The organism is Variovorax paradoxus B4 (assembly GCF_000463015.1).
In the GTDB taxonomy this organism is placed as follows: Bacteria; Pseudomonadota; Gammaproteobacteria; order Burkholderiales; family Burkholderiaceae_C; genus Variovorax; species Variovorax paradoxus_E.
This window is the reverse complement of the sequence record NC_022247.1, coordinates 1,577,514-1,690,673: the sequence shown is the minus strand read 5'-3', so window position 1 is coordinate 1,690,673 and position 113,160 is coordinate 1,577,514. Positions and strand designations below refer to the sequence as shown.

The 113,160-nt window shown below is 67.8% G+C and carries 103 protein-coding genes (2 of these 103 running past the window's edge); 45 read left to right on the top strand and 58 right to left on the bottom strand.

The features are described from left to right. The 6 genes from VAPA_RS07675 to murJ form a co-directional block, all read right to left on the bottom strand. On the bottom strand, positions 1-1,086 hold the 5' portion of the coding sequence (locus VAPA_RS07675; protein ID WP_021006197.1) for an RNA polymerase sigma factor. It extends 219 nt beyond the left edge of the window; 1,086 of the gene's 1,305 nt are visible here — the first part of the coding sequence; its start codon is at positions 1,084-1,086; its stop codon lies beyond the left edge, outside the window. A 2-nt stretch (positions 1,087-1,088) separates the two neighbouring features. Continuing rightward, positions 1,089-1,508 carry a YciI family protein gene (locus VAPA_RS07670; protein WP_021006196.1) on the bottom strand — a complete coding sequence of 140 codons (420 nt, stop codon included), beginning with the start codon at positions 1,506-1,508 and terminating at the stop codon, positions 1,089-1,091. A 30-nt stretch (positions 1,509-1,538) separates the two neighbouring features. Further along, positions 1,539-1,967 carry a YciI family protein gene (locus VAPA_RS07665; RefSeq protein ID WP_021006195.1) on the bottom strand — a complete coding sequence of 143 codons (429 nt, stop codon included), beginning with the start codon at positions 1,965-1,967 and terminating at the stop codon, positions 1,539-1,541. 129 nt (positions 1,968-2,096) lie between these two features. Next, positions 2,097-2,525: a bleomycin resistance protein gene (locus VAPA_RS07660; RefSeq protein WP_021006194.1), complete on the bottom strand. Its 429-nt coding sequence runs from the start codon at positions 2,523-2,525 to the stop codon at positions 2,097-2,099. Further along, complete coding sequence (locus tag VAPA_RS07655) at positions 2,525-3,376, bottom strand: SirB1 family protein (RefSeq protein ID WP_021006193.1); 852 nt, start codon at positions 3,374-3,376, stop codon at positions 2,525-2,527. The genes VAPA_RS07660 and VAPA_RS07655 overlap by 1 nt, the downstream gene beginning before the upstream one ends. A gap of 100 nt (positions 3,377-3,476) precedes the next feature. Continuing rightward, positions 3,477-5,030, bottom strand: a complete 1,554-nt coding sequence (gene murJ / locus VAPA_RS07650; protein WP_021006192.1) for a murein biosynthesis integral membrane protein MurJ — start codon at positions 5,028-5,030, stop codon at positions 3,477-3,479. Positions 5,031-5,135: 105 nt separating this feature from the next. Between murJ and rpsT the strand changes: the two genes are divergently transcribed. Then, positions 5,136-5,450: a 30S ribosomal protein S20 gene (gene rpsT, locus VAPA_RS07645; protein ID WP_007831346.1), complete on the top strand. Its 315-nt coding sequence runs from the start codon at positions 5,136-5,138 to the stop codon at positions 5,448-5,450. A gap of 132 nt (positions 5,451-5,582) precedes the next feature. Here the strand turns inward: rpsT and VAPA_RS07640 are convergent, their stop codons facing one another. Continuing rightward, a complete protein-coding gene (locus VAPA_RS07640; RefSeq protein ID WP_021006191.1) occupies positions 5,583-5,903 on the bottom strand; it encodes a DUF3579 domain-containing protein in 321 nt (106 codons plus the stop codon). Between the two features lie 161 nt (positions 5,904-6,064). Between VAPA_RS07640 and VAPA_RS07635 the strand changes: the two genes are divergently transcribed. The 7 genes from VAPA_RS07635 (at position 6,065) to VAPA_RS07605 (ending at position 12,758) form a co-directional block, all read left to right on the top strand. Beyond that, positions 6,065-7,273, top strand: coding sequence for an aspartate aminotransferase family protein (locus VAPA_RS07635; RefSeq protein WP_021006190.1), 1,209 nt, complete (start codon positions 6,065-6,067; stop codon positions 7,271-7,273). Further along, on the top strand, positions 7,270-8,205 hold the full coding sequence (argF, locus tag VAPA_RS07630; RefSeq protein ID WP_021006189.1) for an ornithine carbamoyltransferase: 936 nt from the start codon (positions 7,270-7,272) through the stop codon (positions 8,203-8,205). The genes VAPA_RS07635 and argF overlap by 4 nt, the downstream gene beginning before the upstream one ends. Before the next feature lie 24 nt (positions 8,206-8,229). Further along, a complete protein-coding gene (locus VAPA_RS07625; RefSeq protein ID WP_021006188.1) occupies positions 8,230-8,547 on the top strand; it encodes a YkgJ family cysteine cluster protein in 318 nt (105 codons plus the stop codon). Positions 8,548-8,625: 78 nt separating this feature from the next. Beyond that, positions 8,626-9,279, top strand: coding sequence for an arylformamidase (gene kynB / locus VAPA_RS07620; protein WP_021006187.1), 654 nt, complete (start codon positions 8,626-8,628; stop codon positions 9,277-9,279). Positions 9,280-9,290: 11 nt separating this feature from the next. Continuing rightward, positions 9,291-10,577, top strand: coding sequence for a kynureninase (kynU, locus tag VAPA_RS07615; RefSeq protein ID WP_021006186.1), 1,287 nt, complete (start codon positions 9,291-9,293; stop codon positions 10,575-10,577). After that, positions 10,574-11,434, top strand: coding sequence for a tryptophan 2,3-dioxygenase (kynA, locus tag VAPA_RS07610; protein ID WP_021006185.1), 861 nt, complete (start codon positions 10,574-10,576; stop codon positions 11,432-11,434). The genes kynU and kynA overlap by 4 nt, the downstream gene beginning before the upstream one ends. A gap of 73 nt (positions 11,435-11,507) precedes the next feature. Further along, positions 11,508-12,758 carry a hypothetical protein gene (locus VAPA_RS07605; RefSeq protein WP_021006184.1) on the top strand — a complete coding sequence of 417 codons (1,251 nt, stop codon included), beginning with the start codon at positions 11,508-11,510 and terminating at the stop codon, positions 12,756-12,758. 21 nt (positions 12,759-12,779) lie between these two features. Here the strand turns inward: VAPA_RS07605 and VAPA_RS07600 are convergent, their stop codons facing one another. The 7 genes from VAPA_RS07600 to VAPA_RS07570 all read right to left on the bottom strand — a co-directional run bounded on the left by VAPA_RS07600 (position 12,780) and on the right by VAPA_RS07570 (position 20,557). Beyond that, complete coding sequence (locus VAPA_RS07600) at positions 12,780-13,964, bottom strand: FAD-dependent monooxygenase (RefSeq protein ID WP_021006183.1); 1,185 nt, start codon at positions 13,962-13,964, stop codon at positions 12,780-12,782. A gap of 5 nt (positions 13,965-13,969) precedes the next feature. Beyond that, complete coding sequence (locus tag VAPA_RS07595) at positions 13,970-14,260, bottom strand: DUF6587 family protein (RefSeq protein WP_021006182.1); 291 nt, start codon at positions 14,258-14,260, stop codon at positions 13,970-13,972. 63 nt (positions 14,261-14,323) lie between these two features. Then, the gene (gene feoB, locus VAPA_RS07590) at positions 14,324-16,219 is read right to left on the bottom strand and encodes a ferrous iron transporter B (protein WP_021006181.1); all 1,896 of its coding nucleotides are present in this window, start codon (positions 16,217-16,219) and stop codon (positions 14,324-14,326) included. Beyond that, positions 16,212-16,520, bottom strand: a complete 309-nt coding sequence (locus VAPA_RS07585) for a FeoA family protein (protein WP_041946367.1) — start codon at positions 16,518-16,520, stop codon at positions 16,212-16,214. Before VAPA_RS07585 ends, feoB begins: the two co-directional genes overlap by 8 nt. A gap of 147 nt (positions 16,521-16,667) precedes the next feature. After that, positions 16,668-17,126, bottom strand: coding sequence for a metallophosphoesterase family protein (locus VAPA_RS07580; protein WP_021006179.1), 459 nt, complete (start codon positions 17,124-17,126; stop codon positions 16,668-16,670). Next, positions 17,123-19,990, bottom strand: a complete 2,868-nt coding sequence (gene acnA, locus VAPA_RS07575) for an aconitate hydratase (RefSeq protein WP_021006178.1) — start codon at positions 19,988-19,990, stop codon at positions 17,123-17,125. Before acnA ends, VAPA_RS07580 begins: the two co-directional genes overlap by 4 nt. A 153-nt stretch (positions 19,991-20,143) precedes the next feature. Next, entirely contained in the window at positions 20,144-20,557 is a 414-nt protein-coding gene (locus tag VAPA_RS07570) for a hypothetical protein (RefSeq protein ID WP_021006177.1), read from the bottom strand. Positions 20,558-20,689: 132 nt separating this feature from the next. Between VAPA_RS07570 and VAPA_RS33795 the strand changes: the two genes are divergently transcribed. Continuing rightward, the gene (locus VAPA_RS33795; RefSeq protein ID WP_080666786.1) at positions 20,690-21,535 is read left to right on the top strand and encodes a helix-turn-helix domain-containing protein; all 846 of its coding nucleotides are present in this window, start codon (positions 20,690-20,692) and stop codon (positions 21,533-21,535) included. Here VAPA_RS33795 and VAPA_RS07560 read toward each other — a convergent pair. The 6 genes from VAPA_RS07560 to VAPA_RS07535 form a co-directional block, all read right to left on the bottom strand. After that, positions 21,441-23,693, bottom strand: a complete 2,253-nt coding sequence (locus VAPA_RS07560) for an acyl-CoA dehydrogenase (protein ID WP_041946039.1) — start codon at positions 23,691-23,693, stop codon at positions 21,441-21,443. The genes VAPA_RS33795 and VAPA_RS07560 overlap by 95 nt on opposite strands. 197 nt (positions 23,694-23,890) lie before the next feature. Next, positions 23,891-26,479 (bottom strand): bifunctional aconitate hydratase 2/2-methylisocitrate dehydratase, encoded by a 2,589-nt coding sequence (locus VAPA_RS07555; RefSeq protein WP_021006174.1) that lies wholly within the window; start codon positions 26,477-26,479, stop codon positions 23,891-23,893. A 79-nt stretch (positions 26,480-26,558) separates the two neighbouring features. After that, positions 26,559-27,110 carry a hypothetical protein gene (locus VAPA_RS07550; protein ID WP_021006173.1) on the bottom strand — a complete coding sequence of 184 codons (552 nt, stop codon included), beginning with the start codon at positions 27,108-27,110 and terminating at the stop codon, positions 26,559-26,561. Positions 27,111-27,143: 33 nt separating this feature from the next. Continuing rightward, on the bottom strand, positions 27,144-28,142 hold the full coding sequence (locus tag VAPA_RS07545) for an HpcH/HpaI aldolase/citrate lyase family protein (protein WP_021006172.1): 999 nt from the start codon (positions 28,140-28,142) through the stop codon (positions 27,144-27,146). Then, a complete protein-coding gene (gene tam, locus VAPA_RS07540) occupies positions 28,139-28,918 on the bottom strand; it encodes a trans-aconitate 2-methyltransferase (RefSeq protein WP_021006171.1) in 780 nt (259 codons plus the stop codon). Before tam ends, VAPA_RS07545 begins: the two co-directional genes overlap by 4 nt. A 15-nt stretch (positions 28,919-28,933) precedes the next feature. After that, entirely contained in the window at positions 28,934-29,920 is a 987-nt protein-coding gene (locus tag VAPA_RS07535; RefSeq protein WP_018903264.1) for a malate dehydrogenase, read from the bottom strand. A 184-nt stretch (positions 29,921-30,104) separates the two neighbouring features. Between VAPA_RS07535 and VAPA_RS07530 the strand changes: the two genes are divergently transcribed. From VAPA_RS07530 to accD, 19 genes are all read left to right on the top strand, one after another. After that, entirely contained in the window at positions 30,105-30,863 is a 759-nt protein-coding gene (locus tag VAPA_RS07530) for a GntR family transcriptional regulator (protein WP_041946038.1), read from the top strand. A gap of 223 nt (positions 30,864-31,086) precedes the next feature. Further along, complete coding sequence (gene sdhC, locus VAPA_RS07525; RefSeq protein WP_021006169.1) at positions 31,087-31,533, top strand: succinate dehydrogenase, cytochrome b556 subunit; 447 nt, start codon at positions 31,087-31,089, stop codon at positions 31,531-31,533. Between the two features lie 13 nt (positions 31,534-31,546). Further along, complete coding sequence (sdhD, locus tag VAPA_RS07520) at positions 31,547-31,912, top strand: succinate dehydrogenase, hydrophobic membrane anchor protein (RefSeq protein ID WP_012746574.1); 366 nt, start codon at positions 31,547-31,549, stop codon at positions 31,910-31,912. A gap of 7 nt (positions 31,913-31,919) precedes the next feature. After that, positions 31,920-33,728, top strand: a complete 1,809-nt coding sequence (gene sdhA, locus VAPA_RS07515) for a succinate dehydrogenase flavoprotein subunit (protein WP_021006168.1) — start codon at positions 31,920-31,922, stop codon at positions 33,726-33,728. A 27-nt stretch (positions 33,729-33,755) separates the two neighbouring features. After that, a complete protein-coding gene (locus tag VAPA_RS07510) occupies positions 33,756-34,457 on the top strand; it encodes a succinate dehydrogenase iron-sulfur subunit (protein ID WP_012746572.1) in 702 nt (233 codons plus the stop codon). An 18-nt stretch (positions 34,458-34,475) separates the two neighbouring features. Further along, positions 34,476-34,799 (top strand): FAD assembly factor SdhE, encoded by a 324-nt coding sequence (locus VAPA_RS07505; RefSeq protein WP_021006167.1) that lies wholly within the window; start codon positions 34,476-34,478, stop codon positions 34,797-34,799. A 24-nt stretch (positions 34,800-34,823) separates the two neighbouring features. Then, positions 34,824-36,134 carry a citrate synthase gene (gene gltA, locus VAPA_RS07500; RefSeq protein WP_021006166.1) on the top strand — a complete coding sequence of 437 codons (1,311 nt, stop codon included), beginning with the start codon at positions 34,824-34,826 and terminating at the stop codon, positions 36,132-36,134. A 152-nt stretch (positions 36,135-36,286) separates the two neighbouring features. Beyond that, positions 36,287-36,427: an entericidin A/B family lipoprotein gene (locus tag VAPA_RS07495; protein WP_021006165.1), complete on the top strand. Its 141-nt coding sequence runs from the start codon at positions 36,287-36,289 to the stop codon at positions 36,425-36,427. 185 nt (positions 36,428-36,612) lie between these two features. Further along, entirely contained in the window at positions 36,613-37,566 is a 954-nt protein-coding gene (locus VAPA_RS07490) for a LysR family transcriptional regulator (RefSeq protein WP_021006164.1), read from the top strand. A gap of 43 nt (positions 37,567-37,609) precedes the next feature. Continuing rightward, positions 37,610-39,031 carry a 3-isopropylmalate dehydratase large subunit gene (gene leuC, locus VAPA_RS07485; RefSeq protein WP_021006163.1) on the top strand — a complete coding sequence of 474 codons (1,422 nt, stop codon included), beginning with the start codon at positions 37,610-37,612 and terminating at the stop codon, positions 39,029-39,031. Positions 39,032-39,047: 16 nt separating this feature from the next. Continuing rightward, positions 39,048-39,698, top strand: coding sequence for a 3-isopropylmalate dehydratase small subunit (leuD, locus tag VAPA_RS07480; protein WP_021006162.1), 651 nt, complete (start codon positions 39,048-39,050; stop codon positions 39,696-39,698). Between the two features lie 40 nt (positions 39,699-39,738). Beyond that, the gene (leuB, locus tag VAPA_RS07475) at positions 39,739-40,827 is read left to right on the top strand and encodes a 3-isopropylmalate dehydrogenase (RefSeq protein ID WP_021006161.1); all 1,089 of its coding nucleotides are present in this window, start codon (positions 39,739-39,741) and stop codon (positions 40,825-40,827) included. A gap of 91 nt (positions 40,828-40,918) precedes the next feature. Next, a complete protein-coding gene (gene asd, locus VAPA_RS07470; RefSeq protein WP_021006160.1) occupies positions 40,919-42,061 on the top strand; it encodes an aspartate-semialdehyde dehydrogenase in 1,143 nt (380 codons plus the stop codon). A gap of 167 nt (positions 42,062-42,228) precedes the next feature. Further along, positions 42,229-45,015, top strand: a complete 2,787-nt coding sequence (locus VAPA_RS07465) for a FimV/HubP family polar landmark protein (protein WP_041946037.1) — start codon at positions 42,229-42,231, stop codon at positions 45,013-45,015. A 27-nt stretch (positions 45,016-45,042) separates the two neighbouring features. Then, entirely contained in the window at positions 45,043-45,855 is an 813-nt protein-coding gene (gene truA, locus VAPA_RS07460; protein WP_021006158.1) for a tRNA pseudouridine(38-40) synthase TruA, read from the top strand. Further along, the gene (locus VAPA_RS07455; RefSeq protein ID WP_021006157.1) at positions 45,852-46,547 is read left to right on the top strand and encodes a phosphoribosylanthranilate isomerase; all 696 of its coding nucleotides are present in this window, start codon (positions 45,852-45,854) and stop codon (positions 46,545-46,547) included. The genes truA and VAPA_RS07455 overlap by 4 nt, the downstream gene beginning before the upstream one ends. Positions 46,548-46,608: 61 nt before the next feature. Then, positions 46,609-47,883, top strand: a complete 1,275-nt coding sequence (gene trpB / locus VAPA_RS07450; protein WP_196232565.1) for a tryptophan synthase subunit beta — start codon at positions 46,609-46,611, stop codon at positions 47,881-47,883. Beyond that, complete coding sequence (trpA, locus tag VAPA_RS07445) at positions 47,883-48,728, top strand: tryptophan synthase subunit alpha (protein WP_021006155.1); 846 nt, start codon at positions 47,883-47,885, stop codon at positions 48,726-48,728. Before trpB ends, trpA begins: the two co-directional genes overlap by 1 nt. A gap of 67 nt (positions 48,729-48,795) precedes the next feature. After that, the gene (gene accD, locus VAPA_RS07440; RefSeq protein ID WP_021006154.1) at positions 48,796-49,668 is read left to right on the top strand and encodes an acetyl-CoA carboxylase, carboxyltransferase subunit beta; all 873 of its coding nucleotides are present in this window, start codon (positions 48,796-48,798) and stop codon (positions 49,666-49,668) included. Positions 49,669-49,680: 12 nt separating this feature from the next. On the opposite strand, the gene VAPA_RS07435 is transcribed toward accD, so the two are convergent. Beyond that, on the bottom strand, positions 49,681-50,241 hold the full coding sequence (locus VAPA_RS07435) for a YggT family protein (RefSeq protein WP_021006153.1): 561 nt from the start codon (positions 50,239-50,241) through the stop codon (positions 49,681-49,683). A gap of 25 nt (positions 50,242-50,266) precedes the next feature. Between VAPA_RS07435 and VAPA_RS07430 the strand changes: the two genes are divergently transcribed. From VAPA_RS07430 to VAPA_RS07415, 4 genes are all read left to right on the top strand, one after another. Next, complete coding sequence (locus VAPA_RS07430) at positions 50,267-50,938, top strand: LON peptidase substrate-binding domain-containing protein (RefSeq protein ID WP_021006152.1); 672 nt, start codon at positions 50,267-50,269, stop codon at positions 50,936-50,938. A gap of 122 nt (positions 50,939-51,060) precedes the next feature. Then, complete coding sequence (gene lysS, locus VAPA_RS07425; protein ID WP_021006151.1) at positions 51,061-52,623, top strand: lysine--tRNA ligase; 1,563 nt, start codon at positions 51,061-51,063, stop codon at positions 52,621-52,623. Next, positions 52,620-53,888 (top strand): Hsp70 family protein, encoded by a 1,269-nt coding sequence (locus tag VAPA_RS07420; RefSeq protein WP_080666785.1) that lies wholly within the window; start codon positions 52,620-52,622, stop codon positions 53,886-53,888. The genes lysS and VAPA_RS07420 overlap by 4 nt, the downstream gene beginning before the upstream one ends. Further along, complete coding sequence (locus VAPA_RS07415; RefSeq protein ID WP_021006149.1) at positions 53,885-54,424, top strand: M48 metallopeptidase family protein; 540 nt, start codon at positions 53,885-53,887, stop codon at positions 54,422-54,424. Before VAPA_RS07420 ends, VAPA_RS07415 begins: the two co-directional genes overlap by 4 nt. A 7-nt stretch (positions 54,425-54,431) precedes the next feature. On the opposite strand, the gene nagZ is transcribed toward VAPA_RS07415, so the two are convergent. From nagZ to VAPA_RS07305, 22 genes are all read right to left on the bottom strand, one after another. Beyond that, a complete protein-coding gene (nagZ, locus tag VAPA_RS07410) occupies positions 54,432-55,535 on the bottom strand; it encodes a beta-N-acetylhexosaminidase (protein ID WP_021006148.1) in 1,104 nt (367 codons plus the stop codon). Beyond that, a complete protein-coding gene (gene acpS / locus VAPA_RS07405; RefSeq protein ID WP_021006147.1) occupies positions 55,532-55,924 on the bottom strand; it encodes a holo-ACP synthase in 393 nt (130 codons plus the stop codon). Before acpS ends, nagZ begins: the two co-directional genes overlap by 4 nt. 13 nt (positions 55,925-55,937) lie before the next feature. Further along, positions 55,938-56,702: a pyridoxine 5'-phosphate synthase gene (locus VAPA_RS07400; RefSeq protein WP_021006146.1), complete on the bottom strand. Its 765-nt coding sequence runs from the start codon at positions 56,700-56,702 to the stop codon at positions 55,938-55,940. After that, positions 56,699-57,472, bottom strand: a complete 774-nt coding sequence (gene recO / locus VAPA_RS07395) for a DNA repair protein RecO (protein ID WP_021006145.1) — start codon at positions 57,470-57,472, stop codon at positions 56,699-56,701. The genes VAPA_RS07400 and recO overlap by 4 nt, the downstream gene beginning before the upstream one ends. 1 nt (position 57,473) lies before the next feature. After that, a complete protein-coding gene (era, locus tag VAPA_RS07390) occupies positions 57,474-58,439 on the bottom strand; it encodes a GTPase Era (RefSeq protein ID WP_021006144.1) in 966 nt (321 codons plus the stop codon). A gap of 7 nt (positions 58,440-58,446) precedes the next feature. Beyond that, positions 58,447-59,133: a ribonuclease III gene (gene rnc, locus VAPA_RS07385; protein WP_021006143.1), complete on the bottom strand. Its 687-nt coding sequence runs from the start codon at positions 59,131-59,133 to the stop codon at positions 58,447-58,449. A 17-nt stretch (positions 59,134-59,150) separates the two neighbouring features. Then, positions 59,151-59,519, bottom strand: a complete 369-nt coding sequence (locus VAPA_RS07380; RefSeq protein ID WP_021006142.1) for a DUF4845 domain-containing protein — start codon at positions 59,517-59,519, stop codon at positions 59,151-59,153. Positions 59,520-59,550: 31 nt separating this feature from the next. Beyond that, positions 59,551-60,516 carry a signal peptidase I gene (lepB, locus tag VAPA_RS07375; protein WP_021006141.1) on the bottom strand — a complete coding sequence of 322 codons (966 nt, stop codon included), beginning with the start codon at positions 60,514-60,516 and terminating at the stop codon, positions 59,551-59,553. An 8-nt stretch (positions 60,517-60,524) separates the two neighbouring features. After that, a complete protein-coding gene (gene lepA, locus VAPA_RS07370) occupies positions 60,525-62,336 on the bottom strand; it encodes a translation elongation factor 4 (protein ID WP_021006140.1) in 1,812 nt (603 codons plus the stop codon). A gap of 521 nt (positions 62,337-62,857) precedes the next feature. Further along, a complete protein-coding gene (locus VAPA_RS07365; RefSeq protein ID WP_021006139.1) occupies positions 62,858-64,348 on the bottom strand; it encodes a DegQ family serine endoprotease in 1,491 nt (496 codons plus the stop codon). Positions 64,349-64,450: 102 nt separating this feature from the next. After that, the gene (locus VAPA_RS07360; protein ID WP_021006138.1) at positions 64,451-65,521 is read right to left on the bottom strand and encodes a MucB/RseB C-terminal domain-containing protein; all 1,071 of its coding nucleotides are present in this window, start codon (positions 65,519-65,521) and stop codon (positions 64,451-64,453) included. Between the two features lie 20 nt (positions 65,522-65,541). Continuing rightward, the gene (locus VAPA_RS07355; RefSeq protein WP_021006137.1) at positions 65,542-66,207 is read right to left on the bottom strand and encodes a sigma-E factor negative regulatory protein; all 666 of its coding nucleotides are present in this window, start codon (positions 66,205-66,207) and stop codon (positions 65,542-65,544) included. Positions 66,208-66,224: 17 nt separating this feature from the next. Then, positions 66,225-66,899: an RNA polymerase sigma factor RpoE gene (rpoE, locus tag VAPA_RS07350; protein WP_021006136.1), complete on the bottom strand. Its 675-nt coding sequence runs from the start codon at positions 66,897-66,899 to the stop codon at positions 66,225-66,227. A gap of 9 nt (positions 66,900-66,908) precedes the next feature. After that, entirely contained in the window at positions 66,909-67,391 is a 483-nt protein-coding gene (locus tag VAPA_RS07345) for a hypothetical protein (protein ID WP_021006135.1), read from the bottom strand. A 13-nt stretch (positions 67,392-67,404) separates the two neighbouring features. After that, positions 67,405-68,649, bottom strand: coding sequence for a beta-ketoacyl-ACP synthase II (gene fabF, locus VAPA_RS07340; RefSeq protein WP_021006134.1), 1,245 nt, complete (start codon positions 68,647-68,649; stop codon positions 67,405-67,407). Between the two features lie 99 nt (positions 68,650-68,748). Next, positions 68,749-68,988, bottom strand: a complete 240-nt coding sequence (gene acpP / locus VAPA_RS07335) for an acyl carrier protein (RefSeq protein WP_007830471.1) — start codon at positions 68,986-68,988, stop codon at positions 68,749-68,751. Positions 68,989-69,086: 98 nt separating this feature from the next. Next, positions 69,087-69,830 (bottom strand): 3-oxoacyl-ACP reductase FabG, encoded by a 744-nt coding sequence (fabG, locus tag VAPA_RS07330; RefSeq protein ID WP_021006133.1) that lies wholly within the window; start codon positions 69,828-69,830, stop codon positions 69,087-69,089. 27 nt (positions 69,831-69,857) lie between these two features. Beyond that, positions 69,858-70,811: an ACP S-malonyltransferase gene (gene fabD / locus VAPA_RS07325; protein ID WP_021006132.1), complete on the bottom strand. Its 954-nt coding sequence runs from the start codon at positions 70,809-70,811 to the stop codon at positions 69,858-69,860. Positions 70,812-70,863: 52 nt separating this feature from the next. Continuing rightward, positions 70,864-71,841: a beta-ketoacyl-ACP synthase III gene (locus tag VAPA_RS07320; protein WP_021006131.1), complete on the bottom strand. Its 978-nt coding sequence runs from the start codon at positions 71,839-71,841 to the stop codon at positions 70,864-70,866. Continuing rightward, a complete protein-coding gene (gene plsX / locus VAPA_RS07315) occupies positions 71,841-72,938 on the bottom strand; it encodes a phosphate acyltransferase PlsX (RefSeq protein WP_021006130.1) in 1,098 nt (365 codons plus the stop codon). The genes VAPA_RS07320 and plsX overlap by 1 nt, the downstream gene beginning before the upstream one ends. A 61-nt stretch (positions 72,939-72,999) precedes the next feature. Continuing rightward, a complete protein-coding gene (rpmF, locus tag VAPA_RS07310) occupies positions 73,000-73,182 on the bottom strand; it encodes a 50S ribosomal protein L32 (RefSeq protein ID WP_007830466.1) in 183 nt (60 codons plus the stop codon). A 146-nt stretch (positions 73,183-73,328) separates the two neighbouring features. Further along, the gene (locus VAPA_RS07305; RefSeq protein ID WP_021006129.1) at positions 73,329-73,886 is read right to left on the bottom strand and encodes a YceD family protein; all 558 of its coding nucleotides are present in this window, start codon (positions 73,884-73,886) and stop codon (positions 73,329-73,331) included. A gap of 83 nt (positions 73,887-73,969) precedes the next feature. Between VAPA_RS07305 and VAPA_RS07300 the strand changes: the two genes are divergently transcribed. The 3 genes from VAPA_RS07300 to VAPA_RS07290 are packed head-to-tail and all read left to right on the top strand — an operon-like array spanning position 73,970 to position 76,469. Then, positions 73,970-74,551, top strand: a complete 582-nt coding sequence (locus VAPA_RS07300; protein ID WP_021006128.1) for a Maf family protein — start codon at positions 73,970-73,972, stop codon at positions 74,549-74,551. Beyond that, a complete protein-coding gene (locus tag VAPA_RS07295) occupies positions 74,548-75,312 on the top strand; it encodes an SAM-dependent methyltransferase (RefSeq protein WP_021006127.1) in 765 nt (254 codons plus the stop codon). The genes VAPA_RS07300 and VAPA_RS07295 overlap by 4 nt, the downstream gene beginning before the upstream one ends. Before the next feature lie 2 nt (positions 75,313-75,314). Further along, positions 75,315-76,469, top strand: coding sequence for an MFS transporter (locus tag VAPA_RS07290; protein WP_021006126.1), 1,155 nt, complete (start codon positions 75,315-75,317; stop codon positions 76,467-76,469). Positions 76,470-76,490: 21 nt separating this feature from the next. On the opposite strand, the gene VAPA_RS07285 is transcribed toward VAPA_RS07290, so the two are convergent. Genes VAPA_RS07285 through VAPA_RS07270 form a run of 4 tightly spaced genes read right to left on the bottom strand, consistent with a single transcriptional unit; the run spans position 76,491 to position 79,680 of the window. Next, positions 76,491-77,534, bottom strand: a complete 1,044-nt coding sequence (locus VAPA_RS07285) for a S49 family peptidase (RefSeq protein WP_021006125.1) — start codon at positions 77,532-77,534, stop codon at positions 76,491-76,493. 2 nt (positions 77,535-77,536) lie between these two features. Continuing rightward, the gene (locus tag VAPA_RS07280; protein WP_021006124.1) at positions 77,537-77,908 is read right to left on the bottom strand and encodes a Rieske (2Fe-2S) protein; all 372 of its coding nucleotides are present in this window, start codon (positions 77,906-77,908) and stop codon (positions 77,537-77,539) included. 10 nt (positions 77,909-77,918) lie between these two features. Then, complete coding sequence (locus VAPA_RS07275) at positions 77,919-78,590, bottom strand: HAD family hydrolase (protein ID WP_021006123.1); 672 nt, start codon at positions 78,588-78,590, stop codon at positions 77,919-77,921. Beyond that, positions 78,583-79,680 (bottom strand): RluA family pseudouridine synthase, encoded by a 1,098-nt coding sequence (locus VAPA_RS07270; protein WP_021006122.1) that lies wholly within the window; start codon positions 79,678-79,680, stop codon positions 78,583-78,585. The genes VAPA_RS07275 and VAPA_RS07270 overlap by 8 nt, the downstream gene beginning before the upstream one ends. A gap of 559 nt (positions 79,681-80,239) precedes the next feature. On the opposite strand from VAPA_RS07270, the gene VAPA_RS07265 reads away from it, so the two are divergent. Then, positions 80,240-83,455, top strand: coding sequence for an Rne/Rng family ribonuclease (locus VAPA_RS07265; protein WP_021006121.1), 3,216 nt, complete (start codon positions 80,240-80,242; stop codon positions 83,453-83,455). 117 nt (positions 83,456-83,572) lie between these two features. On the opposite strand, the gene VAPA_RS07260 is transcribed toward VAPA_RS07265, so the two are convergent. The 4 genes from VAPA_RS07260 to hemC are packed head-to-tail and all read right to left on the bottom strand — an operon-like array spanning position 83,573 to position 87,673. Beyond that, entirely contained in the window at positions 83,573-84,856 is a 1,284-nt protein-coding gene (locus VAPA_RS07260) for a heme biosynthesis protein HemY (protein WP_021006120.1), read from the bottom strand. 1 nt (position 84,857) lies between these two features. After that, positions 84,858-85,952: a uroporphyrinogen-III C-methyltransferase gene (locus VAPA_RS07255; protein WP_021006119.1), complete on the bottom strand. Its 1,095-nt coding sequence runs from the start codon at positions 85,950-85,952 to the stop codon at positions 84,858-84,860. Further along, complete coding sequence (locus tag VAPA_RS07250; RefSeq protein WP_021006118.1) at positions 85,949-86,722, bottom strand: uroporphyrinogen-III synthase; 774 nt, start codon at positions 86,720-86,722, stop codon at positions 85,949-85,951. Before VAPA_RS07250 ends, VAPA_RS07255 begins: the two co-directional genes overlap by 4 nt. Positions 86,723-86,746: 24 nt before the next feature. Continuing rightward, positions 86,747-87,673 (bottom strand): hydroxymethylbilane synthase, encoded by a 927-nt coding sequence (gene hemC / locus VAPA_RS07245; protein WP_021006117.1) that lies wholly within the window; start codon positions 87,671-87,673, stop codon positions 86,747-86,749. Between the two features lie 82 nt (positions 87,674-87,755). Between hemC and ppc the strand changes: the two genes are divergently transcribed. From ppc to VAPA_RS07220, 5 genes are all read left to right on the top strand, one after another. Beyond that, on the top strand, positions 87,756-90,599 hold the full coding sequence (ppc, locus tag VAPA_RS07240; protein WP_021006116.1) for a phosphoenolpyruvate carboxylase: 2,844 nt from the start codon (positions 87,756-87,758) through the stop codon (positions 90,597-90,599). Between the two features lie 181 nt (positions 90,600-90,780). Continuing rightward, a complete protein-coding gene (locus tag VAPA_RS07235) occupies positions 90,781-90,999 on the top strand; it encodes a hypothetical protein (protein ID WP_021006115.1) in 219 nt (72 codons plus the stop codon). Positions 91,000-91,093: 94 nt separating this feature from the next. Beyond that, on the top strand, positions 91,094-99,283 hold the full coding sequence (locus tag VAPA_RS07230) for a GH36-type glycosyl hydrolase domain-containing protein (RefSeq protein ID WP_021006114.1): 8,190 nt from the start codon (positions 91,094-91,096) through the stop codon (positions 99,281-99,283). Between the two features lie 159 nt (positions 99,284-99,442). Further along, the gene (locus VAPA_RS07225) at positions 99,443-99,853 is read left to right on the top strand and encodes a hypothetical protein (RefSeq protein ID WP_021006113.1); all 411 of its coding nucleotides are present in this window, start codon (positions 99,443-99,445) and stop codon (positions 99,851-99,853) included. Between the two features lie 168 nt (positions 99,854-100,021). Then, the gene (locus VAPA_RS07220) at positions 100,022-101,260 is read left to right on the top strand and encodes an MFS transporter (RefSeq protein ID WP_021006112.1); all 1,239 of its coding nucleotides are present in this window, start codon (positions 100,022-100,024) and stop codon (positions 101,258-101,260) included. On the opposite strand, the gene VAPA_RS07215 is transcribed toward VAPA_RS07220, so the two are convergent. Then, positions 101,241-102,182: a LysR family transcriptional regulator gene (locus tag VAPA_RS07215; protein ID WP_021006111.1), complete on the bottom strand. Its 942-nt coding sequence runs from the start codon at positions 102,180-102,182 to the stop codon at positions 101,241-101,243. The genes VAPA_RS07220 and VAPA_RS07215 overlap by 20 nt on opposite strands. 49 nt (positions 102,183-102,231) lie before the next feature. Here VAPA_RS07215 and VAPA_RS07210 point away from each other — a divergent pair, with 49 nt between their 5' ends. Together VAPA_RS07210 and VAPA_RS07205 are read left to right on the top strand one after the other, a co-directional pair. Next, positions 102,232-102,765, top strand: coding sequence for a GNAT family N-acetyltransferase (locus VAPA_RS07210; protein WP_021006110.1), 534 nt, complete (start codon positions 102,232-102,234; stop codon positions 102,763-102,765). After that, entirely contained in the window at positions 102,752-104,005 is a 1,254-nt protein-coding gene (locus VAPA_RS07205) for an MFS transporter (RefSeq protein WP_041946035.1), read from the top strand. The genes VAPA_RS07210 and VAPA_RS07205 overlap by 14 nt, the downstream gene beginning before the upstream one ends. Before the next feature lie 53 nt (positions 104,006-104,058). Here VAPA_RS07205 and VAPA_RS07200 read toward each other — a convergent pair whose 3' ends face one another. From VAPA_RS07200 to VAPA_RS07180, 5 genes are read right to left on the bottom strand one after another with little or no spacing between them, the layout of a single operon-like run. After that, positions 104,059-105,432 carry an OprD family outer membrane porin gene (locus VAPA_RS07200; RefSeq protein ID WP_021006108.1) on the bottom strand — a complete coding sequence of 458 codons (1,374 nt, stop codon included), beginning with the start codon at positions 105,430-105,432 and terminating at the stop codon, positions 104,059-104,061. Then, complete coding sequence (locus VAPA_RS07195; protein ID WP_021006107.1) at positions 105,429-106,592, bottom strand: DUF1624 domain-containing protein; 1,164 nt, start codon at positions 106,590-106,592, stop codon at positions 105,429-105,431. The genes VAPA_RS07200 and VAPA_RS07195 overlap by 4 nt, the downstream gene beginning before the upstream one ends. 55 nt (positions 106,593-106,647) lie before the next feature. Beyond that, positions 106,648-107,916 carry an AI-2E family transporter gene (locus tag VAPA_RS07190; protein WP_021006106.1) on the bottom strand — a complete coding sequence of 423 codons (1,269 nt, stop codon included), beginning with the start codon at positions 107,914-107,916 and terminating at the stop codon, positions 106,648-106,650. Beyond that, complete coding sequence (locus tag VAPA_RS07185; protein WP_021006105.1) at positions 107,913-108,659, bottom strand: LytR/AlgR family response regulator transcription factor; 747 nt, start codon at positions 108,657-108,659, stop codon at positions 107,913-107,915. Before VAPA_RS07185 ends, VAPA_RS07190 begins: the two co-directional genes overlap by 4 nt. Next, a complete protein-coding gene (locus VAPA_RS07180; RefSeq protein ID WP_021006104.1) occupies positions 108,656-109,756 on the bottom strand; it encodes a sensor histidine kinase in 1,101 nt (366 codons plus the stop codon). Before VAPA_RS07180 ends, VAPA_RS07185 begins: the two co-directional genes overlap by 4 nt. A gap of 22 nt (positions 109,757-109,778) precedes the next feature. On the opposite strand from VAPA_RS07180, the gene argH reads away from it, so the two are divergent. Together argH and VAPA_RS07170 are read left to right on the top strand one after the other, a co-directional pair. Beyond that, complete coding sequence (gene argH / locus VAPA_RS07175) at positions 109,779-111,176, top strand: argininosuccinate lyase (protein ID WP_021006103.1); 1,398 nt, start codon at positions 109,779-109,781, stop codon at positions 111,174-111,176. 15 nt (positions 111,177-111,191) lie between these two features. After that, positions 111,192-112,670, top strand: coding sequence for a rhomboid family protein (locus VAPA_RS07170; protein WP_021006102.1), 1,479 nt, complete (start codon positions 111,192-111,194; stop codon positions 112,668-112,670). Between the two features lie 18 nt (positions 112,671-112,688). Here VAPA_RS07170 and VAPA_RS07165 read toward each other — a convergent pair whose 3' ends face one another. After that, positions 112,689-113,160 carry the 3' portion of a tetratricopeptide repeat protein gene (locus tag VAPA_RS07165; protein ID WP_021006101.1) on the bottom strand. 839 nt of this gene lie beyond the right edge of the window, so 472 of the gene's 1,311 nt are visible here — the last part of the coding sequence; its start codon lies off the right edge, out of view; it ends in the stop codon at positions 112,689-112,691.

Here is a 113,160-nt window from a genome sequence, read left to right as displayed (position 1 = left end):
CCCGAAAGCCATCGAGAGCGCAACGGCGCGGTTCAATTCGACGATGGGCGACGGCGACAGTTCGGCCAGGGCGTCGTACAGCGCGGCAATGCGCGGCCAGTCGGTGTCATCTGCGGTGCGCGCACGGCCGTGGCAAGCGGCAATGGCCGCCTGCAGCGCATAGGGGCCGAAGGCACCGCCGAGCGCTTCGGCGCGCGCCAGTCCGGCCAGGCCGCGGCGGATCAGCATCTGGTCCCAGCGCGCGCGGTTCTGCTCGAGCAGCAGCACCGGCTCGCCCGAGGCGCCCACGCGCGCGGCCGTGCGCGAGGCCTGGATTTCCATCAGCGCCACGAGGCCATGCACCTCCGATGCATCGGGCATCAGCTCGGCCACGATGCGGCCCAGGCGCATGGCTTCCTCGCACAGCGCGGGACGCATCCAGTCGTCGCCGGCCGTGGCCGAGTAGCCTTCGTTGAAGATCAGGTAGAGCACCTCGAGCACCGACGCGAGCCGAGCTTCGAGGTCGTGCCGGCGCGGCACTTCGAAGGGCACGCGCGCTTCGAGCAGCGTGCGCTTGGCGCGCACGATGCGCTGTGCCACGGTGGCTTCGGGCACAAGAAAGGCGCGGGCGATTTCATCGGTGGCGAGGCCACCCATCAGGCGCAGCGTGAGCGCCACGCGCGCGTCGGTCGAAAGCACGGGGTGGCAGGCGGTAAAGACCAGCCGCAGCAGGTCGTCGCCGATGTCGTCGTCGAGCGCGGCATCGACCGCCTCGGCGAAATCGGCCTGGGCCATCTCGTGCTGCGCATCGAGTTCGCGGCCGATTTCGGGGGCCTTGCGCTCGGCCAGCTGCCCATGGCGCAACCGGTCGAGCGCGCGGCGCTTGGCGACGGCGGTGAGCCAGGCGGCGGGGTTGTCGGGCACGCCGGCTCCGGGCCATTGCTCGAGCGCCGAGACCAGCGCGTCCTGCGCCAGTTCCTCGGCCAGGCCCACGTCGCGCACCATGCGCGCGACGGTGGCGATGATCCTGGCGGATTCGATGCGCCACACCGCCTCGATGGTGCGGTGGATGGCGGCCTTGTCGCCGCGGCCCTCCGGGGCGCCCATGTTTACGCTTTCTTGGCGGCCTGCATCGACGCAAATTCGGTGGTCAGGGCCTGCACGTCGGGCGGGAAGTCGGCAATCTCCTGGATCTGGCGGACCTCGATGACCTCGTTCTCGCTGCCGGGGCAGCGCGTGGCCCATTCGATGGCGTCGGCGCGCGAGGGCACGTCGATGATCCAGTAGCCGCCGAGCACTTCCTTGGCTTCGGCGAAAGGACCGTCGACGACCTTGGGCTTGCGGCCCGGAAAGCTCACGCGCGCACCCATCGAGGGCGGATGCAGGCCGTCGCAGCTGATCAGCACGCCGGCCTTCTGCATCGACTCGTTGTAGGCCATCATGGCCGCCACCGCATCGACGTCGTCGGGAATGGTGCCGGGCGCGGCCGTCTCGTAGCCGTGGGGAATCATCAGCAGCATGAATCGCATGGCGGGTCTCCTTTGGTGCGGTCTTGCCGTTCAGCTGCCGGCCTTGGCCCGGGCATCGGTTTCGGCGCGCAGGCGGTCTTCCTGCGCCAGCAGCTCGGGCGTCATCGAGTCGCCGAAATCGGAGGCTTCGAAGACCTGGCGGATCTCGATCTCGCCCTCCTGGAACGGACTGCGCTTGATCCACTCGATGGCTTCCTCCTTCGACTTGACCTGAAGCAGCCAGAAGCCCGCGAGCAGCTCCTTCGTTTCGGCGAAAGGCCCGTCGATGACGGTGCGCTTCAGGCCTTCGCAGCGCACCCGCGCGCCCTTGGAAGACGGATGCAGCCCTTCGCCCGCCAGCAGCACGCCGGCCTTGACCAGCTCCTCGTTGAACTTGCCCATGGCGGTGAGCACTTCGGTGCTCGGCATCACGCCGGCTTCGGAATCCGTGTTGGCCTTGACCAGAACCATGAATCGCATGTCGTCTCTCCTGAAGGTTGATGGAATCGGGAGCCGCTGAAACCGCGCGCTCCTGTTCACACGTCGCACGAGCGGAAGCCGGATCGACACACCCGCCCCGATCCATTTGTAATTTTATGTATCAGAAATTCAGGGCAAATAGCCGCAGAAGCGCAGCACATGTCCGTCGGGTTCGCGGATGGCGAATTCCCGCAGGCCCCAGGGCTGCGACATGGGCGGCTCGATGACCGTGACGCCGCGCTTCGCATAGGCGGCATGCAGGCCGTCGATGTCCTTGCCCACGTGGATCACGATTTCGCCGCGCCAGGGCGGCACCCCGCGCGTGTTGCACTGCCACAGGCGCAGGTAGACCGGGTCGCCGTACGTGCGGTCGCCTTTCTTGACCCGCGCATAGCTCGGCGGCTCACCGGCGATGAAGTCGATCTCGAAGCCCAGCACGTCGCGAAACCAGCGCGCGGCGCGCGTGACGTCGGACACCGGCAGCACCGGCTGCACGCCGTGGAATTCATGCAAGGTGCCGAGATCGGGTGCGTCGGCGACGCCGGTGCTGGCGGCCATCAGTCGGATTCGCGTCGCAGCGCCGCCACGCGCTCGGCAATGACATCGACGTCGAGCGCGTCTTCCGCATGCTCGAGGTAGGTTTCCAGGTCGCGCATGGCGGCCGCGGTATTGCCCTGCTCGGCATGCGCGATGCCGCGGTCGCGGTACTCGCCCCAGGCATTGGGCAGCAGCGCGATGAGGCGGTCCTGCACGGCGATGGCGCGCTGCCAGTCCTCCTGCGCCCGGTGCACTTCCTTCAGGTTGCGCAGCATGCGCCCGATGATTTCACGCGAGCTGGCAGGCTGCAGGTAAAGACCCAGCGGCACGTCGAAGTCGCCGACCAGCCCGTTGCTGCGCTTGTAGGGTTCGAGCCGCTCGCCGAGTTCTTCGCGCGAGAGCGATTTGCCGGTGAAGGGGTCGATCACCACCTGCCCCTTCGGCAGCGTGACCTTGAGCATGAAATGGCCCGGGAAGCCGATGCCCCGCGCCTGCAGGCCCAGCCCCTGCGCCAGCTCCATCCACAGCACCGCCAGCGAGATCGGGATGCCGCGGCGCGTGCGCAGCACGGCGTTCAGGTAGCTGTTGTCGGGATCGTAGTAGTCGTTGACGTTGCCGCCGAAGTTCAGGTCGTTGAAGAAGAACTGGTTGAGCGCGCGCAGCCGGGCGAGCGGCGCGGCATCGGCCGGCAGCCGGCGCCTGAGGCGTGCGAGCAACTGGTCGACATCGCCGAGCACCTGCTGCACGTCGAGGTCGGGGTATTCGTCCTGCGCCAGGCTGGCGGCAGCCTCGAGCAGCGGAAAGTGTTCGTCGCTCTGCACCAGCGATTCGAAATACGCCAGGGCCGTGGGAACCTGAAAGCTGAACGTCATGTGTCTTTGTAGAGGAGCATTCGGGGAGCGTCAAGGCGGTGTTTTCAGCTTGCGCAATTCGAAAACGGCTGCGTTGCGGAAAGCCGCAGCGCGAGGCCTCTCATCGGCGCATGAAACTGCGCAGCCGCACGCCCACGGCCGTGAGAACCGCGAAATAGAGCAGCACCGCGCCGGCGATCAGTGCGGCCAGCAGGCCGATGCGATGGAAGCGCTGCTCGCGCAGGCCGATCCAGTCGAAGTGGCGCGAACCCCATGCCAGCAGGGCCGCCAGCACCAGCGCACCCGCCAGCACCTGCAGCGCGAATTTGCCCCAGCCGGGTTCGGGCCGGTAGCTGCCGCGGCGGATCAGGCCGACCAGCAGCCAGATCGCATTGACCAGCGCGCCGATGGCAATGGTCAGCGTGAGCGCCGCGTGCTGCAGCACCGGCACGAGGAAGAAATTGAGGACCTGGGTCAGCACCAGCACGCCCACGGCGATCAGCATGGGCGTGCGCGTGTCCTGCCTGGCGTAGTAGCCGGGCGCGAGCACCTTGATGGCCACGAGGCCGATCAGCCCGACGCCGTAGCCCATCAGCGCCACGGTGGTGCGCTGCACGTCCTCGCCCTGGTAGGCGCCGTTGTGGAACAGCACGGCCACCAGCGGCTGGGCGAAGAGCAGCAGCGCGATGGCGCACGGCGCCGACAGCAGCACCACCAGCCGCAGCCCCCAGTCGAGCAGCGACGAATAGCGCGCATCGTCCTTGGCGGCGCGGGCGCCGGCCAGCTGCGGCATCAGCACCACGCCCAGCGCCACGCCGAGCATCGCGGTCGGGAATTCCATCAGGCGGTCGGCATTGCTCACCCAGGTCACGCTGCCTATCGCAAGGTGCGAGGCGATCTGCGTATTGATGAGCAGCGAGATCTGCGCCACGCTCACCCCCAGCAGGGCGGGCAGCATCAGCTTCAGCACCTGGCGCGTGGTGGGATCGCGCCAGGCGTCGCCCAGCGCCTTGAAACTCGCGCCGATGCGCGGCATGAGGCCCAGCGCGCGCAGCGCCGGAATCTGGATGGCCAGCTGCAGCACGCCGCCGACCAGCACGCCCATGCACTGGGCATAGATCGGCTCGATGCCGTAGCGGCGGAACAGCGGCGCCCCGACGACGATCGCCAGGATCAGCGCGATGTTCAGCAGCACCGGCGAGGCGGCCGGCACCGCGAACTTGCGCCACGTGTTCAGGATGCCGCCCGCCAGCGCCACGAGCGACATGAAGCCGATGTAGGGGAACATCCACCGCGTCATGACCACGGCTGCGTCGAAACCCGCCAGCCCGCTGGCCATGGCCCACACCAGCAGGGGCGCGCCGACCACGCCGGCCACGCAAACCACCACCAGCGCCCAGGTGAGCAGCGTGGCGACTTGGTCGATCAGCGCCTTGGCGCCCTCTTCGCCGGCTTCGGTCTTGCGCGCCGCGAGCACCGGCACGAAGGCCTGGCTGAAGGCGCCTTCGCCGAAAACCCGCCGAAACAGGTTGGGAATGCGAAAGGCGACGTTGAACGCGTCGGTCAGCGCGCTGACGCCGAACACCGAGGCAAAAAGCACGTCGCGCACGAGGCCCGTGATCCGCGAAGCGAGCGTCAGCAGGGATACGGTGGAAGCGGATTTGAACAGGGACACGGGGCGAGTGTAGGGCCCGGCAAGCCCCGATTCGGCGAAAAAGGCAACCCGGCCTATAATGGAGGGCTTTGCTGCATCATCCTCAGACACCTAAGGAACTAAATCATGGCATCCGCCAAGCCCAAGAAAAAGAACCCGCGCCTCGCCTCCGGCCGTAAGCGCGTCCGCCAGGACACCAAGCTCAACGCTGCGAACACCTCGCTGCGCTCCAAATACCGCACCGCCGTGAAGAATGTCGAAAAGGCCGTTCTGGCCGGCGACAAGACCAAGGCGAGCGAGCTCTTCGCGAAGGCCCAGAGCATCGTCGACACCGTCGCCGACAAGGGCATCTTCCACAAGAACAAGGCAGCTCGCGACAAGAGCCGCCTGTCGGCGAAGGTCAAGGCCCTCGCCCTCGCGCCTGAAAAGGCCGCCGCCTGACACCTGTCAGGCAAGCCCGGATCGGAATCCTCCGGTCCGCCGTTTGATCGGGGTGCGCTGCAGCAAAGTGTAAAAAACCGCCTTCGGGCGGTTTTTTCATGTCCGATCGCTTCGCGGAAGGAAGCCGCCCGCTCAGGCCTTGGGTGGCGCGTCGGGCACCAGGCAGGCTTCGGCCACCTGCAGGTCGTTGTCGCGCGCGAAGTTCACGCAGAAGTCCCAGGCCATGGGTTCGGCATCGCGCAGGGCGCGGTTCACCACCACGCACTTGACCCCGTTGATGGTGGTCGGAATGCACCAGGGCGAATAGCTCAGGTGGCTGCCCGGATAGGCGCCGCCGGGGCGGAAGGAGCACATCACGCCGGCCAGCCGCTCGGCCCAGTCGCTGGGTCGGAAAGTCCGGCCATCACGGGTGATGCCCTGGATGAAGATTTCTTTGGCAGTGGGGGAAATCATCGTTGAATGAAGCGACCGGAGCGGGTGCTGCGGTGCAGCAAGCGATTCTATCCGCGGCACTTTTTGCATCCTGAACATGGGGCATTGCTGTAATGCGGAATCCTCAACGAAGCCGTCAAACCGCACGCCTAGAATCCGCGGTTCCCTATCTGGAGAACCGAATGAGCGCTACCGCCCAGCCCACCTCGCCCCACGTCATGAACACCTACGGTCGCCTGCCGATCGCGCTGTCGCACGGCCAGGGCTGCCGAGTCTGGGACACCGAGGGCAAGGCCTACCTCGACGGCCTCGGCGGCATCGCCGTGAACACGCTGGGCCACAACCATCCCGAGCTGGTGCCCGCGCTGCAGGACCAGATCAGCAAGCTGATCCACAGCTCCAACTACTACCACGTACCCGGCCAGGAGCAGCTGGCCGCCAAGCTGACCGAGCTCTCGGGCCTGACCAACGTCTTCTTCTGCTGCACCGGCCTGGAGGCCAACGAGGCCGCCCTGAAGCTCGCGCGCAAGTTCGGCCACGACAAGGGCATCGAACGGCCCGAGATCGTGGTGTACGAGGCCGCATTCCACGGCCGCAGCATCGCCACCCTGTCGGCCACCGGCAACCCCAAGGTGCAGGCCGGCTTCGGCCCGCTGGTCGAAGGGTTCATCCGCGTGCCGCTGAACGACATCGAGGCGCTCAAGAAGGCCACCGAAGGCAACCCCAACGTGGTCGCCGTGTTCTTCGAAACCATCCAGGGCGAAGGCGGCATCAACCCGATGCGCTGGGAATACCTGAAGCAGGTGCGCGCCCTGTGCGACGAGCGCGACTGGCTCATGATGATCGACGAAGTGCAATGCGGCATGGGCCGCACCGGCAAGTGGTTCGCGCACCAGTGGGCCGGTATCAAGCCCGACGTGATGCCGCTGGCCAAGGGCCTGGGCTCGGGCGTGCCGGTCGGCGCCGTGGTGGCCGGCCCCCGGGCCGCCCACATCTTCGGCCCGGGCAACCATGGCACCACCTTCGGCGGCAACCCGCTCGCGATGCGCGCCGGCATCGAGACCATCCGCATCATGGAAGAGCACAAGCTGCTCGAAAACGCCGCGACCGTGGGCGAGCACCTGAAGGCCGCGCTCGCGCGCGAAATCGGCGGCCTGGCCGGCGTGAAGGAAATCCGCGGCCAGGGCCTGATGCTGGGCATCGAGCTCGACCGGCCCTGCGGCGTGATCCTGAACCGCGCCTGCGACGCCGGCCTGCTGCTGAGCGTGACGGCCGACAAGGTGATCCGCCTCGTGCCGCCGCTCATCCTGAGCATTGCCGAGGCCGACGAGATCGTCGCCATCCTCGCGCCCCTCGTGAAAACCTTCCTGTCGGAGCCCGCAGCGCAATGACGACCGCCACCACGCCCAACGCCATCCGCCACTACCTGCAGTTCTCGGACTTCACGGCCGACGAATACGGCTACCTCTTCGATCGCATGGCGATCATCAAGAAGAAGTTCAAGACCTACGAGAAGCACCAGCCGCTGACCGACCGCACGCTGGCCATGATCTTCGAGAAGGCCAGCACGCGCACCCGCGTGAGCTTCGAGGCGGGCATGTACCAGCTCGGCGGCAGCGTGGTGCACCTGACCACCGGCGACAGCCAGCTCGGCCGCGCCGAGCCCATCGAGGACAGCGCCAAGGTCATCAGCCGCATGGTCGACCTCGTGATGATCCGCACCTACGAGCAGACCAAGATCGACACCTTTGCCGCGCATTCGCGCGTGCCGGTGATCAACGGCCTGACCAACGAGTTCCATCCCTGCCAGATCCTCGCGGACATCTTCACCTACATCGAGCACCGCGGATCTATCCAGGGCAAGACCGTGGCCTGGGTGGGCGACGGCAACAACATGGCCAACACCTGGCTGCAGGCCAGCGAGATCCTCGGCTTCAAGGTGCACGTGAGCACGCCCAGCGGCTACGAGGTCGACCAGTCGGTGGCGGGCCTGCGCTCGGCCGACAGCTACCAGGTCTTCAAGGACCCGATGGAAGCCTGCCGCGGCGCCGACCTGGTGACCACCGACGTCTGGACCAGCATGGGCTACGAGTCCGAGAACGAGGCCCGCCGCAAGGCCTTTGCCGACTGGTGCGTCGACGAGGACATGATGCGCATCGCCCAGCCCGACGCCCTCTTCATGCACTGCCTGCCCGCGCACCGCGGCGAGGAAGTGCAGGCCGAGGTCATCGACGGGCCGCAGTCGGTGGTGTGGGACGAGGCCGAGAACCGGCTCCATGCGCAGAAGGCGCTGATGGAGTTTCTGCTGCTGGGGCGGCTGTGAGCATCTGACCGAAGGCGTGGCCGCGTGTCCCATTGCCAGCAATGCGGTGCCTGCTGCGCCAGCTACCGCGTCGACTTCAGCGTCCACGAACTCGACGAGAACGGCGGACACGTGCCGTCCGGCCTTGCGGTCGAAGTGAACGACGCCCTCTGCCGCATGCGCGGCACCGACCACACGCCGCCGCGCTGCGCGGCGCTCACCGGCAAGATCGGCCAGGCCGTGAGCTGCGGCATCTACGAATGGCGCCCCAACCCCTGCCACGAGCTGCAGGCCGGCAGCGACGCCTGCGAGCGGGCCCGTGCGCGGCACGGGCTGCCCGGCCTGGCGTCGCTGCCCTCCTGAGCCGATCGATCATCTCGTCACGCGGTGTGTTGGAAATAACCGACACCACGACCCCCCGCCCGGCGCTAACTTCGCGCCATGCGTTCTCTGCAACCCCAACTCCGCATCTGGGACATCTCGCCGCCCGTGCATGAAGGCACGCCGGTGTTCCCCGGCGACACGCCCTACCAGCAACGCTGGGCGGCGACCATTTCGCCGGATTGCCCGGTCAACGTCAGCGAGATCAAGCTCTCGCCCCACGTCGGCGCGCATGCCGACGCGCCCCTGCACTACGACGCCGAAGGCCAGGCCATCGGCCTCGTCGACCTCGCGCCCTTCCTCGGCCCGTGCCGGGTGATCCATGCCATTGCCAAGGGGCCACTGATCGAGTGGGCGCATATCGCGCACGCCGTCACGAGCCAGATGCCGCAGCGCGTGCTCGTGCGTACCTATGCCGCCATGCCCGTCGGCCACTGGGACCCGCAGCTCGCGGCCTACGCGCCCGCCACCGTCGAGCGGCTCGCGGCCATGGGCGTGAAGCTCATCGGCATCGACACCGCCAGCATCGATCCGGCCGACAGCAAGACCCTGGAAAGCCACCAGCGCATCCGCCGCCTCGACCTGCGCGTGCTCGAGAACCTGGTGCTCGACGACGTGCCCGAGGGCGACTACGAACTCATCGCGCTGCCGCTCAAGCTGGTCGGCGCCGATGCCTCCCCGGTTCGCGCCGTGCTGCGCGAGCTTCCCCGCTGAAAACCTCCACCATGACGACCCTTGAAGACTGCCGCGCGCTCGACGCGCAAGACCCGCTGCGCGCCCTGCGCGACCAATTCACCATTCCCGAGGCCGTGCTCTACCTCGACGGCAACTCGCTCGGCGTGCTGCCGAAAGCCGCGCCCGCACGCATCGCCGAAGTGGTGGCCAAGGAATGGGGCGAGGGCCTGATCCGCTCGTGGAACACCGCCAGCTGGTTCGACCTGCCGCAGCGCCTGGGCGACAAGGTGGCGCGGCTGATCGGCGCCGCGCCCGGCGAGGTGGTGTGCACCGACAGCACCTCGGTCAATCTGTACAAGGTGCTGTTCGCGGCGCTCTCGCAGCAGAAGGACAGCGGGCGCAAGCTGGTGGTCAGCGAGCGCAGCAACTTCCCGACCGACCTCTACATTGCCGAGTCGCTGTGCCGCGAACGCGGCTTCACGCTCAAGCTGATCGAGGCGAGCGAACTGCAAGGTCCGGATTCGGTGCTGACCGGCGAAGTCGCCGTGCTGATGCTCACGCATGTGAACTACCGCACGGGCGCCATGCACGACATGAAGGCCATCACCGCCGCCGCGCATGCCGCCGGCGCGCTCACGGTGTGGGACCTGGCGCACAGCGCGGGCGCGGTGCCGGTCGCACTCAACGACAGCGATGCCGACTACGCCATCGGCTGCGGCTACAAGTATTTGAACGGCGGCCCCGGCGCGCCGGCCTTCGTCTGGGTGCATACGCGGCATGCGGGCAAGTTCGAGCAGCCGCTGTCGGGCTGGTGGGGCCACGCCGCGCCCTTCGAGTTCACGCCGCACTATCGCCCCGCCCCAGGCGTGGGCCGCTATCTCTGCGGCACGCAGCCGGTCATCGCGTTGGCCGGGCTCGAGTGCGGGCTCGACACCGTGCTCGCGGCCGAAGTCTTCAACGGCACGAACGGCGCGATGGCCGCGCTGCGCACCAAGTCGCTCGCGCTCACCGACCTGTTCATCGCGCTGGTGGAAGAGCGCTGCGCGGGCCAGGGCCTCGCGCTCGTCACGCCGCGCGAGCACGCGCGCCGCGGCTCGCAGGTGTGCCTGAGCCGTGACGAAGGGGCCTACGCCATCGTGCAGGCGCTGATCGCGCGCGGCGTGATCGGCGACTACCGTGCCGGCGACTCGCAGATGCCCGACATCCTCCGCTTCGGCTTCACGCCGCTGTACCTCGGCTTCGAGGACGTGTGGAACGCGGTCGAGCACCTGGTGCAGGTGCTCGAGACGGGCGAGTGGCGGCGCGCCGAATTCAACCGCAAGAACGCAGTGACATGAGCACCGAAAAGAGCACGGACAAGAGCCCCGAGAAGATCGTCCACGAGGAAAAGGCGCAGCTGGATTTCAGCGCCTCGATGAGCTATGGCGACTACCTGCATCTCGACGAGATCCTCAACGCGCAGCATCCGCTCTCGCCCGCGCACGACGAGATGCTGTTCATCGTGCAGCACCAGACCAGCGAACTCTGGATGAAGCTGATGCTGCACGAACTGCGCGCCGCCACCACCTGCATCGCCGAGGAGAGGCTGGCCGACGCCTTCAAGATGCTCGCGCGGGTGAGCCGCATCATGGAACAGCTGGTGAGCGCATGGACCGTGCTCTCGACCATGACGCCGCCCGAGTACACGGCGATGCGCCCCTACCTCGCCAACTCCAGCGGCTTCCAGAGCGCGCAGTACCGCTGCATCGAGTTCGCGCTCGGCAACAAGAACGCCGCCATGCTCAAGCCGCATGCGCACCGGCCCGATCTGCTCGCGCAGGTGGATGCGGCCTACCGCTCGCCGTCGCTCTACGACGAGTCGCTGAAGCTGCTCGCACGGCATGGCCTGCCGGTGCCCGCCGATCACCTGGAGCGCGACTGGACCCAGCCTTATGAAGCCAGCGACGGCGTGGAGGCGGCGTGGCTCACGGTGTACCGCAACCCGCACGACCATTGGGACCTGTACCAGCTGGGCGAGAAACTCACCGACCTGGAAGACGCCTTCCGCCTCTGGCGCTTTCGCCATGTGACCACGGTCGAGCGCGTGATCGGCTTCAAGCGCGGCACGGGCGGAACGGGCGGCGTGAGCTACCTGCGCAAGATGCTCGATGTGGTGCTGTTCCCCGAAATCTGGAAGCTGCGCACCGATCTGTGAGCTAGCGCTTGCCCTGCTTGCCCCACCTGCCCGAAGCGCTACATTCGTTGGCAACAACAACGGAGGCACTGCCATGAACGATGTCCAGTTCTCGCTCGAAGAGCTTGCTACCCTGCGCGAGCATGGCGTGGTCCTGTTCGCAGACCGCGTGATCTTCGAGGCCCAGCCGCCCATGTCGGCGCAACGGATCGCCGCCATCGAGGCGCTGTGCGCCGGCCCGCTGCCCGAGGCGCTGGCCGCGCTGTGGCAGCAGACGGCGGGCGGGCGGCTCGACTACGACCTGTCACTGCCGATGAACGGCAACGTGGAATCCGTCAGCTGGTCGGAACTGTTCTGGGACGGCAGCGACGGCTATCGCGACCTGCAGGGCTGGATCGAGCACGAACAGGAGCTGGCCGAAGAGGCCGCCAAGGACGAAGGCCGCCCCTGGAGCGGCAAGCTCACGCACCTGCCCTTCGGCGGCTTCGAGTACCTCGACCGCGTCTATGCGGTGGTGGAGCCCGGTCCCGAGCACGGCCGCATCGTCGCGTGGAAGCACGGGCTGCCGCCCGCATGGACGCATGCGCTGCACGAAGACAGCGTGAGCACCATCGCGCCCGACCTGCGCGGCGCCTTCGCGGCCCTGCACCTGGACGAGGACCCGCTGGCGCCCACGGGCGACTATTTCTCGGGCCAGGCCCTGCTGCAGTACCTGGACGACCGGCACCAGGCCCACGGCCTGGACCTCGACCTGATGGACAAGCTGGTGGCCTTCTATTGCCGCGCGGTGGTCGACTGGCGCACGCCGCTGGCAGACGGCACGCTGCGCCGGCTGCCGGCCATCGCGCGCGCCGCGCTGCACCACGCCATCGGCACCGACGATGCGGACCTGGTGGCCGAACTCGCGGCCGCCGGCGTGAGCTTCGACGGCCCGCAGCAGGGCAGCGCGCTGGCCACCGACGTGGCCATTGGCCAGGGCGCCTTCGCCGCGGCCATGGCACTGGTGCGCGCGGGCGCGCCGGTCGCACGCGATGCCCTGGGCAACGTCGACGGCCAGATCTCGCCGGAGCTCACGAGCGCGCTGCTCGCCAACGGGGCGGAGCCCAGCGTGGCGGCCATCGTCAAGTGCGCAGCCTGCGGTGCGCCCGCCAGCGCGCACCTGATCGCCGATGCATGCGCGCAGGCCGGCATCGACGTTCCGCCCGCATTCGTCATCGACCGCGATGCGACGCTGGCCGAACTCGAAGCCACGCTGCTCGAGGTCCGGGAAGGCACCCACGGCCATTACCTCGGCGCCGAGGGCCTGGCCGAACGCATCGAGCACCTGCAGGCCTTCAGGCTCTGAGCACCATCGGCGCGGCTGCCGTCAGCCGCCGTACAGCCAGGGCTGGTCCAGCAGCCGCGCGCCCAGGGTGCGCATCGCCAGGTCGCGCCCGATGCGCACCGCACCGGTCGCATGAAAGATCTGCCCGTTGCGCCGGGCCTTCGCCTGCACCAGCGCATTGCGCTGCCAGCGCGCCTCGGCATAGCGGGTGAACGCGGCCGGCACGTCGGCCGCATCGCCTTGGCCCAGTGCTTCGGCCAGCGCCGCCGCGTCCTCGATCGCCATGCCTGCGCCCTGCGCCAGGTAAGGGACCATCGGATGCGCGGCATCGCCCACCAGCGCCACGCGCTCGTGGGCCATCTCGGCCGCGGAGGCCAGCGGCGGCCGGTCGTTGAGCGTCCAGGCGCGCCAGCCGGGCATGGCTTCGAGCAGCGCCTGCAAGGCACTTGCGCTTCGGCCCGTGGCCTCCTGCAGCGCGGCGAGGCTGCTGGCCTGGTCCCAGTCGCGCGCATCGCCGGCCGGCGCAGACTCCGCGATCACCACCACGTTGAGCCAGGCGCCGGCGCGCACCGGATACGCCACGGCATGCAGGCGCGGGCCGAGCCACACGTCGATCCGGTCGCGGCGCAGCGCCTGCGGCAGCACGGCCTGCTCGACCATCCCGCGCCAGGCCGTGTGGCCGGTGGCGCGCGGCGGCGCCGCTGCGGATGGCACATCGAGGCGTTGGCGCGCCACGCTCCAGAGCCCGTCGGCGCCGACCAGTGCCTCGCCCTCCCAGGCCCGCGCACCGCTGCTCGAAATGCACACGAGATCGTCGCTGGTTTCGACCTGCGCAATGCGCGCATCGGTCACCAGGGTGCCGGTGCCGCGGGCGCGCACCGCTTCGAGCAGCAGCGCATGCAGGTCGGCGCGGTGCACGCAGAAGTAAGGGGCGCCATAGCGTTCGCGCATGGCATCGCCCAGCGGCAGGCGGGCCAGTTCGGCGCCGCTGCCGGCGCCCTGCACCACCAGGGCCTCGGGACGCGCGGCGATGGCCTCCAGGCCTTCGGCCAGGCCCATTTGCTGGAGGCGCCGCGTGACGTTGGGCCCCATCTGGATGCCGGCGCCGATCTCGGCGAACACGCGCGCCTGCTCGAAGACATCGACGCGGTGGCGGCCGCGGGACAGCGCCAGCGCGGCAGAAAGCCCCCCGATGCCGCCCCCCACGACGAGGATGTGTGCGGGCATCGGCCTCAGCGGGTGCGCGTGGACAGCGGGCTGTGGCCGGCTTTTTCGGATTCGGGTTTGTTGGCGGGTGTCTTGGGGCCGCAGCTGCCACAGCTGTCGCAGGAGCCGCAGCCCGAGGTCTTGGCGAGCGAGGCCGCCAGCTGCGCGGCGCGCTCCTGGTCGACCAGCCCGGCCCGGTGCGTGCCGGCCGCGAGCCTGTGCGCGGCGCCGCGCCGCCAGCCCGCAGGCATCCAGCGCCAGACCGCATAGAACGCGGCTGCCGCGACGATCAATCCAACGATCAGTTGCTGTGTCATATCCGTTTACTCCGACGCGCGTTCGAGACTAACCCAGAAACATCGCGCAAACCTTGCGGCAGATCATCCGGCGCCCAGTGCCACCGCCACGCGATAGGTGATGAAGCACGCCAGGTAGGCCAGCGCGAACAGGTAGCCGGCCATGATCCAGACGTACTTCCATGATCCGGTTTCGCGCTTGACCGCCGCCAGGGTCGAGATGCACTGCGGCGCGAACACGTACCAGACCAGCAGCGACAGCGCCGTCGCGAGCGACCAGCTGCCCGCGATCAGCGGCTCGAGCTGGCCGGCCACGTCGTCGCCGGTGGCCGACAGCGCGTACACCGTGCCGAGCGCGCCCACCGCCACTTCGCGCGCCGCCATGCCCGGCACCAGCGCGATGGAGATCTGCCAGTTGAAGCCGATGGGCGCGAAGATGTGCTCCAGGCCGCGGCCGATCATGCCCGCCAGGCTGTACTGGATGGCCGGCCCCGTGGCGCCTTCGGGCGGCGACGGGAAAGTCGACAGGAACCACAGCAGGATCGTGAGCGTGAGGATGATCGTGCCCACGCGCTGGATGAAGATCCAGGCCCGTTCGTAGAGCCCCAGCGCCAGGTTGCGCACGTTGGGCCAGCGGTATGCCGGCAGTTCCATCATCAGCGGCGAGTGCTGCTTGTTGTCGCGGAAGCGCTTCATCACCCACGCCACCGCCATGGCGGAAACGATGCCGAAGACGTAGAGCGCGAACAGCACCACGCCCTGCAGGTTGAACACGCCGCCCACGGTGCGCGCCGGAATGAAGGCCGCGATCAGCAGCGCATAGACCGGCAGGCGCGCCGAGCAGGTCATGAGCGGCGCGATCATGATGGTGGTGATGCGGTCGCGCCAGTTGCTGATGGTGCGCGTGGCCATCACGCCGGGAATGGCGCAGGCAAAGCTCGACAGCAGCGGAATGAAGGAGCGGCCCGACAGCCCCACGGTCCCCATCACGCGGTCCAGCAGGAAGGCGGCGCGCGGCAGGTAGCCCGAGTCTTCGAGCGCCAGGATGAACAGGAACAGGATCAGGATCTGCGGCAGGAACACGATCACGCCACCCACCCCGGCAATCACGCCGTCCACCAGCAGGCTCTGCAGCATGCCCTCGGGCATGTGGGCCTTCAGCAGGTTGCCGAGGCCCTCGGTGCCGGCCTTGATGGCGTCCATGGGCACGTTGGCCCAGCTGAACACGGCCTGGAACATCAGGAACATCGTGACCGCGAGCACCAGCATTCCCCACACCGGGTGCATCACCACGCGGTCGATGCGGTCGCTGGTGGCCAGGCTGCCGACCGGCTCGCGCACGGCCATGCCGAGGATGCGGCGCACTTCGCGCTGCGTGGCCAGCACGTCGTCCAGCCCCGGCGCCTGCCAGGGTTGCGGCGCCGCGGCGGCCACCGGCGCATCGAGGGCTTCGAGCAGGCCTTGGGCGCCGCCCGATTGCACGCCGACGGTCTCGATGACCGGCACGCCGAGTTCGCGCGACAGCACGGCCGTGTCGACCGCGATGCCCTGCTTCTTTGCCATGTCGGTCATGTTGAGCGCCACCACCATCGGCAGGCCGAGGCGCTTGGCCTCGAGCACGAGCCGCAGGTTGAGCCGCAGGTTGGTGGCATCGGTCACGCACACCAGCAGGTCGGGCAAGGCCTCGCTGCTTTGGCCCGTGACCACGTCGCGCGTCACGGCCTCGTCCACGCTGAGCGCGTTGAGGCTGTAGGCCCCCGGCAGGTCGAGCACGAACACGCGGCGGCCCGACGCGGTGCGGAGCGAGCCTTCCTTGCGCTCGACCGTCACGCCGGCATAGTTGGCCACCTTCTGGCGGCTGCCGGTGAGCAGGTTGAACAGCGCCGTCTTGCCGCAGTTCGGATTGCCCAGCAGCGCGATGCGCCCTGGCTGTGCGGTGGCTGCGAGGCGCCCCGGTCCCTGGATGACGGCTTCAACCATGGCGTGTGCCTTCCGGCACGCCCGGTGCCACGTGAATCAGCGCGGCCTCGTGGCGGCGCAATGCGAAAGTCGTGTGGCCCAGCCGCACCGCCAGCGGCTCGCGCCCCGGGAGGCCGCTGGCCACGATGCGCACGGCCTCGCCCGGCACGAAGCCGATCTCGGTCAGGCGCAGGACGAGATCGCGGTCGTCCGCGCCCTCGGGGCGCGCCACGTCGAGCACGGTGGCCCACTGGTTGTCGGGCAGCTGGTCGAGCCGCAGGCCGGAAGATGCCGGCGCGGCGCCGAAATTGTTGGTTTGCACGGTAAGAAAGTGCGTCGGGTTCCGAACGCGCCAATTGAGCAAAAGCTAGATGCTATCAATTCTCAATCGCAGAAACCTGACCAAGTCCCTTTGACCTCTCGGGCTCTGCCCTTTCTCCCGCGGATTCAGGCCTTTGCGCTGCCCGGTTCAGCCCAGTTCGAGGATGCGTGCCGTTACCGCATTGCCATCGACAATGAGCTCGGCAACAGCAATTGGCAATTTGAATCGGCGCGGGCCGGCACTGCCCGGATTGACGTAGAGCACGCCACCGCGCTCCTCGATCTTCGGCTTGTGGGAGTGGCCGGACACCACCACGCGAACCCCGGCGCCTGCGGGATCGCTGGCAAGCTGCGACAGGTCGTGTACCGCATGCACGAGCACGCCGCCAACTCTCAGGAAGGCCGTCTCCTCGATGTGGCCGGCCCAGGGCTCCCGGTCGTTGTTGCCCCGCACCACCGTCAGCGGCGCGATGGCGGCGAGCGCTTCGAGGATGCCGGCATCGCCGATGTCCCCACCATGCACGATGAAGTCGCTGCCCTGCAGCGCCGCCACGGCCTGCGGGCGCAGCAGGCCGTGGGTGTCGGAGATGAGGCCGACGCGGATCAAGCCGCCAGCAGTTGCCTGAGCACGAACGGCAGGATGCCGCCGTGCTTGTAGTAGTCGACCTCGATCGGCGTGTCGACGCGCAGGCGCACCGTGACTTCCTGGTGACTGCCGTCGGCGCGATGCACGACGAGCTTCACGTCCATCTGCGGCTTGAGTTCGCCACCGATCACCACATCGATTTCTTCGTCGCCCGTGAGGCCCAGCGCCTGCCACGAATCGGCGCCGCGGAACTGCAGCGGCAGCACGCCCATGCCGACCAGGTTGGCGCGGTGGATGCGCTCGAAGCTGCGCGCCACCACAGCCTTGATGCCCAGCAATTGCGTGCCCTTGGCGGCCCAGTCGCGCGACGAGCCGGTGCCGTATTCCTCGCCGCCGAAGACCACCGTCGGCACGCCCTGCTCCATGTACTTCATGGCGGCGTCGTAGATGAACATCTTCTGGTTGCCGGGCTGGAACAGCGTGACGCCGCCCTCTTCCTGCGTGCCGTTGACGTCGGGCGGAATCATCAGGTTCTTGATGCGCACGTTGGCGAAGGTGCCGCGCATCATTACGTCATGGTTGCCGCGCCGCGAGCCGTAGCTGTTGAAGTCGGCCTTGGGCACGCCATGCGCCTTGAGCCAGATGCCCGCGGGCGAGCTTTCCTTGATGGAGCCGGCCGGCGAGATGTGGTCGGTGGTGATCGAGTCGCCGAACAGCGCCATGATGCGCGCGCCCTTGAAGCCCGCGTCCGATGCGTGCGGCTCCATCTTGAAGCCTTCGAAGAACGGCGGCTCGGCGATGTAGGTCGACTTGGGCCAGTCGTAGACCTGACCGTTCGTGCCCTTGATGCTGCTCCAGAACTTGCCCGGGTCGGTCTTGACCTTGTCGTAGTTCTCGCGGAACGACTTGGCATTCATCGCATAGCGCAGGTTCTGGTCGATTTCCTTCGGGCTGGGCCAGATGTCGCCCAGGTACACGTCCTTGCCGTTCTTGCCCTTGCCCACGGGCTCGGTCATCAGGTCGACCATCACGTTGCCCGCGATCGCGAAGGCCACCACCAGCGGCGGCGAGGCCAGGAAATTGGCCTTCAGGTTCGGATGGATGCGCGCCTCGAAGTTGCGGTTGCCCGAGAGCACGGCCGCGCCGACCAGGTCGTTCTTGATGATGGCGTCGTTGATCTCGGGCGTGAGGTCGCCCGCATTGCCGATGCAGGTGGTGCAGCCGTAGCCGGCCAGGTAGAAGCCCAGCTTCTCGAGGTACGGCAGCAGGCCCGCCTTCTCGAGGTATTCGGTGACGATGCGCGAACCCGGCGCGAGCGAGGTCTTGACGTGCGGCTTGACCGTGAGGCCCGCCTCCACCGCCTTCTGGGCCAGCAGGCCGGCCGCGAGCATCACGCTCGGGTTGGAGGTGTTGGTGCACGAGGTGATGGCCGCGATCAGCACGTCGCCGTTGCCGATGGTCACGCCGCCCTTGGGCGACGAGGGCGCGGTGGCGCTCACATGGGCGGCCGCCTTGGTCGAGCGGTTGGCCACCATCTCGACCACGTCGCGCGGTGCGCCCGGCGGCGGCGGGGCGGTTTCCTCGTCGTCGCCCTGGCCGTTCGCGGTCAGCGCATAGCGCAGCTTCAGCCGCTCGGCCGGCTGGTTGAAGCCGTTGGCGTCGTTGGGCTTGCTGAAGAGCTCGGAGAACTTGGTCGACAGGTGGCCCAGGTCGATGCGGTCCTGCGGCCGCTTCGGGCCCGCGAGGCTCGGCGACACGGTGCCGAGGTCGAGCTTGACGATCTTGGTGTAGTCGATGTCGCCGGGCGCCGGCATGCCGAACAGCCCCTGCGCCTTGTAGTAGGCCTCGAAGCGCTCGACCTCCTCCTTGGTGCGGCCCGTGCCCTCGAAGTAGGCCACCGTCATTTCATCGACCGGGAAGAAGCCCATGGTGGCGCCGTATTCGGGTGCCATGTTGCCGATGGTGGCGCGGTCGGGCACCGCGATGGAGGCGGCGCCGGGGCCGAAGAATTCGACGAACTTGCCCACCACCTTCTCGGCCCGCAGGATGGCGGTGACGTACAGCACCAGGTCGGTGGCCGTGACGCCTTCGCGCAGCTTGCCGGTGAGCTCGAAACCCACCACGTCGGGCGTCAGCATGTACACCGGCTGGCCCAGCATGGCGGCCTCGGCCTCGATGCCGCCCACACCCCAGCCGACCACGCCCACGCCGTTGATCATGGTGGTGTGGCTGTCGGTGCCCACCAGCGAGTCGGGGTAGTACACCGGCACCTCGGCGTTGTCGCTCGCGCTCTTGTAGACGCCGCGCGCAAAGTATTCGAGATTGACCTGGTGCACGATGCCGAAGCCCGGCGGTACGACACGGAAGGTGTCGAAGGCCTGCATGCCCCACTTCATGAACTGGTAGCGCTCGTTGTTGCGCTGGAACTCGAGCTTCATGTTGAGATCGAGCGCCTTGGACGTGCCGTAGTAGTCGACCATCACCGAGTGGTCGACCACCAGGTCGACCGGCACCAGCGGCTCGATGGTCTTGGGCGACTTGCCGAGCTTGGCGGCCACGCTGCGCATGGCGGCCAGGTCGGCCAGGAGCGGCACGCCGGTGAAGTCCTGCAGCACCACGCGGGTGACGACAAACGGAATTTCGTCGGTGCGTTCTGCGTTGGGCGCCCAATGGGCCAGCTCTTCCACGTGCTTGGGCGAGACCTTCTGCCCGTCGCAATTGCGCAGCACCGACTCGAGCACGATGCGGATCGACACCGGCAGCCGGTCAACGGTGGGATATTGTTTGGCCAGTTCCTTCAGCGACCAGTACTTGCCGGACTTGCCCGATGCGGTCTTGAAGGTCTTGAGGGTGGACGCAAAGGCGTGCGCCGGTGCTTTGGCCATTGAGGAACTCCTGGTTGTTCGTGGAAGCTCTTCAAGGATAGCGGGGAACGATGTCAGCTGCTGTAGTCAGTCTTCCATCGCACGCCTTCGACGCGCGGCGTTCCTCATCGCGAAAAATGCCGGGTGAATGGGCGCTGCCGTCATCCCGCGGACTCAGGCCGCGGCCATGGCGCCACCGCTGCGGGTGCGGCGCAGGCCCGTCCATTGCAGCTCGGCCAGCACCACCACGCACAGCGCCTGTGCCAGCACCCAGGCCGTGCCCAGCGCGGTGACCGCGACCACGCCGCTCATCAGCAGCGCGACGCAGGCCACGGCCCATCCGAAATTGCCGGCCACCACGAGCCCGATCAGCCAGCGCGGCGGCGTGCGGCGGCTGGCCATGAAGACCGCGGCGCCCGCGTAGGCCAGCAGGAAGACACCCGTCCCCATGAGCAGCGGCGCCGGCAGGCCGGTCAGCCGGGCGAGCGCGCCGGTGAACCCGACCTGCAGCGCACCGGTCGCGGCGCAGGAAGCGGCGTCGGCCCACATGATGCCGGGCAGGAAGCGGGGGGATGCAAGGACGGACATGAGAATCTCCTTCGGGTGGTACGCCGCAAGCCAGTCCTGCCGCGTTGGAGCCGATGATTCCGTCCGGCGCGCATCGCGTCGATGACCTGGGAGGTCATGGCGCCGCATCGGCGCCGCGCCAGAATGCGGGCCATGAACACCACCCGCACCCACTCCGCCAAGGCCGGCCAGCCCGGCGCGCGCGACCCGTTCGGCGCCCACCTGCGGCACTGGCGCACCCGCCGCCGCCTGAGCCAGCTCGACCTGGCGCAGGAAGCCGAGGTCTCGACCCGCCACCTGAGCTATGTGGAGACGGGCCGCGCCGCGCCCAGCCGCGAGATGGTGCTGCGCCTGGCCGAGCGGCTCGACGTGCCGCTGCGCGAGCGCAATGCGCTGCTGGTGGCCGCGGGCTTCGCGCCGATGTACCGGCAACGCTCGCTCGACGACCCGGCAATGGCGTCGGCCCGGCGGGCGGTGGACCTGGTGCTGAAGGGCCATGAGCCGTTTCCTGCCCTGGCCGTCGATCGGCACTGGAACCTGGTGGCGCACAACGCACTGGTGCCGCTGCTGATGGCCGGCGCCGCGCCCGAGCTCGTGAAGCCGCCCATCAATGTGCTTCGCCTGAGCCTGCATCCTGACGGCCTGGCTTCGCGCATCGCCAACTTCGCGCAGTGGCGCACCCATCTGCTCGAACGGCTGCAACAGCAGATTGCCGCGACGGGCGACGCAGTGCTGCAGGCGCTGCACGACGAGCTGGAGGCCTTCCCTGCCCCCAACGTGAGCCACGATGCGCCCGCAGCGGACACGGACCTGTCGGGCGTGGTCGTGCCCTTCCAGCTGGCCACGCCGAACGGCGTGCTGAGCTTCATCAGCACCACGACGATCTTCGGCACGCCGGTCGATGTCACTTTGCAGGAACTGGCGGTGGAGTCGTTCTTTCCGGCCGATGCGCAGACGGCGGCGGCGCTGGCGGAGATGGCGAAGCAAGCGGCTGGCTGAGGGCCTGGCCCTTCTGCGCCGCCGGACCTTCGAAGTCGTCGACCTGGATCACCTTGTCGGCGGCCTTCAGGTAAGCCAGCGCCAGTTCCGGATCGGGCGCGGAACGTGCGGCCTCTTCGAGCGAGTTCGTGCGGCGCAGCACCTTGTTGAGCGCGGCCGTGGTGTCGCCGAGTTGCCCGCCCAGTTCCATCGCACGCATCAGGTCGCGCAGGCCGCCGGCCGCGGGCTCGCTGAGGTCGGGCGCCAGGCGCTGGACGATGCGCGGATTCGTGCGCAGCAGCTCGGCCAGCGCCATCAGCTGCACGTCGCGCAGCGGCGCCAGGTGCGCGGTGCGGCGCAGCACCAGCGCGCCGATCACGCGCCGGCCGGCGGTCGGCAGGTTGGCATAGAGGTCGCGCAGGATCCTGCCCGCCTCGTCCAGCTGCAGCCGGATCGCGGCCTGCGCAAAGGGCAGCAACTCGGGCGCCGCATCGACGCGATAGCGCCACACGCTGGCGCTGGCCAGGTACAGGTGCGCGAGCACGTCGCCCAGCCGCGCCGACAGCAGTTCCATGCGCTTGAGCCGGCCGCCGAGCAGGCCCATGGCCAGGTCGGCGGTGAGCGCGTACTTGGCGCTCATGCGCGCGATCAGACGTGCCTCGCGCGCCAGCGCCTCGGGCGGCTCGCCCACCACGGGCGCACCGAACAGGCTGTGCCAGAGGTTGGCGGCCACGTGCTTGCCGTGCGCGACCAGCGCACGTCCCAGCGCCTTCTCATCCCGCGCCTGCACGGCCGCCATTTCGTCCAGTACATGCGGATGGCAGCGGATCGCGCCCTGGCCGAACACGATGAGCGCACGCGTCAGGATGTTGGCGCCCTCCACGGTGATGGCGATCGGCGCCTGCCGGTAGGACACGCCGAGCAGGTTCGACGGCCCGGCGATGATCCCCTTGCCGCCGAGGATGTCCATGCCGTGGTTCACGGCGCGCCGCCCGGCCTCGGTGAGCTGCACCTTGAGGATCGCGCTGGCCACGCTCGGCCGCTCGCCCTTGTCCAGCGCGGCCGCGGTGAAGCGTCGCGCCGCGTCGCTCGCATAGAGCTCGGCCGACATCTGCGCGACCAGGCCCGCGACCGCATGGAATTTGCCGATCGGCAGGCCGAACTGCTCGCGGATCTGCCCATAGCCGTTGCTCACGTAGAGCGCCGTCTGCTGCATGGCCGCGCCGAGCGCGGGCAGCGAGATGGCGCGGCCCGCGGCCAGGCACTCCATCAGCATGCGCCAGCCCTGGCCCACCTGCCTTTCGCCACCGATCACCCAGTCCATCGGCACGAACACCTGGCGGCCGCGGATCGGGCCGTTCATGAAGGCGCTGTCCATCGGGCGGTGGCGCCGGCCGATTTCCACGCCCTCGTGCGGCACCGGAATCAGCGCGCAGGTGATGCCGAGTTCGCGCTGGCCTTCGGGCCTGCTCTCGTCCACCGCATGGAAAGCCAGCCCCACGACGGTGGCGACAGGCGCGAGCGTGATGTAGCGCTTGTCGAAGTCGACCAGGAAGCCGCGCGTGCGCCGGCCGCCGAATTCGCGCTCGACCACCACGCCGCGGTCCGGAATCGAGGCCGCGTCGGAGCCCGCATAGGGCGACGTCAACCCGAAGCATGGGAGCTCGCGGCCGTCGGCCAGGCGCGACAGGTAGCGCGCCTTCTGCGCGTCGGTGCCGTAGCGAAGCAGCAGCTCCGCCGGACCGAGCGAGTTGGGCACCATCACGGTCACGGCCGCGGCGATGTTGACGGTGGCAATGCGCGCCACCACCGTGGCGTGTGCAAAGTGGCCGAAACCGAGGCCGCCGAACTCCTCGGGAATGATCATCCCGAAGAAGCGTTTGGTGCGCAGGTAGCGCCACACCTCGGGCGGCAGGTCGCGCGCCTCGTCGATGGCGTGGTCGTCGAGCATGCGGCACAGCTCGCGCACCTCGTGGTCGAGAAAGGACTGCTCGCGCTCGGTGAGCCGGTTGGGTCCCATGGCCGAGAGCAGGTCGAAGTCGGGACGCCCCGCAAAAAGAAGTCCCTCGAAGCCGACGGTCCCGGCTTCGAGTGCGGCGCGCTCGGTATCGCCCAGTGGCGGCAGCGCCCTGGCAAACGGCTGCATGGCCCATCGGCCGATCAGGGAGGCCAGCGGCATGGCGTTGTCTCCTTCCTTCTTCTCCGCGAGAAGCGGCGGATGAAGGCCATTCTTGTCAGCAATGCCGGCTCTTCCGGCCGGCCAAGGGCGCCGTTGCGTGTCGGAGATGGCCGGGGAGGCAGACAAAAGCGGATCCCCAGACGCAAGAAAGCCCCGCCAAGGCGGGGCTCCTGTTCAATGCGCGAAGTGCCTGCGGATCAGGCCGCGACTGCGGCGCCGGCCTCGGTCTTGTAGTCGTCGATCTTGTCGAAGTTCAGGTACTGGTAGATCTGCGCGCTCGACGCGTCGAGCACGCCCGTCGCGGCCATGTACTCCTCGCGCGTCGGGATGCGGCCCAGGCGCGAGCAGATCGCGGCCAGCTCGGCCGAACCCAGGTACACGTTGGTGTTCTTGCCCAGGCGGTTCGGGAAGTTGCGGGTGCTGGTCGACATCACCGTGGCGCCTTCGCGCACCTGCGCCTGGTTGCCCATGCACAGCGAGCAGCCCGGCATTTCGGTGCGCGCACCGGCATTGCCGAACACGCCGTAGTGGCCTTCTTCCGTGAGCTGCTGCGCATCCATCTTGGTGGGCGGTGCAATCCACAGCTTGACCGGGATGTCGCGCTTGCCTTCGAGCAGCTTCGACGCGGCGCGGAAGTGGCCGATGTTGGTCATGCACGAGCCGATGAACACTTCGTCGATCGCGGCGCCAGCCACGTCGCTGAGCGTCTTCACGTCGTCCGGGTCGTTCGGGCAGGCCACGATGGGTTCGTGGATCTCGGCCAGGTCGATCTCGATGACCGCGGCGTAGTCGGCGTCGGCATCGCCCTTGAGCAGCTGCGGGTCCGCGAGCCAGGCTTCCTGCGCGGCGATGCGGCGCGCCAGCGTGCGGGCGTCGGCGTAGCCTTCGGCAATCATCCACTTCATCAGCGTGATGTTGCTGTTGATGTATTCGATGATCGGTTCCTTGTTCAGGTGCACCGTGCAGCCGGCGGCCGAGCGCTCCGCGGACGCGTCGCTCAGTTCGAAGGCCTGTTCCACCTTCAGGTCCGGCAGGCCCTCGATCTCGAGGATGCGGCCCGAGAAGATGTTCTTCTTGCCCTTCTTCTCGACCGTGAGCAGGCCGCTCTTGATGGCATACAGCGGAATCGCGTTGACCAGGTCGCGCAGCGTGACGCCGGGCTGCATCTTGCCCTTGAAGCGCACGAGCACCGACTCGGGCATGTCCAGCGGCATCACGCCGGTGGCTGCGGCGAAGGCCACGAGGCCGGAGCCCGCGGGGAAGCTGATGCCGATCGGGAAGCGGGTGTGGCTGTCGCCGCCGGTGCCGACGGTGTCGGGCGTGAGCAGGCGGTTGAGCCAGCTGTGGATCACGCCGTCGCCCGGACGCAGCGAAACGCCGCCGCGGTTGGCCATGAACTCGGGCAGTTCGTGGTGCATCTTGACGTCGACCTTCTTCGGGTACGCCGCCGTGTGGCAGAACGACTGCATCACGAGGTCGGCCGAGAAGCCCAGGCAGGCCAGGTCCTTCAGCTCGTCGCGCGTCATCGGGCCGGTGGTGTCCTGCGAGCCGACCGAGGTCATCTTGGGTTCGCAGTAGGTGCCCGGGCGAACGCCCTGGCCTTCGGGCAGGCCGCAGGCGCGGCCGACCATCTTCTGTGCGAGCGAGAAGCCCTTCTTGGTGTCGACCGGGCTTTGCGGCAGGCGGAACAGCGTCGAAGCCGGCAGGCCCAGCGCCTCGCGCGCCTTGGCCGTGAGGCCGCGGCCGATGATCAGCGGAATGCGGCCGCCGGCGCGCACTTCGTCGAACAGCACGTCGCTCTTGACCTTGAATTCCGCGATGACCTTGCCGTCCTTCAGCGCCTTGCCTTCGTAGGGACGCAGTTCGACCACGTCGCCCATGTTCATCTGGCTCACGTCGAGCTCGATGGGCAGCGCGCCCGAGTCTTCCATGGTGTTGTAGAAGATCGGCGCGATCTTGCCGCCGAGGCAGACGCCGCCGAAGCGCTTGTTGGGCACGAAGGGAATGTCTTCGCCGGTGAACCACAGCACCGAGTTGGTGGCGCTCTTGCGCGACGAGCCCGTGCCGACCACGTCGCCGGCATAGGCCACGAGGTGGCCGCGCGCGCGCAGGTCTTCGATGAACTTCACCGGGCCGCGCTTGCCGTCTTCTTCGGGCACGATGCCGGGGCGGGCGTTCTTGTGCATCGCGAGCGCGTGCATCGGAATGTCGGGACGCGTGGTGGCGTCGGGTGCGGGCGACAGGTCGTCGGTGTTGATTTCGCCGGCCACCTTGAAGATGCTGACCGTGATGCTTTGCGGCACTTCGGGGCGGCTGGTGAACCATTCGGCATCGGCCCAGCTCTGCAGCACGCCCTTGGCGTTGGCGTTGCCCTTGTCGGCCTTTTCCTTGACGTCGTGGAACTGGTCGAACATCAGCAGGGTTTTCTTCAGGCCTTCGGCCGCCGTGCGGCCCACTTCGGCGTCGTCGAGCAGGTCGATCATCGGGCTGATGTTGTAGCCGCCGAGCATGGTGCCGAGCAGTTCGGTGGCGCGGGCGCGCGAGATGAACGCGTTCTTCTCGGTGCCGTGGGCCACGGCCGCCAGGTAGCTCGCCTTGACCTTGGCCGCGTCGTCGACGCCGGCGGGCACGCGATGGGTGAGCAGATCGAGCAGGAAGGCACCGTCCTTGGCATTCGCGCTCTTGAGGAGCTCGATGGCCTCGGCGGTTTGCTTCGCGCTCAATGGCAGCGGCGGAATACCGAGCGCGGCGCGTTCGGCAACATGGTCAACGTAGGCTTGCAACATCTTCTTTTCTCCGGAAACTGGGCTGACGGGCGTGCGGTACGGCAAGCAAGAGCCGCGCCGCACCCCGTGTGGGACTCTCTTACTTCTTGGCCGCGTCGGCGCCTTCGAACAGGCTCTTGGGCGGGTTCTTCTTCATTTCTTCGGCGAACGCGACCTGCTCTGCCGTCTGGCATTCGTCGGCGATGCGCAGGCCGGCCTTCTGGTTCATCAGCATCGACTTGTTACCCAATTGCAGCCACATGGCGCCGGCACGGGGGTCTTCGAGGCGGATGGCGCCGGTGCGGCTTTCGACCGGGTGCATGCGGTACTTCACGCCCTTGGTCGACACGTTGAAGAAGCCGGGCTTCTTCTCGTCGGCCGCCACCGTCACGTCGGCGCCGAGTTCGCACTGGGCCTTGCCGAGGGAAACGCGCTGGGCCACGGCCAGGTCGGCGTCGGTCAGCACGATGTTGGTTTCATCGGCAACGGGGGTGACTTCCTCGACGGCCTTGGCGGCCTTGCGGGTGACCTGCTTCTTGGGAGGCGCCTTCTTGGCTTCGGCCTTGGCCGCAGGCTTGGCAGGGGTGGTCTGCGCCATGGCGGCGAACGGAAGCGCCAGGGCCAGGGTGGCGATCAGGGCAATTTTCTTCATGGGTGTGTTTCCTTGAGGCTGGATTCGGAAGTTTCAGGAGGCCGCGAGTGCAAACCAGGCTTTTGCCTCGGGAGGCAACGCGCGCCCTGTTGCGTGGGCGCGCGTCAGCACTTGCCAGAAATGGCGATAGCTCGCGCGGTCGTGCAATGTGCCATCAATTTGGGTCGGTGCCCAATCCGCGAGTGCGGCATTTGTAATGATTTTTGTGGCAATTTGAATCTGCGCCTCATCGGGCGCAAAAGCCTCCAGGATGGGCCGGATCTGGTTCGGATGGATGCTCCACATGCGCGTGTAACCGAATTCGGTGGCCGCCTTGCGGGCTGCCATGCGCATGGCACCGGTGTCGTTGAACTCGGTGACCACGCAGTGCGAAGGCACCTTGCCGTACGCATGCGCGGCGGATGCGATGGCCAGCTTGGCGCGCACGACCAGTGGATGCGTGAACTGGCCGGCCGCGCCCATGCCATCGGCAGGAATGGCGCCCGCATGGGCAGAAACGAAGTCCATCAGGCCGAAACTCAGCGATTGCACGCGCGGATGCGCCGCAATTTCGAACGCGTTGTGCACGGCCAGCGGCGATTCGATCAGCACATGCAGCGGCAGCGCATCGGCATCTGCCGCCTCGAGCGCCGCCACCGCCTGGGCCACATCGGCCACCGACTCCACCTTGGGCACCATCAGGTGGCTGAGCCGGTGGCCGGCGCGGCCGGCAATGGTGATCACGTCGCCGGCGAAGGCGGGATGGTCCACGGGGTGAACGCGCACGCCCACCCGCATGCCCGGCCTGGCCGCCAGTGCGAGTTCGGTCACGAGCGCGGCGTGCTCCGCCTCTCCGCCCACGGGGGCGCCGTCCTCGCAATCGAGCGTGACGTCGAACACGCAGGCACCGAACTCCTCGGCCATCTCGGCCTGCAGCGCCAGGCTCTTCTTCATGCGGGCTTCGACGCCGCTGTAGTGGTCGCACACGGGCAACGTCACGGCGCCGGCTTGCGCGCCAAGCAGCACTTCGCCTGGATGAACGCTCTTGGTCATGCTTTTTTCTGCGCCACGACGAACATGCGCGGGAAAGCAAGCAGCCGCTTGCCGTCGGTACGGGCCGGATAGGCCTGGTCCACGCGACGCTCGTATTCGCCCAGGTAGCTCGCCTGCAGGTCGGCAGGCAGGCGATCGACGAAGGGCTTCAGCCCCGTGCCGCGCACCCACTCGACGATGGCCGCGGCGTTGGCCATGGGGTGCTGGTAGATGGTGTGCCACACATCGACCCTGGCCGCCTCGGGCGCGAGCAGGTCGTAGTAGCCGCCGAGCGGCAGCAGCAGGGTGCGCAGCCGGTCGGCATTGCCGATGGGCTCGGCCCAGGGCGCCTCGGCGGCCACGGCGCGCATCAGGCGGTGCGTGGGCTCCTCGCGGTTGTCGGGCATCTGGATGGCGAGCACGCCACCCGGGGCCAGCGCAGCGAACAGGCGCGGGATCAGTTGCTCATGATCCGGCACCCACTGCAGGGCTGCGTTGGCGTAAATGAGGTCGGGCGCTTCGTCTTGCGGCGCCCAGGTCGCGATGTCGCTCAACTCGAAGCGCGCCTGCGGCAGGCGCTCGCGCGCGCTGGCCAGCATGGCTTCGGAGTTGTCGGTCCCGACGACTTTCGCCGTCGGGAACCGGTTGGCCAGCAGCTCGGTGGAATTGCCCGGGCCGCAGCCGAGGTCGACCACGCGGGCCGCCCCGGACAACGGCACCCGCGCCAGGAGTTCCTGTGCGGGGCGGGTGCGCTCGTCCTCGTAGCGACGGTAGAGCGCGGGGTTCCAGTCGAGCATGCCGGCCGATCCTGCTTAGATCAGGTGCGCAACGCCGGCTTGTTCGCCCTGCAGCTCTTCCAGCGTCTTGTTGATGCGTTCCTGGCTGAAGGCGTCGATTTCCAGGCCTTCGACCAGCTTGTACTCGCCGTTTTCACAGGTGACCGGGAAGCCGAACATCGTGTCCTTCGGAATGCCGTACTGGCCGTCCGACGGAATGCCCATGGTGACCCACTTGCCGTTGGTGCCCAGGGCCCAGTCGCGCATGTGGTCGATGGCGGCGTTGGCGGCCGAGGCAGCCGACGACAGGCCGCGTGCTTCGATGATGGCGGCGCCGCGCTTGCCGACGGTCGGCAGGAAGGTGTTGGCGTTCCATTCCTGGTCGTTGATCATCTTGGCGACGCTGTCACCCTTGATGGTGGCGAAGCGGTAGTCGGCGTACATCGTGGGCGAGTGGTTGCCCCAGACGACGAGCTTTTCGATGTCGGCCACGGCCTTGCCGGTCTTGGCAGCGATCTGGCTGGCGGCGCGGTTGTGGTCCAGGCGCAGCATGGCGGTGAAGTTCTTGCGCGGCAGGTCGGGGGCGCTCTTCATCGCGATGTAGGCATTGGTGTTGGCCGGGTTGCCGACCACCAGCACCTTGACGTTGCGGCTGGCCACGGCGTTCAGCGCCTTGCCCTGCGCCGTGAAGATGGCGCCGTTGACGGCCAGCAGCTCGGCACGCTCCATGCCCGGGCCGCGCGGACGCGAACCGACCAGGAGGGCGTAGTCCGCATCCTTGAAGGCGGTCATCGGGTCGCCGTGGGCTTCCATGCCGGCCAGCAGCGGGAAGGCGCAGTCGTCGAGCTCCATCATCACGCCCTTGAGCGCCTTCTGGGCCTTCTCGTCGGGGATCTCGAGCAGTTGCAGGATGACCGGCTGGTCCTTGCCGAGCATTTCGCCGGACGCGATACGGAACAACAGGGCGTAACCGATTTGGCCGGCGGCACCGGTGACGGCAACGCGGACGGGTTTTTTGCTCATGGGAAGACTCCAGAAGATGGTGAAACGGTATCGGCGGGCGCGCGGGGCGCCGATGGTCCTGCAGGGCGGGAATCCTTCCCGCGGCGCAGGCCGGCCCGCATTTTAAGCCGATTCGATGAGCCTCGTCTTATGTCTTATATAAGATATGCTCCGAGGTTCCGCCACGGCGCACCCCACCGCTGCCATGAATGCCTCCACCGTCCTCGAAGATTCTGCGACGCCCTCCTTCAGTCCGCTCTATCAGCAGATCAAGACGCTGATCCTGCAGAGCCTGCAGGCCGGCGAGTGGAAGCCGGGCGAGCCGATTCCGAGCGAGATGGATCTTGCGGTGCGCTACCGCGTCAGCCAAGGCACGGTGCGCAAGGCCATCGACGAACTGGCGGCCGAGAATCTCGTGGTGCGGCGCCAGGGCAAGGGCACCTTCGTCGCCACGCATGCCGAGCAGCATGTGCAATATCGCTTTCTGAAGCTCGTGCCCGATGTCGGCACCCCGAGCACCGAAGGCCCCGCCGAGCGCACCATCGTCGATTGCCGCCGCCAGCGCGCCTCGGCCGACGTGGCGCGCGCACTGGGCCTGCGCACGGGCGACGCGGTGCTGCAGGTGCGGCGCGTGCTCGCCTATGGGGGCGTGCCCACCATCCTCGAGGACCTCTGGCTTCCCGGTGCGCCCTTCAAGGGCCTCACCGCCGAGCGGCTGCGAGCCTGGCCGGGCCCGATGTACGCCATGTTCGAAACCGAATTCGGCGTGCGCATGGTGCGCGCCGAGGAAAAAATCCGCGCCGTGCTGCCCGATGCGGAACAGGCCGCGCTGCTCGACGTGCCGTTGCAGATGCCTTTGCTCAGCGTGGAGCGCCTGGCCCACACCTACCACGACATGCCGATGGAATTGCGCCGCGGCCTCTATCGCACCGACACGCACCACTACCGCAACCAGCTCGGTTGAGAGCGCATCCAGATGGCATCACGACCCCACCGCATGGCAGCGCCAAAGATTCGTGCGCAACACGCCGCGAACTCCCTAGCATCCGACTGCATCGCTGCGCCGACGCGGGCACCTCCGCCACGCAATGGTGCATTGCAATAGAATTTTGCGTTGTTTGCATTCCGCAGAAGAAACAAAAGCGTTCGCTCCCAGAACAAGCCACCAAGCCACGAAAGCCTCCCCAATGACAGAGCTTGCAACTCCTCCCCGGCCACCGCGTCGCGAATTCCGAAACATCAATGCCTTCACCGATCTCACGACCTATCGGCTGCCGCCGGCCGGCATCGTGTCGATCCTGCACCGCGTGAGCGGCATCCTCATGTTCCTGCTGCTGCCGTTCATCATCTGGATGTTCGACACCTCGCTTTCGTCCGACTATTCCTTCGCCAGATTCAAGGCCGCCTTCAACAGCGGTCTTGGCTTCGTTCCGGGCTGGTTCATCAAGCTGGTGGCTCTCGCGCTGATCTGGGCCTACCTGCACCATTTCATCGCCGGCCTGCGCCACCTCTGGATGGACGTGAGCCATGCCGCCGTCACCAAGGAGTTCGGCCAGACCTCCGCCATGGTCACGCTGGCCCTGAGCATCCTGCTCACCGTGGTGCTCGGCGCCAAGTTGTTCGGCCTGTACTGAGAAGGAGCCAACCATGTCTGTGAATTACGGCTCCAAGCGCATCGTCGTCGGCGCGCACTACGGTTTGCGCGACTGGCTCAGCCAGCGCATCACGGGCGGCCTGATGGCGCTCTTCACGATCATCCTGCTCGCGCAGCTGATCTTCACGCGCGGCCCCATCGGCTACGACCTCTGGGCCGGCATCTTCGCCGCGCAGTGGATGAAGGTGCTGACCTTCTGCGTGATCGCTTCCCTGCTGTACCACGTGTGGGTGGGCATGCGCGACGTGTGGATGGACTACGTCCAGCCCGTCGGCATCCGCCTCGCCCTGCAAATTTTCACCATCGTCTGGCTTGTCGGTTGTGCGGGTTGGGCCATTCAAGTGCTTTGGAAGATCTGACCCCACCATGACCTACACAAAAGAAAATATCACCAAGCGCAAGTTCGACGTCGTGATCGTCGGTGCCGGCGGCTCCGGCATGCGCGCCTCGCTGCAACTGGCCCGTGCCGGCCTCAATGTGGCGGTGCTCTCCAAGGTGTTCCCCACCCGTTCGCACACCGTCGCCGCGCAAGGCGGCGTGGGCGCATCGCTGGGCAACATGAGCGAGGACAACTGGCACTACCACTTCTACGACACGATCAAGGGTTCCGACTGGCTCGGCGACCAGGACGCGATCGAGTTCATGTGCCGCGAAGCCCCGAAGGTCGTGTACGAGCTCGAGCACTTCGGCATGCCCTTCGACCGCAACCCCGACGGCACGATCTACCAGCGTCCCTTCGGCGGCCACACGGCCAACTACGGCGAGAAGCCCGTGCAGCGCGCCTGCGCCGCGGCCGACCGCACCGGCCACGCGATGCTGCACACGCTCTACCAGAAGAACGTCGAGGCACGCACGCAGTTCTTCGTCGAGTGGATGGCACTCGACCTGATCCGCGACGCCGAAGGCGACGTGGTCGGCGTGACCGCGCTCGAAATGGAAACCGGCGACCTGCACATCCTGCAGGCCAAGACCGTGCTGCTGGCCACCGGCGGCGCAGGCCGCATCTTCCAGGCCTCGACCAACGCCTTCATCAACACCGGCGACGGCCTCGGCATGGCCGCGCGTTCGGGCATTCCGCTGCAGGACATGGAGTTCTGGCAGTTCCACCCGACCGGCGTGGCCGGCGCCGGCGTGCTGCTGACCGAAGGCTGCCGCGGCGAAGGCGCCATCCTGCTCAACAGCAACGGCGAACGCTTCATGGAGCGCTATGCGCCCACGCTGAAGGACCTGGCGCCGCGCGACTTCGTCTCGCGCTCGATGGACCAGGAAATCAAGGAAGGCCGCGGCTGCGGTCCCAACAAGGACTACGTGCTGCTGAAGCTCGACCACCTCGGCGCCGAGACCATCCACAAGCGCCTGCCCTCGGTGTACGAAATCGGCGTGAACTTCGCCAACGTCGACATCACCAAGGAGCCGATCCCCGTGGTGCCGACCATCCACTACCAGATGGGCGGCATTCCGACCAACATCAACGGCCAGGTCGTGATTCAGCAAGGCGACCAGAACAGCGCCGTGGTGAACGGCCTCTATGCGGTGGGCGAATGCTCCTGCGTGAGCGTGCACGGCGCCAACCGCCTGGGCACCAATTCGCTGCTCGACCTGCTGGTGTTCGGCCGCGCGGCCGGCAACCACATCGTCGAGTTCAACGACAAGCTGAAGGAGCACAAGCCGCTGCCGGCCGATGCCGCCGACCGCACGCTGGAGCGCCTGAACCGCCTCGAGGCAGCCACCGACGGCGAATACGCACAGGACGTGGCGGGCGAGATCCGCGCCGTCATGCAGCAGCACGCGGCCGTGTTCCGCAAGCAGGCCTCGATGGACGAGGGCGTGGTCAAGATCGCCGCCGTGCGCGAGCGCGTCAACGCGATCGGCCTGAAGGACAAGTCGAAGGTGTTCAACACCGCCCGCATCGAAGCGCTCGAAGTCGACAACCTGATCGAAGTGGCGCAGGCCACCATGGTTTCGGCTGCCGCCCGCAAGGAATGCCGCGGCGCGCACACGGTCGAAGACTACGAACGCCCGGCCGACGACCCGGTCGCGCCGCTCGGCCGCGACGACGCCAACTGGATGAAGCACACGCTCTGGTACAGCCAGGACAACCGCCTCTCCTACAAGCCGGTCAACCTCAAGCCGCTGACGGTCGACTCCGTTCCTCCCAAGGTCCGTACGTTCTAAGCCAGAACAACATCACAAGGTTTCACGATGAAGCGCACATTCCAGATCTACCGCTACGACCCGGACAAGGACGCCAAGCCCTACATGCAGACCGTCGAGATCGAACTCGACGGCCATGAGCGCATGCTGCTCGACGCCCTGATGAAGCTCAAGGCGCAGGATCCCACCCTGTCGTTCCGCCGCTCGTGCCGCGAAGGCGTCTGCGGCTCCGACGCGATGAACATCAACGGCAAGAACGGCCTCGCCTGCCTGACCAACATGCTCACGCTCAAGGGCACGATCGTGCTGAAGCCGCTGCCGGGCCTGCCCGTCATCCGCGACCTGATCGTGGACATGACGCAGTTCTTCAAGCAGTACAACTCGATCAAGCCGTACCTGCAGAACGACAACGTGCCGCCCGAGAAGGAGCGCCTGCAGTCGCCCGAGGAGCGCGACGAGCTCAACGGCCTGTACGAGTGCATCCTGTGCGCGAGCTGCTCGACCAGCTGTCCGAGCTTCTGGTGGAATCCCGACAAGTTCGTGGGCCCGGCCGGCCTGCTGCAGGCCTACCGCTTCATCGCCGACAGCCGCGACGAAGCCACCGCCGAACGCCTGGACAACCTCGAAGACCCGTACCGCCTGTTCCGCTGCCACACGATCATGAACTGCGTCGACGTGTGCCCGAAGAACCTGAACCCGACCAAGGCGATCGGCAAGATCAAGGAACTGATGGTGCGCCGCGCCATCTGAACTTTTCCGAGAGAAACCATGCAAACCGCTGCCGAACTCGCACAGCCGATCAGCGAACGTGCGCTGAGCAAGCTGAAGTGGCGCTGCCGGCGCGGCCTGCTCGAGAACGACCTGTTCATCGCCCGCTTCTTCGAGCGGCACGAATCCCGCATGACCAATGGCCAGGCGGGAGCGATGGAGACCTTGATGGACCTGTCGGACAACGATCTCCTCGATCTTCTCCTGCGAAGAAAGGAGCCCGAGCCCGCATGGGCCGGGGCCGAGGTGGTCGAGTTGCTGCAGCTGATGCGCACCGACGGCGCGCAGCGTCCCGCAACCTCCGTTTCCTCTTCGCCCTCCTGAATACTCCTCTGAAAGAACCCCGAAATGAAAGCTTCCGATACCAAGGCCACGCTGTCGTTCAGCAACGGCGGAGACAGCGTCGAACTGCCGATCTACAAGGGCACCGTCGGTCCCGACGTGATCGACATCCGCAAGCTCTATGCGCAGACCGGCATGTTCACCTATGACCCGGGCTTCATGTCGACCGCCGCCTGCCAGTCGGCCATCACGTACATCGACGGCGACAAGGGCGAGCTGCTGTATCGCGGCTACCCCATCGAGCAACTCGCAACCAACTGCGACTTCCTCGAGACCTGCCACCTGCTGCTCTACGGCGAACTGCCGGACCAGGCCAAGAAAACCAACTTCACCAAGCTCGTGACCAACCACACGATGGTCAACGAGCAGATGCAGTTCTTCCTGCGCGGCTTCCGCCGCGACGCGCATCCGATGGCCATCATGACCGGCCTGGTGGGCGCACTGTCGGCCTTCTATCACGACAGCACGGACATCAACAATCCCGAGCACCGCGAGATCGCCGCGATCCGCCTGATCGCGAAGATGCCGACGCTCGTGGCCATGGCCTACAAGTACACGATCGGCCAGCCGTACATGTACCCGAAGAACGACCTGAGCTACGCGGGCAACTTCCTGCACATGATGTTCGCCACGCCTTGCGAGGAGTACAAGGTGAACCCGGTGCTCGAGCGCGCGCTCGACCGCATCTTCATCCTGCACGCAGACCATGAGCAGAACGCCTCGACCTCGACCGTGCGCCTGTGCGGCTCGTCGGGCACCAACCCCTTCGCGGCCATCGCAGCCGGCGTGGCCTGCCTCTGGGGCCCGGCCCACGGCGGCGCCAACGAAGCGGCGCTCAACATGCTCTACGACATCCAGAAGGAAGGCGGCGTGGAGAAGATCGGCGAGTTCATCAAGAAGGTCAAGGACAAGAACTCGAACGTCAAGCTCATGGGCTTCGGCCACCGCGTGTACAAGAACTACGACCCGCGCGCCAAGCTGATGCAGGAAACCTGCAACGAAGTGCTGACCGAGCTGGGCCTGGAGCAGGACCCGCTGTTCAAGCTCGCCAAGGAACTCGAAAAGATCGCCCTGGAAGACGAGTACTTCGTGTCGCGCAAGCTCTACCCGAACGTCGACTTCTACTCGGGCATCGTGCAGCGCGCCATCGGCATTCCGGTGCCGCTGTTCACCGCGATCTTCGCGCTGGCCCGCACGGTCGGCTGGATTGCGCAGCTGAACGAAATGATCGGCGACCCCGAGTACAAGATCGGCCGCCCGCGCCAGCTGTTCGAAGGCTCGCCCAAGCGCGACGTGCAGCCCATCGGCAAGCGCTGATCGCGCGCTGCTTGCGCTCAAGCCGCAAAGCTGCCCTCGGGCAGCTTTTTTGCGTCTTGGCTGACAGGGCCGGCCGCGGGGCGTGGGTAGGTTCGACTGCGGAGGCCCGAGATTTCGCGCCTTGCTTTTCAACCGCCTTCAGGAGACCCGTCATGAAGCAACTTACCGCGCTGATCGCCGTCGCTTTCGCACTCGCCATCCCGCTGGGTGGCTGCAACACCGTCAGGGGTGCCGGCCAGGACATCCAGAAGGGCGGTGAAAAGATGGAAGACGCCGCCAAGAAGCGCCAGTAGGCACCCGAGCCTCAAACGCCCCGCCCCGCCCCTCGCCGAACAGCGAGGAGCGGGGCGTTTTGTCGTGCGGGGCAGCCGGGACTCGTCGCCTCAGGGCAATAAACCCATCGCACATGACGATGGCAGACCCGTCAAAACCCTGGGAAAATGGCAAACTCATCGCCAGACGCGATGCCCAAAGCCCCATGAGCACTTCCGAACGCAATTTCGCCCGGCGCATCGACCTCACGTCGCTGCAGCTGTTCGTGGCCGTTTGCGAGCTCGGCAGCATCGGGCGGGCGGCGGAACGCGAATTCATTGCCGCTTCGGCCATCAGCAAGCGGCTGTCGGACCTGGAAAGCACCCTGGGCACCACCCTCCTCTACCGCCATGCGCGCGGCGTCGATCTGTCCCCCGCGGGCGAAAGCCTGCTGCACCATGCGCGCTCGGTGCTCTACAGCCTCGAGAAGATGCAGGGCGAGCTCAGCGAATACGCAGAGGGCGTGCGCGGCCATGTGCGCGTGCATGCCAACATCTCGGCCATCGTGCAGTTTCTTCCCGAGGACCTCGGCGCCTTCACGCGCGAGCACGACGCGATCAAGATCGACCTCGAGGAGCATCTGAGCAACGAAGTGGTGCGCGCGGTCCAGGAAGGCGCGGCCGACCTCGGCATCTGCCACATTCCCGACGGCACGAACGAGTTGCAGACGCTGCCCTACCGCCACGACCGGCTCGTGCTGATCGCGCCCGCCGGGCACCCGCTGGCCACGCAGGGGCCGATCGACTTCGCCGCCTCGCTCGATTTCGACCACGTCGGCCTGCACACCAACAGCTCGATCTACGTGGCCATGCACCAGGCCGCGCTCGAGGCGGGCCGCAGCGTCAAGCTGCGCATCCACGTGACCGGCCTCGACGCCATGTGCCGCATGATCGACAACGGGCTGGGCATCGGCGTGATGCCGCAACGCGCCTTCGAACTGCTGCAGGCGGGCATCGGCAGTCGCCTCTGCAGCGTGGCGCTGAACGACGCCTGGTCCAGGCGCGAGATCCGCCTGGTGGCGCGCGACTTCTCCACCCTGCCGGTGGCCGCGCGCACGCTGGTCAACCATCTGCACACGCCGACGGCCACCCACGATGCCGCCGAGCCGCTCGCCGCATAGAACACAAGACAATTCACCTCCCCACGAAAGACAAGAGACCGACATGGCACGCACGCTCTACGACAAGATCTGGGACGAACACGTCGTCCACACCGAGGAAGACGGCACCGCGATCCTCTACATCGACCGCCACCTGGTGCACGAAGTCACCAGCCCGCAGGCCTTCGAGGGCCTGCGCGTCGCCGGCCGCAAGCTGTGGCGCATCAGCTCGGTCGTGGCCACGGCCGACCACAACACGCCGACCACGGGCTGGGAGCGCGGCTATGAAGGCATTGCCGACCCCACCAGCAAGGAGCAGGTCACCACGCTCGACAAGAACATCGCGGAATTCGGCGCTGCCGCGTTCTTTCCGTTCCTGAGCAAGCGCCAGGGCATCGTGCACGTGATCGGGCCCGAATCGGGCGCCACGCTGCCGGGCATGACGGTGGTCTGCGGCGACTCGCACACCTCCACGCACGGCGCCTTCGGCGCACTGGCGCACGGCATCGGCACCAGCGAGGTCGAGCACGTGATGGCCACGCAGACGCTGCTGGGCAAGAAGGCGAAGAACATGCTGGTGAAGGTCGAGGGCAAGCTGCCTTTCGGCTGCACCGCCAAGGACATCGTGCTCGCGATCATCGGCAAGATCGGCACCGCCGGCGGCACGGGCTACACGATCGAATTCGCGGGCTCGGCCATCCGCGACCTGAGCATGGAAGGCCGCATGACGGTCTGCAACATGGCCATCGAGGCCGGTGCGCGTGCGGGGCTGGTGGCGGTCGACGAAAAGACCATCAGCTATGTGAAGGGCCGCCCGCTCGCGCCCACGGGCGTGGAGTGGGACCTGGCCGTGGCCTACTGGCGCACGCTGCAGTCCGACCCCGGTGCGAAGTTCGACGCCGTGGTCGAACTCGACGCCACGCAGATCCAGCCGCAAGTGACCTGGGGCACTTCGCCCGAGATGGTGGTCGACATCAATGGCCGCGTACCCGATCCCGAGAAGGAAAAGGACCCCAGCAAGCGCGGCGCCATCGAGCGCGCGCTGGTCTACATGGGCCTGGAGCCGAACAAGGCGATGAACGACATCTTCGTCGACAAGGTGTTCATCGGCTCGTGCACCAACAGCCGCATCGAGGACATGCGCGAAGCCGCCGCCGTGGTGAAGAAGCTCGGCCAGAAGGTGGCCAAGAACGTCAAGCTCGCGATGGTGGTGCCCGGTTCGGGCGTGGTGAAGGAACAGGCCGAGCGCGAGGGGCTCGACCTGATCTTCAAGGCCGCAGGCTTCGAATGGCGCGAGCCCGGCTGCTCGATGTGCCTGGCCATGAACGCCGACCGCCTGGAGCCCGGCGAGCGCTGCGCCTCCACCAGCAACCGCAACTTCGAAGGCCGCCAGGGCGCCGGGGGCCGCACCCACCTCGTGAGCCCGGCCATGGCCGCCGCTGCCGCGGTGCACGGCCACTTTGTCGACGTCCGTACGTTCGCCTGAACACAGAGAGATTCACATGCAGAAATTCACCGTGCACAAGGGCCTCGTGGCCCCCATGGACCGCGAGAACGTCGACACCGACGCGATCATTCCGAAGCAGTTCCTCAAGTCGATCCGCAAGACCGGCTTCGGCCAGAACCTGTTCGACGAATGGCGCTACCTCGACGCCGGCTTTCCGGGCCAGGACCCGGAAAGCCGCAAGCCGAACCCCGACTTCGTGCTGAACCAGCCACGCTACGCCGGCGCCTCGATCCTGCTGGCGCGCAAGAACTTCGGCTGCGGCTCGTCGCGCGAGCACGCGCCGTGGGCGCTCGACCAGTACGGCTTCCGCGCGATCATCGCGCCGAGCTATGCCGACATCTTCTTCAACAACAGCTTCAAGAACGGCCTGCTGCCGATCGTGCTGCCCGAGGCGCAGGTGGCGCAGCTGTTCGACGAGACCTTCGCCTTCCCCGGCTACACGCTGACCATCGACCTGGAGCGCCAGGTGGTCGTGAAGCCCGATGGCGGCGAGTTCGCGTTCGACGTGCAGGCCTTCCGCAAGTACTGCCTGATCAACGGGCTGGACGACATCGGCCTGACGCTGCGCCACAAGGACAAGATCAAGGCCTTCGAGGCCGAGCGGCTGGCCCAGAAGCCCTGGCTCGCGCACACGATGATTGCCTGACCAGCCTCCGCATTCCCGTATTCAAACCTCAGACCACATCATGAAAATCGCAGTTCTCCCGGGTGACGGCATCGGCACCGAAATCGTGGCCGAAGCCATCAGGGTGCTCGACGCGCTCGACCTCTCGTTCGAAATGGAGTCGGCGCTGGTCGGCGGCGCGGCCTACGAGGCGCACGGCCATCCGCTGCCCGAAGCCACGCTCAAGCTCGCGAAGGAAGCCGACGCGGTGCTGTTCGGCGCGGTCGGCGACTGGAAGTACGACAAGCTCGAGCGCTCGCTGCGCCCGGAGCAGGCCATTCTCGGCCTGCGCAAGAACCTCGGCCTGTTCGCGAACTTCCGCCCGGCCATCTGCTACGAGCAGCTGGTGGGTGCCTCGAGCCTCAAGCCCGAGCTGATTTCGGGCCTGGACATCCTCATCATCCGCGAGCTGACCGGAGACATCTACTTCGGCCAGCCGCGCGGCCGCCGCACGGCCGTCGACGGGCATTTTCCGGGTGCCGAAGAGGCGTTCGACACCATGCGCTATTCGCGCCCCGAGGTCGAGCGCATCGCCCGCGTCGCCTTCGAGGCCGCACGCAAGCGCAGCAAGCGCGTGACCAGCGTGGACAAGGCCAACGTGCTGGAGACCTTCCAGTTCTGGAAGGACATCGTGACCGAGGTGCACAAGGACTATCCGGACATCGAGCTCGACCACATGTACGTCGACAACGCGGCCATGCAGCTGGTGAAGGCGCCCAAGAAGTTCGACGTGATCGTCACCGGCAACATGTTCGGCGACATCCTCTCGGACGAGGCCGCCATGCTCACCGGTTCCATCGGCATGCTGCCCTCTGCGTCGCTCAATTCGAGCAACCAGGGCCTGTACGAGCCCAGCCACGGCAGCGCGCCCGACATTGCCGGCAAAGGGGTTGCCAATCCATTGGCTACAATACTGTCCGCTGCCATGATGCTCCGTTTTTCATTGAACCAAGCCGAAGCTGCCGACCGGATCGAGTCGGCGGTCAAGCACGTGCTCGCTTCCGGCCTGCGCACCGGTGACATCTGGTCAGAAGGCACGAAGCGCGTCGGCACCCGCGAAATGGGCGACGCGGTTGTTGCAGCAATCACCAAAAAGACGATTACCGGCTAACCGCAGCCCGCTTCGTCACGCCCCTCCCCGGCTCGACGAGTCGGGGGCAAGAAAAGACAACTTCTTTCTTTATTAAAAGGGCAAAACTGAAATGGCGAACGCATCTCAACCTCTGGTCGGCCTCGTGGGCTGGCGCGGCATGGTCGGCTCGGTTCTGATGGACCGCATGCAGGCCGAAGGCGACTTCGGGCTCATCGAGCCGGTCTTCTTCTCGACCTCCAACGCCGGCGGCAAGGCCCCGGCCATGGCCAAGAACGAGACCGCGCTCAAGGATGCGAACGACATCGAAGCGCTGAAGAAGTGCGACATCGTCATCACCTGCCAGGGCGGCGACTACACCAGCGACGTGTTCCCCAAGCTGCGCGCCGCCGGCTGGAGCGGCCACTGGATCGACGCCGCCTCCACGCTGCGCATGAACGATGACGCGGTCATCGTGCTCGACCCCGTCAACCTGCCGGTGATCCAGAACGCGCTCGCCAAGGGCGGCAAGAACTGGATCGGCGGCAATTGCACCGTCAGCTGCATGCTGATGGGCGTGGGTGCCCTCTACAAGGCGGGCCTGGTCGAGTGGATGACCAGCATGACCTACCAGGCGGCTTCGGGCGGCGGCGCGCAGCACATGCGCGAGTTGCTGACCCAGTTCGGCACGCTCAACGCCGAGGTGCGCGCGCTGCTGGACGACCCCAAGTCGGCCATCCTCGAGATCGACCGCAAGGTGCTGCACAGGCAGCAGAATCTCAGCGCCTCCGAAACCGCCAACTTCGGCGCACCGCTGGGCGGCTCGCTGATCCCCTGGATCGACAAGGATCTGGGCGACGGCATGTCCAAGGAAGAATGGAAGGCCGGCGCGGAAACCAACAAGATCCTCGGCCAGGGCGCAGGCTTCGGCACTGCCGCCGTGCCGGTCGACGGCTTCTGCGTGCGCATCGGCGCCATGCGCTGCCACAGCCAGGCGCTGACCTTCAAGCTCAGGAAGGACGTGCCCGTGGCCGACATCGAAGCGCTGATCGCCGCGGACAACCCCTGGGCCAGCGTCGTGCCGAACACCCGTGAAGCGACCCTGAAGGACCTGACGCCGGTGGCGGTGACGGGCACCATGAACATCCCGGTCGGCCGCATCCGCAAGCTGGCGATGGGCCCCGAGTACGTCGGCGCCTTCACCATCGGCGACCAGCTGCTGTGGGGTGCGGCCGAACCGCTGCGCCGCATGCTGCGCATCCTCCTCGAGGCTTGATGGGGGCGCGCAGGCTCTCCACGGACCAGGAGTGTTGCCATTTGGCAACACAGAATGTGTGCGTAAGTATGCGCGCACTGGGTAGAACGGGCGCACCGCCTTGTCAGTACCCGGTGATGATGCTAACGTCCTCTTACAAATTCTGGGCCTGAGCCGCCCCTATCAGCATGACAAGACATCTGTTGCCCGCGGCCCGCCCATCGGCCGCTCGCCCCTCCCTGCCCTTGAACGGTCTTCGCCTCTCCGTTCTGGGCACGGCCGTTGCCGTGGTCCTGGGTATTGCAAGCGCTGACGCCAGCGCCTTCGCGCTGGGACAGTTGAAGGTGCAATCGGCCCTGGGCGAACCGCTTCGCGCTGAAATCGACGTGACCGAAATGGCCGCCGCCGAAGCGGAAAGCCTGAAGATCAACGTTGCCAGCGCCGACGCCTTCAAGAACGCGGGCGTTCCGTACAACGCCGCGCTGAGCGACGTCAAGGCAACGCTGCAGCGCCGCGCCGGTGGCCAGTATGTCGTCCGGCTGACCGGCAGCCGTCCGCTCAACGATCCCTTCGTCGACCTGCTGCTCGAAGCCAATGGTTCTTCGGGCCGCATGGTGCGCGACTACACCGTGCTGCTCGATCCGCCGGCAACCCGCCAGGCGGCGCCGAGCGCGCCCATCGCGCCCGCCACGCCCCAGGTGAGCACGCCGCCGGCGGAGCGTCCGGGCGCCGCTGCGGCCCGCGCACGCCGCGAGCGCGCACCCGTCGCACCGGCCATCGCTCCCGCAGCACCGGCAGCACCCGCCGCTGCCGCGCCGCAGGCGCCCAGCGCCGCTGCGCCGGCTCGCCCGGCCGGTGGCGGCGAACAGGTCACGGTCCAGCGCGGCGATACCGCCAGCAAGATCGCCGGGGCCCACAAGCCCGCCGACATCTCGCTCGACCAGATGCTGGTGGCGCTCCTGCTTGCCAATCCCGATGCGTTCATTGGCGGCAACGTCAATCGCATGAAGGCCGGCGCCGTGCTCGATCTGCCGAGCGCCGCCGAAGCCGGCGCCATTCTGCCGTCGGAAGCGCGGCGCACCATCACGGCGCAAAGCCGCGACTTCGGCGCCTACCGCCAGCGCCTTGCCGAGAATGCACCCACGTCGAACGTGGCCGCCGCCGGCCGCAAGGCTTCGGGCAAGCTGCAGGCCAACGTCGAGGATCGCAATGCCGCGGCAAGCGCCCCCGACAAGCTGACGATCTCGCAGGGCAGCGCAACCGCCCGTGCCGCCGAAGAAAAGGTTGCGCAAACCCGCCAGGCGCAGGACAGCAACAACCGAGTTGCCGAGCTCTCGAAGAACATCAACGAGCTGGCCAAGCTCAAGGCAGCCACCGGTTCGGCGGCGCCAGCCGCTGGCTCGGCGGCACCCGCCCCGGCAGCCCCCGGCATTCCGGTTCCCAATCCGGGCGCGGCCGCCACCACGGCGCCGGCCGCTCCGGCGCCTGCAGCCGCCGCGCCCGCCCCGGCTGCTGCTCCCGCCACGGCGCCCGTCGTCCCCGCCACAACGCCCGCCGCCACTTCGGCACCAGCAGCGGCGGCTCCCGCGCCTGCTGCAACGGTACCAGCAGCCGCTCCAGCCGCCGAGCCGACGCCTGCTGCATCGTCCGAACTTGCGCCGGCCGCTCCCGCTGCGGCGGCAAGTGCCGCGGCCGCCGCGCCGGCACCGGCGCCCAAGCCGGTCGTCAAGGCAGCTCCTCCGCCGCCCCCGGTGGAGCGCGGGTTCTTCGAAGAGCTGATGGACAACCCGCTGATGCTCGGCGGCGCAGCGCTGATCGCCTTGCTGGTCGGCTTCCTGCTTTACCGTGTTCTGGGCCGCCGCCGCGAAGAAATGAGCGAAAGCGTGTTCCTCGAAAGCCGCATCCCGAAAGACTCGTTCTTCGGCGCCAGCGGCGGCGAATCGGTCGACACCAAGCACCGCGGGGACTCCACCGTGTCGTCGCTGTCGTACTCGCCGAGCCAGCTCGACGCGGGCGATGTCGACCCCGTGGCCGAGGCGGACGTGTACCTCGCCTATGGCCGCGACCTGCAGGCCGAGGAAATCCTCCGCGAGGCCCTGCGCGTGAATCCGGACCGCACGGCCATCCACCTCAAGCTGCTCGAGATCCATGCCAAGCGCCGCGACGTCCGGGCCTATGAAGGCCTTGCGACCGAAGTGCACAAGCTGACCAACGGCAACGGCGCCGACTGGAACCGCGTCGCCGAAATGGGCAAGGACCTCGACCCAGGCAATCCGCTGTATGAGTCGGGCGCCCCCCGAGGCGTGACCCAGGCCGAGAGCGCCGCCTTTGCGGGCGCCCTCGCCACGGCAGCGGCCAAACCCGCGCCGGCCCCTGTGCCGGCGCCCGCCCCCGTTGTGGCGGCCGCGCCAGCCTTCGTGCCCTCGGTCGCGCCGCTGGACTTCGATCTGGACCTGAGCCAGCCGCCGGCACCGGCGCCTGCTCCGGCCCCGGTGAGTGCCAGCCTGCCGAAGACGGCGTATGCGCCGGCCGCCAGCAGCCCACCGCTGTCCAACGGCCATGCGCACGCGCCCACGGCACCGGCCGATCTGGAAAACGACTTCGACACCGCCCCCGGAGCGCTGTCCCCGATCACCCGTCCCGGCGCGCTGGGCGAAGCCGATGCCAACACCCGTCCGGCCGGGCTGCGCGGCAATTTGCCCGCGGACTCGGGCTTCATCGAATTCGACATGAGTGCGCTGGCCGGTCTTCCCGCCCGCCCGGTGGCCGGTACCACCGAGGCAGCGAGGCCCGCCGCGGCCACACAGGACGACGATGGCGACGAAAGCCCCCATGCGGTCAAGCTGTCGCTGGCGCGCGAGCTGCAAGCCATCGGCGACGTCGAAGGCGCCCGCTCGCTGGTCGAGGAAGTCGAGGCTGAAAGCGCTGGCGACCTCAAGTCGCAGGCGAGGCAATTGCTCGCCGAGCTGCGCTGATCGGCACTTTCCCCCGTTTCTGAATTCGTGAGGCTGGCGCTAGGCATCCGCTACAACGGCCAGGCATACGAGGGCTGGCAAAGCCAGCGCTCGGGCCGCACGGTGCAGGACAAGCTGGAAGCCGCCCTCGCCAAGTTCGCGGCGCAGCCCATCGGCACGCTGTGCGCCGGCCGCACCGACGCCGGCGTGCATGCGCTGATGCAGGTGGTGCACTTCGACACCGCCGTCGAACGCGAGCCCTTCTCCTGGATGCGCGGCACCAACCGCTTCCTGCCCGACGACATCGCCGTGCAGTGGGCGCAGCCGGTGCCCGACGAATTCCATTGCCGCGCCAGCGCATTGGCGCGGCGCTACCTCTACGTGCTGTCGCAGTCGCCCGTGCGGCCCAGCCTCGACTCGGGCCGGGTCGGCTGGTCGATGCATGCGCTCGACGGCGATGCGATGCGCGCCGCCGCCGCCCTGCTGGTGGGCAGGCACGACTTCAGTTCCTTTCGCGCCTCGGCCTGCCAGGCGCGCTCGCCGGTCAAGGACCTGCGCCGCATCGAAATCACGCGCCACGGCAGTGAGGACCGCTGCCGCTGGCATTTCGAGTTCGAGGCCGATGCCTTCCTGCACCACATGATCCGCAACCTGATGGGCTGCCTCGTGCGCATCGGCCGCGGCGACGAACGTCCCGAATGGATCGCCGAGGTGCTCGAGGCGCGCAGCCGCAAGGTGGCGGCACCCACCTTCTCGGCGGACGGGCTGTATTTTCTCGGGCCGTTGTACGACGCCAAGTGGGGTCTGCCGGCCGAGGCGACGCTGCAGGCCGGCGGCGCTCCTTATGATGGGCCGCCATGACTGTCGCTCCCCGCACCCGCATCAAGATCTGCGGCCTCACGCGTGAGGCCGACGTGGATGCCGCGGTCGAGGCCGGTGCCGATGCCGTCGGCTTCGTGCTCTATGCGAAAAGCCCCCGCGCCGTCACGGCCGAACGCGCCGCCCAGCTGGCCGCGCGCCTGCCTCCTTTCGTGACGCCGGTGCTGCTGTTCGTCAACGAGGGTGCTCTCGAAGTCATAGCATCGCTCGCACGCGTGAAGGGGTCCATCGCGCAGTTTCACGGCGAAGAAACGCCCGAACAGTGCGAGGAAGCCACCGGCCCGGACCGCTTCCGCTACATGCGCGCGGCCCGTATTCCGCTGGGCGCCGCCGGAGCCGGCTTCGACCTCGTAAAATACGCGTCCGATTACTCCCACGCCCAGGCCATCCTGCTCGACGCCCATGTCGAAGGTTATGGCGGTGGCGGCAAGGCATTCGATTGGTCACTTCTTCCACCCGCCGTCGACGCTCACCTCGTCTTGAGTGGTGGGCTCACACCTGCAAACGTGAGCGATGGCATTCGCATCCTGCGGACGCGCTGCAAGACGCTGTCCGTTGATGTGAGCTCGGGCGTCGAAATCGACGGTCCCGGGAACAAGGGCCTGAAGGACGCCGGAAAGATCCGGCAATTCGTCGCAGCAGTCAGAGCTGCCGACGCGTCCTTCTCCAGTTAGCTGCCGCACCCGATCGTGATTTCGGGCTGCGGCCCAACGATCGAGAACCATGCAAAGCCATATCCAGGATTACCAGCAACCCGACGCCACCGGCCACTTCGGCAACTACGGCGGCACCTTCGCGAGCGAAACGCTCACCCACGCGATCAACGAGCTGCGCGACGCGTACGCGAAGTACAAGGACGACCCGGCGTTCCTCGCCGAGTTCCACTACGAGCTGAAGCACTTCGTCGGCCGGCCCTCGCCGGTCTACCATGCCGCGCGCACCAGCCGCGAGATGGGCGGCGCCCAGATCTACCTGAAGCGCGAGGACCTCAACCACACCGGCGCGCACAAGATCAACAACGTGATCGGCCAGGCGATGCTCGCGCGCCGCATGGGCAAGCCCCGCGTGATCGCCGAAACCGGCGCCGGCCAGCATGGCGTGGCCACCGCCACCATCTGCGCGCGCTACGGCCTCGAATGCGTGGTCTACATGGGCAGCCAGGACGTGAAGCGCCAGAGCCCCAACGTCTACCGCATGAACCTGCTGGGCGCCACCGTGGTGCCGGTGGAGTCGGGCAGCAAGACGCTGAAGGACGCGCTCAACGAGGCGATGCGCGACTGGGTCACGAACGTGGAGAACACCTTCTATATCATCGGCACCGTGGCCGGCCCGCACCCCTACCCGACCATGGTGCGCGACTTCCAGAGCGTGATCGGCACCGAGTGCATCGACCAGATGCCCGCCATGCTCGCGGCCCAGGGCATCACCGGCGAGGCCGAAGGCAGGCAGCCCGATGTGGTGGTGGCCTGCGTGGGCGGCGGCAGCAACGCGATGGGCATCTTCCATCCCTACATTCCGTTCGCCAGCACCCGACTCATCGGCGTGGAGGCTGCGGGCGAAGGGCTCGACAGCGGCAAGCACTCGGCGTCGATCCTGCGCGGCAGCCCGGGCGTGCTGCACGGCAACCGCACCTACCTGCTGCAGAACGAGGACGGCCAGGTGACCGAAACGCACAGCATCAGCGCCGGCCTCGACTATCCGGGCGTGGGCCCCGAGCACGCGTACCTGGCCGACATCGGCCGCGCCGAGTACGTCGGCATCACCGACACCGAGGCGCTCGAAGCCTTTCACTACCTGTGTCGCACCGAAGGCATCATTCCGGCCCTCGAATCGAGCCACGCCGTGGCCTATGCCATGAAACTCGCGAAGACCATGCGGCCGGACCAGTCGATCCTGGTGAACCTCTCGGGGCGCGGCGACAAGGACATCGGCACCGTGGCCGACCTGTCGGGCGTCGACTTCTACGACCGGCCCTCGATGCGCGGCCTGAGCGTGAAGGGAGGCAAGTGATGAGCCGCATTGCCGCTACCTTCAAGACACTCCAGTCGCAAGGCCGCCGCGCCCTGATTCCCTACGTCACGGCCGGCTTCCCCTTTGCCGACATCACGCCCGAGCTGATGCACGGCATGGTCGAGGCGGGTGCCGACGTGATCGAGCTCGGCGTGCCGTTTTCCGACCCGATGGCCGATGGCCCGGTGATCCAGAAGGCCGGCGAGGCGGCGCTGGCCCTGGGCGTCGGCATGAAGCAGGTGCTCGCCATGGTGGCCGCCTTCCGCCAGAAGGACCCGACCACGCCCGTGGTGCTGATGGGCTATGCGAATCCGGTCGAGCGCTACGACCTCGTGCACGGCAAGAAGGCCTTCATCCGCGATGCGTCGGCCGCAGGCGTCGACGGCCTCCTGGTGGTCGACTACCCGCCGGAGGAGTGCGAGGACTTCGCAGCCGATCTCAAGGCCGCAGGCATCGACCTGATCTTCCTCTTGGCCCCCACCAGCACCAGCGAGCGCATGGCCCAGGTCGCGCGCATCGCGAGCGGCTATGTCTACTACGTGTCGCTCAAGGGCGTGACGGGCGCCGGCCACCTCGACACCGAAGCGGTCGGCCGGATGATCCCGCGCATCCGCGAGCACGTGAGCATTCCGGTGGGCGTGGGCTTCGGCATCCGCGACGCGCGCACGGCCCAGGCCGTGGGTTCGGCCGCCGACGCGGTCGTGATCGGCACCAGGATCATCCAGCTGATCGACGGACAGCCACGCGAAAAGGTGGTGCCTGCGGTGCGCGAATTCCTCGCCGGCATCCGCGAAGCGCTCGATGCCCTGCCGGCGGCTACCCCCAAGAACGCGGCTGGCCGATAATCGCCGTTGCCCTCACCCCCCAGCCCCTCTGCCGCATTGCGGCAGAGGGGAGCTAATTCGGAGTCCTATGAGCTGGCTTGAAAAACTGCTACCCGCCAAGATCGCACAAACCGACCCGTCGGAGCGCCGCCAGGTGCCCGAGGGCCTGTGGATCAAATGCCCCGCCTGCGAGACCGTTCTCTACAAGACCGACCTCGAGCACAACCAGAACGTCTGCCCGAGCTGCAGCCACCACCACCGCATCGGCGCCCGTGCGCGCCTCGACGCCTTCCTCGACGCCGAGGGCCGCTACGAAATCGGCCAGGAAGTGCTGCCGGTGGACGCGCTCAAGTTCAAGGACAGCCGCAAGTACCCCGAACGGCTCAAGGAAGCGCTCGAGAACACGGGCGAGACCGACGCACTGGTCGTCATGGGCGGCTCGGTCCACAGCATCAGCGTGGTCGTGGCCTGCTTCGAGTTCGAATTCATGGGCGGCAGCATGGGCAGCGTGGTCGGCGAGCGCTTCGTGCGCGGCGTCGAGACGGCCATCGAACAGAAGGTGCCCTTCATCTGCTTCACCGCCACGGGCGGTGCGCGCATGCAGGAAGGCCTGCTGTCGCTGATGCAGATGGCCAAGACCAACGCCGCGCTCACCCGCCTCGCGAAGAAGGGCCTGCCCTACATCAGCGTGCTGACCGACCCGACCATGGGCGGCGTCTCGGCCGGCTTCGCCTTCGTGGGCGACGTCGTCATTGCGGAACCCAAGGCGCTGATCGGCTTTGCCGGCCCGCGCGTGATCGAATCGACCGTGCGCGTGACGTTGCCCGAAGGCTTCCAGCGCGCAGAGTTCCTGCAGACCAAGGGCGCGATCGACTTCATCAGCGACCGCCGCGAGCTGCGCAAGACCATTGCGAGCACCCTCGCGATGCTGCTGCGCCAGCCGGCCGACGCAGTCAGCTGACCAGGAGATCGCTCAGGCGCCCAGCCGGTAGGCCCAGACCAGCAGGTTGCCCAGCACGATCGCAATCACCTGCAGCACCACGATGGCGGCCAGGGGCGACAGGTCCACGCCGCCGATCAGCGGAATGAACCGCCGAAACGGCCGCACCAGCGGTTCGGCCAGCCGGGAAATGAGGTCGAGCAGCATCGGCGACGCCCCCGGTATCCACGACAGCACGGCATAGACCACCAGCAGCGCGGTCAGGCCTGAAATCGCCAGCTGCAGCAGCCCCACCAGCGAGACCAGCGGCAAGGTGGCAATCCGGCCCAGGTTGCCGATCAGCAGCCACAGCAACAGGAACTTCGCCAGCACCAGCAGCCAGGCCGCGATGGCGCTCGCCAGGTCCCAGCGCTTGACCGAAGGCACGATGCGGCGCAGCGGCAGCACGATCCAGTCGGTGATCGCAAAGACGAAACGCCCGAGCGGGTTGCCGAAAGGCACGCGGTGGTACTGCATGTAGAGGCGCAGCAGGCAGGCGCCGCCGAGCAGGCCGACGATCACGTCGAGAAGGAACGAGGGGATCTGGTAGAGCATGGGGCGCGGTCGTGAGGGGAATGCGATGATAGCCATGCAAGGTTCCTCGATGACGACACAGCCCCTTTTGCATTCACTGCCATTGTTCCCGCTCGGCACGGTCCTGTTTCCGGGCGGCGTGCTTCCACTGCGTATTTTCGAAGTACGTTACCTGGACATGATCGGCAAATGCCGCAAGGCCGACGCGCCCTTCGGCGTGGTCAGCCTCACGAGCGGCAGCGAAGTGCGCAAGGCCGGCGCCGAGGCGGAAAGCTTCGCCGCCGTCGGCACGCTGGCGGTCATCCGCGAATTCGATTCGCCGCAAAGCGGCCTGCTGCAGATCGAGTGCGTCGGCACGCAGCGTTTCCGGGTGCGCGCCACCGAACTGCAGAAATACGGCTTGTGGGTTGCCGAAGTGGAAGCCGTGATCGAAGACACGGCGCTCGAGATTCCCGACGACCTCCAGCACACCGCCACGGCGCTGCGGCGTCTGGTCGACACCCTCGAAGAACGCCGCCGCGCGCAGGGCGCCGAAACCGTGCGCCTGCCCATCGGCGAGCCCTACCAGTTCAACGATTGCGGCTGGGTCGCCAACCGCTGGTGCGAATTGGTGCCCATGCAACTCGAACTGCGGCAGCGGCTCATGGAACTCGACAGTCCGCTGATGCGGCTCGAACTGGTCAGCGATCTGCTGGCACGTGCGGGCATCACTGAATAGGTTGCTACTTTTTTCATAGCATTTCACGCAGGATTGACGGGCACTGGAGGCCGGTTTCATTCGACCCCGATCGGCTAAAATGCCGGGTTGCGCACGCTTCTGTTGCGCCCCATCCGCTCTCCATGTCCGACCACCTGATCCCCTCCATTCCCACGCCCGCCGCGGCTCCAGCCCCCGCGCCCGCCGTCGACGACAACCAGCTCATCGCGGAACGCCGCGAAAAGCTCAAGCTGATGCGCGCCGCGCAGGCCGAGGGCAAGGGTGTCGCATTTCCGAACGACTTCAAGCCGGGCCATCGCGCCGCCGCGCTGATCGAGATGCATGGCGCCGTCGATGCCGAAGCCCTCGAGGCGCAAGCCATTTCCGTGAGCGTGGCCGGCCGCATGATGCTCAAGCGCGTGATGGGCAAGGCCAGTTTTGCAACGGTGCAGGATGCGACCAGCCGCATCCAGCTCTACGTCACGCGCGATGCCATCGGCGAGGAAGCCTATGCCGAGTTCAAGCGCTGGGACCTCGGCGACATCGTGGGTGCCGAAGGCATGCTGATGAAGACCAAGACCGGCGAGCTGTCGGTCAAGGTCACGAAGCTGCGCCTGCTCACCAAGAGCCTGCGCCCGCTGCCCGACAAGTTCCACGGCATGGCCGACCAGGAGCAGAAATACCGCCAGCGCTACGTCGACCTGATCACCGACGAAACCGCCCGCGTGCGCTTCACCGCGCGCAGCAAGGCCGTGAGTGCACTGCGCGAGTTCATGGTGGCCCACGACTTCCTCGAAGTCGAAACGCCGATGCTGCACCCCATTCCCGGCGGCGCGAATGCCAAGCCCTTCAAGACGCACCACAACGCGCTCGACCAGGAGATGTTCCTGCGCATCGCGCCCGAGCTCTACCTCAAGCGCCTGATCGTCGGCGGCTTCGAGCGCGTGTTCGAAATCAACCGGAGCTACCGCAACGAGGGCATCTCGGTGCGGCACAACCCCGAGTTCACGATGATGGAGTTCTACGCGGCCTACTGGAACTACCGCGACCTGATGGACTTCACCGAAACGCTGATCCGCACCATCGCCGACAAGGCCGTGGGCACGCAGCAGCTCACCTACCAGGGCAAGCCGGTCGACCTGACCCAGCCTTTCGAGCGCCTGACGATCCGCGAAGCCATCCTCAAGTACGCCGAGGCCGGCACCGGTGTCGACGACAGCGCCTGGCTCATCAATGCGCTGCGCAAGCTCGGGCTGAGCGAAGAGAAGGACAAGCTCTCGCAGCGCAGCCTGGCCAGCCTGCAGGTGATGTACTTCGAAGAGACGGTGGAAGAGAAGCTCTGGCAGCCGACCTTCATCATGGAGCACCCGACCGAGATCTCGCCGCTGGCGCGCGCCAACGACGAGCGGCCCGAGGTCACCGAGCGCTTCGAGCTCTACATCACGGGCCGCGAATTCGGCAACGGCTTCAGCGAGCTCAACGATGCCGAGGACCAGGCCGCGCGCTTCAACGCCCAGGTGGCCGCCAAGGACAGCGGCGACGACGAAGCCATGTTCTACGACCACGACTTCGTGCGCGCACTCGAATACGGCATGCCGCCCACCGGTGGCTGCGGCATCGGCATCGACCGGCTGATGATGCTGCTGACCGATTCGCCGAGCATCCGCGACGTGATCCTGTTCCCGGCGCTGCGCAGGGAATCTTGAGCGTGAAGTTACCGTCGTCGCTGCCGACGATCGGCATCGACTTCGGCACCTCCAATTCCGCCGTGGCCTGCCGGGTCGACGGTGCGGCCCGGCTGCTGCCCATCGAGGGCGCCGCCACCACGCTGCCGACCGCGATCTTCTTCAACGCCGAAGACCGCACGACGCATTTCGGCCGCGAGGCCATCGCGCTCTACTTGGCGGGCGTCGAGGGCCGCCTCATGCGCTCGCTGAAGAGCCTGCTCGGCAGCGCGTTGATGCAGGAGAAAACGGCCATCTACGACGGTCTCGTGAGCTTCGAGGACATCATCGCGCGCTTCCTGCGCGAACTCGCCGTGCGGGCGGGCCGCGAGCTGGGCCGGGTGCCGGAGCGTGTCGTCATCGGCCGGCCCGTGCACTTCGTCGACGACGATTCCAAACGGGACGAACGCGCGGAAGAAAGCCTGCGCCACGCGGCCCGTGCGGCCGGGTTCCGAGACGTCGCCTTTCAGCTCGAGCCGATTGCAGCGGCCTTCGACTACGAACAGCGCATCGCGAAGGAATCGCTGGTGCTGATCGTCGACGTCGGCGGCGGCACCTCCGACTTCACCGTCGTGCGCGTGGGCCCCGACCGCGCCGCGCGCGAGGACCGCAGCAGCGACGTGCTGGCCACCAGCGGCGTGCACATCGGCGGCACCGACTTCGACCAGCGCCTCAACCTCGACCGCGTCATGCCGGAATTCGGCTTTCGCCACACGGGCGCGCAGGGGCGCGAAGTGCCCAGCAAGGTGTTCTTCGAGCTTTCGTCCTGGCACCTGATCAACTGGCTCTATGCCGCCAAGGCGGTGCGGCAGGCGAAGGACTTGCGCACGAGCTACGGCGACACGCGGCTGCACGACCGGCTGATGACGGTGCTGGAAGAGCGGCACGGCCACCGCATCGCCAGCGAGGTCGAGCAGGCGAAGATCGCCGCCTCGGTGAACGATGCGCCCACCGCCATCGACCTCTCGTGCGCCGAGCCGGGCCTGGCCGCGTCGCTCTCGCCCGCCGACATGGCGCAGCAGCTTTCTCCGCTGCTCGAGAACGTGATTGCCTGTGCGCATGCCTGCGTCAAGCGCGCCGGGCTGCGCAGCGGCGATCTCGACGCCATCTACCTGACGGGCGGCTCTTCGGCCCTGCGGCCGTTCCAGCAGGCCTTGCGCAGGAGCTTCGCGGGCGTGAACCTCGTCGAGGGCGACCTGTTCGGCGGCGTGGCGACCGGGCTCGCCTGCGCGGGACCGGTGGCATGAAATACCTCGCGGGCTATCCACCCGCGCTGCTGGCGCAGGTGCAGCAGCTGGTCGCCACCGAAGGGCTCTCGCCCCTGCTGCGCAAGCGCTATCCCGGCCCCCTTCACGAGGTGCAGACGGACCGTGCGCTCTACGACTACGTGAGTGAACTCAAGAGCGATTTCATGCGCAAGGCCCCGCCGCTGTCCAAGGTGGCGTTCGACAGCAAGCTGCATGTGATCCGCAACGCACTCGGCACGCACACCACCGTTTCGCGCGTGCAGGGCAGCAAGCTCAAGACCAAGCGCGAAATCCGGGTGGCGAGCCTGTTCAGGGAAGTGCCCCTGGAATGGCTGCGCATGATCGTGGTCCACGAGCTCGCTCACATGAAGGAGCGGGACCATGACAAGAGCTTCTATGCGCTCTGCGAGCACATGGAGCCGGACTACCACCGGCTCGAATTCGATGTCCGGCTGTACCTGACGCATCTGGATTCGGGCGGCGAGCGCCTGTGGGCGAGCTCGCTGCCGGGTTCGGCCCCGGGCAACACGCCGTAGCAGTACCTCAGGCGCCGTACGGCGCTGCGAGACCGGCCTGGGCAAGCACCTGCCTCGCGTGCCGATACCCCGCCGAATCGACCAGCGTGTTCCAGTCGAGCGGCGGCGTTTCAGGTCGCAGCGCCCACCGGCGTGCTTCGCTCTTCGCATCGGGCTGCCAGCGCCCCGCCCTTGCCGCCGCGGCAAAGCCCTCGAGCAGTTCGTCGAGCGGCCGGCCATCGCCGATGCTCTGGTTGCACAGCATCGCAAGATCGCAACCCGCATCGAGTGCCGCCAGCGCGGCATCGGCATAGCTCAGCAGCTCGCCGTCGATGTAGCGCCCCGCTTCCATGCTCAGGTCATCGCTGAAGATGGCCCCACCGAAGGCAAGCCGGTTGCGCAGGATGTCTTTCAGCCACCGGGACGAAAAGCCCGCGGGCCGCCTGTCGACCTTCGGATAGATCACGTGCGCCGGCATCACCGCCGTGAGCGTGCCTGCGAGCCAGTCGTAGGGCCGCGCATCGTCGGCCAGGATGGCCTTGAGGCTGCGCCGGTCGACCGGAATTTCAACGTGCGAATCGGCGGTAACGAAGCCATGCCCCGGAAAGTGCTTGCCGCAGTTGCGCATGCCCATCTGCAGCATGCCGTGCGTCACGCTCTTGGCCAGCAGCGCCACCACGCGCGGGTCGCGGTGGAAGCTGCGGTCGCCGATCACGCTGCTGCCGCCGTAGTCCAGGTCGAGCACCGGCGCAAAGCTGAAGTCGATGCCGCAGGCGCGCAGCTCGGCGGCAAGCACCTGGCCGGCGGCGGTGGCCGCCTGCGTGGCGCGCATCGCGTCGCGCATCCACAGCTCGCCCAGCGCGCGCATGGACGGCAGCCGTGTGAAGCCGTCCGTGCGAAAGCGCTGCACCCGGCCGCCTTCGTGGTCCACGCAGATCAGGAGATCCGGACGGATGGCCTTGATCTCGGCATTGAGCGCGCTCATCTGCGCACGGTCTTGCCAGTTGCGGGCGAAATGGATCACGCCGCCGACCAGGGGGTTGGCGATGCGCCGGCGGTCGGCGTCGTTCAGTTCGGTCGCCGCCACGTCGATGATCAGCGGTGCGTGGGGACGGGCGAGCCCGGCGGTCATAGTTTCTCCACTACCACGAAGCTCGCGGCATATTCGGTTTCGTCGGTCACGGTGACATGGGCCGTGAGGCCCCTGGCCTCGAACCACGCCTTGAGCTCGCCGTGCAGCACGATGACGGGCTTGCCGCTGCGCAGGTTGGCGATCTCGCACAGGCGCCAGCTCATCGGCATGCGCATGCCAAGGCCGATGGCCTTGCTGAAGGCCTCCTTGGCGGAAAAGCGCGTGGCGAGATAGCTCAGGCCGCGCTTGGGCCAGCGCTCGCTGCGGACCTTCCAGACCGCGAATTCGGCGTCGCTGAGCACCCTGTGGGCAAAGCGCTCGCCCTGGCGCTCGAACGTTGCGGCGATGCGCCTCAGGTCACAGATGTCGGTACCGATGCCGTAGATCATGCCGCTCCAGCGTTCACTGCGCCTCCTGGATGCAGCGCAGGTATTCCTTCGTGGTGGCGGCGTAGCCGAGTTCGAGCGCATCCGCGATGAAGGCATGCCCGATGGAAACCTCCTGGACGCCGCGCACCGCACGCAGGAACGCCGTGAGGTTGTCGCGGCTCAGGTCATGGCCCGCATTGAGGCCGAGGCCCGCAGCCTGCGCCGCGCGTGCCGACTCGACATAGCGCGCGAGCACGGCCTGCTCGTTCGGCGTGCCGCGCGATGCGGCATAGCCTTCGGTATACAGCTCGACGCGATCGGCCCCCACCGCCTTGGCCGCGGCCATCATCCCGGGGATGGGGTCCATGAAGAGGCTCACGCGCACGCCCAGGGCCTGGGCCTCGGCGATCAAGGGGCGCAGCCGGTCGGCGTCCTCGGGAAAGCTCCAGCCATGGTCGCTGGTCGCCTGGGTTTCGCTGTCGGGCACGAAGGTGGCCTGGTGCGGCTTCAGCGCGCGCACGAAGTCCATCAGGTTGTGGAAGGGGTTGCCTTCGATGTTGAACTCGATCGCCGGCCAATCCCTGGCCAGCAGCGCGGCCAGGTCGCTCACGTCGTGCGCGCGGATGTGGCGCTCGTCGGGCCGCGGATGCACGGTGATCCCCTGCGCTCCGGCGGCAAGACAGGCGTTGGCGGCGGTGAGCACGCTCGGAATGCCGAGAGCGCGCGTATTGCGCACCAGGGCCACCTTGTTGAGGTTGACCGACAGCGAGGTGGTAGCGGAATGGCCGGGAGTGCTCATAGGGCTTGCAAATCTCTCATCATCTGCCGCGTGCGCAGCGTGGACACACCGCAATGGTAGTTGAGCAGGGCGCGCAGCTGGTTTCTGAGGGCGCTGTTGCTGCCGGCATTCATGGTGGCGATCTCGCGCAGCGTGGCCGTGAAGGGTGCGCGGTCGTCGAGCACGCCCTGCAGCGACTGCCAGTCGGCACCGGCCAGCGCCGCCTCGTCCTCGCCCGCCAGCCGCAGGCCGGCTTCCGGCACCAGGGTGTAGCGGGCATCGGCCACGAGCGGCTCGAGCGTGAGGGTCTGCGCGTCGAGCGACGGCAACAGGCCCACTTCGCGCAACAGCAGCAGCTCGAAGGCGCGCAGCGCGGCCGCCTGGGTGGCGGCCTGCGCCCCGGCGTGGTCGCCGGCCAGCACCTGCACCACGCCCGCATAGGCATCGAACAGCGCCTCGTGGGCGTCGTCCCGCGCCAGCAGGCGCAGCAGCAGTTCGTTGATGTAGTAGCCCGAGAGCAGCGCCTCGCCGGTCGGCATGACATGGCCGCCCATCCACTCGGCGCCCTTGAGCGTACGGATCTCGGCGTCGCCGCCGTAGTTGAGCTGCAGCGGCTGCAGCGGCAGCAGCACCGGCCTGAAATTGGAACTCGGCCGCTTCGCCCCCTTGGCCACGAGCGCGATGCGCCCGTGGTGGCGGGTGAAGACCTCGAGGATCAGGCTCGACTCGCTCCAGTCGTAGCGATGGAGCACGTACGCCGGCTCATGCGAAACGCGGTGGGCAGTTGCCACTTCATTCGTAGCCGAACGAGCGCACGCGGGCTTCGTCGTCGGCCCAGCCGGACCGCACCTTGACCCACAGTTCGAGGAAGACCTTGGCGTCGGCCAGCTTTTCGAGCTCGACCCGGGTTTCCATGCCGATGCGCTTGATGCGCTCGCCCTTGTCGCCGATCACCATGGCCTTGTGGCCGTCGCGCTCCACCACGATGGTGGCCGCGATGCGCAGCAGGCGCTTCTGGCCCTTTTTCTGGGGCGGCTCTTCCTCGAACTTGTCGATGATCACGGTCGAGGTGTAGGGCAGTTCGTCGCCGGTCAGGCGGAACAGCTTCTCGCGCACCAACTCGCCCGCGAGGAACTTCTCGCTGCGGTCGGTGAGCTCGTCCTCGGCATAGAACCAGGGCTGTTCGGGCAGGTATTTCTCGCAGATGCCGAACAGGCGCTCGACATCCTTGGCATTCTTGGCCGACATCGGCACGAACTCGGCGAAGGGGTGCTTCGCCTGCATGGTCTGCAGCCAGGGCGCGATGTCGCCACGGCGGTGCACGTTGTCGAGCTTGTTGGCCAGCAGCACGGTCGGGATGCCCTTGCCGAGCAGCTTGAGCACCCGCTCGTCGGCCGGCGTGAAGCTGCCCGCCTCGACCACGAAAAGAATCAGGTCCACGTCGCCGACCGCGCCCTGCACGGTCTTGTTGAGCGACTTGTTGAGCGCGTTGGCATGCAGGGTCTGGAAACCCGGCGTGTCGACGAACACGAACTGCGTGGCGCCCAGCGTGCGCATGCCCGTGATGCGGTGCCGCGTGGTCTGCGCCTTGCGCGAGGTGATGCTGATCTTCTGGCCCACCAGCGCATTGAGCAGCGTCGACTTGCCCACGTTGGGCTTGCCGACGATGGCGATCAGGCCGCAGTGCTGAGGGCCGCTTGCGCCCGTATCGCCCGCCGGGCCCTGGGAGTCTGCTGCTGAATTGATAGCGTCGTTCATTCTGATTTCACGCGGCCCCGCGTGCCTTGAGCCGGATCAACATGGCCGCCGCGGCAGCCTGCTCGCCGGCACGTCGCGAACCACCGATGCCGCGTTCGCGCAGGCCCAGCTCCGGCACCTCGCACTCGACGTCGAAGGTCTGCTTGTGCGCTGCGCCGAGCGTGGCCGCCACGCGGTACACCGGCAGCTTCATTTTGTGACCCTGCAGCCATTCCTGCAATTCGGTCTTCGGATCCTTGGCCGCCGCGTCCATGCGCGGATTGATTTCGACCGACTCGTAGAGCCGCCGCACCAGCGCCTCGGCGGCCGAAAAGCCGGCATCGAGGTAGACCGCGCCGATCAGCGCTTCGAGCGCGTCGGCCAGGATCGAAGGCCGGTTGGGCCCGCCGGAGCGCGCCTCGCCTTCGCCGAGCCGCAGCAATGGCGACAGCTGCAGTTCCAGCGCCAGGCGGTGCAGGGTGTCCTGCTTGACCAGGTTGGCCCGCACACGCGACAGATCGCCCTCGGGCAGGGCCGAGAGTCGGGTGTAGAGCAGGTGCGATACCGCGAGATTGAGCACCGAATCGCCGAGGAACTCGAGGCGCTCGTTGTGGTCGGCCGAAAAACTGCGGTGCGTGAGCGCGAGCTGGAGCAGCCGCGCATCGGAGAACGAATGCTTGAGGCGCTCCTGCAGCGCCGTGAGGCCGCCGTCCACCTTGCGTGTCGCCGCGTTCAGCGGGTTTGGCCCTTGTACTTGAGCACCAGGTAGGCCGGTCCGAACAAGGGAATCTCGCGCTCGTAGGAATACGACACGACCACCTTGTCGCCGACCTTCTTGATGTCGAGGTCCTTGCCCGAGACCGACTGGAAGTCGTCGATGGCCTGGGCCCGATCGAAGATGGCGCGCACTTCGGGCACGGTGGTGCCTTCCTTGGCCTTGTTGGCGGCCTTGTCGATGGCCTGCCATTCGATCAGCGTCGGGATGACCTGCGCGACGACGACGCCGACGCAACCCAGCACCACGGCGACAAACACCAGACCGATGAACGAGATGCCGCGCTGATGCGCGGCCCTGCTGCGGATGGACCGATTTGTTCTCATGCCCTCTTACCCCTCGAACAATGCTGACTGCTTATTGGAATGGACCGATGCGACCCAGGTCGCCGAAGTTCATCCAGACGAAGAACGCCCTGCCCACGATGTTCTTGTCCGGAACGAAGCCCCAGAAACGGGAGTCCGCCGAATTATCGCGGTTGTCGCCCATCATGAAGTAGTTGCCGGCCGGCACCTTGCACACCACGCCTTCGACGGAGTAGCGGCAGTTCTCGCGGTACGGAAAGTCGGTGGCGCCCTGGACGAAGGCCGGACCGGCATCGTCGTTGAGCAGCCGGTGCTGCTTGCCGCCGAGGTCTTCGGTGAACTGCCTGAGCAGCCGCATCGACTCGCTGTCGAGGTAGTCGGGCATCGGGTTCTTGGAGACCGGCTGCCCGTTGACGGTGAGCTTCTTGTTCAGGTAGGCCACTTCGTCGCCCGGGATGCCGACCACGCGCTTGATGTAGTCCATGCTCGGCTTGGGCGGATAGCGGAACACCACCACGTCGCCGCGCGCGAGCGGCGTGCCGTCGGTGATCTTGGTGTTGATGACCGGCAGGCGCAGGCCATAGGTGAACTTGTTCACCAGGATCAGGTCGCCGGTGAGCAGCGTCGGCATCATCGAACCCGACGGGATCTTGAAGGGCTCGTACAGGAACGAGCGCAGCAGGAACACCACCAGGATCACCGGGAACAGCCCGGCCGTCCAGTCGAGCCACCACGGCTGCATCAGCAGGCGCTCGCTGGCCTTGGCGTCGACGGTATCGACCTGCGTGATGCCCTGGCCGGCCAGGCGCTCGTTGCGCTCGCTCAGCGAGGCTTCGAGCGCGGCGGCGGCGCGCTCGCGCCGGGGCAGGAAGTAGAAGCGCTCGGCCAGCCAGTACAGGCCGGTGACCACCGTGGCCAGGAACAGCAAGAGCGCGAAATTGCCCTCGATGGCGCCGAAGTACCAGGCACCGACATAGCCGGCGAAGGCCGCGAGGACCAGGGAAGTGATGAATGCCATTTTTGAGATCAGTCTTCGACTTGCAGAATCGCGAGGAAGGCCTCTTGCGGGACCTCGACGGAGCCGATCTGCTTCATTCTTTTCTTGCCCGCTTTCTGCTTCTCGAGCAGTTTCTTCTTGCGGGTGATGTCGCCGCCGTAGCACTTGGCAAGAACGTTCTTGCGCAGCGCCTTGATTGTCTCACGCGCAATGATGTTGACCCCGATGGCGGCCTGGATCGCCACGTCGAACATCTGGCGCGAAATGATCTCACGCATCTTCGACACCACCGCCCGGCCGCGGTACTGCGACTGGCTGCGGTGCACGATGATCGACAGCGCATCGACCTTCTCGCCGTTCAGCAGGATGTCGACCTTGACCACGTCGGACGCGCGATATTCCTTGAACTCGTAGTCCATCGAGGCGTAGCCGCGGCTGACCGACTTCAGCTTGTCGAAGAAGTCGAGCACGATCTCGCCGAGCGGCATCTCGTAGGTCAGCATGACCTGGCGGCCGTGGTAGGCCATGTTCATCTGCACGCCGCGCTTCTGGTTGGCCAGCGTCATGACGGCGCCGACGTATTCCTGCGGCATGTAAAGGTGCACGGTGACGATCGGCTCGCGGATCTCGCTCATCTTGCCGACGTCGGGCATCTTGGACGGGTTCTCGACCATGATGACTTCGCCGTCGTTGCGCACCACCTGGTAGACCACGCTCGGCGCGGTCGTGATCAGGTCCTGGTCGAACTCGCGCTCCAGGCGCTCCTGCACGATTTCCATGTGCAGCAGGCCAAGGAAGCCGCAGCGGAAGCCGAAGCCCAGCGCCTGGCTCACCTCGGGCTCGTAGCGCAGCGACGAATCGTTGAGCTTGAGCTTTTCCAGCGCGTCGCGCAGCGAGTCGTACTCGCTGGCCTCGGTCGGATAGAGGCCGGCAAACACCTGCGGCTGGATTTCCTTGAAGCCCGGCAGCGCCTCGGTGGCGGTGGCGGCCGCGCCGCCCGTGCCCGGCTTGATCAGCGTCACCGTGTCGCCGACCTTGGCGGCCTGCAGTTCCTTGATGCCCGCGATGATGTAGCCCACCTCGCCGGCCTCGAGCGAAGGGCGCGGTTCGTTGGCCGGCGTGAAGACGCCGATGTTGTCGGCGTTGTACATGGCGCCGGACGCCATCATCTTGATGCGCTCGCCCTTCACCAGCCGGCCGTCCACCACGCGCACCAGCATGACGACGCCGACGTAGGGGTCGAACCAGCTGTCGACGATCATGGCGCGCAGCGGGCCGTCGGGATTGCCGCGCGGCGCCGGCATCTTGTGGACGATGGCTTCGAGAATCTCGTCGATGCCGAGGCCGGTCTTGGCGGAACACGGAATCGCATCGGTCGCGTCGATGCCGATCACATCTTCGATTTCGCTGCGTGCGTTGTCGGGGTCCGCGTTGGGCAGATCCATCTTGTTGAGCACCGGCACCACTTCGACGCCGAGGTCGAGCGCGGTGTAGCAGTTGGCCACCGTCTGCGCTTCGACGCCTTGCGATGCATCGACGACGAGCAGCGCGCCTTCGCACGCCGACAGCGAGCGGCTCACTTCATATGAGAAGTCGACGTGGCCCGGCGTGTCGATCAGATTGAGGTTGTAGACCTGCCCATCGAGGGCTTTGTAGTGCAGCGCGGCGGTCTGCGCCTTGATGGTTATCCCACGCTCTTTTTCGATGTCCATCGAGTCGAGCACCTGCGCTTCCATCTCGCGTTCCGCAAGGCCGCCGCAACGCTGGATCAAGCGGTCTGCGAGCGTCGACTTGCCGTGATCGATGTGCGCAATGATCGAAAAATTTCTGATGTGATTCATCAACGGGAACGCTTAAGTACTTGAATTGGCTCGTGCGCAGAGTGCGACAGGCAAGAAAAAAGGGCGCGTCTTCTGGAGACGCGCCCTGAACCAACAAGCAATGGCAACTGCAGTAGTTGGAACTTCATTGTAGGCAAAAAGGGAGGCACGTACATCCGGGGACAGGGTCAAAACGGGTCGTTGCAGGTCCACAACATCAAAGATATAAACAGCTTATCCACAAGATCGGTGGAGCACTCCATGAACAACTTGTGGGCGATCTGTGGAGCGCCGGTGGACTGCTGTCTGACATCTCGCATGGTGGAGGAAAGCTCTCCCCTTATGCGCGGACTCGCCGCCCAATGGGCTCTATTCTACCGAAAATCGTCCTAAGCCTCTTTATAAGTTAGTGAACACAAACAAAACTGACCTGCTTTCGGCGCCGAATTTTTTTTGAAACCGGGCGCTCCAGCGTCGCAAAGACCTCAAAAAAAGGCCCCAAACCCGAGTGACGGGTGGGGCCACTTGACGGAAAGGCCAGATCAGCGTGCGGGTCGAATCAGGGCGTACTGGGCCCATTCGCCGCGGCGGAACAGCACGCTCAGGGGCTTGCCCTTGTCGGCCTTGGCGACCGCGGACTCGAATTCCTTGACGCTCGAGACCTCGATGTTGCCGACGGCAAGGATCACGTCTCCTTCGCGCAGACCGGCCCTCGCGGCGGCATCGCTTGCCGCCTCGATGCGCACGCCGCCACGCATCTTGAGTTCCTTCTTCTGGGCTTCGGTCAGGTCGCTGACCACCAGGCCGAGCGCCTTGCCGGCCGCCGACGGCTTGGCCTGCGACTCCTCGCGCTCGGGCTGGCGCTTGCCGGACGGCTTGGCTTCCGCATCGCCCTCGGCGACGGTGACCGAGAGCTCGCGCGTACTGCCGTTGCGGAACACCGTCAGCGTGTTCTTGGCACCGGGCTTGGTGCTGGCCACCGAGCGCGACAGGTCGCTGGGCGTCTCGATGGCCTTGTCGCCGTACTTGGTGATGATGTCGCCCTCGCGCACGCCGGCCTTGTCGGCCGCCGAGCCCGGCACCACGCTGCTCACGAGCGCACCGCGCGCCTTGCCGAGCCCGATGGATTCGGCCACGTCCTTCGAGACCGAGCCGATGGTCACGCCGATCAGCCCGCGCGATACGCGGCCGGTGGCGCGCAGCTGGTCGCTGACGCGGATCGCCTCGTCGATCGGGATCGAGAACGAGATGCCCATGTAGCCGCCCGAGCGCGAATAGATCTGGCTGTTGATGCCCACCACCTCGCCGCGCAGGTTGATCAGCGGTCCGCCCGAGTTGCCGGGGTTGATTGCCACGTCGGTCTGGATCAGGGGCACCAGGTCACCGGTGTCGCGCTGCTTTGCGCTCACGATGCCGGCGGTCACGGTGTTCTCGAGGCCGAAGGGCGAACCGATGGCCATGACCCATTCGCCAACGCGCAGCTTCGAGATGTCGCCGACCTTCACCACCGGCAGGCTCGTCGCCTCGATCTTGACCACGGCGACGTCGCTGCGCTTGTCGGCACCGATCAGCTTGGCCTTGAACTCGCGCTTGTCGGTCAGCGTGACGAGGATTTCGGACGCGTCCTCGATCACGTGGGCATTGGTCATGACATAGCCGTCGGCGGACAGGATGAAACCCGAGCCCACGCCGCGCGGACGCTCTTCCTCCTGCGGCTGCTGCGGCCGGTTCGGGCGCGGGCCCGGACGCGGGTTGCCGGGCAGCGGCTGCCCGAAGAAGCGCCGGAAGAACTCCTGCATCTCCTCGTCCATTTCGCCGCTGCCGCCGCTGGAGGCCACTTTCTCGACGGTACGGATCCCGACCACGGCCGGCCCCACCTGCTCCACGAGATCGGCGAAATCGGGCAATCCGCGCGCCTGCGGCGTCTGTGCAATGGCCGGCGCCGCCGGCAGGAAACCCATGGCTGCCGAACAGGCCATGCCGAATGCGAAGAGATAGGAACGAAGCGTGTGTCCCTCGACTTTGAACATCATCGGTTTTCTTTCAAAAGAACAGAGCGGCCAAAAGAAGAGCTATGAGTCCGTGATGCGGACTTGGTTCAGCGCCATCTGCGGCGCATGCGCAGCGGGTCGACGTCAACGCGTGCGCGCGAGGCTTTGAGCGAACGCATTGAGCGTCTGCTGCGGCACCTCGCCCACAGCGGTCAGCCACCAGTCGCTCGCCGGCTCGGGCAATCGCCGACGAATGGCGTTGGTTGCCCCGATCGTCAGCACCCCATCCCGGGGCGCACGCTTTTCATCGTAACGCTCGATGAAAAGCGACACCGAGGCCAGGCCATCGGAGAAGGTCCACTGCACGGTGCGGTCCTGCCCCGCCTTGTCGTCGCTGCCGGCCGGACGCCGGTAGAAGCTGCGCGGCTTGAAGCCGGCCACGGGAGCCTTGAGCACCCAGCCTTCGTCCTGCGCGCTGGTGCGCTCGAGCTCCAGCTTCTCGACGCGGTAGCCGCTGGTGTTGGTCATCATCTGCGCGAGCGCCTGCGCCTTGACCGGTGCGTCGAGCTGCAATTCGGAAAACGCCGACTGCTCCACCACGCGGGATTCGGCGTCCACGGTCTGCAGCTTCACCACGAGGCCGGAGCGGCGCTCGCTCCAGATGCGATAGCCGAAGCGCAGCCCATCGTGCGGCACCAGCTGCACCACGTCGGCATCGAAGCCTGCCACGCGGTCCTTGCCGATGGCCCGCACGTCGTAGAAATCGCCGATCGACGAATCGGGCTTGTCGGGCAGATTGGGGAACAGGTCGAGGTTCTCGCGCTTCTCGACCTTCACGACCTTCGCCTCGGGCAGGAAGGTCATCACATGATGGTTGCGCCTGAAGGTGGAGCGCGGCGGCCCCGACAGGGCCTCGATGCGCTCGATCTGCAGATCGCCGTCGCGCACATGCCAGATGCGTGCGCTCGAGAGGTCGCCGCCCGCGGCCGAAACCACGAAGGTGCCGACGTAATTGCGCTGCCGGGCTCCCGTATGCATGCGCTGCAGCCACTCGACGACGCTCATCGAAGGCGGTGCATCGCCGGCCTGCGCCGAAGCCGTGCCCTTGGCGTTCGCGGAACCCGGCCGGGTCTGCGCGGCCGCGATCTGCGCAAGACAAAAAGCAGCGAGCACCAGTGCGAACGCGCGTGCGGAGATCGGCATCTGAACGGTCATTGGAGAGAGACAGGCGCGGATCAGCGCGCAGGACCTTCGAAGGTCGCGTTGCGCAGGAAGCCCGAGGGCATTTGCGACGCGCCACCGGCTTGCTGGTGCGCTTCGAGCAACTGGTCGAGCCGCGGATCACGCAGCATGACTTGCGGACTGCCGTTGCCGACCACCACGCGGGTTGGCGTGAGCGCGGCCGTGGGCGGAAGCTGGCTGTTGGAGGCTGCGGCGGCCAGCACCGAATTGGCCGCCGGCTGCTGCTGGGCTGCGATCTGGGCACCCGGCGACGACACGCCAGCGCCGTTTCCGACCAGGGTCCAGCTGATGGCGGCGACCGCCACCAGCGACGCGGCGCCGGCCACCAGCTTCCAGCGGAAGACCGGCTCGTTGGCTGCGTCGGCCCTGTGCCGCGCCGTCAGCACCGCAGGGGCCGCGGCCGGCACCTGCGCCGGCGCCGCGACGACGGGCTCCGCGGCCAGGCGCTGCTGAAACCGGGCCAGGAATGCACTGCCATCGCTGCTGGGCGAATGGGCGCCCGATCGCAGGATGTCGCCCACCAGGTGATAGGCCCGCCAGGCCCCGCGCGCGTCTTCTTCCGCGCAGACGGTGTCGATGGCCCGCGCGAAGTCCTCGCCATGCAAATGACCATCCGCCAGTGCGGATACCTGTTCACGAACCGTCATCGTCTGATTCATTTCATTCACCTGCTTACCTACCAACGCTTGCCGGACTGGTTGTCCAGCAGCGGTTTGACCCTGGCCGAAATGGCCTCACGCGCCCGGAAAATACGCGAGCGCACCGTGCCGATAGGGCAATCCATGACCTCGGCGATCTCTTCGTAACTCATGCCCTCGATCTCGCGCAGGGTGACCGCCTGGCGCAATTCGGGCGGCAACGCTTCCATGGCCGCCTCGACCACCTGGGCGATCTCGTTTGCTGCCAAGACTGATTCGGGGGTTTCGTCGCTGATTGGTTCGTTTCCAGGGCGGTAAGTTTCATCGTCCTCGTCAGAAGACGGCCGCAGGGCGCTTTCGGAGATGGTCGGGTCGCGCTTCATGTCGACCAGCGCCTTCTTGGCGGTGTTGACCGCAATCCGGTAGAGCCAGGTGTAGAACTGGGCATCGCCGCGGAACTGGTGGAGCGCGCGATAGGCCCGGATGAAGGTTTCCTGGGCGATGTCTTCGACCAGGTCGACGTCGCGCACCATGCGCCCGATCAGGCGCTCGATCCGGCGCTGGTACTTGATGACCAGCAGCTCGAAGGCCTTCTGGTCACCCGCGACCGTGCGCTGGACCAGCTGGAAGTCGACCTCGCCCGGGCGCGGCGCCTCGGCGGACACATCGGGCAAGCCGGAGTCCGGTGGCACTGGCGGCGGAGAAGTTGTCATCGGGGAGGTTCAGGGCGCATCGGCAGGCGCGGTTGCCCGCCACGGCTCGCCCGCAGGCGATGCGGACGGGGCGCGCGAATATACCGCACGGCGCACATCGCGCCAGCGCTCCGGCATGGTGCGCTGTTCGAGCCATATCCATCGTCCGGCACGGCCCGGCTGGGTCAACCGGACCAGCAGCAGCGATTGCAGGTCGAACGCCACGGCGGCGCGCGCCGCGTGAACGGACCGGCCGGGGTCGGCGCCCGTCAAGGTCCAGCACAGGCCGTCGAAGTGCAGCATGGCGGCACCGTCGCTTCGCAGCCCGAGCCCGGCCGCAATGCCTGAAAACAGGACGCTCAGAACCAGCAGCAGCTGGCGCCAGCCAACGCTATCGATCAGATAGCACGAGAGGCCCGCGCAGCAGGCACCCAAGGCCCACGTGGCAACCAAGATCCGGGTCGCGCCGCGCGAGCGCCCCACCGGATAGGTCACCGACGGTGCGCTGTACATGGAAGAGCAAGATTCAAACGCGCTTGAACACCAGCGTGCCGTTGGTGCCACCGAAGCCGAAGTTGTTCTTGACCGCGACATCGATCTTGAGATCGCGCGCCACGTTGGCGCAATAGTCGAGGTCGCACTCCGGATCCTGGTTGAAGATATTGATGGTCGGCGGACTCTTCTGGTGATGCAGCGCCAGCACCGTGAACACCGATTCGATGCCGCCGGCACCGCCCAGCAAGTGGCCGGTCATCGACTTGGTCGAGTTCACGACGAGCTTCTTCGCATGGTCGCCGAAGGTGTTCTTGATCGCGTTGGTCTCGTTCAGGTCGCCCAGCGGCGTCGAGGTGCCGTGCGCGTTGAGGTACTGCACCTCGTCGGCGTTGATGCCTGCGTTGGCGAGCGCCATCGACATCGAGCGGCGCGGGCCGTCGACGTTGGGTGCCGTCATGTGGTACGCGTCGGCACTCATGCCGAAGCCCGAGACCTCGGCGTAGATCTTGGCGCCGCGCGCCTTGGCATGCTCGTACTCCTCGAGCACGACCACGCCGGCACCTTCGCCGAGCACGAAGCCGTCGCGATCCTTGTCCCACGGACGGGACGCGGTGCGCGGATCGTCGTTGCGCGTCGAGAGTGCACGCGCCGCCGCAAAGCCGCCGATGCCCAGCGGCGAGACGGTCGACTCGGCACCGCCCGCGACCATCACGTCGGCGTCGCCGTACTCGATCATGCGGGCCGACAGGCCGATCGCATGCAAGCCGGTGGTGCAGGCCGTGACGACGGCGATGTTCGGACCCTGGAAGCCGTACTTGATCGAGACGTGGCCCGAGATCATGTTGATGATCGAGGCGGGCACGAAGAACGGCGACACGCGGCGTGGGCCGCGATTCACGAGTTCCGCATGCGTTTCCTCGATCATGGGCAGTCCGCCGATGCCCGAGCCGATGTTGCAGCCGATGCGCGTCGCCTCCTCGGGCGACAGCGCATCGCCGGTCTTGAGACCGCTGTCCTGGACCGCCTGCATGGCGGCGGCCATTCCGAGGTGGATGAAGCGGTCCATGTGGCGCGCTTCCTTCTCGGAGATGTACTGCGTGATGTCGAAGCCCTTCACCTCGCCCGCAAACTTGCAGGCGAAGGCGCTGGCGTCGAACGATTTAATGGTGTCGATGCCCGAATTGCCGGCCAACAGGTTGGACCAGGATTCGGCCACCGTGTTTCCGACAGGAGCGATGCAACCGAGTCCGGTCACGACGACGCGGCGTTTGGTCATGCCGGCAAACCTTTCTGGAAGCGCTGAAGACTGCTGTCGGCGCGTACGGGGCTGAAGAAGAAAAGCGCCGCCGGCCGAAACAGTTCCAACTTGGCCCGATCAGGCCTTTTGATTCTTGGTGGCGTAGTCGACGGCGTTTTGCACCGTGGTGATCTTCTCGGCGTCTTCGTCGGGAATCTCGATGCCGAATTCGTCTTCGAGTGCCATCACCAGTTCGACCGTGTCGAGCGAGTCTGCACCGAGGTCGGCCACGAAGGCCTTCTCGTTCGTTACTTGGGACTCTTCCACGCCGAGCTGCTCGGCGATGATTTTCTTGACACGTGCTTCGATATCGCTCATTTGGTTCCCTCTGAGGGTTGTAGGTAACAGTGGATTTTAGCCGGGCGCATTGTGGCATTTGCCGTGCGCCCGGTACGGGAAAAGATTGCGCCTTGCGGCTACATGTGCATGCCGCCGTTGACGTGCAGTTCCTGCCCCGTCACGTAGGACGCCTGGGGCGACGCGAGGTAGGCCACCGCGTGTGCGATATCGGCCGGCTTGCCCAGATGGCCCAGCGGAATCTGCTGCAGCAGCGCCTGCTGCTGTGCCTCGGGCAGGCTGGCCGTCATGTCGGTTTCGATGAAGCCCGGCGCCACGCAGTTGACCGTGATGTTGCGGCTGCCCAGCTCGCGCGCCAGTGCGCGGGTCATGCCTGCCACGCCGGCCTTGGCCGCCGCGTAGTTGGCCTGGCCCGCATTGCCGGAGGCGCCCACCACGCTGGTGATGCTGATGATGCGGCCGTAGCGCTGCTTCATCATCGGGCGGATCACCGCGCGCGAGAGGCGGAATACGGCCTTGAGATTGGTGTCGAGCACCGCGTCCCAATCGTCGTCCTTCATGCGCATGGCCAGCGTGTCGCGCGTGATGCCGGCGTTGTTGACCAGCACGTGGATCGCGCCGTAGGCCTGCACGATTTCGTCGATCAGCGCCTCGACGGCGACGGCGTCGTTCACATCGAGCGCACGGCCGCGGCCGTCGAAGGCGCTGAGCGCCGAAGTGATCTTCGCGGCGCTGTCCTCGGTGGTGCCGGTGCCGACCACCTTGAGGCCGCGCTGCGCCAGCTCGAGCGCAATCGCTGCGCCGATGCCGCGCGATGCGCCGGTGACCAGGGCGACTTGCCCTTCGAATTTGGGAATGCTCATAAAAGAAGTGTCCGGGGCCTGCGCCGTTCAGCCGGCGAGCGATTGTCGGGTGTCCGCGAGCGTCGCCGGGTCGTACACCGACGCGGCTTCCAGCTCGGGGGCGATGCGCTTGACCATGCCGGCCAGCACCTTGCCCGGCCCGCACTCGATGATGGAGGCTACGCCGCGCAGTTTCAAGGCCTGCACGCTCTCGACCCAGCGAACCGGGCCGGCGGCCTGGCGCACGAGGGCGTCGCGGATGCGCGCGGGATCGGTCTCGACGGCCACGTCGATGTTGTTCAGCACCGGTATCTGCGGCGCAGCGAGCGTGAGGGTGGCGAGCTTTTCGCGCAGTGCCTCGGCTGCAGGCTTCATCAGGCTCGAATGGAACGGCGCCGACACCGGCAACAGCAGCGCGCGCTTGGCACCACCGGCCTTGAGCAGCTCGCAGGCCTTGTCGACGGCCGCCTTGCTGCCCGCGATCACGGTCTGCATCGGATCGTTGAAATTCACCGCCTCGACGATCTCGGCGCTGCCCGCACCGAAGGACGCCGTGGCTTCCGCGCAGCCGGCCACCACCTTGCCGGAGTCCATTCCCAGCACCGCCGCCATGGCACCGACGCCGACCGGCACTGCCTGCTGCATGGCCTGCGCCCGAAAGCGCACCAGCGGCGCAGCCTGCGCGAGCGTCAGCACGCCCGACGCAACCAGCGCCGAATATTCACCCAGCGAATGCCCCGCCACCACCGAAGGGGTGGCCCCGCCTTCGGCCAGCCAGGCGCGCCAGGCGGCAACGCCGGCCACCAGCATCACCGGCTGGGTGTTGGTGGTCAGCGCCAGCTCTTCCTTCGGGCCGTTCCTGATCAGCCCGCCGATGTCTTCGCCCAGCGCCTCGGAGGCTTCGCGCAGGGTTTCGGCCACGGCCGGGTGATCGCCCCAGGCATCGAGCATGCCGACGGCCTGGGAGCCCTGACCCGGGAAGACAAAAGCAAAGGATTTCATTTTTATCAAAAGCGTCGTGTCGCATCGCAGCCCGGAAGGGCATCGCCGTGCGCTACAGATTCAATAGCACCGCGCCCCAGGTGAAGCCGCCGCCCACGCCTTCCAGCATGACGGTTTCGCCCTTCTTCACCTTGCCGGACCGCACGGCCTCGTCGAGCGCCAGCGGAATCGAGGCGGCCGAGGTGTTGCCATGCTCGTTGACCGTGACGATGAGCTTCTCGTGCGGAAGCTTCAGCTTCCTGGCCGTGCCTTCCATGATGCGGATGTTGGCCTGGTGCGGAATGAGCCAGTCGATGTCGGCCTCGGTCTTGCCTGCCTTCGCAAGCGTGGCGCGGGCGGCATCCTCGAGCACGCGCACCGCCAGCTTGAACACGGCCTGCCCATCCATGTGCAGCAGGGGTGTGCCCAGCACATTGCCGCCGGAGACGTGGCCGGGCACGCAAAGAATGCCGACGTGCTTGCCGTCCGCATGCAGGTCGCTCGCCAGGATGCCCGGCTCCTCGCTGGCCTCGAGCACCACGGCGCCGGCGCCGTCGCCGAACAGCACGCAGGTGGTGCGGTCGTTGAAATCGAGAATGCGCGAGAACACCTCGGCACCGACCACCAGCGCACAGCGCGCGCTGCCGGTGCGAATCATGGCGTCGGCCACGGTCAGCGCGTACACAAAGCCGCTGCAGACCGCCTGGAGGTCGAAGGCCGGGCAGCCAGCCACGCCGAGCTTGTTCTGAAGAATGGCCGCCGACGACGGAAACACCATGTCGGGCGTCGAGGTCGCGACGATGATCAGGTCGATGTCTTCCGCCTTGCGGCCCGCGGCTTCGAGTGCGTGCCTGGCGGCCTCGAGGCCGAGATCGCTGCTCGTGACCTCGGGCGCCGCGAAGTGGCGCGCATGGATGCCGGTACGCTCGACGATCCATTGGTTCGAGGTTTCGATGCCGCGCGATGCCAATTCCTTGGCAAGATCGTCATTGGTCACCCGGCGCGGGGGCAGATAGCTGCCGGTGCCGGTGATGCGTGAATAAGGGCTCATCAAACGTGAAGGGCCGTCGCGTCAGCTGGCACCGCGGGCTCCTGCCGCGCGAGCAAAGGCGCGGCGTGAGCAATGCGGGCCCGCACGCGATCGAGCAGGTTGTTGCGAGCGGCATCATAAGCGCGATCCAGCGCATGTCCGAAAGCCACTTCGTCGGCCGAACCATGGCTCTTGAAAACCAGGCCGCGCAGGCCCAGCAACGCCGCACCGTTGTACCGACGATGGTCCAGACGGCTTTTAAACGCTTTTAGAACCGGATAAGCAACAATTGCCGCCGCTTTCGTGAAAATGTTTCGCGAGAATTCGACCCGGATGAACTCGCCGATCATCGAGGCCACGCCTTCGCTGGCCTTCAACGCGACGTTTCCGACGAAACCGTCACAGACGACGATATCTGTCGTGCCCTTGAAAATGTCGTTACCTTCCACGTTGCCGTAGAAGTTCAGATCCTTGGAGTTGGCGGCCGTACGCAGCAGTTGGCTTGCCTTTTTGATCGTTTCGCTGCCCTTGATGGCTTCTTCACCAATATTGAGCAGGCCGACCGAAGGCGCTTCGTTACCTGTCAGGGCAGAAACGAGCGCGGAGCCGAGCACGGCGAACTGGAGCAGGTCTTCCGCATCGCAGTCGACGTTGGCCCCAAGGTCGAGCACCGTGGTGGCGCCGCCCTTGGCATTGGGAAGCTGGGGCGCGATGGCGGGACGGTCGATGCCGTCGAGCGTCTTGAGCAGATAGCGGGCAATGGCCATCAGGGCGCCCGTATTGCCGGCGGAAATGGCCGCCTGGGCGGCGCCATCCTTGACCTGCTGGATCGCGACACGCATCGAAGAGTCTTTCTTCTTGCGCAGGGCAATTTCCACCGGATCGTCCATGCCCACCACTTCGCTGGCAGCGACGATGCGGGCACGCGGATGCGCGGCGAACCCCGCCAATGCAGCCGGCGCACCGACCAGCAACAACGAGGCTTCGCTGTGCCGCTCGAGAAACGCGCGGCAGGCCGCAAGCGTGACGCGCGGCCCATGGTCGCCTCCCATGCAATCCACGGCGAGCGTGATTGCGGAAGGCGCAGCGGTGAATTCGGGGGAGGAAGGCGTAGCCATCAAAACAAAGGCCCGACGCTACGGCAAAAGTAGCTTCGGGCCTCGGCCTTGGGATGCGAGATCAGGCTTCGGACTTGTTCTTGAGCACCTGGCGGCCACGGTAGAAACCGTTCGGGCTGATGTGGTGGCGCAGGTGCGTTTCGCCGGTGGTCGGCTCAACGGCAATGCCGGGCACGACCAGCGCATTGTGGGAACGGTGCATGCCGCGCTTGGAAGGCGACTTCTTGTTTTGCTGGACGGCCATGATGGCTCCTGGACTGTTAGGTGAGTGATTGGATGCGCTCTCTTGCGGTGGCAATTCAGGAGCATGCATGGAATGCCCTTGTCTGTCTTGCTGCTCACGGCGGCGCGCGCGAAGCCCATGATTATAGCCCAGGCGGCGGAAAAGGGCTACTTGCCCACTTCCGGCTTGCGCGAACGCAACGCCCCGAGCACCGCGAAGGGGTTCGGCTTGGCTTCTTCGGCCGCCTGGAAGTCTTCGTCGCTGGACGAGAGCCGGACCGGTACCGGGCAGACCTCGTGCACGGGCATGACGGGAATCTCCATCAGGAGCTCGTCCTCGATCAGGGCTGGCAGGTCGAAATCCCGGCTCACGACGAGCAGGTCCTCCTCGGATTCCTCGTCTTCGGCCTCCGCCGTCGCCTCGTCGCCGACGAAGCGGAACCAGCGGTCCACCACCAGCGGCGTCTCGACTGGCGTCAGGCAGCGCTGGCAGGTCAGCGGCACGGTCGCTTCGGCTTCCAGATGCAGCCAGGGCACGGCCTTGCCGTCGGCGCCCGGGCGCTCTTCGCCCGTCGCCGCCCAGCGGACCACGGCATCGGGCGCCGGGGCCGCCAGTTCGGCGGCAAGGCGCACATAGTTGGGAACCGGGTCGGTGGCGTCCAGGGTGGCGGCAGCGGCGGCAAAACCGGCCACGTCGAGCCGTTGGGGGGCAAATTCTCTCTTCATCCGCGCCAGTCTAGCGTGCCCGCCGCTTCACCGCCCCGGATGCATGCCTGAGGGTTTTGCGCAGCTCCCGCACAATCTGGCCCATGCAACGCCCCTTGATCCTCGCCTCGACCTCGCGCTACCGCCGCGAACTGCTGAACCGACTGCATCTGCCCTTCGATGTACAGCCCCCTGATGTCGACGAAACGGCGCTGGACGGCGAAACGCCGCGCGAGCTGGCCGAGCGGCTGGCGCTCGAAAAGGCCCGCGCCGTTGCTGCCCGCTTTCCCGAGGCCGTGGTCATCGGCTCGGACCAGGTGGCCGACCTTGCCGGCGAGGCGCTCGGCAAGCCCGGCGACCACGCGCGCGCCACGGCCCAATTGCGCAGGATGCGCGGCCAGACACTGGTGTTTCAGACCGCGGTGGCCGTTGTCTGCCAGGCCACCGGCTTCGTCCAGCGCGACCTGGCGCCGGTCCGGGTGGTGTTCCGCGAACTCAGCGACGCAGCCATCGAGCAGTACCTGCAGGCCGAGCAGCCCTATGACTGCGCGGGCAGCGCCAAAAGCGAAGGCCTCGGGATCGCATTGCTGAACGCGATCGACAGCGACGACCCGACGGCCCTCGTCGGCCTCCCCTTGATCCGCACCTGCCGGATGCTGCGCGCCGCGGGGGTCGAACTTCTGTGACCTACGGCAAGCTCTACCTCGTTCCCGCGCCACTCGACTTCGGCTGCGACACCCAGGCGCCGCTGCAGGATGCCCTGCCTCTGGGCACGCTCCAGGCCGCCGCCGGAATCACCCACTGGATCTGCGAGAACGCCAAGTCGGCCCGCGCCTATCTGAAGCGGATCGACGCGATCGTTCCGCTGGCTGCGCCGCTGCAGGCGCAGGACATCCGGGAACTGCCGCGCGAGGTGCACAAGAAGGGCGATCACGCAGGCCAGTTCGACGCTCGCCCTCTTCTGGCCGCTGCGCTGGAAGGCCGCGACATCGGCCTGCTGAGCGAAGCGGGCATGCCGGCGGTGGCCGATCCCGGCTCCTCGGTGGCGCGCGCCGCGCATGACCTTGGCATTGCCGTGGTGCCGCTCACCGGCCCCGTATCCCTGCTGCTGGCACTGGCGGCGAGCGGCCTCAACGGCCAGAACTTCGCCTTCGTCGGCTACCTGCCGCAGGATGCCGGCGAGCGCCAGGTGCGCATCCGGGAACTCGAGGCGCTGGCGCTCAAGACGGGCCAGACGCAGCTGTTCATCGAAACGCCCTACCGCAACGCCGCGCTGCTTCAGGCGCTGGTGCAAACGCTGCAGCACAACACCCGGCTCGCGGTGGCACGCGGCCTCACGCTCGCCAGCGCCCATGTGCGCAGCGAAACCGTGAAATCCTGGCGCGCCAAGGCGCCGCAGGGGACTTCGGACGAACGCCTGCCTGCCGTGTTCGCGATCGGGCGCTGACGATGGTGGTGACCGCCGGCACGCGCTGGGCCTCGCGCGCGCAGTTCTTTTCGTCCGGTTTCATCTTTGCGACCTGGGGCGTCCATGTTCCGACGGTCAAGGCGCACTACGGCATCGACGAAGCCCAGCTCGGGCTGGCCCTGCTCGCGGCCGGCGCTGGCGCGATGTTCGGGCTGACCCGCGCCGGTCGCTGGATCGGCCGCCACGGCCCCCGGCGCATGGCCGCGCTCTGCGGCTGCGTCTACGCCTTGCTGCTTGCCGGCTTGATCGCGATGCCGGGCTACCTTTTCCTGCTGGCATTGCTGGCGGCATTCGGCCTTGTGACCAGCGTGTTCGACGTGGCCATCAACACCGAGGCGGCGCAGCTCGAGCTGCACGGCGGCAAGCCCCTGATGAGCGGCATGCACGGCATGTTCAGCCTGGGCGGCATGGCCGGGGCGGCGAGCGGCAGCGCAGCGCTGGCAGCCGGCCTCGGGGCGCAGGCGCATCTGCTGTGGGTTGCGGCGGCGATGGTGCTGGTCGTCGCCTTCTCCTCGATGCACATGCTGCCCAGGCCGCCCATCGCAAGCGATGCGGCCCCGGCGGACCATCGGTTCCGGCTGCCCCGCGGCATGCTGGCAGTGCTTGGCGTGCTCGCCGCGCTGGGCCTGATTGCCGAGGGCGCCATCTACGACTGGAGCGTGCTCTACATGCAGCAGGAACTCGGCAGCCCGCAAGAGCAGGCCGCGCTCGCCTACGCGAGCTTCTCCGCGGCCATGGCGGCCGCGCGTTTCGGTGGCGACACCCTGCGCGCGCGCTTCTCGCCGGCTGCGCTGCTGCGCGGCAGCGGCATTCTTGCGGCGGCGGCCATGACGCTGGTGCTGCTGACCGAGCTGCCCTGGCTCGCGCTGATCGGCTTTGCCGGCGTCGGCATCGGGTTCGCGAACGTGGTGCCGATCCTGTTCGGCGCAGCGGCCCGCGTGCCCGGCGTCGAACCCGCAACCGGCATTGCGGCCGTCTCGGCCGTGGCCTACCTGGGGTTCATGGCCGGCCCGGCGGTGATCGGCCTGCTGGCGCGGGCCAGTTCGCTGACGGCCGCGCTCTATGTGGTCGTGGCCTTCGCCGCGGCGCTGGCGGCCTCGGCCCGCTTCACGGGCGACGACGGCAACCGGGCCTGACGCGCCGCCCTGCCGCCGGCCTCAGCGCAGCGCCGGCGTGGCGGACTGCAGCGAGCGCACGGTGGCATTGCCCATCGCGGCGCCGAATTTCTTCGCAAGCTTCTCGGCCACGTTGTCGCGCCGGGTGTAGTCGGTGACCTCTTCGGCCTTGATGACTTCGCGCGCCACGTAGTCGACATTGCCCAGCTGGTCGGCCAGGCCGAATTCAACCGCCTGCTCGCCGCTCCAGAAAAGCCCGCTGAAAAGCCCCGGGGTGTCGAGCTTGAGCCGGTCGCCGCGCCCGCTCTTCACCACGTTGATGAACTGCGTGTGGATCTGGTTCAGCATGGCCTGGGCATGCGCGCGCTGCGCGTCGCTCATCGGGCTGAACGGATCGAGGAAGCCCTTGTTCTCGCCGGCCGTCAGCAGCCGGCGCTCGACGCCGACCTTTTCCATCACGCCGGTAAAGCCGAAGCCGTCCATCAGCACCCCGATGCTGCCGACGATGCTGGCCTTGTCGACGAAGATCTTGTCGGTGGCGGCGGCAATGTAGTACGCGGCCGAGGCGCAGGTTTCCTCGACCACCGCGTAGATCGGCTTCTTGTGCTTGGCCTTCAGGCGCTTGATCTCGTCGCTGATGATGCCCGCCTGCACGGGGCTTCCGCCGGGCGAATTGATGAGCAGCACGATGCCCTTGGCACCCTCGTCCTCGAACGCGGTCTTCATGGCCGCCACCACGAATTCCGCACTGGCGTCGCCGCCATTGGCGATCTCGCCCTTGATTTCGACCACCGCCGTGTGGGCCGTGGTCTTGGCCGCGCTCGGCGCACTGCGCGACATCGCAAGCCAGACCAGGAAGATGAAGAAGGCGAGCCACGAAAGACGCGTGAAGGTCTTCCAGCGGCGCGCCGCCTTCTGCTCGTTCAGCGAAGCAAAGGCGAGCTTCTCGAGCGTTGCGCGCTCCCATCCGGGACGCTGCGTGGGATCTTTGGCCATGTTTCTCGGCGCGCCCTGCGAGGACGCAATGGGAGTGGCCGGCTCAAAAGGATCAAAACCTTCGGGTTCCGTGCGGTTCGGGTCGGTCATTGTCAAAAAATCAGGGGATGGAGGTTCCAGGCAGTATGCCAGTGCACCACGCCGTCACGTTCGCTGAGGGCGATCTTCACGAGCCCGCCGCGGCACGGGCCGCCGGCGCATTCGCCGGTGTCCGGCCGGTAGACCGCGCCGTGGGTGGCGCAGAGAAGCCATTGGCCGCTGTCGTCGAAGAAGCGGTCGGGCTGGAAATCCAGCTCCATCGCCACGTGGCTGCATCGATTGAGGTAGGCATGCGGCTGCCCTTCGAAGCGCACCGCAAAGGCCCGGCAGGTTTCTCCGCCGTAGACCACATCGAAAGGGACGGCCTGGCTGCCTTCGACCAGGTCCGCCGCATTGCACAGGGGAATGCACTGTTCATCGCTCATGGCGCGATTTTCAGGCGTTGTCCAGAAGCCATGTCTCCAGGCTGGCCACCGTGTGGGCGACGAACAGCGGCTTCAGCTCGTCGAAGCTCTCGGGCTCGTGCGCGCCATAGCTCACGCCCACGCTCGCGCAGCCGGCATTGAGCGCCAGCTGCAGGTCGTGCGTGGTGTCGCCGATCATCAGGGTGCGTTCGGGCGCAACCTCGAGCTCCTCCATGAGCTCCAGCAGCATGCGCGGGTGCGGCTTGCCGAAGGTTTCGTCGGCGGTGCGCGAGGCGTCGAAGCGGTCGCGCAGCGCGACCGACTTCAGCGCCTCGTTCAATCCGCGGCGCGACTTGCCCGTGGCCACGGCGAGCTTGTGGCCGCGCGCGCGCAGGGCGTCGATCATCTGCAGCACGCCGTCGAACAGCACGAGGTCGTCCTGGTGCTGCAGGTAGTGATGGCGGTAGCGCGCGCCGAGCTCGGCGTATTTTTCCTTCGGCACATCGGGCGCGGCGCGCGCCAGGGCCTCGGCCAGGCCCAGGCCGATCACCCATGCGGCGTCGTTCTCGCTCGGCTTGGCGCCGCCGACGTCGATCACGGCCGCCTGAATGCAGCGCACGATGAGCCGCGTGGAGTCGTAGAGGGTGCCGTCCCAATCGAAGGCGATCAGGTCGAAGCGCAGGGGTCTGGAGGAATCAGTCATTGGCCGTGGGAGTGGGATGTTGGGCGAGCGCTTCGATCGCCTGGGGTGGCATCAATGCGTGCAGTTCGGGCGGCAGGCCGGCTTGCAGCGCCACGCGCTCACCCGTGGCGGGGTGGTTGAACTGCAATCGCCAGGCATGCAGAAACATGCGCCTGAGGCCGAGTTTTTGCAACACGCGCTGGCGATCGAAGTCGCCGTACTTGTCGTCGCCCGCGATGGCGTGGCCGGCCGATGCAAGGTGCACGCGGATCTGATGGGTGCGTCCGGTCTTGATGGTGACCGCCAGCAGCGACAGCGGCGTGGCGTCGCCGGGGAGCGTGAGCCGCGCCAGCACGCGCACCAGCGTCACGGCCCGCATGGCGTCGGGATGGTCCTTGGCGACCACCCGCACGCGGCGCTCGCCGGCGCCCGCGCCGTCGCCCGGCAGCAGGTACTTGGCAAGCGGCGCATCGAGCACCTTCTTGTTGGCGGGCCAGGCGCCCTCGACCAGCGCGAGATAGGTCTTGCCGGTCTCGCGCTCGCGGAACTGGTCTTGCAGCGCCACGAGCGCGCTGCGCTTCTTGGCCACCAGCAGGATGCCCGAGGTCTCGCGGTCGAGCCGGTGCACCAGCTCCAGGAACTTGGCGCCCGGGCGCGCCGTTCGCAGCTGCTCGATCACGCCAAAGCTCACGCCGCTGCCGCCATGCACCGCCACGCCGGCCGGCTTGTCGATGGCAAGCACCGCGTCGTCCTCCAGCAGCACCGGGAATTCACGCGCCGGCGCGGGCGGCGTGGCCCCCTCTTCCGCGCGCGGCGATATCCGTACCGGCGGCAGCCGCACCACGTCGCCGGCCTCGATGCGGGTCTCGGCCTGCGCCCGCCCCTTGTTGATGCGCACCTCGCCCGACCGGATGATCCGGTAGACATGCGTCTTGGGGACGCCCTTCAGATGGCGAAACAGGAAGTTGTCGAGCCGCTGGCCCGCGGATTCCGCATCGACAGTGATGAACTTGATGGCCGCATGCGGCGCTCCGGCATCGGCCGCGGCTTTTTGGACTGCGGGATTTGGAGCTGCCGCAGGGCTTTGCTTCGCACCTATAATGTTTTTCACCAGCGCGGTCGTGTAAGTGCTTGATTAGACAGAAGTTTAGATCACTGCAGTCAAACACCCAGGACAACGCTGTGAGGTCGATGCCGCTTTGGCGCCGAGCCTGCAAACCCCGCGCAATTGCGCAAAGTGGCAGGCGTGGCGCCCAAGTCAAGCCGACACCCACGAAACACCGATACGGAATACCCAGCCTGCAGCTTCCAAGCTGCCGGCGGATCGAAGCGAGTCCCTTGTGTTGATGCTGCTGATTCAAATGTGCCTGCGCTGGCCCACCTGGCTTCTGCCAGCGGCCTCAGGCATTGAATCATCCACACCGCGCGCCACCATTGCGCAACCAGCTATCAATAAGATAGCTGCTCAACACCGAATCTGGCTCGCGCCCATCCACGCGCCCCCACCCCGGCTGTCTTCTTGAGCTGACGCTCGAGAAGCCTGCTCGCGCCTGGCGCGGCAGTGGCAGCATCCGGGGCCAAGCGGCAATTCCCCTCGTTTCGCGGGCGTCGTCCGTGCATCGTTGGCCCGTCATGGGCCTGTAGAACGATACATATAAGGACAACGCATCATGAAGCGGATGCTGATCAATGCCACGCAGGCCGAAGAACGCCGCCTGGCCATCGTCGACGGGCAAAAGCTCCTCGACTACGAAATCGAGATCGAAGGGCGCGAACAGCGCAAGGGCAACATCTACAAAGCCGTCGTGACGCGCGTCGAGCCCTCGCTCGAAGCCTGTTTCGTCGACTACGGCGAAGACCGCCACGGCTTCCTGCCGTTCAAGGAAATCTCCAAGCAATACTTCGCCGAAGGCGTTTCCGCCAACCAGGCGCGCATCCAGGACGTCATCAAGGAAGGCCAGGAACTGGTCGTCCAGGTCGAGAAGGAAGAACGCGGCAACAAGGGCGCGGCCCTCACCACCTTCATCTCGCTGGCCGGCCGCTATGTGGTGCTGATGCCCAACAATCCGCGCGGCGGCGGCGTGAGCCGGCGCATCGAGGGCGACGACCGCGCCGAACTCAAGGAGGCGATGGACCAGCTCGAGTACCCGAAGGGCATGAGCATCATCGCGCGCACCGCCGGCATCGGCCGCTCGGCGCCCGAACTCCAGTGGGACCTGAACTACCTGCTCAAGCTCTGGACGGCCATCGACGGCGCGGCCAAGGGCGGCAAGGGCGCCTTCCTGATCTACCAGGAATCGTCTCTCGTCATCCGCGCGATCCGTGATTACTTCAATCACGACATCGGCGACATCCTGATCGACACCGACGACATCTACGAGCAGGCGCAGCAGTTCATGGCGCACGTCATGCCAGAGCATGCCGCCCGCGTGAAGCGCTACCGCGACGACGCCGCGCTGTTCAGCCGCTTCCAGATCGAGCACCAGATCGAATCGGCCTACGCCCGCACCGTGCAGCTGCCCTCGGGCGGCGCCATCGTGATCGACCACACCGAGGCGCTGGTCTCGGTCGACGTGAACTCGGCCCGCGCCATCAAGGGCGGCGACATCGAGGAAACCGCCACGCGCACCAACCTCGAAGCCGCCGACGAAGTGGCCCGCCAGATGCGCCTGCGCGACCTGGGCGGCCTGATCGTCATCGACTTCATCGACATGGACGAGTCGAAGAACCGCCGCGAAGTCGAAAGCCGCCTGCGCGACGCGCTGCGGCAAGACCGCGCCCGCGTGCAGTTCGGCTCGATCAGCAAGTTCGGCCTGATGGAAATGAGCCGCCAGCGCCTGAAGCCGGCGCTCAGCGAAGGCTCGTCGATCCCCTGCCCGCGCTGCGGCGGCTCGGGCCACATCCGCGACACCGAATCGAGCGCGCTGCAGATCCTGCGCATCATTCAGGAAGAGTGCCTGAAGGACAACACGGCCGCCGTGCACGTCCAGGTGCCGGTCGAAGTGGCCTCGTTCCTGCTGAACGAAAAGCGCCCCGAGATCGCCAAGATCGAACTCAAGCAGCGCGTCACCGTGCTGATGGTGCCCAACAAGACGCTCGAAACGCCGAACTACAAGCTCGAACGCCTGAAGCACGACGATCCGCGCCTCGACCATATCGAAGCCAGCTACAAGATGGCCGACGAGATCGAGGACCCCACCTCGGTCACGCGCCGCTCGCAGGAGCCCACCAACAAGCAGACGCCGGTCATCAAGGGCGTGCTGCCCGATGCGCCCGCGCCCGTGGTGCCGCCCAAGCCCGAAGCGGTGCGCGCGCCTGCGGCCGTTGCTCCGGCACCGGTTGCGCCGCCTGTCGCGAGCGCACCGGCACCGGCCGAGACCGGCTTCTTCGCCCGCATCAAGAGCTGGTTCGGCGGCACGCCGGCACCGGCTCCCGCGCCGGCCGTGATTCCGATCGAGCCTCCGAAGCCCGCGCGCCGTGATGGCGGCCGCCCGGGCCGCGACGGCGAAGCGCGCGGCGCCCGCGATGGCGAGCAGCGCCGCGGTGGCCGCGGCGGCGAAGGCCGCGGTGAAAACGGCAGCCGCTCCGGTGGCCGCGACGGCGAACGCCGCGGCGGCCGCGGTGGCGAACGCCGTGAAGGACGCAGCAGCGAGATCCGCAGCGAAGCCGCCCAGCCGCGCGAGCAGCGTGAACAACGCGAGCCGCGCGAGGTCCGCGAACCTCGCGAACCCCGTGAAGCACGCGGCCCGCGCGAAGGCGAACAGCGCCGCGGTGGCCGTGGCGAGCGCCGCGAAGGCGAAGGCCGTGAGGCACGGCCGGCACCGGCCGAGCTGATCGACGGCAGCCTCGAAGCGCAGCAACTGGTATCGGGTGCACCGGCCGGCGATGAGGGCAATGCGCCGGCGGAGCGCGCGCCCCGCGCCCGCGGCGAACGCCGGGAACGCGGTGAACGTGGCGAGCGGGCTGAGCGCGGTGAGCGCAGCGAACCGCGCAATGGCACCGATGCTCCGCGTGAAGCATCCGGCGGCGACAACGTTGCCGCGCAGGACGGCGCGCAAGCCGAACGCGCACCGCGCGGTGGCCGTGAAGAACGCGCTCCGCGAGGCGACCGCAACGACGGCCGCCGCGAGCGCCGCAGCGAAGGCCAGCCGCGTTTCAGCAACGGCGAAGCACCGGCAAACCTCGACGAGGCGGACATCCGCATCACCGAGTCGGCCGAGATGGCGCCGGCCAACGAAGGCGAGACCGGCACCGGCGAGCAGCAGGCACCGCGCCGCGAAGGCGAAGAGCGCCGCGGCCGTTCGCGCGACCGCTACGGCCGCGACCGCCGCGAGCGCGGTCCGCGCGACGACGGCGAAGCCAGCGTGGCCGGCGCATCGGCCGACAATGCCGAGGCCAGCGAAACACCGGCACGGCAGCAGCCGCTGGCAACGGCCGAACGCGCCGCAGTGCCCGAAGAAGAAGCACGCGAACCGGCACCGCGGAGCTACTTCGATCGTCCTGCCGCAGCAGCCCCCGCAACGCCCGCCGCCACGGTCGCTGCAGTCGCGGTGGCACCTGTCGCCGCCGAGAGCAGCAGCAAGCCCGCGGCCGCGGCCGACGGCCGTGCACTGCCGAAGGTGCAGCACTTCGAGCTGCCTCTGAGCGAACTCGCGCAAATCGCCGAGAACTCGGGCCTGCAATGGGTGAACTCGGATGCCGAGCGCATTGCGCAAGCCCGCGCAGCGATCGCGGCCGAGCCGAAGCCGGTGCACGTGCCGCGCGAACGCCCGCCCGCGATCGTGCTCGACGACGGTCCGCTGGTGCTGGTTGAAACCCGCCGCGAACTCGGTGCGATGACGCTGCCTTTCGAAAAGGCGCCGTCCGACGCGCAAGGCGTGAACTGAAGAAACTCGGGCCCAGGCCCGGGAACAATGAAGAACGGCGCTACATCGGCGCCGTTTTTTATTGGGACTGCAGAGAAGCGGTAGACGCCTGCCGCAATGCCGCCCGGCCGATGCCGCTCAGACCTTCTCGGTCTGCGCCGCGCGCTTCCACGCCTCGGCTGCCTGCTCGGCGTCGCCGCGGGTTTCGGCCAGTTCGGCCAGCGCGAGCCAGGCACGCCGGTAGAGCTCCGTGTCCTGCAGGCCCAGGCCGGCCTGCATCAGCAGCTGCTGAGCCTTGCCCCAGAGCTGGCGCTTCATGCAGGCCATGCCCGCGAGGTACTGCAGGTTCGGGTCGCGCGGGTTGTTGCGTTGCGCCGTTTCGATGCGGGCCAGCCAATCGGCATCCACCGAATCGAGCCCCGCCTCGAGCGCGCGGGCCATCTTGACGCGCAGCGTATCGCCCAGGCCCCGGGGCTGCGACACCATGCGCTCCCAGGCCGGCAGCAGCCAGCCGCGCGCCAGTGACAGGTCGCCGCGCAGCGCCACCATGCGTTGGGCGGCGTGAATCGCGACCTCGGGCATTTCGCGCTCGGCGGAGTCGAGCTCGGACCAGGCGCGAAGCAGCTGCGCCGGGTCATGCGCCCCGGACAGCAGTTCGGTGGCCAGGCCGCGCACGATGCTCTGCGCCGCGGCATCGGAAAACGCCCGGTGCTTGGCGAGCAGGCGCGCTGTCTCCAGCGCTTCGAGCGTGCGTCCGTCCTGGCGGGCCGCCTTCAGGCGGATGCGCAGCGCGAGTGTTCGCCGCTGCACGCCTTGAGGAAGCTCCCCGAGCCGGATCAGGGCCCCCGCAGGATCGTGGTCTTCGAGCGCCCAGCGGGCTGCACGCAGTTGCACGCCCTCGCGCGTTTCGGGACTGGCCAGCATGTTGCGGTCGGCGCTTTCGTTGAGCGCCTGCTGCAGGTGCGCATCGCGCGCGGGCCGGTCCTGCAGGGCCTGCGCGCTCTCGGCGGCCAGCAGGTGCGACAGTACGCGAACCTGCTGGGCCTGCGGCAGGCTCGCGTCGAGCGCGGCCAGCGTTTTCTCCTGCACCAGCGCAGCTTGCGCGGCCTTGCGCGCACGCGAGAAGCGCCCCGACAGCAACTGCACCATGGCGTCGAGCAAGGCCGAATGCAGCATGCGTTCCTTTTGCTGCAGCCGCCATTGGCGCGCCTGGGTCGGAAGCGAGAACAACGCCGCCAGGCCACGCAACGCAAGATGGAGCAGCACGAACGCGGCCAGCAGGATGACCAGCACCAGGTTCAGCGACAGATCGACGCGCCAGGGCGGCCAGAACACGGTGATCGTGCCCTGGTTGTTGCCCGCGAACAGCGCCACCGCCGCCGCAACGGCGAACAGCGCGAGAAGCCAGAGAGCCGCCCGCATGTCAACGCCCCGCCGCCGCAGTGGCCAGCGCGGACAGGGTGTCGTCGATGCGCGGAGCTTCGGAGGTTTTCACCAGCGCCTGCAGTTGCTGCAACAGCGTGGCGGCGGCCTGCGTGCGCCGCGATGCGGGATCGAAATAGCGGTTCAGCGATGCGGCAACCGTTGCGAGTTCGCTGCGCGCGGCGTCCATCTGCCGCGACAGCAGCGAGAGCCGCGCATTGAGCAGCTTGAGCTTGAGGTTCTCGCGCAGGAAATAGGTCTGGTCGGGCGCCAGCAGCACCGCCTCGGGACGCTCGATGCGCCCGACCCGCACCAGCGATCGCGCTTCGGCGCGCACCGTCAGCAGCACCCTCTCCCACCAGGCCGCGTCGGCCGGAATGGGTTCGGGCTGCCATGCGTTGAGCCCCGAGCCACGCGTGGCCACGGCATTGAGCGGCGGCAGGTCGTCCACGCTGCGCATCAGCTCGTCGAGCTTTTGCAGCGCCTCTCCGCTGTCGGCGCTCGCACTGCTGCGCAGGCGGTCGGCGTCGCGCTGCATGGCGCGCTGCAGTGGCGCCAGCCTGGGCTGCGCGGCGCGGGCGATGCGCAGGTCGCCGGATTTGAGGGCTGCCAGCAAGGGCTCCACGCTGCCCGTGACCTGCGTCTGCTGCAGGGCCAGGCGCACGGCCGATTCGATGTCGACCACCAGGTTCTCGTCGCGCGAGCGCGAGAGGCTTTGCATCAGCTCTTCAAGCTGCGACCGCTGAAGCGCGACTTCGGCGACGCGGGTTTCGGTCAGGGCAGCGCGGGCCGCGGTATCCCGCACCGTATCCATGGCCTGCCGGGCGAGCGTGCGCGCCTCGAGCGATTGGGCCAGCGCATCGGCACTCTGGCGCGCCAACTGCTCCTGCATGCCGCTGACCTTCTGCCAAAGCGAAATGGCCATCACCAGGGCCGCCAGGGCCACGATGGCCAGCAGGCCGAAGCCGATGCGCGAGAGCATCGTTGCGGCGGCGGCCTGCGACTCGGGCGACTGCTGCGCGCTCGCCAGCGTGGCGGGCACCGGCGCGGCGGCAGATGGAGGGGAGAAGTCGTCGGACGGGGACGCGGCACTCATGTGAGGGATTCTATCGACGCGACCAAGGCTTCTCGCAGAGGCGAGCACACGCGCACCGAACCGAATCCCGCGGCCCGCGCGGCTTCGCCGATGCGAGGATGGGTTGCCACCGCGCTGGCCGCATGCCAGTCGGTGCCAGGCATCGCATCGCGCAGGTTGGCAATCGCCTCCGAGCTGCTGAACAGCCAGATCGCGCGCCCCGCAGCGCCGTCGAGTGCCAGCGCACGCGCCGTGCCGTCGAAAGATGGCGCCAGGCGCCGATAGGCGACCACGGTGTCGCGCAGACCCTGCGCGGCATCGATCTCGTTGGCGAGCCAGTCGCGTCCGCTCGGGTGGCCGGCCGCATCGCCGCCACGCACGATCAGCACGCGCACGCCCCGGGCGACCTGTCCCCTCACGCGCTCCCACAGGGCCTCGGAATCGAAGCGGTCGGCGTCGGAAGCGGGGGCGTCGATGGCGTCCTCCGGCACGCCGGCGCGCAGGAGCGCGCGCGCCGTGCCGGGCCCCGTGGCCCAGAAGCGCGGGCCGATCGCGCGTTGTCCTTTTTCCGCATGAAGGAAGAAGTGCTCGACCGCGGTGGCGCTCACGAACATCAGCGCCGCATAGTCAGGGAGCCGCCGCCAGGCCGCGCGCAGCGGTTGCGCGTCGGCGGCGGGCTCGATGACGATCAGCGGCAGCACCGCGGCATCCAGCCCGGCGGCTCGGAATTCGTCCGCCCATTGCGCGGCCTCGCGCGCCGGCCGCGTGACGATGACGGGCTTGGCAGCCATCGTTGTTCTTTCTTTCGGAAATCTTCAGTGCGCGCCGGCGTCGCGCAGCAACGCGGCGGCGCGTTCGCCGAGCGCGCCGGCCTGCGCAAAGTCGGCGGCCGGGGCTTGCGCATGAACCCGCACCAGCGCGGCATTGCCCTCGGGGTCGCCCCATGCCGCATCGATGCGCAGCGCACCGTCGGCTTGCCAGCGTGCATGGGCTGCCAACGGCATGGAACAGCTGCCGCCCATCGACCGGCTCACCGCGCGCTCGGCGGCGGTGGCCAGCCAATCGCGCGGATGCGACAGCGTGGCCAGCAGCGCGATCAGGTCCGTGCGGTCGGCCCGCACCTCGATGCCGAGTGCGCCCTGCCCCGCGGCCGGCAGCATGGTGTCGGGATCGAACGCGACCCGGATGCGGTGCTCGAGCCCCAGCCGCTTGAGCCCGGCCGCCGCGAGCACGATGGCGTCGTACTGGCCTTCGTCGAGCTTGCGCAGGCGGGTGTCCAGGTTGCCGCGCAGCGGCTCGATGCGCAGGTCGGGCCGCAGGGCGCGCAGCAGCACCACGCGCCGCAGGCTGGAGGTGCCGACGACGGCGCCCTGCGGCAGTTCGTCGAGCGAGGCATGGCGCGGCGACACCAGCGCATCGCGCGGATCTTCGCGCTCCAGCACGCAGGCCAGCACGAAACCGTCGGGCAAGTCCATCGGCACGTCCTTGAGCGAATGCACCGCGATGTCGGCGCGGCCTTCCTCGAGGGCGAGTTCGAGTTCCTTCACGAAGAGGCCCTTGCCGCCCACCTTGCTGAGCGACTTGTCCAGGATCTGGTCGCCCCGCGTGGTCATGCCCAGCAGGCTGACCGCGTGGCCTCGTTCCTGCAGCAGCGCTTGCACGTGTTCGGCCTGCCACAGGGCCAGCCGGCTTTCGCGCGTGGCGATCACGATATTGCTCAAGACCGCTCCCAAAAAGTACATGTTGAAGACCTCCGGAATGCTAGCATGTTGCGCCGCAACAACGCAGGCGGCGCATCCTTTCTAGACCAGGAAAAACATCGAAATGAAAGCCAGCAAGACTCCTGCGCCGTCCAAGCGCCGGCAAGCCGAAGACCAGCCGCTGATCGACGACATCCGGCTTCTGGGCCGCATCCTCGGCGACGTGATCCGCGAACAGGAGGGCGAGGAAAGTTATGCGCTGGTCGAGAAGATCCGCACGCTGTCGGTGGCTTTCCGCCGCGATGCGGACCACGCCGCCGACCGCGCGCTCAAGAACCTGCTCAAGGGCCTGAGCGCGGCCGAGACGGTGCGCGTGATCCGCGCCTTCACCTATTTCAGCCACCTGGCCAACCTGGCAGAAGACCGGCACCTGATCCGCCGGCGCACCGAGGCCGAGCGCGCCGGCGAAAGCGCCGACGGCGATCTGCAGACCGCACTCGCGCGCATCCGCAAGGCCGGCGTCAAGCCCGACGAGGTGGTGGCTTCGCTGGCGCGCAGCTATGTGTCACCCGTGCTGACCGCGCACCCGACCGAAGTGCAGCGCAAGAGCATCCTCGACGCCGAGCGCGCCATTGCGCAGTTGCTCACCACGCGCGACGAGATCAAGCTGCGCCAGAGCGCCTACGCCGCAGCCAAGGACGCGCTCACGCCGATCGAGTTTGCCGAGAACGAAACGCAGATGCGCATCCGCGTCACGCAGATCTGGCAGACGCGCCTCCTGCGCTTCTCCAAGCTCACCGTGGCCGACGAGATCGAGAACGCACTGAGCTACTACGAAGCCACGTTCCTGCGCGAGATTCCGCGCGTCTACGCCGATCTCGAAAAGGCGCTGGCCCAGGGCGGCACCGTGCCTTCCGTGGCGCCCTTCCTGCGCATGGGCCAGTGGATCGGCGGCGACCGCGACGGCAACCCCAACGTGACGGCCGAAACGCTCGATTACGCCTTGCGCCGCCAGGCCGAGCTGGCGCTGCGCCACTACCTCACCGAAGTGCACTACCTCGGCGGCGAGCTCTCGCTGTCCGCCACGCTGGTGGATGTGTCGGTCGAGATGCAGGCGCTGGCCGAGCGCTCGCCCGACACCAGCGAACACCGCAAGGACGAGCCCTACCGCCGCGCACTCACCGGCGTGTATGCGCGCCTTGCCGCCACGCTGCGCGAACTCACCGGCGGCGAAGCCGCGCGCCACGCCGTGCCGCCGCAAAACCCCTACGCCAGGGCCGAGGAATTCCTGGCCGACCTGCATACCGTGGAAGAGTCGCTCGCCGAGAAGCACGGCAGCGTGCTGGCGGCGCCCCGCCTGCGGCCGCTGATTCGCGCCGTCGAGGTGTTCGGCTTCCACCTGGCCACGGTCGATCTGCGCCAGAGCTCCGACAAGCACGAGGCCGTGATCGCCGAGCTGCTGGCCACCGCGCGCATCGAGCCCGCCTACGCCTCGCTGGCCGAGGAGGCCAAACAGACGCTGCTGCTCAGGCTGCTCGACGACGCGCGTCCGCTGCGCGTGCCCGATGCCGAATACTCGCCGCTGGCGAAGAGCGAGCTCGCGATCTTCGCGGCCGCACGCACCGCACGTGCGCGCTACGGTGCGGCAGCCATCCGCCACTACATCATCAGCCACACCGAGACGGTGAGCGACCTGCTCGAGGCCCTGCTGCTGCAAAAGGAAGTGGGCCTGCTGCGCGGCGCGATGGACGGCAAGGCCACCTGCGACCTGATCGTGGTGCCGCTGTTCGAAACCATCGAAGACCTGCGCAATGCCGCCCCCATCGTGCGCGCCTTCTATGCGCTGCCGAACATCCAGGCGCTCGTCGAGCGCTCGGGCGCCGAGCAGGACGTGATGCTCGGCTACAGCGACAGCAACAAGGACGGCGGCATCTTCACGAGCAACTGGGAGCTCTACCGCGCGGGCATCGCGCTGGTCGCGCTGTTCGACGAGCTCAACAAGAAAAAGGCCAATCCGATCCGGCTTCGGATGTTCCATGGCCGCGGCGGCACGGTGGGGCGCGGCGGCGGCCCGAGCTACCAGGCCATCCTCGCGCAGCCACCCGGCACGGTGCGCGGCCAGATCCGCCTCACCGAACAGGGCGAGGTGATCGGTTCGAAATACGCCAACCGCGAGATCGGCCGGCGCAACCTCGAGACGCTGGTGGCCGCCACCCTCGAGGCCACGCTGCTGCCGCAAGCCAAGTCGGCTCCCGCCACATTCCTTTCGGCGGCGGGGGAACTGTCGACCGCGAGCATGTCGGCCTACCGCAAGCTGGTCTACGAAACGCCCGGCTTCGGCGACTATTTCTTCGGATCCACCCCGATCCGCGAGATTGCCGAACTCAACATCGGCTCGCGTCCCGCCTCGCGCAACCCGAGCCACAAGATCGACGACCTGCGCGCCGTGCCATGGAGCTTCAGCTGGGGCCAATGCCGGCTCACCATCCCCGGCTGGTTCGGCTTCGGTTCGGGCGTAGAGCAGTTCCTGGCCTCGGCCGGCACGCCGGCCGCGCGAAAGGAACGCGTGGCGCTGCTGCGCCGCATGTATGCGCAGTGGCCGTTCTTTCGCACCCTGCTGTCCAACATGGACATGGTGCTCGCCAAGAGCGACCTCGCGCTGGCTTCGCGCTACGCCGAACTCGTGACCGACCGCAAGCTGCGCCAGAAGGTGTTTTCGATGATCGACGCCGAGTGGCACCGCACCTCCGACGCGCTCACCCTCATCACCGGCGCCAAGCAACGGCTCGAGGGCAACGCCGAGATGCAGCGCTCGGTGCGCCACCGCTTTCCGTACATCGATCCGCTGCACCACCTGCAGGTCGAGCTGATGCGCCGCTTCCGCGCGGGCGAAGGCGGCGAGCGGCTGCAGCGCGGCATCCACATTTCGATCAATGGGGTTGCTGCCGGTTTGCGCAACACCGGCTGAGCGGCTCCGGATCGATCGAAAAAGCCGGGAAAGGGCGCTTTGTGCGCCCTTTCCTACGCAAGAAATCGCGCAATAGCAATCCGTAAGGTCAATTAAGAGAGTAGGGTCGAGGACGTTCAAAGTTTCTCGCTATCTCTCGCAATCGCGCGGCAGCTCGAGTCGTATTCAGGAGCCCGTTGCAATGTCCACCCCGCAGTCACTGACCCATTCACAGATCGATTTCGTCAATAACGATTTCGAAGCCCTGGCCTCCCACATGCGCCATTGCGCACGCGCCCACGGGCGATGGTTCTCGATGCGGAGCCACATGCAGCGGATGCGCGCGCTCGTTGCGGGCCGGATCGTCACGATGGCCTGCATTGCGGTCGCTTTCGGTATCGGGCTGTTCGCCGTCGCTTGAGGGTGGCCGACCCTGAACCGACCCGGGCTGCAATTCCCCCCGAGAGGGGGCAAACAGGCAGCACCCCCCTCGGATTCCAGACAAAGGCGGCGCGATGAGCGCCGCCTTTGTCGTTGATCGGCTCGCAGATCTCAGCGCGTACGCGCGCACGCTGCTCCTTGCGCCCCACGATCCGGTGGCGCTGCCGATCCGCGCCGAGTTGTTCGGAGCCCAGCGCTTCGAGCAGCACGGCCACAGCCTGGCCCGGGCCCAGATCGTCGAAGTCGACCCCCGCCGCGCGCGCGAGGGAGCGCCCTTCTTCCCGCGCGTGGACGAGAACCTCGAATCGCTGCGCAACGCTTTCGACTACATCGCGCTGATCTCGCAGAGCGGGCGCTATGTGTCGCCCGCGGCCGAATGGCTGCTCGACAACTTCCATCTGGTGGAAGCGCAACTCCAGCAGATCCACGACGGCGTGCCGCGCAGCTACTACGCGCGCCTGCCCAAGCTCGCCACGCCGCCGCTCGCGGGCCTGCCGCGCGTCTACGGCATCGCTTGGGCCTACGTGGCCCATACCGACAGCGTGCTCAACGAGACGCTGTTCACCGCCTTTCTCAACGCCTACCAGGACATCGACGAGCTCACGCTCGGCGAGCTCTGGGCGCTGCCCACCACCCTGCGCGTGGTGCTGCTTGAAAACCTGCGCCGCGTGGCCGAGAGCATTGCGGAGAACAAGGTCGCGCGCGAAATAGCGCACGCGGTCTGGGACGCGGCGCCGCATCTGTCGACACAAGACCTCGACACGCTGTATCGCGCATTGCAAAGCCACAACCTGCAGGACGCCTACCTCACGCAGCTCTGGCAGCGCCTGCCGGTGGAGCATGGCGAGAACATGCCGGCACTGGTGCGCTGGATCGAACAGCACTGCCCCAACGGGCCGGCGCTGATCGGCGAGGCGCAGAACGCGCAGGCTGCGGCCAACCTCACCGTCGGCAACATCATCACCACGCTGCGCATGGTCGGCCAGGTCGAGTGGAGCGACCTGATCGAACCCGTCAGCCGTTCGCTGCGGGTGCTGCGCGAGCTGCCGAGCTTTGCGGACGAAAGCGAGCTCACGCGCCAGCAGATCACGCATGCGATGGAGCGGGTCGCGCGCGACAGCGGCCGGTCCGAGCGGGAGGTGGCGCAGGCCGTGGTGCGGCTCGCGGCCGCCGCGCCGGCCGACGATGCAGGCGCCGACACCGATCGCGCCGACAGCACCGCCGGCTACTACCTGTTCGGCCAGGGGCGCGGCGCGCTGATCGCCGCGCTGCAATCCGACGCGGCGGCGGGCCGTGCCGGCCGCCCGGCAAGGGTCCGGCCGCTGCGCAGCCGCGGCGGCTGGCGCCTGCCTGTCTACGTACTCGTCATCGTCCTGGGCACCGTGTGGCTGCTTGCGGCCGTGGCGCACGGTCTGCCGTCCCCCCGCGACTGGACCACGGTCGCAGCGATGGCGCTGCTCGCATGGCCGCTCTCGGAGGCGCTGATCGCCCTGGCGCAGCGCGTCATGGCCGAATCGGTGCGGGTGCAGGCGTTGCCGCGCCTCGACTTCGCGACCGGCATTCCCGAGCGGCACCGCGCGCTGGTCGTCATTCCTACGCTGCTGAGCTCGCCCGCGAACACTGCGCAGCTCGCCCACCGGCTCGAACTGCATTGGCTCGCCAACCGCGAGGCGTACGCCCAGTTCGCCCTGCTGACCGACTGGGCCGACGCGCCCCAAGCCTCGCTGCCGGAAGACGCACCGCTGCTCGACGATGCCATTGCGCGCGTCGCCGCGCTCAACGCGAAATATCCGGCGCCCGCCGGCGCGGCCTCGCGCTTCCTGCTGCTGCACCGGCCGCGCAGCTGGAGCGGTACCGAAGAACGCTGGATGGGCTGGGAGCGCAAGCGCGGCAAGCTCGAAATGCTGATGCGCCTGCTGGCAACCGGCGACGCCAGCGGCTTTCTGCCGCTCGCGCCGGGCCAGCAGCTGGCCCCGGGACGAACGCCCTATGTGCTGACCCTCGACAGCGACACGGGCCTGCCGCCGGGCGCGCTGCGCGACCTGGTGTCGATTGCCGCCCACCCGCTCAATGCGCCCGAGATCGATGCGGACAGCCGGCGCGTGGCGGCGGGCTTCGGCATCCTCCAGCCGCGCATCGTGACGCCGTTCCCGATGCGCAGCGAGCGCTCGTTCTTCCACTGGATGTTTGCCGGGCAGTGCGGGCTCGACCCCTACGGCAGCGGCGCGTCCGACATCTACCAGGACGTGTTCGGCAGCGGCTCCTTCACCGGCAAGGGCCTGCTGAACGTGCGCGCAGTGCATGCCGCGCTCGACAGGCGCCTGCCCGAAGGCGCGGTGCTGAGCCATGACCTGCTCGAGGGCACGGTCGCGCGCTGCGCGATGGTGAGCGACGTGGTACTGATCGAGGACCACCCGCACCACTCCGGCGTGGCCGCATCGCGCGTGCACCGCTGGGTGCGCGGCGACTGGCAGCTGTTGCCGCTGCTGTGGCGCGCCAGGCACTTCGGCATCGACGCGCTCGGGCTCTGGAAGATGGGCGACAACCTGCGCCGCTCGCTGGTGGTGCCCGCCTCCTTCGCGCTGCTGGTGCTCGTGATCTTCACGCAGGCCATGCCGCTCGGATGGGCGCTGGCCGCGGTCGCCTCGGCGCTCACGCTCGGACCGCTGCTCGGCGCCCTGGCCGGGCTGGTGCCGACACGCCGCGCCATCGAGCTGCGCCACTTCTTCGACGTCGGCGCGGTCGAGCTGCTGCGGGCCATGGCGGGCGCGGCCTGGCAGTTCGTGCAGCTGGCGGCGCAGACGCGCCTGCTGCTCGACGCGATGTTCCTGGCGACATGGCGGCTGACGGTCAGCCGCAGGCACCTGCTCCAATGGACCACGACGGCGCAGGCCCAGGCCCAGTCCAGCCAGCAGCTGCCGCCCTTCCTGCGCAATGCGGCCCTCAGCAGCATGCTTTGCCTGGCACTGGCCGTGGTGGCGGCGCGCTGGAGCGCCTATCCGGTGGCCGGACCGCTGCTGTTCGCGGCCTGGGCGCTGGCGCCGTTCGCGGCCTGGTGGAGCAGCCGCGTCGACGCGCAGGTGGCCGATCCGTTGAGCGCCGAACAACGCGGCTACCTGGAGAAACTGGCGCACGACACCTGGCGCTTCTTCGAGCACGTGGTCGGCCCGCAAGACAACCACCTGCCACCCGACAACCTGCAGCTCGAGCCGCAGCCGATCATCGCCCACCGCACCTCGCCCACCAACATCGGCATGTACCTGCTGGCCACGTGCTGCGCGCGCGAGTTCGGCTGGCTCGACACCGAGGCGCTGCTCGCGCGCATCACGGCCACGCTCGACACCGTGGACCGCATGCAGAAGCACCAGGGTCATCTCTTCAACTGGTACCACACGCAGACGCTGCAGCTGCTGCCGCCGGCCTACGTGTCCAGCGTGGACAGCGGCAACTTCGCGGGCCACCTGGTGGCCGTGGCCCAGGCCTGCCGCGCCTTCGCCGCGCAAGGCTGCCAGAGCCACGAGGAACCCGCGCTGCAGGCGCTGGCGCAACGCTGTGATGCGCTGCACGCGGGCATGGATTTCAGCGGCCTCTACGACCCCAAGCGGCACCTGTTCCACATCGGCCTGCGCGTCGAGGAGAACGTGCTCGACGCGAGCTACTACGACCTGCTGGCCTCCGAGTCGCGTTTGCTGAGTTTTCTGGCCATTGCCAAGGGCGACGTGCCCCGGCGCCACTGGATGGCCCTGGGCCGGCCGTTCCTGCTGGTGGGTTCCCGGCCCGGCCTCAAGTCGTGGTCCGGCTCGATGTTCGAGTACCTGATGCCCGCGCTCGTGATGTCCGAGCCCGCCGACAGCCTGCTGCAGGTGGCCAACACCGCGGCCATCGCCGAGCAGCAGGCCTTCGGCCGTTCGCTGGACCTGCCGTGGGGCATTTCGGAGTCGGCCTACTTCGCGCAGGACCATTCGCTGGCCTACCAGTACTCGCCCTTCGGCGTGCCACGTCTCGCGCTGCGCCGCACGCCTCCCACCGACCGCGTGGTGGCGCCCTATGCGAGCGCCATGGCCGCGGTGCTTGCGCCGGCCGCGGCGGTCGTCAACCTGGAACTGCTCGAATCACTCGGCGCGCGCGGCGAATTCGGCTTTCACGACGCAGTGGATTTCACCACCTCGCGCCAGGCCAATGGCCAGGACTTCACCGTGGTGCGCAACTTCATGGCGCACCACCAGGGCATGTCGCTGGTGGCGTTGTGCCACGCGCTGCGCGCCGAAGCCCCGCGCCGCTGGTTCGGCAGTGCCGCGCTGGTGCAGGCGCACGAGTCGCTGCTGCACGAACGCACGCCGCGGCAGATCATCGGCAGCGCCGACCCGCGCACACCGCCCGAGCCCAGCCAGACCGAACTGGCGCCGCTGTTCCAGCCCCGCGCGGTGGACCCGACGGGGCCCGGCTTCCAGCCCACGCACCTGCTGTCGAATGGGCGCTACACGGTGGCCCTGCGCGCCAACGGCTCGGGCGTCAGCCGCTGGCACGCGTTCAACGTGACCCGCTGGCGCGACGACCCCCTGCGCGACAGCCACGGCACTTTCTTCTACCTGCGCAATATCGAAAAGGATGGAGACCAGCACGAACTCGTCTCGCTCACCGCCCTGCCCGCACCCGGCGCCGGCTGGAGCTACCGCACCCGTTTCCTCGCCGAGCAGGTGCAGTTCGATGCGGCCGGCGACGGCCTGCAGGTGCGCACCACGGCGCTGATCAGCCCCGAAGACGACACCGAGCTGCGCAACATCACGCTGCACAACGCCGGCAAGAAGACCCGCACGCTCGAACTCTTCTCCTACTTCGAGCCGGTGCTGTCGAATCCCAAGGCCGACGAGGCGCATCCGGCCTTCGCCAACCTGTTCGTCGAATCGCGCTGGGAACCCGCATGGCGCGCGCTGCTGCTGACGCGCAAGCCGCGGCTGCATGGCGACCCGGTGGTGGCCGCCGCGCACTTCCTCGCCTCGGTCGATGCCCATGTGCTTTCCATCGACTGCATGACCGACCGGCGCGCCTTCATCGGCCGCAACCGCTCGCTCGCGAACCCCGCGCTCGACCCGCAGCCGCTGGCCGCCGACGGCAAGCCGGTGAACGGCCTCGATCCCATCGCATGCCTGCGCGTGCGCCTGTCGATCGCACCGGGCGCCACCGCGCGCCTGAGCTTCGCCACCGCGGCCGACGAAAGCATCGAGGCACTGATGCCCAGCATCGACCGCTACCTGGAGCCGATGCACGTCGAGCGCGCCACGCGCATGGCCGCCACGCTGGCGCAGGTGCGGCTGCGCGATCTGAGCATTGCGCCCGCGCAGACCTTCGCGCTGCAAGACCTGACGACCATCCTCACCTACACCACGCCGCGCGTGATGAAGGACCGCGGCCCCGTCGATCTGCGGCAGATCTGGCGCTTCGGCATCTCGGGCGACAAGCCCATCGTGCTGGTCGCGATCCATTCGATGAACGGCATGGGGCTCGTCAACACGCTGCTGCGCGCCCAGCCGTGGTGGGGCTTTGGCGGCGTGGCCTGCGACCTGGTGGTGCTCAACAGCGAGCCGAACTCCTACCTGATGCCGCTGCAGCGCGAGATCGAGGCCCTGCGCCTGCGCGTTGCGCACCAGACCCAGAACAGTTTTCCGCGCGACGACACGGCGGGCTTCTACCTGCTGCGCGACCACGAGGTGGCGTCCTCGGAGAGGGCCGCGCTCTCGAGGCTGGCACGCGTGGTGTTCACCGCCGACGGACGCTCCCTCGAAATGCAGGTGGCGGCGCTGCACGAAGCACGGGTCGACGCCAGCACGGACGCCGAGGCCCCGGCGGCGTCCCCGCGTGCCGCCTTGTTGGCACGGCTCACGGCGGCACCTTCCGCGGAGCCACCCGCGGGAAGCTTCGATGCCGAAAGCGGCGAGTTCCGCTTCGAGGTCGATGCCGGCCACCGCACCCCACGCCCCTGGATCAACGTGATCGCCAACGCCCAATTCGGCTTCCAGGTGTCCGAATGGGGTACCGGCTTCACCTGGGCCGGCAACAGCCGCATGCACCAGGTCACACCATGGTCGAACGACCCGGTGCAGGACCCGGCCTTCGAACACTACCTGCTGCAAGACCTCGCCTCGCGCGCCCTGCTGCCGCTCACGCCGGCCGGCCAGGGTGCGGGGGATGGGGACGAGGTGCGCCACCGCGTGCGGCATGGCCAGGGCTACACGGTCTTCGAATGCCGGCAACGGGAACTGGCGCTCGAGACCACCTTCTTCGCGGACCGCGGCGATGCCGTCAAGCTGGTGCACGTGCGTGTGCACAACCGGGGCTCCGACCCGCGACGCCTGCGCGCGCTCGGCATGGCCGAGTGGCAACTCGGCGCCGCGCGCGGCGAACGGCGCACCATCCACTGCTGGAAACCGGAAGACCAGCCCGCAGTGTTCGGCCAGCAGCGCGAATCGAGCGTGGGCTTCGGCGGCAGCACGGCCTTCCTGCTGCTGGCGGGTTTGCCGGGCGCCACGCAGTGGACCTGCGACCGCAACGAGTTCTTCGACGGACACGGCATCGTCGAAGTGCCCGACACGCTGGCGCGGCGCGCCGGCAGCGGGCTCGATGCCTGCGCGGCCATCGGCGGCGAATTCGTGGTGGCGGCCGGCGAGACCGCCAGCTTCAGCTTCGTGCTGGGCCACGCCGACGACGCCGACGCGGCGCTCGCTCTCGCTCGCCGCTGGCGCCAGCGCGACGTGCCCGAAGCCCTGGCGCAGGTGCGCGGCTTCTGGGACGAGCTGCTGGGCCGCCTGCAGGTGCGCACGCCCGATCCGCTGTTCGACGCCATGGTCAACCGCTGGCTCATCTACCAGACGCTGGCCTGCCGCCTCTGGTCGAAGGCCGGCTTCTACCAGGCCGGGGGCGCCTTCGGCTTTCGCGACCAGCTGCAGGACGCGATGGCCTTCGCGCTCACCGATCCATCGCGGCTGCGCGAGCAGATCCTGGTCAATGCGGCGCGGCAGTTTCCCGAAGGCGACGTGCAGCATTGGTGGCACATGCCTGGCGGCGCCGGCGTGCGCACGCATTTTTCGGACGACCTGCTGTGGCTGCCCTTTGCGACGGCGCACTACGTCGAGGTGACCGGCGATGCGGCGCTGCTCGACCACGCGGCCCCGTTCATCGAAGGCCCCGCGATTCCCGAGGGCGCCGAGGACGCCTACTACGCGCCGCAGCACAGCGGCCGCACGGCCACCGTGTTCGAGCACGGTGCGCTGGCCATCGACCGCAGCCTGGAGACCGGCGTGCACGGCCTGCCGCTGATGGGCACCGGCGACTGGAACGACGGCATGAACCGGGTCGGCCATGAAGGCCGCGGCGAATCGATCTGGCTTGCATGGTTCCTGTGCAGCGTGGTCGAGCATTTCGCGCCGATTGCGCAAGCCCGCGGCGAGCACGATCGGGCCGCGCGCTGGACCGAGGCCCGGCGCGGCTGGATCGCCGCGCTGCACGATGCCGGCTGGGACGGCGCCTGGTTCCGCCGCGCCTTCTTCGACAACGGCGCGCCGCTCGGTTCGTCGGCCAACGACGAGTGCCGCATCGACCTGATCGCGCAAGCGTGGTCGGTGCTCTCGGGCGCATCGGACGACGCCCACACCGGCCCGGCGATGGCCGCCGTCAAGGAGCATCTGCACGACGAGCCGGCCGGCCTGCTGCGCCTGTTGACGCCGCCGTTTGCCCACTCGGCCAACAATCCCGGCTACATCCAGGCCTACCCGCGCGGCGTGCGCGAGAACGGCGGGCAGTATTCGCACGGCGCCGTGTGGGCGCTGATGGCACAGGCGCTGCAGGGCGACCACGAAGCGGCATGGCAAAGCTTCGAGGGCCTGAGCCCGGCGCACCGCGCGGTGCATCCGGAGCGCGGGCCCGCCTACGAGCTGGAGCCCTACGTGATGGCCGGCGACATCTACAGCGCCGCGCCGTACGTCGGGCGCGGCGGCTGGAGCTGGTACACCGGCTCGGCCGCTTGGCTGCACCGCGCCGCAATCGAAACGCTGCTGGGCCTGTGCGTGAAGGGCCGCATGCTCTCTCTGACGCCGCGCGTGCCTGCGCACTGGCCGGGGTTCGAGATTGCGCTGCGGCTCGAACAACGCAGCCTGACGCTGCAATGGGGAACGCCCGATGCCGCCGCAACGCCCACGCACCATGCGGCCATCGGCGAATGGATCGACTGGCAGGCGCTGTCGGCCGATGCGGTGCTGCGCGTGAGTTAAGGTCGCGGGCCGATTCCACCTGCATATCCATGACCACCATCCAGTCCCGCCGCAAGCTCATCGTCATCATCCTGCTGTGCCTGGCGGTCGGGGGCGCGCTCGTGCGGCACTACGCGGAGCGCGGCACGACCACGCGCGACATCGGCACGCTGCTGATGCGTGCTGTGGGTGCCGATCATCGGCAACGTCATTGCCTGGCTCATCGGCAAGCTGCCGCGGCGCGCGCCGCCGGCCGAGCCCGCGACCTTCGATGCGGCGCGCGCGTTCACGCCCCACTTCCTGGCCGAGCTCACGCTGCGCCCGCCGGCACTGCCTTCGCACGACGTGCCGCTTGCCCCGGGCGAATACCGCTGCGCGCTGGTGGTCGACAACGAAGGCTTCTCCGCGCGCTGGTTCGTGCCGCAGGGAGAAATGCTCGCAAGGGGAAAGCCGCATGCGCTCGACATCGAGCTTCTGTCGCCGGAAACCGCAGCGGCGCGGTTTCCCGCAGGTGCGGTCTTTCGCGTGCTGGTGGGCGACTCGTTCATCGCCGATGGGCGGGTGCTGGAGTCTCACGCACCGCACATCTAGCGGACTCGAGAAGGCGGCGAACGGCAAAAGGGTCGATTGTTCGCCGCAGGGAAACTGACTACTGCCGGCAGGCCCCTTGGTGGCGGCCCTGTCCGCTCCGACACTGGGCAGCCTTTCGCAACAACGTGTCGGTATGCGCGCTTGCCGACGCGGTCCAGGACCCTTCCCATGATGAATTCACCCAGCAGCAACCCCTGCATCGACGATCTGGCGCCCGAACCCGCCAAGACCGCCCGCTCCGCCTGGCTTGCGGTCGGCTCGATCGCCGTCGGCACCTTTGCCATGGTCTCGACCGAGTTCATGCCCATCGGTCTCCTGACCGACATCGCCCGCGGCCTGAACGTGTCCGACGGCACGGCCGGCCTGATGATCACCATGCCCGGCGTGCTGGCGGCCTTTGCCGGCCCCGCGCTGATCGTGGCCTCGGGCCGGCTCGACCGGCGCACCGTGCTGATCGCGCTCACCACCTTGCTGATCGCCTCGAACCTGCTCGCCGCCTTTGCGCCCAATTTCGCGACGATGCTGGTCGCACGCCTGATGCTCGGCCTGTGCGTGGGCGGCTTCTGGACCTTTGCGCCGGCCGCCGCCACGCAGCTGGTGCCGGACGCCTCCAAGGCGCGGGCCATGTCGCTGGTGCTGGCGGGCGTGTCCGCCGCCACCGTGCTTGGTGTGCCCGCCGGCTCGTTCCTGGGCACGCTGTTCGGCTGGCGCGCCTCGTTCGCGGTGACCGGCGCGCTCGCGGCCGCGGTGCTGCTGGTGCAGCTGTGGCTGCTGCCCGCCATACCGCCGGTGCGCGCCATCGGCGCGCGCGACCTGCTCACGCCGCTCACGCGCCGCATGGCGCAGGTCGGCCTGCTCGCGGTGCTGTTCTTCATCGCCGGCCACTTTGCGGCCTACACCTATCTGAAGCCGCTGCTGCAGCAGGTGTTCGGCCTCGCGCCCAACTCGGTCTCGACGCTGCTGCTGGTCTACGGCGCGGTGGGCTTCGTCGGCACCTTCCTCGGCGGCAGCCTGGTGGCGCGCAGCGTGCGCGGCACCACCCTGCTGGCGGCGCTGATGCTCGCAACCGCACTGCTGCTGTCGACCCTGATCGGCAGCGGCATGGTCGCCGGCGCGGTGGTGGTCGTGATCTGGGGCGTGGCCTTCGGCCTGATTCCGGTGGCGCTCACCGGCTGGATGATGGAGGCCGTGCCCGACGCCCCCGAAGCCGGCCAGGCCTTGCTCGTGAGCGGCTTCCAGGTGGCGATCGCCTCGGGCGCGCTGATCGGCGGCGTGACGGTCGACAACCACGGCATCTCCAGCGCGATGGTGCTCAGCGGCGTGCTGGTGCTGATTGCCGCGCTCATCGTCGGCACGCTGGGCCGGGCGCGCGGCGGTGCCGCGCTGGCTACTTCGGCCGAGCAGTAGCGCGGCCGGTCTGTGCGCCTGCCGCAAGGATCGCATCGAGCACCACGCGCAGGGCCTTGTTGACCGGCTTGTCGCGCCGGACCACCACGGCCAGCGTGCGGTGCATGCGGGGGTTCAGGCGGCTGATCTTCAAGCCGGGGTGCGCGCCGCGGCCCACCATCGCCATGCGCGGCACGATGCCGTAGCCCAGCCCCGCGGCCACCATTTCCTTCATGGCCTCGACGCTGCCCAGTTCCATGACGGGCTGCGGCTGCAGGCCTTCGGCCGCGAACCACCGGTCGACCAGCTTGCGCGTGTTGGCCGCGGGCTCGAACAGCACCAGCGGCAGCGCGGCCAGGTCGGCGGGCGCCACGCGCGCCTTCAGCGGCGCGAGATCGCTGCGGCCGATGGCGACGAACTCGTCGTCGAGCACCGGCACGACACTCAGTGATCGGCCTGCGGCCGGCAGCGTCACCAGCGCAAGATCGCTGCTGTTCTCTTCCACCTTGCGGACGTGGTCGTCGGTATTGCCCGTGCTGACCACGATGCCGAGCGCCGGAAACTGTTCGCGCAGGCTGCGCAGCACGGCCGGCAGGAAATACAGGCAGGCGGTGGCGCCGGTGCCCAGCCGGACCCGGCCCGTGATGCCGCTCGCATGGTCCGCCAGCGCGTCGATGGCGTTCTCCACCGCAGTCTCGATGTGGTGGCTGTGCCGCAGCAGCTCCGCGCCGGCCGGCGTGGCCTTGGCGCGCTTGCCCACGCGCTCGACCAGGCGCACCGCGAGCCTGCGCTCCAGCTGGCGGACCTGCAGGCTCACCGCGGGCTGGGTGAGGCCGAGCCGGTCGGCCGCGGCCGAGAAGCTGCCGGTTTCGATCACCAGCCCGAAAGATCTGAGCTGGTCGAGGTTGAGTGTCTTTTCCAAAGTATTTCTTATGCCTTGCATAGGTTGGCGAAGCTTCACTTATTGATCGTGCAGCGTCAAGATCCGGACCATGCCTTCGCCCATCCAAGCCACCCAAGCTTTCGCCTCCGTCGACATCCTCGACGCCGGGGCGCACCACATGTCCTCGATACAGGCCATCTACAGCCACTACGTGCTGCACGACCTGTGCTCCTTCGAGGAAGAAGTGCCCGGCGTCGACGAGATGCAGGCGCGCCGCGCCGAGGTGCTTGCGCGCGGCCTCCCCTATCTCGTCGCGGTGAAGGACGGCGAGGTGGCCGGCTATGCCTATGCGAGCCCCTACCGCAGCCGCTCCGCCTACCGCCACACGGTGGAAGATTCGATCTATGTCGCGCAGGGCCTGCAGGGCCACGGCATCGGCAAGGCACTGCTCCAGGACGTGATCCGGCGCTGCACCGACGGCGGCTTCACGCAGATGGTGGCGGTGATCGGCAACAGCGCCAATGCCGGCTCGCAGCGTGTGCACCAGGGCCAGGGCTTCGAGACAGTGGGCGTGCTGCGCAACGTCGGCTTCAAGTTCGGCCAGTGGGTCGACACCGTGCTCATGCAACGTGCGCTGCGCTGAACCGGCGCCCGCGCGCGGATGGCTCGCGCTGCTGTGCACGAGCCGGCTGCTGCAGGCCATGGTCGTCACCGCCTATTCCGGCGTGCTGCCTTTCATGATGGCCGACTGGCACATGACGGCCGCGCAGGCCGGCTCGGTCCAGAGTGCATGGCACGTCGGCTACATGAGCTCGCTGTTCGCCGTGGGCCTGTTGGCCGACCGCTACGGCCCGCACCGCGTCTTCTTCATCGGCAGCGCGATCAGCGCATGCTCGGCGCTGGCTTTCGCCGTCTTCGCGCACGACCATCTTTCGGCGCTGCTGCTCTACGGCCTGGCCGGGCTGTGCGCGGGCGCCTCGTACACGCCGGGCCTGCAGTTGCTCGCGCGCAATGCCGAACCCGCCGTGCGCGGCCGGGCGATGGGGCTCTTCCTTGGCGCGGCATCGATGGGCTACGCCTTGTCGCTGGCGGTGGTGGCGGCATTCAGCCACGCACGGCACTGGAGGCTCGGCCTGCTGGTGGCGGCGGGCTGCACGTTCGCGGGTGCGCTGCTGACGGTGCCGGCACTGCGGCGGATGCGGCCGCCCGCGCCGCCCGCCGGCACGGGAACGGCACGCGAAGGCACCTGGCATGCGCTGGCCGAGACGGTGCGCGACAGGCCCGCCATGGCCGGCAACTGGGCCTACGCCTTTCACTGCTGGGAGCTGATGGCCTTGTGGGCCTGGCTGCCGGCCTACCTGGTTGCCTCTGCCGGCGGCGCCGCGCCGTGGCAGGGCGCGGGCATTGCGCTGGCGGCGTTCGCGCATCTGGTGAGCGTGTTCGGCAGCATCGGGGGCGGTGCCGCGTCCGACCGCTTCGGCCGCGCGCGGATCATGATGGCCGCCACGCTCATGAGCCTGTGCATGTCCTTCGCGTTCGGCTGGATGTGGACCTGGCCGCTGTGGCTGCTGGCCGTAATGGCCGCCATCTACAACCTGCTCGCGATCGCGGACTCTTCCGTCTATTCGACCGCGCTGGCCGACGTGGTGGCGCCGCACCGGCTGGGCGTGGCGTACTCGGTGCGCTCGGTGATGGGCTTCGGTGCGGGCGCGCTCAGTCCGTGGGTGTTCGGCCTTGCGCTGGACTGGGGGCAGACGCGCTTCGGCCTCGGCAGCACGTACAGCTGGGTGGCGGCGTGGAGTTCGGTCGGGCTCGGCGCGCTGCTGGGGCCGTGGATGATCGTGCGCTTCGGCCGGCTGGAGCGCATCCGGCGTGTTCGGTAGCTTCACTCTTCGTCGCGCGAGCGTGCCGCCATCCCACCGGATCGCCCGCCCCGTCAACCGCCGATCGGATATTCCACAGCCACGCGAATCTGGCGGGTGTCGAGTTCAGCCTGCGCCTTGTTGCTGCGGTGCTCGCCATAGCGCAGCAGCAAGGCCAGCCCCTTGGCCGATCCCGCCCGCACCGTGTAGCGCAGCCACAGGTCGCGCTCCCGGTGCCTGCCGTCCTTGCCGTAGCCCAGCCAGGCATAGCCGCCGCGAGCGGGCACGCGGCTGCCATCGATGCCGCTGCCGCGGATGTAGGCGGCGCCCATCGCGAGTCCCGGCGCGCCCCAGCTTGCGGCATCGACTTCGTAGCGCAGCTGCCACGATTGCTCGTGCGGCGCATTGAAGTCGGACAGCTGCGCGGCATTGCCGAGCCAGATGGCGCCGCGCGTCACGTAGTCGAACGGCGTGTCGCCGTCCACCTTCTGCCAGCCCACGCCCATGCGGTGGGGGCCGTGGCTGTAGGTGGTCACGAGGCTCGCGGTGGTGTTGTCGATCGGGCCCGCGAGAGCCCGGCCGGTGTCTCTGCTGTGATAGAGCTGCAGGTCGAAGCCAAGGGCACGCTTCGCTTCGAGCTGCACCGCGTAAGTGGCGCCCAGGTAGCCGGTGCGCCAGGTGTCCTTCAGGCGTCCGAAGTAGCCCGTGAGCGAAAGCGAGGGCGCCGCCTTCCACGTGACGCCGGCGAAGTCGAAGGCATCGCCGCGCGGCGACTTCGGGTCGAGGTAGTTGACGACCAGCGGGTTGCCGGTGCCGCGTGCATTGCGGTCGGTCGAGCCGGTGAAACGGCCGGCCTGCAGCGTGAGCCGGTCGAACTCGTTGCTGGTGAGCAGCCAGCCGCGCATGGCCTCGGGCAGCAGGCGCGTGTCGGAGGAACTGAAGATCGGCGTCTTGGTGCGTTGCTCGCCCACCTTGAGAACGGTGGAAGAGACGCGCGCCTTGAATGCCGCGCCGCCGCGCGCGATGCCGTCCTGGGCGTAGCCCTGGCGGTCCACCGGCAGCATGCGGATCTTGCCGACTCGGAAGTCGTCGCCGTCGAGGTTCTGCGCAAAGTAGGCGTGCGCATCGGCGCCGAACCCGACCGGGCCGCGCGTGAAGCCCGACTCGACCGAGCCCATGAGGCCGTAGCCCCATTCCTGCGCGTAGTCGCTGCGCTGCCTGCGGGGCAATGCGGCGTTGCGGCCGCCGTTGCTGCGGTCGCCGTCGAGGTAGTGCCGGCTTTCGTAGACGCTGCGGTTGAGCACGCGCCAGCGCGTGTCCTGGACGAAGCCGCCGGCGTTCGCCTGCTGCGCGTCGCCTTCGACCGCCATGGCGGCGGTGCTCAGCACGGCGAAGGCTGCGCTGCAGAACCGGCCCGCGGCCGGATATCGGCGTGCGAGGGATTTCACAGGTACTTGAGCCAGGCGATGTCGCGGCGGCGCTCCTTCAGGGCCGCAAAGGCGCGCACGGCGGGGTACAGCGCGAAGGCCAGCACGGCGGCCGCCGCCCACACCATCCACATCGCATCGAAGCCGAAGAGCGTGCCCTGGTTCCGGCCCCAGGCCGCTTCGGCGCCAAGGTAGAGGAACTTGAGCACATACAGGTGCAGCACATAGAAGAACATGGGCGCGGCGCCGAACACGGCCAGCGGCGCCAGCCACGCCGCGCCCTGCCGGCGTTCGAACGCGCGCAGCAGCAGCAGGCCGACGCCGAGCGTCAGCGCAATGAACAGCAGGGACGGCGGGTACTTGGTGATGTTGAAAAAGCCCATCCAGCTGGCCAGGGCGGTGTCGCCGGCCGTCCAGGGCTTGTCGCCATACACATCGAGCAGCCGCAGCAGCACGAAGCCCGCAAGCAGCCCCGCGCCCCATGCCAGCAGCCGCCGCTGGCGCTGCGCCGCATCGGCGCCGGCCAGGAACCACGGCCCGGCGGCATAGCCCAGCGCGATCACGCCGATCCAGGGAAGCAGCGGATAGGAGGTGCGCAGCTTCAGTGCGCCGGACAGTTCGATCCAGCCCCGGTCGTGCAGGACGGCCCACGGCACGTGCAGCACATGGCCCGCGGGAAAGTGCAGGCCGTCGAGCAGGTTGTGCCCGGCGACCAGCACGATGCCCAGCACGATGAGCACCTTGCGCGGCAGCCACACCAGCGCCGCCAGCGCCAGCATCGACAGGCCGATCACCCAGATCACCTGCAGGAACACCTTGGCCGGCGGGAACTGGAAGGTCCATGCGAAGTTGACGACCGTGACCTCCAGCAGCACAAGGAACAGGCCCCGCTTCCACAGGAAGGAGGAAGCGGCCGCGCGGCCGTCGGGCTGCTTCGAGGCATAGAGAAAGGCCGACAGCCCGGTCAGGAACACGAACACCGGCGCGCACAGGTGGGCCAGCAGGCGGCTGAAGAAGAGCTCGGGCGGCGTCTCTGCCGCGACCATCGGGTCCGGCACCTGGTGGTGCAGGTAGAAGGTCTCGCGCACGTGGTCCAGCAGCATGAACAGGATCACGAGGCCGCGCAGCGCATCGATGGAAAGCAGCCGGGAGCGGGCCGGCGGAGGAGGGATTTCGGGCATGGAATTATTGAGAATGAATTCCCAATAATGTAGTGCACCGGAATTTCCGCGCCGGCTACTCCCCCAGCAGCTCCCCGATCGGCTGCAGATCTTCGACCCGGTCGCAGATCGACTTGATCACCATGGTGATGGGAATACCCAGCAGCAGCCCCCACACGCCCCAGAGCCAGCCCCAGAAGATCACGCCCACGAACACGGCCACCGGGTTCATGCGGCTGGTGCGGCTGGTGAGCCACGGCATCAGCAGGTTGCCGACCAGCGTGTGGATGGCGAGCGACACGCCGCCGACCAGGATGCCCATCTCCAGGCTGTTGAACTGCAGGAAGGCCACCAGCCCCGCGGCCACCATCACGATCACCGAGCCGACGTAGGGGATGAGGTTGGTCACGCCCGCGATGATTCCCCACACGGCGGCGTTCTCGACCCCGATGGCCCAGAAAGCGAAGCCCGTCGTCACGCCCACCAGCGCGCTGATCAGTATCTGCACCAGCAGGTAGCGCTCGATGTTGCGGGTGATGTCGTCGAGTACATGCACGGTGACCTTTTTCTTCTGCAGGCTCGACCCGGTGATCTTGATCAGCTTGCGCCGGAAGGTGTCGCCGGAGCACAGCGCGAAGTACGTCAGGAAGGCGACCAGCGTGAGCTGCCCGATCGCCTCGAGCAGGCCGACGGTGCCGCTCAGCAGGTAGTCGCGCACATTGAAGGATGGCCGCTCGATGACGACGCGCGCAACGCCCTTGCGGGCCGCGACGCGCGCGGAGTTTTCCTCGGCCGCCTTCTCGAGTTGCGCTGCCGCCTGCTGCACGCTTTCGAGCGGCGTGGCGCTGGCGCTCTTGCTCCGGCGCATGGCCTGCCCCAACTTCTGGGCCGCGACGGGCAGCGATTCGGCCAGTTGCGTGGCATTGCCCGAAAGCGAGTAGCCGGTCCAGCCCAGGCCGCCGAAAAGGCCGACGAGGATCAGCGCCGCGCCGATCCAGCGCGGCAGCCGCAAGCGGTGCAGCCGGTCGACCAGCGGCGACAGCGCGTAGGTCAGCAGCAGGCTCAGCATCAGCGGGATGAACACGGCCTGGCCCCATCGCAGCGCGAAGACGCTGGCCAGCACGGCGAGCACCACCAGCGAGGCGCTGCGCACGTCGACCGGCATCTGCAGCAGCAGGCGCTCGGGTTCCGGCCGCAGCTCCGGCGGCACGGCTTCGGGCGGGGACTCCAGCACGGGTTCCGGCGGCACCTCGGCCGGGGGCTCCGCCGGCGGCGCCGGCAGCGGTGGCGATGGGGGTGGCTGCGCCGCCGGTGCCTCGCCGGCCGTTTTCTTGTCGTCGGTCATCGCGCTTCCTTCAAAACTTCGCGCACTGCGGCGAGTTGCCGCCGCGACACCGCGACGGGTTCGGGGATCGCGTCGAGCCGCAGGGCCCAGCCTTCGGCGTCTTCCCCGTCGTCGTACTTCTCGAGTGCGCGGATGGCCGAGCGTGCCACCAGCGCATTGCGGTGCACCCGCAGGAAGCGCGTGGGATAGCGCTCCTCGAATTCGTTCAGCGAACCGTCCAGGATGTGGCTGCGCGTGGCGGTGCGCACCGTGAGGTACTTGTACTCGGACTTCAGGTAGAGCACCTCCGACAGCGGCACCCGCTCGGCGCGGCCGCGGTCCTGGATGAGCACGCTTTCCTGCAGCGCGTCGGCCTGCAGCGCACGCCGTTCCTTCAGAAAGCGCTCGGCCTTCTGCAACGCCTGCTGAAGGCGCTCGGCGCGCACCGGCTTGGTCAGGTAGTCGACCGCGTCGAGGTCGAAGGCCGTCACGGCATGGGCCGCATGGGCGGTAACGAACACCACGGCCGGCGCATCGGCCCGGCCCCGCAGGGCGCGCGCCACCTCGATGCCGTCGATGCCGGGCATGTGGACGTCGAGCAGCACAAGGTCGAGTGCCAGGTTCGCCAGATGCTGCTGCGCCTCGGCGCCCTGGGCGGCCTCGGCCACCACTTCGGCGGCGGGCGACCGGCAATCGCGCAGCAGCGTCCGCAGGCGCGAGCGGGCCAGGGCTTCGTCGTCAACGATCAGGGTCTTGAGAGTCATGATTCGGCGGGGATGGCAATGCGCACGCGATAGTTCTTCTGGTCCATGCCGGCGCTGAACTGCATCTGCATGTCGTGCAGCAGCCTCAGCCGGTCACGCACGTTGGCCAGCGCAATGCCATGGCCGCGCGGCAGGGGCTCGTCGGCCCAGCGCAGCGGCGGCAGGCTGTTGACCACCTCGATCACCACCACGCTGCCGCGGCGCTCGGTGCGGATGCGCAGCTTGGCGCCCTCGGGACTGGGCTCCACGCCGTGCTTGATGGCATTTTCGACCAGCGGCTGCAGCAGCAGTGGCGGCAGCCGCGCGCTGCTGGCTGCGGCGTCGAGGTCCCAGCGGATGCGCAGCCGGTCGCCAAAGCGCACCTGCTCGATGGCCAGGTAGCGCTCGGCGAGCGCAATCTCGTCGGCCAGCGTGCCGGATTCGCCGGGGTCGGCCAGCGCCTGGCGGAACAGTTCGGCCAGGTCTTCGAGCATGGTCTCGGCCTTGGCGGGCTCCTCGCGCACCAGGGCAATGGCGCTGTTGAGCGTGTTGAACAAGAAGTGGGGGCGGATGCGCGACTGCAGCTCCTCCAGCCGGGCTGTCATGGCGGCCGGCGTCTGGCCGCGCGCGCGCAGCACCATCGCCGCCATGACCATGCCCGCGATGAAGGCGCCCGCCACGGCACTGGCGAGCCACGGCGCCGCGCCCAGGACGCCGGTGAGCCTCAGCAGGCCGCAGCCATAGAGCGAGGAAATGGCGCCCAGCGCGGCACCGGCCGCGTACTGCGCCTGGCGCGGCAGGCGCCCGAGCGGCTTCTTGAGCCCGCAGGCCGCCACCAGCCACAGCAGCGTGGCAGGCAGCGCGCCGCCCGTGACGGTGGCGGTCTGCACCAGCCATTCCCCGGGGGAGGACGACACGAACAGCGTGGCGGTCGCCACCAGCGCCTCCACGAACAGCACCGCGCGCAGGACCACCCCGATCTGGCAGGCGTCGAACAGCCCCGGGCTGCCGCGCGCGGGCAAACGCCCTCTTTCCGGCGGGGCCGCAGGCGTGGGGGTGGAGGTGGCCGATAAAATCGCCGGATTGCGCATCACAGATACATCGGGTAACCGACCCATTATTGCCTCTACCACGGCTCCCATGACTCAAAACCAACTCGACAAGAAATCCGAAGCCTGGTCGGCCCTGTTCTCCGAACCCATGAGCGACCTCGTGAAGCGCTACACCGCGAGCGTGTTCTTCGACAAGCGCCTGTGGCAGGCCGACATCGAAGGCTCCCTGGCGCACGCCGGCATGCTGGCCGCCCAGGGGATCATCGGCAAGCAGGACCACGCCGAGATCGAGCGTGGGATGGCGCAGATCCGCGCTGAAATCGAATCCGGCGCCTTCGAGTGGAAACTCGACCTGGAAGACGTGCACCTGAACATCGAGGCCCGGCTGACCCAGCTCGTGGGCGACGCCGGCAAGCGCCTGCACACCGGCCGCAGCCGCAACGACCAGGTCGCCACCGACGTGCGCCTGTGGCTGCGCGGCGAAATCGACCTGATCGCCGAACTGCTGGTGGCGCTGCAGGTTTCGCTGGTGGACATCGCCGAGAAGAACGTCGAGGTCATCCTGCCCGGCTTCACGCACCTGCAGGTGGCGCAGCCGGTGAGCTTTGGCCACCACATGCTGGCCTACGTGGAAATGTTCAGCCGCGACGCCGAGCGCCTGCAGGACGTGCGCAAGCGCGTCAACCGCCTGCCGCTGGGCGCCGCCGCGCTGGCCGGGACCAGCTACCCGCTCGACCGCGAGCTGGTCGCCAGAACGCTGAAGATGGACGGCGTGTGCCAGAACAGCCTGGACGCCGTGAGCGACCGCGACTTCGCCATCGAGTTCACCGCCGCCGCCAGCCTGTGCATGGTGCACATCAGCCGCATGAGCGAGGAGCTCATTCTCTGGATGAGCCAGAACTTCGGCTTCATCCAGATCGCCGACCGCTTCACCACCGGCTCTTCGATCATGCCGCAGAAGAAGAATCCCGACGTGCCCGAACTGGCCCGCGGCAAGACCGGCCGCGTGGTCGGCCACCTGATGGCGCTCATCACCTTGATGAAGGGCCAGCCGCTGGCCTACAACAAGGACAACCAGGAAGACAAGGAGCCGCTGTTCGACACCGTCGACACGCTCAAGGACACGCTGCGCATCTTCGCCGAGATGATCGGCGGCATCACCGTGAAGCCCGAGGCCATGGAAGCCGCCGCCCTGCGCGGCTACGCCACCGCCACCGACCTGGCCGACTACCTGGTGAAGAAGGGCCTGCCCTTCCGCGACGCGCACGAAACCGTGGCCCATGCGGTGAAGGCTGCCACCTCGCACAAGGTCGACCTCGCGGAGCTGCCGCTGGCCGTGCTGCAGCAGTTCAACCCGAACATCGAGAAGGACGTGTACGACGTGCTGAGCCTGCGCGGCTCGCTCAACGCGCGCAACATTTTGGGCGGCACCGCGCCCGCGCAAGTCAAGGCTCAGATAGCGCGCCATCGCGCCCGGCTGGCCTGACGCCCAAGGCCCCGCTTGTTCTACGCCATCCCGCTCGAGAACAAACCGAGCTGGCGCAATCCACCGTGGATGACGGTGCTGCTGATCCTCGTGAACATGATCGTGTTCTGGGGACCGCAGCGCAGCGAGGAAAAGGCCGAGGAGCGCGCGGCCCACTACTACGTGAACAGCGTGCTGCCCGAGCTGGAGCTGCCGCCCTTCGTGGAGTGGCTCGAAAAGACGGACCCCCAGCGCGGCAAGATGGCGCGGCGCATGCTGCCGCACGAGGAAGCCCATCCGCAGCTGCTGGACGGTCTGCAGAACGACAGGAAGTTCCTGCAGAAGCTGCAGGCCGACGAGGTCATCACGCCCGCGAACCCGCGCTACGCCGAATGGAAGCGCGACCGCCAACAGTACGAGACGATGCGGCCCGCGCCCTTCACCACGCGCTGGGCGCAGGACTACGCCAACGGCGCCGCGTCCAAGCCCTGGACCTGGGTCACCGCGGCCTTCCTGCACGGCAGCACCGGCCACCTGCTGGGCAACATGCTGTTCCTCTTCCTGTTCGGCTTCTCGGTCGAGCTGGCACTGGGCCGCGGCACCTACCTGGCCTTCTACCTGCTGGGCGCAGTCGGCGCCTCCGCGCTGGCTGGCTGGGCCTATGCCGACCAGGTCAACCACGGGGTAGGCGCCTCGGGCGCGATCTCGGCACTGATGGGCATGTACGCGGTGATGTACCGGCTGCGGCGCATCCGGTTCTTCTATCAGCTCTTTTTCTATTTCAACTACGTCACGGCGCCGGCCCTGCTGCTGCTGCCGGCCTGGATTGCCAACGAGCTGCTGCAGCACGCGGTGGGCGGCCAGGGCATCGCCTACATGGCGCACCTGGGCGGCCTCTTGACGGGCGCCGCGCTGATGGCCGGGGCCATGGCACTGCACCGCGTGAAGACGCCGGAGGCCGTCGCATCGGAGCAATCGGGCGACGACGGCGAGTTCGGGCGCCACGTGGCCGCGGCGCGCCGGCTGGGCGCCGCCTTGAAGTTCGAGGCGGCCACGGCCGAATGGCGTGCCGCCGCCGCATTGCGCCCCGGCGACACCGACACGCTGCGCGCCTGGTTCAACACCGCGCGGCTGCAGCCCGCGGGCGAGGATTTCCACCAGGCCGCGCGCCGCATCTTCCGGCTGCCGGCCACCGACCCCGACACCCTGGCCCTGCAGCACGCCAGCTACACCGCCTACCTCGACCAGGCCAAGCCGGGCGCGCGCCTGAAGCCCGACGACATGGCCCGCCTGGCGCGCCGCTTCACGCGCGCGCGCCAGTTCCAGGACGCCGACAAGCTGTGCCGCGTGCTGCTGAAGATCGCGCCCGACCATCCGGAACTGGCCGACACGCTGTCGGTCTGCGCCAACGGCCTGCTGCATGCCGGTGAGCGCGACATGGCCGTCGGCTGGCTGCCGCACCTGCTGCGGCTCGCCCCCAACGACATGGTGACGCGCGCCCTCGAGCGCGCCTAGGCTGGCCGCAACTGGAGCTCAGGAAGCCGTGGGCGTGGGCCGCAGCAGCCAGCGCACTTCCTGCGTCTGCTCGCTGTCGGGAAAGCGCGATTCGAGCGTGGTCAGGATCGGCTGTGCCATGTCGGCGCGGCCGAGCCCCTGCACCAGCACCCGGGCTGCCAGTTCGTAGGCTTGCGGAATGGCCGCATGGCCGCGAAAGCGCCGGTCGAAACCCGACAGCAGCGCGAGCGCGGCATGCGCATCGCCGTTGCGCCATTCGGCCTTGGCCAGCGTCATGACCGTGGGGGCGTCGTCAAGCGCGAAGGTCTTGTCCTTTTCGCGGCAGGCCTTGAAGACCTTGAGCGCCTCGGACGCGAGGTCGCGCCGCAGCAGCAGCGGAATGAAGCGGCGCGCATGGTCGAGCAGCGTGGACGCCTTCTCGGGGGCGAGCAGCAGCACGCGGTGGTAGCGGCGCTGCGCCGCCAGATCGTCGGCCGCCGCCACGCGCTGC

What these genes read in the sequence shown, in the direction of transcription:
- sdhD (WP_012746574.1), top strand. Translation starts at nt 31,547, where the DNA reads ATGTCTGTGAATTACGGCTCCAAGCGCATCGTCGTCGGCGCGCACTAC.
- fabF (WP_021006134.1), bottom strand. Translation starts at nt 68,649, where the DNA reads ATGACCAAACGCCGCGTCGTCGTGACCGGACTCGGTTGCATCGCTCCT.
- leuD (WP_021006162.1), top strand. Translation starts at nt 39,048, where the DNA reads ATGCAGAAATTCACCGTGCACAAGGGCCTCGTGGCCCCCATGGACCGC.
- acpS (WP_021006147.1), bottom strand. Translation starts at nt 55,924, where the DNA reads ATGATCTACGGCATCGGTACCGACATCTGTGACCTGAGGCGCATCGCC.
- nagZ (WP_021006148.1), bottom strand. Translation starts at nt 55,535, where the DNA reads ATGACCGCCGGGCTCGCCCGTCCCCACGCACCGCTGATCATCGACGTG.
- kynA (WP_021006185.1), top strand. Translation starts at nt 10,574, where the DNA reads ATGAGCACCGAAAAGAGCACGGACAAGAGCCCCGAGAAGATCGTCCAC.
- VAPA_RS07285 (WP_021006125.1), bottom strand. Translation starts at nt 77,534, where the DNA reads ATGACCGACCCGAACCGCACGGAACCCGAAGGTTTTGATCCTTTTGAG.
- VAPA_RS07605 (WP_021006184.1), top strand. Translation starts at nt 11,508, where the DNA reads ATGAACGATGTCCAGTTCTCGCTCGAAGAGCTTGCTACCCTGCGCGAG.
- VAPA_RS07435 (WP_021006153.1), bottom strand. Translation starts at nt 50,241, where the DNA reads ATGCTCTACCAGATCCCCTCGTTCCTTCTCGACGTGATCGTCGGCCTG.
- VAPA_RS07535 (WP_018903264.1), bottom strand. Translation starts at nt 29,920, where the DNA reads ATGAGCAAAAAACCCGTCCGCGTTGCCGTCACCGGTGCCGCCGGCCAA.
- VAPA_RS07595 (WP_021006182.1), bottom strand. Translation starts at nt 14,260, where the DNA reads ATGACACAGCAACTGATCGTTGGATTGATCGTCGCGGCAGCCGCGTTC.
- VAPA_RS07305 (WP_021006129.1), bottom strand. Translation starts at nt 73,886, where the DNA reads ATGAAGAGAGAATTTGCCCCCCAACGGCTCGACGTGGCCGGTTTTGCC.
- VAPA_RS07380 (WP_021006142.1), bottom strand. Translation starts at nt 59,519, where the DNA reads ATGAGAACAAATCGGTCCATCCGCAGCAGGGCCGCGCATCAGCGCGGC.
- VAPA_RS07455 (WP_021006157.1), top strand. Translation starts at nt 45,852, where the DNA reads ATGACTGTCGCTCCCCGCACCCGCATCAAGATCTGCGGCCTCACGCGT.
- kynU (WP_021006186.1), top strand. Translation starts at nt 9,291, where the DNA reads ATGACGACCCTTGAAGACTGCCGCGCGCTCGACGCGCAAGACCCGCTG.
- VAPA_RS07400 (WP_021006146.1), bottom strand. Translation starts at nt 56,702, where the DNA reads ATGAGCACTCCCGGCCATTCCGCTACCACCTCGCTGTCGGTCAACCTC.
- acpP (WP_007830471.1), bottom strand. Translation starts at nt 68,988, where the DNA reads ATGAGCGATATCGAAGCACGTGTCAAGAAAATCATCGCCGAGCAGCTC.
- VAPA_RS07260 (WP_021006120.1), bottom strand. Translation starts at nt 84,856, where the DNA reads ATGCGGGCGGCTCTCTGGCTTCTCGCGCTGTTCGCCGTTGCGGCGGCG.
- sdhC (WP_021006169.1), top strand. Translation starts at nt 31,087, where the DNA reads ATGACAGAGCTTGCAACTCCTCCCCGGCCACCGCGTCGCGAATTCCGA.
- VAPA_RS07510 (WP_012746572.1), top strand. Translation starts at nt 33,756, where the DNA reads ATGAAGCGCACATTCCAGATCTACCGCTACGACCCGGACAAGGACGCC.
- era (WP_021006144.1), bottom strand. Translation starts at nt 58,439, where the DNA reads ATGAACGACGCTATCAATTCAGCAGCAGACTCCCAGGGCCCGGCGGGC.
- VAPA_RS07415 (WP_021006149.1), top strand. Translation starts at nt 53,885, where the DNA reads ATGAAATACCTCGCGGGCTATCCACCCGCGCTGCTGGCGCAGGTGCAG.
- tam (WP_021006171.1), bottom strand. Translation starts at nt 28,918, where the DNA reads ATGCTCGACTGGAACCCCGCGCTCTACCGTCGCTACGAGGACGAGCGC.
- trpA (WP_021006155.1), top strand. Translation starts at nt 47,883, where the DNA reads ATGAGCCGCATTGCCGCTACCTTCAAGACACTCCAGTCGCAAGGCCGC.
- VAPA_RS07465 (WP_041946037.1), top strand. Translation starts at nt 42,229, where the DNA reads ATGACAAGACATCTGTTGCCCGCGGCCCGCCCATCGGCCGCTCGCCCC.
- asd (WP_021006160.1), top strand. Translation starts at nt 40,919, where the DNA reads ATGGCGAACGCATCTCAACCTCTGGTCGGCCTCGTGGGCTGGCGCGGC.
- lepA (WP_021006140.1), bottom strand. Translation starts at nt 62,336, where the DNA reads ATGAATCACATCAGAAATTTTTCGATCATTGCGCACATCGATCACGGC.
- VAPA_RS07635 (WP_021006190.1), top strand. Translation starts at nt 6,065, where the DNA reads ATGAGCGCTACCGCCCAGCCCACCTCGCCCCACGTCATGAACACCTAC.
- rpmF (WP_007830466.1), bottom strand. Translation starts at nt 73,182, where the DNA reads ATGGCCGTCCAGCAAAACAAGAAGTCGCCTTCCAAGCGCGGCATGCAC.
- VAPA_RS07265 (WP_021006121.1), top strand. Translation starts at nt 80,240, where the DNA reads ATGAAGCGGATGCTGATCAATGCCACGCAGGCCGAAGAACGCCGCCTG.
- VAPA_RS07505 (WP_021006167.1), top strand. Translation starts at nt 34,476, where the DNA reads ATGCAAACCGCTGCCGAACTCGCACAGCCGATCAGCGAACGTGCGCTG.
- VAPA_RS33795 (WP_080666786.1), top strand. Translation starts at nt 20,690, where the DNA reads ATGAACACCACCCGCACCCACTCCGCCAAGGCCGGCCAGCCCGGCGCG.
- kynB (WP_021006187.1), top strand. Translation starts at nt 8,626, where the DNA reads ATGCGTTCTCTGCAACCCCAACTCCGCATCTGGGACATCTCGCCGCCC.
- VAPA_RS07640 (WP_021006191.1), bottom strand. Translation starts at nt 5,903, where the DNA reads ATGATTTCCCCCACTGCCAAAGAAATCTTCATCCAGGGCATCACCCGT.
- VAPA_RS07655 (WP_021006193.1), bottom strand. Translation starts at nt 3,376, where the DNA reads ATGACGTTCAGCTTTCAGGTTCCCACGGCCCTGGCGTATTTCGAATCG.
- VAPA_RS07555 (WP_021006174.1), bottom strand. Translation starts at nt 26,479, where the DNA reads ATGTTGCAAGCCTACGTTGACCATGTTGCCGAACGCGCCGCGCTCGGT.
- VAPA_RS07660 (WP_021006194.1), bottom strand. Translation starts at nt 2,525, where the DNA reads ATGGCCGCCAGCACCGGCGTCGCCGACGCACCCGATCTCGGCACCTTG.
- lepB (WP_021006141.1), bottom strand. Translation starts at nt 60,516, where the DNA reads ATGGCATTCATCACTTCCCTGGTCCTCGCGGCCTTCGCCGGCTATGTC.
- VAPA_RS07180 (WP_021006104.1), bottom strand. Translation starts at nt 109,756, where the DNA reads ATGGGTCGGTTACCCGATGTATCTGTGATGCGCAATCCGGCGATTTTA.
- VAPA_RS07185 (WP_021006105.1), bottom strand. Translation starts at nt 108,659, where the DNA reads ATGACTCTCAAGACCCTGATCGTTGACGACGAAGCCCTGGCCCGCTCG.
- VAPA_RS07530 (WP_041946038.1), top strand. Translation starts at nt 30,105, where the DNA reads ATGAATGCCTCCACCGTCCTCGAAGATTCTGCGACGCCCTCCTTCAGT.
- VAPA_RS07255 (WP_021006119.1), bottom strand. Translation starts at nt 85,952, where the DNA reads ATGAGTGCCGCGTCCCCGTCCGACGACTTCTCCCCTCCATCTGCCGCC.
- fabD (WP_021006132.1), bottom strand. Translation starts at nt 70,811, where the DNA reads ATGAAATCCTTTGCTTTTGTCTTCCCGGGTCAGGGCTCCCAGGCCGTC.
- feoB (WP_021006181.1), bottom strand. Translation starts at nt 16,219, where the DNA reads ATGGTTGAAGCCGTCATCCAGGGACCGGGGCGCCTCGCAGCCACCGCA.
- VAPA_RS07670 (WP_021006196.1), bottom strand. Translation starts at nt 1,508, where the DNA reads ATGCGATTCATGCTGCTGATGATTCCCCACGGCTACGAGACGGCCGCG.
- VAPA_RS07320 (WP_021006131.1), bottom strand. Translation starts at nt 71,841, where the DNA reads ATGAGCCCTTATTCACGCATCACCGGCACCGGCAGCTATCTGCCCCCG.
- sdhA (WP_021006168.1), top strand. Translation starts at nt 31,920, where the DNA reads ATGACCTACACAAAAGAAAATATCACCAAGCGCAAGTTCGACGTCGTG.
- VAPA_RS07195 (WP_021006107.1), bottom strand. Translation starts at nt 106,592, where the DNA reads ATGCCCGAAATCCCTCCTCCGCCGGCCCGCTCCCGGCTGCTTTCCATC.
- VAPA_RS07235 (WP_021006115.1), top strand. Translation starts at nt 90,781, where the DNA reads ATGTCCACCCCGCAGTCACTGACCCATTCACAGATCGATTTCGTCAAT.
- argH (WP_021006103.1), top strand. Translation starts at nt 109,779, where the DNA reads ATGACTCAAAACCAACTCGACAAGAAATCCGAAGCCTGGTCGGCCCTG.
- VAPA_RS07220 (WP_021006112.1), top strand. Translation starts at nt 100,022, where the DNA reads ATGATGAATTCACCCAGCAGCAACCCCTGCATCGACGATCTGGCGCCC.
- VAPA_RS07570 (WP_021006177.1), bottom strand. Translation starts at nt 20,557, where the DNA reads ATGTCCGTCCTTGCATCCCCCCGCTTCCTGCCCGGCATCATGTGGGCC.
- VAPA_RS07550 (WP_021006173.1), bottom strand. Translation starts at nt 27,110, where the DNA reads ATGAAGAAAATTGCCCTGATCGCCACCCTGGCCCTGGCGCTTCCGTTC.
- VAPA_RS07430 (WP_021006152.1), top strand. Translation starts at nt 50,267, where the DNA reads ATGATAGCCATGCAAGGTTCCTCGATGACGACACAGCCCCTTTTGCAT.
- plsX (WP_021006130.1), bottom strand. Translation starts at nt 72,938, where the DNA reads ATGGCTACGCCTTCCTCCCCCGAATTCACCGCTGCGCCTTCCGCAATC.
- VAPA_RS07495 (WP_021006165.1), top strand. Translation starts at nt 36,287, where the DNA reads ATGAAGCAACTTACCGCGCTGATCGCCGTCGCTTTCGCACTCGCCATC.
- VAPA_RS07275 (WP_021006123.1), bottom strand. Translation starts at nt 78,590, where the DNA reads ATGACTGATTCCTCCAGACCCCTGCGCTTCGACCTGATCGCCTTCGAT.
- VAPA_RS07290 (WP_021006126.1), top strand. Translation starts at nt 75,315, where the DNA reads ATGGTGGTGACCGCCGGCACGCGCTGGGCCTCGCGCGCGCAGTTCTTT.
- VAPA_RS07345 (WP_021006135.1), bottom strand. Translation starts at nt 67,391, where the DNA reads ATGTACAGCGCACCGTCGGTGACCTATCCGGTGGGGCGCTCGCGCGGC.
- VAPA_RS07210 (WP_021006110.1), top strand. Translation starts at nt 102,232, where the DNA reads ATGCCTTCGCCCATCCAAGCCACCCAAGCTTTCGCCTCCGTCGACATC.
- rpoE (WP_021006136.1), bottom strand. Translation starts at nt 66,899, where the DNA reads ATGACAACTTCTCCGCCGCCAGTGCCACCGGACTCCGGCTTGCCCGAT.
- VAPA_RS07490 (WP_021006164.1), top strand. Translation starts at nt 36,613, where the DNA reads ATGAGCACTTCCGAACGCAATTTCGCCCGGCGCATCGACCTCACGTCG.
- VAPA_RS07190 (WP_021006106.1), bottom strand. Translation starts at nt 107,916, where the DNA reads ATGACCGACGACAAGAAAACGGCCGGCGAGGCACCGGCGGCGCAGCCA.
- VAPA_RS07360 (WP_021006138.1), bottom strand. Translation starts at nt 65,521, where the DNA reads ATGACCGTTCAGATGCCGATCTCCGCACGCGCGTTCGCACTGGTGCTC.
- fabG (WP_021006133.1), bottom strand. Translation starts at nt 69,830, where the DNA reads ATGAGCATTCCCAAATTCGAAGGGCAAGTCGCCCTGGTCACCGGCGCA.
- accD (WP_021006154.1), top strand. Translation starts at nt 48,796, where the DNA reads ATGAGCTGGCTTGAAAAACTGCTACCCGCCAAGATCGCACAAACCGAC.
- VAPA_RS07215 (WP_021006111.1), bottom strand. Translation starts at nt 102,182, where the DNA reads ATGCAAGGCATAAGAAATACTTTGGAAAAGACACTCAACCTCGACCAG.
- ppc (WP_021006116.1), top strand. Translation starts at nt 87,756, where the DNA reads ATGAAAGCCAGCAAGACTCCTGCGCCGTCCAAGCGCCGGCAAGCCGAA.
- VAPA_RS07250 (WP_021006118.1), bottom strand. Translation starts at nt 86,722, where the DNA reads ATGGCTGCCAAGCCCGTCATCGTCACGCGGCCGGCGCGCGAGGCCGCG.
- leuC (WP_021006163.1), top strand. Translation starts at nt 37,610, where the DNA reads ATGGCACGCACGCTCTACGACAAGATCTGGGACGAACACGTCGTCCAC.
- VAPA_RS07365 (WP_021006139.1), bottom strand. Translation starts at nt 64,348, where the DNA reads ATGATGTTCAAAGTCGAGGGACACACGCTTCGTTCCTATCTCTTCGCA.
- VAPA_RS07300 (WP_021006128.1), top strand. Translation starts at nt 73,970, where the DNA reads ATGCAACGCCCCTTGATCCTCGCCTCGACCTCGCGCTACCGCCGCGAA.
- VAPA_RS07545 (WP_021006172.1), bottom strand. Translation starts at nt 28,142, where the DNA reads ATGACCAAGAGCGTTCATCCAGGCGAAGTGCTGCTTGGCGCGCAAGCC.
- VAPA_RS07560 (WP_041946039.1), bottom strand. Translation starts at nt 23,693, where the DNA reads ATGCCGCTGGCCTCCCTGATCGGCCGATGGGCCATGCAGCCGTTTGCC.
- VAPA_RS07665 (WP_021006195.1), bottom strand. Translation starts at nt 1,967, where the DNA reads ATGCGATTCATGGTTCTGGTCAAGGCCAACACGGATTCCGAAGCCGGC.
- VAPA_RS07280 (WP_021006124.1), bottom strand. Translation starts at nt 77,908, where the DNA reads ATGAGCGATGAACAGTGCATTCCCCTGTGCAATGCGGCGGACCTGGTC.
- leuB (WP_021006161.1), top strand. Translation starts at nt 39,739, where the DNA reads ATGAAAATCGCAGTTCTCCCGGGTGACGGCATCGGCACCGAAATCGTG.
- lysS (WP_021006151.1), top strand. Translation starts at nt 51,061, where the DNA reads ATGTCCGACCACCTGATCCCCTCCATTCCCACGCCCGCCGCGGCTCCA.
- gltA (WP_021006166.1), top strand. Translation starts at nt 34,824, where the DNA reads ATGAAAGCTTCCGATACCAAGGCCACGCTGTCGTTCAGCAACGGCGGA.
- VAPA_RS07600 (WP_021006183.1), bottom strand. Translation starts at nt 13,964, where the DNA reads ATGCCCGCACACATCCTCGTCGTGGGGGGCGGCATCGGGGGGCTTTCT.
- argF (WP_021006189.1), top strand. Translation starts at nt 7,270, where the DNA reads ATGACGACCGCCACCACGCCCAACGCCATCCGCCACTACCTGCAGTTC.
- VAPA_RS07355 (WP_021006137.1), bottom strand. Translation starts at nt 66,207, where the DNA reads ATGAATCAGACGATGACGGTTCGTGAACAGGTATCCGCACTGGCGGAT.
- VAPA_RS07230 (WP_021006114.1), top strand. Translation starts at nt 91,094, where the DNA reads ATGAGCGCCGCCTTTGTCGTTGATCGGCTCGCAGATCTCAGCGCGTAC.
- hemC (WP_021006117.1), bottom strand. Translation starts at nt 87,673, where the DNA reads ATGTACTTTTTGGGAGCGGTCTTGAGCAATATCGTGATCGCCACGCGC.
- acnA (WP_021006178.1), bottom strand. Translation starts at nt 19,990, where the DNA reads ATGGCCAAAGCACCGGCGCACGCCTTTGCGTCCACCCTCAAGACCTTC.
- rpsT (WP_007831346.1), top strand. Translation starts at nt 5,136, where the DNA reads ATGGCATCCGCCAAGCCCAAGAAAAAGAACCCGCGCCTCGCCTCCGGC.